We start from the raw sequence: 111,354 nt of genomic DNA, 5'->3' as shown, positions 1-111,354 counted from the left end.
GCCGTCCGCTGAAGGGCCTCCTGGGCACCGTCACCGCCAGCTGCGATCTTGTTGGCCATCTCCTCTGCGTTGAGGCCGATCGCCTCGTACGCACCCACTGAGGACTTCGACATGTCCGATCCGCGGATGGTGAATTCCTTCAGGGCATCACCGGTCTTGTCGAGCGCGAACTTGCCCTGACCCGCCGCGGCGACGAGCAGGTTGAACGACTCCTGACCATCGAACCCGAGAGCACGGAAGTTGGTCCCGTACTCCTGGATGATCTCGGGCAGCTCGTCGCGCATGGCGGCCGGGACAGTCTGGAAGCTCTTCGTCAGAAGGTCGAAGGCCTCGGTCGAGTCCTTCGCCAGACCTTGGGTGACGAGCGTCGACGCCGCCTGCACCGACGACGCGATGTCGGTGTCGAAGACGTTCGCGAAGTTGACCGCCCGCGTCGTCGCCTGCTCGAGCGTGGCGTCGCCCTCGAACCCGAGGGTCGCGAACGACGACTGCACGAGGCCGACTGCACTGGAGATCTCACCGATCGACTCGCCGACGCCCGAGGAGAACACCGACTTCGCTGCGGCACCGAAATCCGCGGCCATCTGGCCACTCGCGCCGAGGGAAGCGTTGAGCTTGGAGACGGACTTCTCCTGGTCCATCGCCTTGCCCATGAGATCCGCGGCCCCGGCAACGCCAGCCATGCCGGTGCCGAACGCGAGGAGCTGCTTCGTTCCACCACCGAGACCGGAGAACATCGACCGGAATCCGCCGGAAACGCGCTCGGCGGAACCCGCGACCTCGTCGGTTGCTGTGGCTGCCCGCTCTTCAGCGGCGGCGAGATCCCGGGTGGCCTTCTCTGCCTCGCGGGCGGCGGCTGTTTCCCGCCGGCGCGCGGCTTCAATCTTCTCCGTCGCTGCGGCGAGCCGACCTGCATCGGTGACACCCTTGTCGACCAGCGCTTGCAGCTGCTTCTCTGCGACCGCACGCTTACCGGTCGCGTCGGCGATCTTGTCCTGCGACTTCGCCAGGACTGACGTGGCCTTGTCGACGGCGGCCCGGGCGGCCTCGATTCCGGAGGCGACGCCTTGGCCCGCGGCCCGACCGGCTGCCTGACCGGCCGTCCGCATCGGGGCGACGAGCTGGCTGTCCATCCGGCCGGCAACGCCATCCATGGAAGGAATGACCTGCAGGGTTGCCCAACCGATCGATTCAGCCACATCGCCTCCTACGTTTTCGTGCCAGCGATCCGCCTGGCGTTGCGTGCTTTCGCGCGTTCGTACGCGGTGCGTTTGGTGCTCGCCTTTTTCGCGGTCCGCTTCTTCATCTGCTTCTCGCGGGCGGGATGGTCCTTCGGTTCCTTGCCCTTTTTCGAGTTCGCCCGCGCGAGGACGAGCCAGAGATCAGCGCTCAGATGGTTAGCGATCGACCATGGTTCGGTTCCTCCGTTGTCGAGGATCGCCATCGCCGACGTCCGTGGAAGGTGGCGCACGCGGACCCACACCTGACGCAGGGTCAGGCGTGGGTTCCCGTCGTCGTCGGTTCGCCACAGGTCGCGGAGGTCCATACCGTGGTGGAATCTGCTCAGGTCGGCCTCGATCGCGTCGCACTTCTCCTGGTCGCGGAGCAGTGCGAGGAGGCCTAGGAGTTTCCCGCGCTCTCGAACCCGGCCGCGGTGGCGAACAGGTCCATCAGTTCGGTCGCCGCCTGGAGCGGCTGCATGCCCTCGGCCTGGGAGCGCATGCAGAACCAGTTGAACTGTTTCTGGCCGAGCAATCCCTTGACCATTTGCAGGGGGTTCTTCTCGATCGCGCCGAGCTGCCAGTCCCAGTTGTTGAGCACGGCGCTGCGGTCGATGCGCAGCTCCTCACCGAACAGCGTGAGGAGCAGATCGGAGTCCTCCGCCTCGGCCTGGGCTGGTGACTTCTTCGGCTTGCGGTCCTGCGGTTTGGGTGCGTGGCTCGGGATCGACCCGGCGGCCCGGCGCTGCTTGCGGTTCGGGCGATTTGCGCGGACGACTGCGGCTGCAGCGGTACGCGTTTCGTCCACCTCATCGACCTCGTCGGGCTCGTCAGCTTCGTCGTCCTCGGCGGGGTCCTCGTCGTCGTCCAGCTCGGGGTCGGCTTCTCGTCCTTCGCGGAGTGCGGCGGCGGCGGCGCGGAGTTCCTCCGGGCTGAATTCCTCGTCGTTCTCGAACGCGTCGAAGTCGTCATTGGCGGGCATGTGCAGCTCCTTGACTTGTGCGCCAGATTGCGGGCGCGATGGCCGCGACCACTCGGGCCGCGGCGGTTTCGGGGAGACCGGCCGTGATCAGGTCGGCGTGGATGGTGGCGACGGGCGTGACGAAGTCGGACGACGCGGCGGCTTCCGCCTGCTCGGTCGCCTCGATCTTCTCGGCCGCCTGGATCGCCTTCGCGACCTTGGCTCGAAGACGCGGGGGCAGGGGCTGTCCTGGCTCGACGATGCCGAGCCGCTCGGCGGCCTCCTGCATCTCGTGATCGGTCGGTGTGCGGGGCATGACGCTCCTATGTGCAGCCGGGTGCAGCAGAGGTAGAACCGGCCGCCTGGCGGGCTGCACTCCACCAGGCGGCCGGGGTATCAGGCGACGGTGACCGTGCCAGAGGGGGTCAGGCTGGTACCCGACGCGGTGACCGTCGTGACCGGCACGTAGAACGTGGCGGTGTAACCGGACAGACCACCCGTACCGGTGACGGTGACGTTGCCCTCGCCGACGACCGAGAGCGCCTCGAGTGCGGACTCGAACTGGGCCCGCGTGATCGAACTCGCCAGCGGCCCGGTCGCCTTCGTGTCGACCGTGACCGTCCAGGTGCCGCCCGTCGTACCGGCCGGGAGGGTGAACGTCTTCACGATGGGCTCGATCGAGGAGGTCTCCACCCGCTGGAATACGTCACCGTTCGCGTCGTTCGCGTGGTGGCAGGCGATCTCGTAGGACTCCTGCTCACCCTCGACCGCGCCACTGTGTCCGGTCAGCTCGAACAGCGCAGGCCGCAGAGTGATCCGAATGTCGGTGACGATGTCCTCGTCGCGCAGGACGTACGCGACGTAGAAGTACACACCCTTCGGGGCGCCGATCTTGTTGGGCGAGGAACCGGGCAGCACGAACTTGCGTGTCACCGAGTTGTCCTCCAGGGCAGTGAAGCCGGTGGAGATCGCACCCTTGCGCGCCTTGCTGCGGTACCGGGGGTGGCCGAACCCGTCGTAGTGGGTGATCTCGATCTCGGGGTTGACCGGGATTCCAGCGGACGCGTCGAGGAGCCCGACGAATTCCCACAGCGGATCGAGTTCCTCGTCGACGTTCGCGGGAATGTAGGGCGCGATGTTCCCACCGACGACGGCGCTGCGAGGGATTACGTAGGTCTCGGCCCCGTCCCAAATCCGGGAGGCATCGGGATTGATTTCGTTTGGCATGGCAAAGCACCCCTTTCAAGGGCATTGGGCCACCGAGTGGCAGCTAGACAGAGAGGGTGCGGACGGTGGTCCGAACCGTGAACGAGGCCATCAACCCGTCGTTCTTGGGGTCCCGGGCCGCGAGGATGGACGACGGCTCGCGAACATGCGCGATACCCGGGATCTTGTGGGCGAGGAGCACGCCCATGCACAGCCCGGCGAGGTCGCGTGACTGTGTCTCGCTCACCGACCACACGGTCACCCGAAGAACCGGACGGGTGGCTACCGGCCAGCGGGTCGGCCCGCCGTCGTCGAACACACCGATATGCGGCTTCGAGTGCGGGGTCCACTGGTCCGGGACCGCGAGCCCGGCGGTGAACTGGACCGCTGTCAGCGCGGGCAACGCCGTCTTCAGGTAGTCCTTGGCGTACAGCGCGGGATGCCCGGGGGTTCGTACCGGCTTCATCGAGTCCGCACCTCGAGCCCCACCGCGGCGGCGGCCCGGGTCAGAGCACCGTCGCGGGCCTGCCGTGCGGCCGGGACAGACACTTTCGCTGCCCGCCGGTCAGTGGTGTACTCCTCGACCTCGGCGTCATCGCCAACCTCTCGGGCGATCTCCCGGGCGAGCGCGTTGATCCGTGCCGCGTACTCATCGGATTTCAGGATCTTCGCAACACCCGCGTAGTTGAGCCGGAAGCCCTGCCGTCGCACCATGGTCACCCCCTGCTCAGAGTCGCGAAGACGACCATCGCGCGGCGTCCGGTGCCGAACGCCGATCGCCAGTCCGCCACCCGCACGCCGTATCGGTCGCCGCGGACGATCAAGTCGTCGTCGTTGGTGAGGTCGACAGCCTTGGTGAAGTAGACGGTGTACGCGATCTCCTCGCCGTTGCGGCCGTACTCCTCGAACCCTTCGCTCGCTCCCGGTTCGACCCCGCGGGCGGTGAGCTCAAACGGCGGGCCACCGGTGTCGGGGAGCGGGTCGTTGTTCTCGTCGTACGCCAGGGCGCGGACGCGGTGCACTTTCTCGCTCATGCGCCCCACCCGATCTTGTACCGGGCGAGCACAGCCAGCTGATTGGGCAGCAGTTGGACACCGCCCGCCGATCCGCTGTACTCAAACGGGCCGATCTTCTCGGCCACCGCGTCCGGCTCGGTGGCCAGAACCTGTGTGGTGGCGTCGAGCACGACGGCTTTAACCTCGTCCGGCACAACCGGGTAACCGTGCTCGAGCGTGACCACGACGCCACGCCACCGGTCCGTCCACCCGGACCGCTTGCGGAGCATGCCCTTCGCCGACCACTCGTACGCGCTCGGGTCGAGCGTGACGCCGTTCTCCACTACCGAGGTCACGCTGACAATTCGGTGGGTTCTGAGCAGCAACACATCGTGCCCGTTGCCATCCACTGTCATTGTCTCGGTCTTCACCGGAGCGACGTGCCATTCGCAGAATCCACGGATCGCAGAGATGACGCCGGCGAGCCTGGTTTCTTCGATCCCTGAGCCGGACCGGAACGCGACCAGATCCTCAGCAGTGACGAGTTCAGGCTCGGCCGGCGTCGTCACTTCGCTGCGCTCTTGTTCGCTGCGGTGCGGGCCTTGTTCGCCGGGGTCGGTGCCGCCTTCTCCTCTACGGTGTCAGGCTTCTGCTCGTCGGCCTGTTCCTTGGCGAGGCGTTCGGGCTCGGCTGCCGCCTGAGCTTCAGCTTCCGCGTCGGCGGCGGCCTTCGCGTCGAGCGTGTCGTCCACGGTGAGGCCACGCTTCTCCGCGTCCTCGTCGTTGAGCTGTACGGTCGTCGACCAGCCGTTGATCTCGACCTCATACTCTTTGAGTTCGGCCATTGCCGTTACCCCTTCGTGAGTGTTGGTGCCCCGGCTGGGCGCGGGTGTCGACTCCGCGCCCAGCCGAGAGCTGTTGAGTAGCAACGATTAGGCCGTGGCGACCTTGACGAACGCGGTCGGGCGGGTCACCGCGAAGGCGAGCCGCTCCTCGGCGAGGATCGCGACCATGTTGCGGATGAAGAAGTCCGCGTGCGAGTCGGTGATCGTCACCGTGGTCTGCTCGCGGTCCCACAGGACTGCCTTCTGGAAGTCGCCGACGAGAGCGGTTCCGGCTGCCTGGGTCTCGGATTCGACGACTGGCAGGTTCCACACCGTACGTCCGCCCATGTACTGCGGTCCGCCGTAGCGGTAGGTGCCGTTGAGATCCTTGGCGAGGTCGATCTTCTCGGCGTCGACCGGGTTGACGACGACCGCGTTGGGGTTGACGCGTCCCACGGTGCGGGCCTTGGTGATGCCCTTGCGGATCGACTCGAAGATGTCGGTCGAGAAGGTCTGCGTCTGGATGCCAGACCAGGCGTTGATTCCGGTGAGGTTCTCGCCGGTGCCGTCGCCGTTGAGGATCTGCGCCTCTTCGGTCTCGGCGATGTCGGCGCGGAGCTCGTCGTTGATCAGGCCTTCGAGGGCCGCGACGTCGGCGAGCGCGCGCTTGGTGGCGGGCACCCATTCGGCGATCGTCTTGACGTTGGCGACCTTCCGCTCGTACGCCCAGGAGCCTTCGGGCTTGTAGCCGCCGTTGGGGTTGAGGACGAGAGCGCCGGCGGTGCCGGGTGCGGTCGGTGCAGCCGAGCTGGTGGCCTCGGCGACCACGGCCGCAGCGTTGGTGTGCGAAGTCTGCGCGACGTACTCGACGGCGTCGGAGCCGGTGCGGCGGACCGAGACCAGGTCGCGGATCGTCAGTTCCTTGCGTCCGAGGGTCTCGACGATTCCGGTCTGCTCGTTGACCACGAACGCGCCGGCGCTGGTGTCGGTGCCACCGACGAACAGGCCCTTCATGCCGATGGGGTCGGTCTGGAACCGCGAGCGCTCGGGGATCGGCGCGCCCTTGTACGGGGCGAGGGCGTCCTTGAATGCCTGCGAGTCGACGACTTGGAGGCCGAGCGACTTGACTCGCTCGCGCACGGGGCGCTGTCCCTGCGACTCGATGTCGTCGACGGCGGGCTGGCCGATTTCGGCGGCGAGTCCCTTCGCTTCGTCGAGGACGGCGAGGTCCGCCTTGGCGACCTTGATCTGGTCGAGAAGGTCGCGGCCCTTCTTCATCTCGGCGTCGTACTCGGAGCGGACCTGTTCGGACCAGGTGCTGGGGTCGGCGTCGGCCTTCTCCGCGATCTGGCGGGCGGCTTCGGTGGCCTTGAGTGCAGCGGTCTGCAGGTCGGCCAGCTTCGTCTTGGTCATCATGATGATGGGTTCCCTTTCTCGGGAGGTTGGGTTAGGCGCTCAGCTCGATCGCGAGCGCAAGCGCTTCCAGCGCTGCCAAGGGGTTGACGGACGGGTTTGCCTGCTTCTCCGCTGGCCCCTGATCTTCGGGACGGGCGGTGTCGGCCGGTTTACCGCTGGCCTTCTCCTCGTCGGTGGAATCGAGAACGGAGAGCACGCGGCCGATGGACTCGTGCGCGGTGCGGAGTTCGCTCTCGTTTTTGGCCGAGATGACTCGGCCAGCCTTGGCATCCTCGACGATCCGGTCGGCCAGCGCCGGGATCGATTTCACTGCGAGGATGTCGGTCTCTTGGTTGGCCCCGATCGGAACGACCGAGACCTCGTAGAGCTTCAGCTTGCGCAGCTCGTAGTAGCCCTCGGTTTCGCCTGAGTCGTCCGCCTTCTCGCGCTCGGCGTATCCGCCGCCGAGGACGTCGTAGGCGAAGCTCATCTGGGACACGCGGCGGCCCTTGATCAGCCGGTACACCTGCAGGGCTTTCGGGCCCTCCAGGTCGAGCTTCGCGTGCACCTTCAGTCCGATCTCGTCTTCTTCGGCGCTGAGGATGTGCCCGATGTTGTAGTCGGGGTCACTCATGTTGTGGCCGAACAGCAGTGGGATCGGGTCACCGGACTTCGCCCAGTCGGCGAGGGTGTCGGCGAACGCGCCCGGCATGACGATGTCGCCGTACGAGTCCTTGTTGCCGAACACGCTGGCGTACGCGGTGAACTCGCCGTCTTCGAGTCCGTCGTCGGTCCCGGCCTTGACCCGCACCGGCGCGCAATTCTTGGTGAGCATCAGTTGCCCTCCTCGGGGTTCTGGTCGTCGGCGGTCGGGTCAGTCGTTCCCGGCGCTGCGGGGGTCGGATCCTGGTCGCCGTTCTGGGTGACGTTCAGCGGACGCACCAACTCGTCGCCGCCTTCGAGCGGCGGCCGGTTGTCCATGGCGCGGGCTTCGTTCACCGTCATGTACGGAGCACCGACCGACTTCTGCAGACCCTCGGACCGTTCCTTGAACGAGCCTCGGAGCTTCTCGGCGAGGTTGAACTCGACGTACACGTTCACTGGATCGGGTAGGTCGTCGATGAGTTGCAACGCGATCTCTTCCGAAAACATCGTCAGCCACGGGCCGAGGGTGTCGGCATACAGCATCTTGTGCTGCTCTTCGATGTTCGAGAACGTGGCGTGGTCGAGGATGCCGATCATCGGCGGCGGGATGAAGTACGCCGCGGCCACCTCTTCCCGGGTGAGCTTGCGAGCCGCTATGTACTGAAGCTCCTCAGCGGTCTGGGCCGCACCTTTGAACGTCATCCCGTCTTCGAGGATCGGTGTGCCGCCGACCATCGGACCGTTGCCGGTGTACTGCGAGCGCCACATGGTGCCGAAGCGGTCGCGCGCCTCGGGGGTCCAGGGCTTCGCGTCGGTGGGGCGTTCGAGGTAGCCCGAGACTCGGGCACCGTTGCGCAGGATTCCCTCACGCATACGGGATGCCTCGTACTCCTCCGAGAGCGTGCGGCGCAGCGATTCGAGCGGCGAGGTACCGAAGAGGTCGCCCATGCCCGAGTAGCCGCGGAAGAACACCACCTTGTCGGCGGCGATCTGCACTTTGCCCTTCGATCCCTTGACCTCGAAGTACTCGGGGTACAGCCAGTTGTCGCCCTTCGGCGTGACCATCGGGGGCGGCAGCCGAATCAGTCCCGGCCCGGCGGTCTTCTGCCAATACGCGCAGTCGAAGATTCCGAGGTCGTGCACGAGCGCGTCCATCATCCGGTAGCGCGTCGTCCATAGGTTCGGCTTAGCGATCAGCTTCGCGAGCGGGTGATCGGTCAGACGCTCACGGTCAGCGTCGCCCTTGCGGCGGAAGGTGTGAATTCCGAGTTGGGCAATGTTGCGGGCGAGGAACGAGACCGTGGTCCGCACCGCGGGCTGGGTTCGCCAGAGTTCGTAGTAGTCGACGGACAGACCGTCTGCCAGCTGGATCTTGGTGATCGGTGGCAGCTCGGGCTTGTTGAGTCCGCGGATCGATCCTTCAGAGACGACGAACGACATGGGGCCGCCTCCTTCAGGTCGTGGCTTGGATGAAATCGATGTGGTCGCGCTCGATCAGGATTTCGCCATCGGCCGGTGCCGGAGCGACGCCGTGCTCATGCACCACGGCGTCGCGGACGATGACGACTTTCGGGGTCGACTTGGTGACGATCCCGGCTATTGCGTTGCCGCTGCGCAGGTTCACCACCACCCGGCGATGAATCAGCAGTCGGCGGTAGGACAGATGCGGCGCGAGCGCGGCGGCTGAGAGCACGACCAGCGCGACAATCGCGACGGCCGCGCAGATCCATGTACTCATCGGTGCCCTTCGTCAGACGATCATCAGATCGTTGGATTCGTAGTAGCTTTCGGTTGGCCCCTCGGACTCGAGAGCCCGCGCGATTGCCATCACCATGGCGTCGACGGCGTCGATCTTGTCTCCCGAATTCGCCTTGTCCGGCTTGACGTTTCCCGCTGCATCCATTGCGACAGCCAGGTTGTCGACCATCCATCGAACGGCGGGGTTGCCGCGGTGCTCGAGTGCGGGCGCACCCTTCGCCCCGAGGAGGGTCAGTCGCTGAATCTCCTTCGTCGGAGCAGACATCGACGCGAAGCCCTGGCCCATCGTCACCATCGGCGCGTCCTCGGCGACGAGGTTGTTCACCAGCTGGCTGCTGTTCCACCGGTCGTACGCGATCTCCTGGACGTCGAACGTCTCGCAGTCCGCGAGTAGCTCGGCCTGGATGAAGTCGTAGTCCGACACGTTGCCGGGTGTCGTCTTCAGCCAGCCCTCCCGCACCCACACCGTGGCCGCGCCCGCCGTCCTCTTGTCGAGGGCTTCGAGGTTGTCCTCGGGTGTCCACAGCCGCCAGATCATCTGGTACCGGTCGCGGGCCGCGTTGGGGAACGCCCAGCACAGCGCCGTGAGGTCGGAGGTGTTACCGAGGTCCAGGCCGCCGTAGCAGGGACGGCCCGCAAGGTCTGCCTCGTCGAACCCTGGCCCGGCGTTGCGGTCCCACGCGGCCAGCTCGATGTACCGCGAGAGCTGCTTGGTGCGGATCCCCAGGTGCAGGCGCAGGAACTTCGCCAGATCGGCCGGCGACTGCTGCGCTTCGAGGGCCTTCTCCCGCAAGTAGCGGCGGGTCGGCGAGATCCCGTAGCCGGGGTTCGCCTTGCGCCACGTCTCTTCGGCGAACGGATCGTCCTCGGCGGTGACCGCGAAGACGACGCCGTAGGTGCTCGGGTCGGTCAGTGCGCCGCGGGCGAGCTGCTCGACACGAGTGCGTTTCGCGTCGTACGGGGTGTGCCGTCGACCCGCGTCCGCTGTCGTGATGAACATGATCAGCGGTTGGCTACGCGAGCCTGTGCCCGTTTCGAGGGCCTCGACCAGTTCGTCGTCCTTGTGCAGGTGCAGCTCGTCGATGATGCCGCCGTGGAGGTCGGCACCGTGCTGGGCGTCACCCGCGTTGGCGATCGCCTTGAAGTACGAGCCGGTGCGCTTGTGCAGGATCTGCGACTTCAGCGGCTTGACGAACCGCTTCAGCGCGGGCGACGAGTCGGCGAGCTGCCTGATCGGGTCGAACACGAACCCGGCCTGATCGCGGGTCGTCGCCGCTGCGATGACCTGTGCGCCCTGCTCACCGTCCGCACAGGTGAGGTAAATCCCGATTCCGCCCGCGAGTGTCGACTTGCCGTTCTTACGTGGCAGCTCGACGTACAGCGTGGTGATGATGCGGACGTAGTCGCCCAGGTCCTCGTCGAGGTGCACCCATCCGAACACCGGGGCGAGCACGTACGCGATCTGCCACGGGTCCGGCTTCAGCGGCTTGCCCGCCATCCGGCCCTTCGTGTGACGCAGGAGCGAGAAGACGAGGAGCACTTTGTCGACGCGCTCCGGATCGAACGCAGCACCCGGCAGGTCGCGGGGCTCGGGTGTCTTGTGCAGCGGCGGGCAGTCGGGCAGCGGTATACCGCGCGAGAGCATGTACCAAGCGACCTCGGGTGAGATCTTCAGCCGCGAGAGTTCGGCGTCGCTGGGCATCTCTACGTCATTGGAACGGGTTTTCCGAGTCCTCTTCCGCGTTGCTGCGGGCACCGTCCCTCACTAACCGGCCCTCGGCGCTCGGGGTCAGCCCGAACTCCTGCGCCCATGAACGAAGCTGCTGCGACGCCTTCTCCATAACGGAGACGCTGGGATTCTTTGTGTACCAAGTAGTTTCGGTTCCATCCTTGCGGGTGGACGTGTTCTTCACGACCGCGCCGTCTCGCCGAACGCTGCGCACGGCGTCGACCCAGGTGGCCCAGGTCTCGCAGTACGCGGTGAGCGAGGCCCGGTCCTCCTTCTTCACGAGGTCCAGGCGCGTCAGCTCGGGCAAGATCCGCCGCCATTCCGCCTTGGCCTCGCGGGAGAGCCACGTCGGAGGCTTCGGGGGAAGCCGTTTGAAGGGCGGTGGCGGTGCGACGGGTCGGCCGGCGACGTCGTGTCCCTCGGATCGACCCTTCAGAAGGCGGATGTTCGCGGGGGCAGGGGACGGACCAGGCATCAGAACCTCCAACGACAGGCCATTCAGCGAGGCCGATACGGGTATCGAAAAGGGTTGAAACGCCAGTTCAGGGGTGGTGACCCCCCATTGCACCCAACTTGTTCAGAAAAAAGAAGAGTTACCCGGCCGAGGTCCCGTCATCCCTGGTCAGAGATTCGGACCCCCCTACCCCTCTGACCTGCTGTTATGTGTCAGAAGGGCGCGGGGTCGTCATCGGCGGTGCGGCGACGTCGCCCGGCGCGGGCCTCGGCGAGCGTCTTGGCCTCATGGTGAGGTCCGCAGAGGGACTGAAGGTTGGCCCGGTCGTACCGGTCTCCGCCCGATGCGAGGTTGACGATGTGGTCGACCTGGGAGGCGAGTCGTCGACAGCCGGGGGCTTGGCAGATCGGGTGGTCTTCGAGCTGCTGCTTCGCGAGGAGTCGTCCGCGTCTCGTCGATCCACCTGAGTAGCTCGACCCTTGCCAAGCTGGTCGGCAGGTCGGGCATCGCTGCCCGGCGCGCACTCGGCCGCGGCACTTGTTGCACACCTTCGGTGGCATCGATGGCATGGCCATCACCTCCAACGAAAGATCTCCCACACCCGAACCTGGGCATGGGAGATCGACTGGGGACATTGTGCCTGTGGATAACTCACATAGCAAGCCAGCTCATCAGCATGGGCGTGTCTCCTTGTCGGTGCACTGTGCTCATGATCGCCACCTGCCGAAGTCGGGGTGCTCTCGGTAGACCTCGGTGAGAGGCAAGAGCGCGAACTGCTTGTGCTGTTTGACCATTGCGTGGAGCACTGGGTCGGTCCGGTAGTCGGGGTGCTCGCGTGCCTCGCGATAGGTCTCGACGATCTTCCGCTTCGCCGCCACCTCACGCAGCACGCGAGCGGGGTCATGCCGGGCGATGTGGACAGCGTCCTCCTCGTGGCGCAATGTTCCTGCTACCCCGTCGACGTCGGCGTAAATGAGGTCGATGCCCCTGCTCTCCCACTTGCCAGGGACTAGGCACCGCGCCTCATCGGCTATCCGCTCATCCTCGTCGAGTCGGGCATTCAGAAAGTCCACGATGTCCATCAGACACTCGCCTTCTCTTCGAGCTGGGCACCTGGGGTGCGCAGCATGGTCGACAGCCAGTCCCATTCACGACGAGGCCAGGCAGGCATCCCATCCTTCCGCATCCCGCACGCCGATGACGGTGGCACGCAGTACTCGCCGGTGCAGACGATGACCGGTTCGTCGGCCTCGTCGTCGAGGTCGGGGTAGACGATCTGCATCGTGCGTTCACCTCCGAGGATGGCGCCAATGGTTCGGCCCTCGCACCACGGGCAGATGCCGTTCATGACCTGGCCGTCACGCACATCGCCGAGCAGTCGGGCCGCCGCACCGACGAGGCCGGCTATCTCTGCCGCGACCCATGGCACGGTGCGGTCGTCGAACTCCTGTGCCGCGGACAGCCAGAGCCGGGCGACGAGCAACCACGGGACGGGGTACTTGGCGGCGGATGCGGTGGGGAGGAACCGGGCGGTGTGCCATTCGATGGCCGCAGTCACGGCGGTCGCGTCGAGCCACGCCCACGGCTTGCACTGGGACTGCTCCCCCGAGAGTGCGGCCTGCCCGAGTCCGGCTACCTCGACGACGGTGCGGCAGATGTCCTCGGATCGGGATGCGATCAGGGCGAGGAGGTCGAGCACGCCGACGTCGACGGGCGACTGACGGGGCACGCCCTTCTTGCCGAGGCGTTCTCGGTCGGCGGCCGAGAGGACTCCACGGCGTCGGGGTGTCTCGACCCATGATCGGGCGGTGCCGGGGATCTTCAGGTTCACGATGGCCGGCCACGCCTCTTCGAGGTAGGCGAGGTCCTGGGCGACGGAGTGGACGGTGGTCTTCTTCATGCGCGGGTGCTGCCTTCCCTCGTCCGGTTGTTGCGCTTGCGCAGGCGTTGATAGATCCGCTCGCCGTTCTCGACGGATGGGGTGCGGACGCCGCGGGCGTACTTGGTGTGGGCGTCCTTCAACTCGTCGGTTGACCATCCCTCGGACGGGTCGTCGAGGTTCATCCATGCGAGGAGCTGGCCGATCTGCTTGTCCGGGTCGACCATGGCGGCGCAGGAGATCGCGATGCCGGTGAGCTGCTGTGGGGTGAGTCCTCGGACGAGGGTCTCTACCTCAGCGGGGCCGCCGCCGCCGTGGACGATGCCAACCAGTTCGAGGGCCCGGGAATCGAGTTGGTGGATCTCTGCGGGGGTGAGGTCAGTCATTGGTTCTCCCGGGGGTCAGCTTCTGAGAGGAGCGTGGTTTACGACGTCTGCGACCACGTGAGGACTTCCGAGGGTTTGCAGATCGGCTATCAGAGGGTGGGGGTAGAGCTGGGCTCCCGTCCCGTCCCGACCCGTCCCGTCCCGACCCGCCCCGACCGGTTCCGACAGGATTTGCAGTCTGCGCTCTTATCGGATCTTGCGGGATCTTGTCAGGGTCCTGCCAGGACTGGGGTTCGTGCTGGTCTGCCCCGGTGTTGGTGGCGGTCGCCGACACGTGGTCGGGTCGCTCGGAAGAGGCCGCGGTCGCCGACATGGTGTCGGTTCGCTGTGCAGGAGTGTCAGAGCCGTGCGTGGTGCTGTTCTGATCGGGTGTGCCCGCGTGCCCCGACTGGTTGTCGGGTCGCTCTCCTGTGGTGGCCGAACTCGCCGCCGTGGCGGGGCTCTGGCCGTGCATCTTCGGGGTGGCCGGCGGCTGGGTGCCGGGGGCCGGTGTTCCGGGGGCTACGACCTTGCGGGGCCGTGGCGGGACTGGCAGGCCTTGGTCCTTGCGCCAGTTGTTCTCGGTGAGCCAGTCGATCGAGTGGCGGGAGAAGTACGGCTGCACGGGCGCGTCGTAGAGGTTCGGGTGCTTCTCGGGGTGTGCGCCCTTGCCCTTCGAGGCGTTGCAGCTGCGGCAGCACACGACGTAGGTGTCGATAGTCGCGCCCTGGCCGGGGACGAGGTGGTCGTATGTCCCTGCGCGTCCGCCTGTCTTGGCGGACCAGTCGACGACCTTTCCGCACCACCGGCATGCGTCACCGTCGCGGAGGCGGACGGGAACGATCAGGGCGGGGTTGGAGTTGTCGGACTTGCGCTGCTTCTCCCAGTCGATCTCTTCCCGCAGCCGAAGGTGCAGGAAGTCGTGATCATCGTCGATGAGCTTGTAGGCGGTGCGGCCGTCGACCTCGATCTCGGACATGTAGCCCGCATAGATCGAGACGGCGACCATGACGTCGACACGCGACGGACCAGCCATCAGAACCGCTGTACCGCGGGAAACGACGTAGTCGGTTGTGTGTGCGCCTGCCTGCGCTGAGCATCGGCTGATGAAGCCGTGGACTTCGTTGACGAGTCTGTCGTCGCACTCCTCATGCTCGAGAACACTCAAGACGATCGGATGGTTCGCGGACGTGTCGCCCCACCGCACCCACGGCACGTCAGCCACCTACCTGACGGCTGTGGAAGTTGAGAGCGGAGAGCATCATTCGTTACGTCCTCACGGTGGAATCGATGGGCCTGGGGCATACGGAGGCGGAGGGGCACGGCTAGTCACTTGACCCGCCTTGTGGGTCGGCGGTCCCGCTTCGACTTCTGCGGCTGCTGAGCCCACATCGGTGGCATGGTGCTCGGACGAGGCAGCGCGCGCTCCTGCGGTGTGCGTGTGTCCGGAGCGGTATCCGTCGTGGGCTCGACGCCCGGGAGGGTCCACGTCCCAACCGACAGAACCCATTCGATGGCCGTGTGGGGAAGCACCCCCCGCAACCGGTCCTCTTGCCAGTCGAGGAGCTTGAAGTCCTCGCCGTACACCTTCGGTTCGCCGTCAGGGATCGGCTTCAGATCGTGACCCCACCCGCCCAGGGATATCGGGTCGTCGGGCAGCTCGGTCACAGCGTCGCCTCCCACGGTTCGGATGCGCTCTCGCGGCGCACAATGACGACGGGCCGCCGCGCGGGCCGGTACCGCTTCGTCAGTTCCCAGCCGAGGTGCTTCACGGCTTCGGCTTCGGTGAGTACGTACTGGAACGGGTGCAGGCATCCCTCGTCGGGAATCCACGCGACGCCCCACAGGTATCGGTCGAGTCCCTTCGGCCAGCCCACGGGATGCTTTGCGGCACAGTGCCCGAGCCCGCTGTGCTCGCAGGCGGGCATCAGGTACCCCGCGTCAGGGTGAACGCGTCGATGGCTCGGCGAGCGGTCTTACGTGCTCGGCGGCGACGGGCCAGCTCCCATTCGAGCCAGCCCATGGCGTCGGCCCAACTCGGGCCGAGGAAGAGAGCAGCGTCGAAGCCATACTTCCCGCCGTCGCGCTCGATGACCTGCCATGAGCCCGCCCACAGTTCGCCTTGACGGGCCTTGCGGATGTACCAGCGCGCCATCACGCACCGCCTTCGAGGATCGCGAGCAGCTCCACGCCGTGGGGTGTGCCGCGCCAGTCGGCGCGTCCGGCCAGGTCCTCCACACGACGCAGTCGCGCGACCAAATCCATGACCATCGCGTTCGAGCGTGAGTCGATTCGGTCGGCGACCTCGGCGATCTGCCGGGCCTGGATGCGAGTGGCCTCCTCGCGCGCCTCGTCCCGTTCCTGCCGATACCGGTCTACGACGGCGAGCAGCTTGGCGTTCTCGGCCCGCATCTCGTCGACCTCGCGCACGGCCTGGGCGATGCCGCGGTCGCACTGCTCGGTATGGCTGCCGAGACCCTTCTGCTCGCGGGCCCGTTCGATGCCGAGGCTCATGGTCGGGCCTCGATGTAGTCGACAACAGCCTTGACGTGGCGTGCATCGTCGAGCGCGTTGTGCAGTCCGGCCGTCTGCTCGGGCACGCGCGGGTTGCCGAGGTCGCTGAGTCGCTGCTGCAGATCCTTCGTGAACATCGGGATGCCGGTGGGCAGTCCGATCATGCGGCCCCACAGCTGGCACAGAACGACGTGGTCGTACGCGGCGTAGTCGGCCCACAGTTCGACACCGTGGGCGGCGAGGAGGAAGTCTCGGACCTCGTTGGCGATGACCCATTCCGGTTTGACGCGTGAGTCTCGGCGGTCGACGTCCAACGTGCTTACCGATGGTCGCGGGTGGTGATTGGGCGAGTTCTCGACGTACCGCTGCAGGGACTGCGGCTCGTTCACGGGCAGGCTCGTCATCACATTGCGGAGCAGCCAGTCGTCCTTGCGAATCCGGGCAATCGGAAGATCGGAGCTGACGGCGTAGTACTCGCGGCCATCCTCGGCGACGATGCCGATGCTGATGAGGTCGATGGTCATGCCGTCTTCGAGGAACTCGGTGTCGTAGAAGTAGCGGGTTGCCATGGTCACTCCTGGATTTCGTTGATGCGGTCGGCGAGCCACTCGCAGTAGGTGCGGGCGCTGGCGGGGTATCGCCGCGTGTCATAGCTCGTGTGGTCACCTGTGAGGTAGCCGCGTGCGCTGTCGATCGCCTGCGCGTATGTCCGCCACACCTCGCGGGTGTTTCTCCAGTCGGTGATCGTTGCCTGCCAACGGTTCTGGCGTAGCCGGTCGATCAGGTCCCATCCCCATGCCGAAAGGTCGCCGAGGGCGAAGGCTGCGGATTGGTCGGCGATGGTGCGGAGCGGCGAGTTCGCCGGGCAGTTGGTGATGACGTCGGCGGGGTCGGACATGTGCCATACAGGTAAGCCGCCGACCCATCCTGCGATGCCGCAGATGATGCCGTTGCGGAGTGTGCGTGCTGCGTTCTTCATGCGGCTACCGCCGGTGTGGTGTAGCCGCTGAGTGCGTAGTCCAGTGGCATCGGGTCGTGGGTGATGGTGTCGGTGGGGCGGATCCATTCGTCGGTGACGGTGCGGATTGCCCACCAATGGGTTTCGCCGTCGTGCCCGCCGTACATCGTGTGGCACGGGATGATCTCGGTGGACGTGCGATCTGTGCCGGGGATCGGGTGCTCGCGGGCGACGCGGACCCGGGTGGGTGCGGGCGGTGGGGTGCGGAGCGGATTCATCGGGGGCCTTTCTCGAAGTTGTCGGCGTGCTCGGTGCGCAGGCGTAGGAAGGTGGCCGGCGGGACGTGTTGGCCGAGGATCTGGTGGAAGTCGAGGTGGTCGAGCATCGTGGGGATGTCGGCGGCCGTGAATCGGCTGTAGACGTCGCGGCCGGGGATCAGTGGGCAGCGGAGGCAGACCAGGTCTCCGGAGGCGCGGACGACGGTGACTGCGGAGCCGTCGCGTTCGGTGGTGGCGTACATGGTCATCAGGTCCTCCGCGCGGCGTAGGTGGCGGCGACGACGCGGTCCCGTTCGGCGATCTCGGTGGCGGTGAGCGCGGCCTCGGTGGGGCGCAGGAACGCACCGAACGCGGTGCGGCAGGTGTCGCAGGTGTCGCCGATCTTCGCGACGGGCTGTCGGCATCCGGGCAGCACGCAGTCGGGGAACAACCCTGGGGCGGTCATGACTCGGCCGAGTCGTTGGCGTACGCGGGGAGGGGCAGGCGTTCGGTCCAGGCGTCACGCCATGCCTTCTGTTTGTCGCGGGCCTCGTCGTCCAGGTGGACTGGCATCAGGACACCGAGGAACGATTCGCCGCATCGGATGGTGAGTGAGCGGGAGCTGGTCGTCGCTTCGATGAGGAGGGCTTCGCGGTAGCAGGCGGCGGCGGCCTTGAATCTGGCGAGGAGTTTCCCGCCGACTGCCATGTCCTCGAGGAGGGACGGTTTGCCGTGGTGGACCTTCGCGAAGAGGTCCGTGAGGTCGGGGAACGCGTCGGCGGCGGCGAGGCGGGGCAGCTTCAGTGCGCGGCCGTCGATCATCCCGGACGAGTCGGTGACGGTGACGTGGGTATCGGTCGTCTCGATGCGCAGCAGGAACTCGGGTTCGTCGGCCTTGTCCTTGCCTGCCTTGAAGATGCTCAGGATTTTCTGTGCGTCGTCGACGGTGAGGTCGATGATCTCGGCCCACGGGATGTCGGTCTCTTCGAGCTCGTGGTCGAGGTGCGCGAACACGGAGACGAGGGCGAGGCCTGCGGTGAACCGGTCGGTGGCGGTGACGGTGACGTTCTCCTTCCCGACGTCGAGGCGGATGCGGCACAGGCCGGGGAGTTCGGGGTCGGTGCAGGCGTGGACGAGGACCGAGATCAGCCCGGCGCGCAGGTCGTTGGTTCCGACGAGGATCGATGCCATCAGTCGTCACCTCCTTGTTCGTTGTCGTGGATCGGGAGTTCGTACTGCCCGGCGACGGGCGGCGGGCCGGTGGTGGGTGGGTCGACCCACCGGTGGATCTGGGCGCGGCGGTCGTCCGGGAGGGTGTGCCACCACTCGTCGGCGGCGCGGGCCGCGTCGTTCATGACCGGAACGTTCGGCGCCGTGCGGGCAGGGCGTCGCGGACGTGGGCGGGCATGGGGTTGGTTGGGCGGAATGCGTTGCACGTGTCGCGGTGCAGGACCCACAGGAGTTCGCCGTTCGCGACGGCGGCGTGGAGGTCGTCGCCGCTGAGTACCTGGGCGTAGGTGGTGTCGTCGACGCGGCGTTTGCGGACGGACCCGGCGGCGTCCATCGACGGGTCGAGCGGTACCCATGCGTCACGTGTCATGGATTTCGCCCACACGATCTCCTGATTGCAGTTCCTGCACCGCGAGCCGGGCATCAGTCGCCGGACCTCAGGGCGATTGCGTTGGTGGCCTTCTCGGCGATGGCGGCGGCGAGGGCGAGCGCGGTCTCTGGGTCGAGGAAGGAATCGACGGAGATTCGGACCATGCCGAATCCGGTGTGCCAGACGGCTGCCAGCTCATCCTCGGAGTGCCAAGGGAAGTCGCCGGCACCGGGCATCCGGAGGATCGCGTATTGCGACCCGAGCTTGGTGGACAGTGCGCGGAGGTCGTCGGCGTCGAGTTGGGTGGTCATCGGTCCCTGCTTCCCAGGTAGTCGGCGGCGGACTGCCACGCTTCGGTCTTGGACCTCGACGGGGGTTTCCCGATGGTCGCGAGGACCGGGCGGCGGAGGTGGTTCGGGAGTTTCGCCCAGCAGTCGGAGCACGCGAAGCGGCCGTGCCGGACAACGACTCCGCAACGGCCCGGGCAACGGTGGCGTTTCGTGCTCACAGCAGACCCCCAACGAAGCCGTAGCTGGTGGTGCAGTTGGGGCACGTGCCGGGCCCGGCCGCGGTCTGGCCGAGGGCGATGTACTCGCCGGTGCACACCGAGCACGTGGCGTACATGCCGCCGCCGTCCTGTGTGGCGGGTGCCGGGCACTCGGCGCACGGCTCCTGCGCCCACGCGTGTGTGGGGCAGTAGCCGTCCGCGACGGGGTTCCCTTCGAGGTCCCAGGACATCAGGCCATACCCGGCGCGGCTGCCAGCCCGATGAGGACCAGGACGACGACGAGACCGGCGAGCGACAGCCAGCCGGTGAAGCCGATCGGCCGGCGGGCGGTCGGGGTGGGTGCGGCGAGCGCGAGCGCCTGATCGCATGCACGCTCGAACTCTTCGAGGGTGAGCAGGTCGTATGTCCTGGCCTCGTCCTGAACAGTCATCGGTGTCTCGATTCAATGAGATGGGATGGGTTGGAATCCGGTGGCGGCGGGGCGCACATCTGGTGCGTGTCAACGGAACTCCACATTCACGTTGGGCTCCCGCCGCCACCGGCGGACTAGCGGACTAGCGACTTCGCCAGGGTGATGCCGAGAGCGGCGACCATGTTCACTGCGAACGAGGCCACTTCGAAACCGTCGACCACCATGGACCGGAGGCCACCGGTGGTCGGTTCCGAAACGGCCACTTCCTGCATTGACGCGTGGCGCTGGATCTCTGCGCGGGCGATCTGTCGCACGTCGTGCTCGGTCAGCCGCGGCTGTGGTTTAATCTGAATCACGTTCGTTCCCTTCGGGAGATCACTGGCCCGTCAGATGTGTCCGCATCTGACGGCTTTTCTCTATGCCGCAGTGGGTGGGTCGAGCTTCACCTTGCGGAATTCCGACTTGATGACGTCCTCTTGCGTGATCGTCAGGGGAGTCGAGCGGCTCATGGTTTCTTCGAGCCATGCCTGCATTTCAGGTGTCCACTCGGTCATTCCTCTTCCTCGCCCGTACGAACCAAGTCAGACGGCCGGAGGCTCAGCAATCCGGCGATCAGGTCCAGCTCGTCGAGGTTGAATCGGGTCTTGCCGCGCATGCGGCTCGCGAGGGTGGAAAGCGCAATTCCGGTGCGGCGGGACACTTCTCGCAGCGACATGTCGGCTGCTTCGAGTTCCCGCCTGACGACTTCGGTAACGGCTCGAGTGAGCTGGAGATGTTCCATATAGAGCACAGTAGCGCTCTATATGGAGAATGACAAGCGTCGAATTACAGTGATGCAGTTCACAGAACTGGTACCTCAATCGCCGCGCTATATAGAGCACCAAGGGTTACGGGGGATGTACTGTGCTCCATATGGCACAGAGTCCTAGGCGTGTAGGTAGCTATACGGTCGCGGTCGCAGAGGAGTTGCGCGCGGCGGTTGAGCGTCTCGAGCTGACACATGTAGACATCAGCGAGCGCACCGGAATTCCCCGCTCCACCGTTGGAAAGATCCTGTCCGGAAAGCGGGCGATGGACGTCGAAGAGATCGCCCTCCTGGCCGCGGCCGTGAAGATGAGCGTGCGGAAGCTGATGACCGCGGCCGAGGAGCGGCAGCGGTCAGAACAGGACTGAAGGCCTTACGCCCAACACTCGCGCGATGTCGACGACCGACTCGAGCGGCATGGTCGACGGCCACTTGAACCACCGCAGCACCGTTGCGGTGGCTTCTCCGATCGCCTCGGCCAGATCGTAGACGTTTACGCCGGCCTGGCGCATAGCGTGCAGTATCCCCGGGACCGGATGTCGGCTGGTCACCACCTCAGCGGCGCGATCATTCGCGCACAACGAGCAGAACTCAGTTGTGGTCGCAGGGGTGATTCCAGAGATCCCAGAGTCGAGCGTCATTGTTCGTATTCCGACCTTCGAATGCATGCGGCGTCCTCGTTTCGCGAGGGCGTCGCCATCTATCCGCGTGTTCACGGCTCCACGCCAGTATCGGTCAGGTAAAGACGTCGTTACTCAGTTACCAGTCGGTAGTCCCTTTCTGAAACCTGCCGTTACAGCCACTCAACCCGAACAAATTCGGGACGAAAGGCTCTACCGCGCCCGCCCCTATTTATGGTCACGGACATCAGCGAGCGCACGACGTGCCGCCGGGAAGTAACTGACATCGCCTCCCAACGCGAACGTGCGTTCGAACCAAGGAGGTCAGTTACCAGCGGGTTGAGTACAGACTTAGCCCGTTGTTCGGCCTCACGAATCTGCGGAAGCAGCCTCGCTTCGATCCGCGAGAGAGACGCGGCGGTCAGCTCTCCCTCTGCTGCGCGATCGACGAACGAGTCAAGCTGGGCGCGCAGACGGCGCGCTTCCTGTGTCGCATCTAACACTGATGCGTCGACCAGATCTTCCACTCCAGACATAGATTCACACTTACTGATAACGGCCGCCTCGATCAGCCGGTCGACCGGCTCGACCCGACGAGAGACGCAGCGATTCTTCGCGCAGGCGTAGGCGCTGTGACCGTTCGACTTGAGCCGCCACACCGGATCGCCACATACCCCGCACTTCGCGATCCCGCTCAGCAGGTACTTCGGTTCGACGCCTCGGTGTGTCTTCCGCTTCGGGTCGTTGAGCAGTGACACGATCACTGCATGGTCCTCGGGACTGATCAGCGGTTCCCAGCTGCCCTGCGTGACGACGCCGTGGTGCGAGCGCATCCCCGCGTAGGTCGGGCGGACCATCATCTGCTTCATAATCGACGCACGCCAGGCTTCCGAGCTGCCCGGCGTCGAAATCTTGCGCTCGGTCAGATCAGCCGCGATCGAGTACAGCGATTCGCCGGCCATCACGCGGCGGGCGATCTCGCGCACGACCGGTGCGGTCTCTTCGTCAGGAACGCGGGCGATCACCTTCGCACCCTCGCGCACCGCCCGGTACCCGTAGGGGACGCGGCCGTGGGCGCCGCCGTTCTTCGCCGACTGGGCGTGCGCGGCGACCATCCGCTGCCGGGCGTGGTCGATCTCGTGGCGGGCGACAGCCCCGACGATGCGCGCGGTCATCTTTCCGGACGGCGTCGAGAGGTCGATCTCGCCAGCCTGCACTGTCCGAACGACCACGCCCTTGCGGTCGCACAGGTCGATGAAACCCTCGAGTTCGGCGGGGGAGCGGTGCAGTCGGTCGGCATGCCATGCGAGGACTGCGTCGGCGTTACCCGCTTCGAGGGTGTCGAGCATCGCAAGGTAGCCCGGACGGGGCTTACCGGAGTAGGCGCTGATGTCGTTATCCGCGAAGGTCTCGACGATCGTCCATCCGAGCATCTCGGCCAGGGCCTCGCAGTCCTGGCGCTGACGCTCGACGCCGAGCCCGGCACCTTCCCGGTCTGCCGATATGCGTGTGTAGACAACTGCGCGGGTCATACCCTAAAGTCTACCTTGATAGACCAGGGATTACGGCTCCTGAACCAGTAGAGCCAGCCCATCACGAATCCGGCCCACTCGCCGATGCCGATCCGGGCGTAATGCGAGAAGGACCCGCTGGCCGGGATCGCCGCCCCCATCTCGCCGAGCATGCGCATCACGAAGACCACGATCAGACCGGCGAGAAGGTAGGAGACGAGAACGGCGGGACCGGCCGTGGCAATTCCGACACCGGTACCGAGAAACAGTCCGGCACCGATGGCCGAGCCGAGGCCCATCATCGTGAGGTGGCGGACCTTCAGGCCGCGGCCAAGGGTGTCCGAGTCGGTCATGGTGTCAGGTGATCGCGTGCCGCTCACAAATTCAGTCGTTTGCGTGCAGAGCGGCGTTCAATTCGACACCGGTGCCCTTCCACGGCACGACCTCGACCGCACCCGACACCGAGTTGCGGCGGAACAGCAGGTTCGACTTGCCGTTCAGTTCCTTCGCCTTGACGACGGTGCCGTCCGGGCCGGTGACCTTCGTGCCCGCGGTGACATAGAGGCCGGCTTCGAGCACGCAGTCGTCGCCCAGCGAGATACCGAGACCGGCATTGGCGCCGAGCAGGCACCGCTTCCCGACGGAGATGGTTTCCTTGCCGCCACCGGACAGGGTGCCCATGATGGAAGCACCGCCGCCCACATCGGATCCGTCGTCGACGACGACACCCGCGGAGATGCGGCCTTCGACCATGGAGTTACCGAGCGTGCCCGCGTTGAAGTTGACGAATCCCTCGTGCATGACGGTGGTGCCGCTGGCCAGGTGCGCGCCGAGGCGGACCCGATCGGCGTCGGCGATGCGGACACCGGAGGGCACCACGTAGTCGACCATGCGCGGGAACTTGTCCACACCGAAGACGGTGACGACGCCGCGGATCCGCAGGCGGGAACGCACCTTCTCGAAACCTTCGACGGCACAGGGACCGAAGTTGGTCCACACCACGTTGGACAGCAACCCGAACAGGCCGTCGAGGTTCACGCCGTGGGGCGCGACGAGGCGGTGCGAGAGAAGGTGCAGGCGCAGATAGGCGTCGTGGGCGTCCACCGGCGGGGCCGACAGGTCGGTGATCGTGGTGCGGACCACGATCTGATCCACCTCGCGCGCCTCGTCGGGACCGGCGAGAAGTGCCAGATCTGACGGGATGTCGCCACCCTCGACCCGTACGGTGCCCGCTTCCTCGAAGGTGCCCAGCTCGGGCGCCGGGAACCAGGTGTCGAGAACCGTGCCGCCGACCGTCACGTTGGCGATGCCTACTGCTGATGCTCCCTGTGTGCTCACGGCACTAGAGGTTACTGGGTGGTTACAGGGGTGCCCCTCGGCGGTCGCGGCATCGGGTCGTCGACGGGAAACGCTGCAGGTTCGCGCTGATTACGGGAGCATGCACGGGAACGCGTACCGGGCATCGGTGCGCCGGGGAGGAAGGGTCGTGGGAATGCACGCTCGACAGTTCGGTCGTCTCGTCAGGGCAGGACTCGGAGCGGTGGCGGCCGCTGCCATGCTGACCGGGGTGGGTTCCGTCGCCGGTGCACCTGCCGCGGCTGCCGCACCGGTCTGCCCGGGTGCCGGCAGTCCACCCGTCCTTGTGGGGCAGGTGCCGGGGGCGGCCCTCGAAGGTGCGGCCGTGGACAGTGCAGGGCGGCTCTACACCACCGACCTCGTCACCGGCCGGGTCTTCCGGCTCGATGCACCCGGTGCTCGCGCAGTGCCCGTGGCGACGGTGCCCGGGGGAAGTGGAGCAGGTGCCCTCGCGTGGACGCCCGACGGATCGCTGCTGGTGGGGTACGGGGCTGACGCGCGGGTCGCTGTCGGTGACGCGGTGCGTCCGGGTGCGATCGCCACCCTCGACACCGGGACGGGTGCACTCACTCCCCTCGCGTCCGGTCTGAGCGCCGCGAACGGTCTTGCGGTGGCGGGCGACGGCGTCGTCTACGCCACCAACGACTTCGCCACCCAGGTGGGCAGGGTTTTCCCCGACGGCGGCGTCGAGCCCGACTGGGCGGCGCTGCCGAGCGCCAACGGTGCCGCACTCAGCTCCGACGACCGCTATCTGTACGTCTCACGCACTTTCGTGAACCCCGGAGTGAGCCGGATTCCGCTGGCGAACCCGGGTGCGCCCGAGGACGTGCTCACCCTGACCGGTGCAGATGCTCTTGCCGCACCTGACGGGCTCGCGCTCGACTCGCGGAATCGGCCGGTGGTTCCTGCCAACGCGCGGGGTGAGATCTGGCGCGTCGACACTCCCGGCCGGTACTGCGTGCTGGCGTCGGGACTGCCGATGTCGAGCATGGTCCTCTACGGACAGGGCTCCGGCGGCTTCTCCGCGGGACGGCTCTTCCGCATCGGATTCGACGGGGCGATCTACGAGATTCCCGGCGGCTTCGACGGCTAGCGGCAGGGCACCCCGTCCGCGCGCGCGGCTTAGGGTGGACGGGTGAGCACACTGGACCTGCACGCCGATCCCATCGACCTCACCGCCGCGCTGGTGGACATCCCGAGCGTCTCGCACGACGAGTCGGTGATCGCGGCGGCCGTCGAATCCGCGCTGCACACCCAGACGAACGGGTTCGAGATCATCCGCAACGGCAACGCCGTGCTGGCCAGGACGAACCGGGGGCTGCCGAGTCGGGTGATGCTCGCGGGGCACCTGGACACGGTGCCGATTGCAGACAACGTGCCGTCACGGCGGGAGGGTGACCTGCTGCACGGGTGCGGCACCGTCGACATGAAGTCGGGCGACGCGGTGTTCCTGCATCTCGCGGCCACCATCGAGAACCCGGTCCACGACCTCACGCTGGTGTTCTACGACTGCGAGGAGATCGCCGCCGTACACAACGGGCTCGGACGGATCGAACGTGAAATGCCCGATTGGCTGCAGGCAGACGTCGCGATCCTCGGGGAGCCGACGGGCGGCCAGATCGAGGCCGGCTGCCAGGGGACGTTGCGTGTCACCCTCACGACCCGCGGGACGAGGGCGCACTCCGCCCGGTCGTGGCTCGGTGACAACGCCATCCACCGATTCGCACCCGTACTACAGCGCCTCGCGGACTACTCGGCACGATCGGTCGACATCGACGGCTGCGTGTACCGCGAAGGCCTCTCCGCTGTGCGGATCGCGGGCGGAGTGGCGGGCAACGTGGTTCCCGATGCGGCGGAGTTGGATGTGAACTTCCGGTTCGCGCCCGACCGCAGCGCAGACCAGGCCGTCGACCATGTCCGCGGGGTTTTCGACGGGCTCGAACTCGGCTTCGAGGTCACCGACCTCTCGCCCGGCGCCCTCCCGGGGCTGAGCGATCCCGCGGCCGCCGCTCTCATCGAGGCAGCGGGCGGTCGGTTCCGGGCCAAGTACGGGTGGACCGACGTTTCTCGGTTCTCGGCCCTCGGGATCCCGGCGGTCAACTACGGTCCGGGCGACCCGAATCTCGCGCACAAGCGGGACGAGCACGTGCCCGTCCAGCAAATTACCGATGTCACGACCGTCCTGCGGGCGTACTTGACGGCGTCCTGACTGCCCGATCGGAGGCTCGGGCCACCCGTTAGCCTGGGGCGCATGGCACCCGAGAAGAACAATCACGGTCGCAAGTCGTCGACCGTGAAGCACCGCGGCCCGATCCAGTTGAGGCGCGCCCGCAAGGACGAGGCCACGACCACCGACGAGCGGTTGCTGGACGAGCGGGGATCGACCGACTGGGTGCACACCGACCCGTGGCGGGTGCTGCGGATCCAGAGCGAGTTCGTCGAAGGCTTCGGGGCCCTCGCCGAGGTACCGCGGGCGGTCACGGTGTTCGGCTCCGCCCGGACATCGGTCGACCACGCCGAGTACGAGGCGGGACGGGCACTGGGTGCGGGCCTGGCCGAGGCAGGATTCGCCGTCATCACCGGCGGCGGCCCCGGTGTCATGGAAGCGGCCAACCGCGGCGCCAGCGAGTCTGGTGGCTACTCCATCGGTCTGGGCATCGAACTGCCCTTCGAGCAGGGGCTCAACGAATGGGTCGACCTGGGTATCAACTTCCGGTACTTCTTCGCGCGCAAGACGATGTTCGTGAAGTACTCGCAGGCGTTCATCTGCCTGCCCGGCGGGTTCGGGACCCTCGACGAACTCTTCGAGGCGCTGACCCTGGTCCAGACCCGGAAGGTCACGCGATTCCCGATCGTGCTGTTCGGCACCGAGTACTGGTCGGGGCTCGTCGACTGGCTTCGGAACACGCTCGAGCGGAGCGGAAAGATCTCCGAAGGAGATGTGAATCTGCTGCACGTGACCGACAGCGTCGAGGAGGCCGTGCAGATCGTCGTGAAGGCGCAACAGGGCGTCGACGACGACGCACCGGCCGGCACGGAGGATCAGTGGTGATGCCGAAAGGTGCTGTATCTCAACCCTTGTCGGTGTGTGTCTACTGTGCGTCCGGGCCGGTCGAGGAGCACTTCCTCGAACTCGCCCGCCAGATCGGAGCCCAGATCGGCGCCCGCGGTTGGCAACTCGTCTCGGGTGGCGGCAACGTGTCGATGATGGGCGCGGTCGCCGAAGCGGCGCGAGCCGGGGGCGCGAATACGGTGGGTGTCATCCCCAAAGCGTTGGTGCACCGGGAGGTAGCCGACGTCGACGCCGACGAACTGGTCGTCACCGACACCATGCGGCAACGCAAACAGGTGATGGAGGACCGGGCGGACGCCTTCATCACCCTGCCGGGTGGAATCGGCACGCTCGAGGAGCTGTTCGAAACGTGGACAGCCGGCTATCTCGGCATGCACGACAAACCCGTGGTGCTCCTCGACCCGGTCGGGCACTACACCGGGCTCCTGGAGTGGCTCGACAGCCTGCGCGGCGGCGGTTTCGTGGCGCAAAGGGCCCTCGATCGACTACTCGTCCGCACCGACGTGGAGGCCGCTCTCGATGCCTGCGTCTCCTGAGATCGGCAGCATCATCGCCGCCGTGGCGCGGGTTGTTACCGTGCAGTAAGGTGACGTGATTCATATTGCAGGCCTGAGGGGATGTCATGCGTTCTGAAGCACGTTCGACGATCAGTGTGGTCGACCTTGCCCGGCGGTTGCCGGCGATGATTCCGGAACTGCCGTTCATGGCAAAGGGAGTCCTGGGTCTGATGAGGACCCCGGACGCGAAGGAATCGATCGGTCTCGTCTTTCAGCGGGCAGCCGCCGCGCACCCGCGTCGCACCTTCCTGCGATTCGAGGGCAAGTCGCTCAGCTACGCGTCCGCCAATGTGCGCGTCAACCGCTACGCCCACGCGCTCGCGGACCTCGGCGTCTCGCGCGGCGACGTCGTCGGGATTCTCGGCAAGAACCTTCCCGAGACGCTGCTGATCGCACTCGCGGTGGTGAAACTCGGTGCCGCCGCCGGCATGCTCAACCACAATCAGCGCGGTGAGGTGCTCTCACACAGCATCGCGCTGTTGAACAGCCGGCTACTGGTGGTGTCGGAGGCGTGCGGCGAGGCAATGGACTCGCTCGACGAACCGCCCGCCGTGTCCTCGGTGCTGTACTACGACGACCTCGACCAGCTCGCCGAATCGGCCGAGCAGGACGACCCGGACGTGTGCGAGGACATCCAGGCCAAGCAGAAGGCTTTCTACATCTTCACCTCGGGCACGACCGGCCTTCCCAAAGCGAGTGTGATGAGCCACTTCCGCTGGCTCAAGAGCATGTCCGGCCTCGGCAACATGGGTGTGCGTCTGCGCAGCAGCGACACGCTCTACTGCTGCCTGCCGCTCTACCACAACAACGCGCTGACGGTGTCCCTCTCCTCGGTGCTGGGGTCGGGCGCCACCCTCGCGCTGGGCAAACAGTTCTCGGTGTCGAATTTCTGGGCAGACGTCGAACTGAACGGTGCCACAGCGTTCACATACATCGGTGAACTGTGCCGGTACCTCCTCAACCAGCCGGCGAAGCCGCAGGATCGGAACAACTCCATCCGCCTGATGGTGGGCAACGGCCTCCGCCCCGAGATCTGGTCGGAGTTCACGAGCAGGTTCGGCATCTCGAGGGTGGCCGAGTTCTACGGGGCCAGCGAATGCAACATCGCGTTCGTCAACGCGCTCAACCTCGACAAGACCGCGGGAATTTGCCCACTCCCGCATGCGGTGGTCGAGTACGACGAGGACAGCGGATCGCCGAAACGCCACTCCGACGGCCGGCTGCGGAAGGTGCGTACCGGCGAGGTCGGGCTGCTGCTGTCGAAGGTCACCGACAGGGCGCCGTTCGACGGCTACACCGACGCTGAGGCCACCGACAAGAAACTGGTTCGCGACGGTTTCGACGACGGCGACTGCTGGTTCGACACCGGCGACCTGGTGCGCCGCCAGGGGTGGTCGCACGTCGCGTTCGTCGACCGGCTCGGTGACACCTTCCGCTGGAAGGGCGAGAACGTCGCCACCACAGAGGTCGAGGGGGCGATCCTCGCGCACTCCGCGGTCGAGCATGCCGTCGTCTACGGGGTCGAGATCCCGGGAACCGATGGGCGCGCAGGTATGGCGGCGGTGACGTTGTGTGACGGCGAGAAATTCGACGGCCCGGACGTAGCGTCACTCCTCTTCGAGCGGCTGCCGTCGTATGCGGTGCCGCTGTTCGTCCGCGTCGTCGACTCCCTCGAACAGACGTCGACGTTCAAGAGCCGCAAGGTGGAACTGCGCAAGGAAGGTTACGACGTGGAGGACTCTGCCCGGCTTTTCGTTCTCGCCGGACGCAGCAAGGGGTACTGCCCGTCCTACGACGGTTACGTCGACGAGGTCGCGAAGGGCGCGCTTCCCAAGGGCTGATGCGCTCACAGGCGGTGGTTGCCGGACGTGGCGTTGCACACTGCGTGTCACTATGAAGACATGGCCGATGAAGACACACCGTCCGCGACGGACTGCCCGTCGTCGACGCTCTGCGGGCGACCGGTCGCCACCGACCGCGCGCTCGTCATGGCCATCGTCAACCGGACTCCCGATTCGTTCTACGACCGAGGCTCCACCTTCACCGACTCGGCGGCGATGGCGGCCGTCGAGCGCGCCGTGGACGAGGGTGCGGACCTCGTCGACATCGGGGGTGTCAAGGCGGGGCCGGGTGACGTTGTCGACGCCGCCGAGGAGACGCGGCGGGTGGTGCCGTTCGTCGCCGCCATCCGCGAGCGCTACCCGGAGCTGATCGTCAGCGTCGACACCTGGCGCAGCGAGGTGGCGCGCTTGGCCCGCGCCGAGGGGGCTGACCTCATCAACGACACCTGGGCGGGCGCGGACCCGGCGCTCGTAGAGGTGGCCGCAGAGACCGGGGCCGGCATCGTCTGCTCGCACACTGGGGGAGCGATCCCGAGGACCCGGCCGTTCCGGGTTCGCTATCCGGACATCGTGGCCGATGTCCTGCGTGAGGTGGTTACAGCCGCCGAGCGTGCGTCCCGTCTGGGCGTGCCGACCGACTCCATCCTCATCGATCCGACCCACGATTTCGGGAAGAACACCTATCACGGGCTCGAGTTGTTGCGGCGAGTGGAAGATCTTGTAAATACGGGGTGGCCAGTGCTCATGGCGCTCAGTAACAAGGACTTCGTCGGGGAGACTCTAGGTGTAGATCTCGCCGAGCGGTTGGAGGGAACATTGGCAGCGACAGCGATGGCCGCAGCGGGAGGCGCACGCGTCTTCCGCGTTCACGAAGTGGCCCCCACGCGACGAGTGGTGGACATGGTGGCTGCTATTCAGGGCAGGCGTGCTCCCGCCCGCACGGTGCGGGGGCTGGCATGAGTGCGGTCGGGGAGCGCGTGCCCCGCACGATGCTGGCGGACGATGCACCTCGCAGCTGGTCCGAGGCGAACAGCTGGGATCAACCGTCGTGGAGTATCGCCGAACTGGAACGAGCGAAGGCAGGCAGAACCGTGTCGGTGGTCCTGCCGGCCCTCAACGAGGAAGAGACCGTCGCAGCTGTGGTCGATACGATCCACCCGCTATTGGGCGGTTTGGTCGACGAGCTGATCGTGCTCGACTCCGGGTCCACGGACCTGACGGTCGAACGGGCCCGCTCGGCCGGTGCCACCGTCATCAGCCGCGAAGAAGCCGTGCCGGCGGTCCCCCCCGTGGCAGGCAAGGGCGAGGTGCTGTGGCGGTCCGTCGCCGCCAGTACCGGCGACCTCATCGCGTTCGTCGATTCCGACCTGATCAACCCGGACCCGGCGTTCGTGCCGAAATTGCTGGGACCGCTACTGACCGTCGACGGCATCCATCTCGTGAAGGGCTACTACCGCCGTCCGCTGCGGCTCAGCGGGACGGAGGATGCCAACGGAGGTGGTCGTGTGACCGAACTGGTGGCGCGCCCGTTGCTGGCGGCCCTGCGGCCCGAATTGACGAGTGTGCTGCAACCGCTCGGCGGCGAATACGCGGGTACCCGCGAATTACTCTCGGCTGTGCCTTTCGCGCCGGGGTACGGCGTCGAGATCGGGCTGCTGCTCGACACGTATGACCGGCTCGGCCTCGGCGCGATCGGCCAGGTCAATCTGGGAGTACGGAAGCACCGCAACCGCCCGCTGTCCGAGCTCGGTGTGATGAGCAGGCAGATCATCGGCACGATGATGCGTCGGTGTGGCGTGGAGGACTCGGGGGCGGGTCTCACCCAGTTCCTCGTCGACGGAGATTCGTTCGTCCCGACCACGACGGAGGTGGCGCTGACCGATCGTCCACCGATGAACACTGTGTGTCCCTGACGGGGGCCCGGCTTTTCGGTGCTGTCGGGGGTTCGTGACAGGATCGGAGCATGGTGACAGCTCTGCTCTATCTGCTCGTCATGGCGATCGTCGGCGCGATGTTGTTCCTCGCCGCCAATGCGGTGTTCGGCCGTTCCGAGGAACTGGAGCCGCTACCTCCCGGTACCACCCTGACCGTCCTGCCGGCTCGGGGTGTGACCGGGGCCGACGTGGAGGCCTTGCGTTTTCAGCAGACCTTGCGGGGATACAAAGCGAGCGAGGTGGACTGGGCGCTGTCGCGGCTGGCTCGCGAAATCGACGACCTACGTGAGCAATTGGAGGAGGCGCAGTCGGCCCCCGATCGTCCGGCGGAGTCGTCGTGACCGAGACCGACGATCGGGTGCGGTGTGCGTGGGCGGTCGACACGGGCGGGGCCCGGCTCTACCGCGACTACCACGACGAGGAGTGGGGCCGACCGCTGCACGGGCAGAACGAGTTGTACGAGCGGCTGTGCCTCGAAGCATTCCAGTCGGGATTGTCGTGGATCACGATTCTGCGTAAACGTGAGGCGTTCCGCGCGGCGTTTTCCGGGTTCGACCCAGAGGTGGTCGCCAGGTATACGGAGCGGGATGTCGAGCGTCTGCTGGCGGACGCGTCGATCGTTCGTAACCGGGCCAAGATCGCGGCGTCGGTGAGCAATGCCCGGGCGATTCTGGAACTGTCGGACACCGACCTCGACACCCTGCTCTGGTCGTTCGCGCCGCCGCCGCGCCCGGCCAGACCGGCCACCGTGGACGACGTACCGGCCGTCACGGCCGAGTCCACCGCGATGGCCAGGGAACTCAAGCGCCGAGGATTCAAATTTGTGGGCCCTACCACCGCGTATGCGCTGATGCAGGCTACCGGGATGGTCGACGACCACGTCGCCGGGTGTTGGGTCCCACCGGCCGCCTGAACCGCCGGTGAACGCCCCTATTTGGAAGTCAGGTTCCCGGTACTCGTGTCCATAGGGAAGAATGGACGTTACGAGCCTCGCCGAGTGAATTGGCGGGGCACCACAAGTTGTCGAGGCGCACGCAGGCAGCGCAGATCTGGAGGGAGCAGAGGATGGCGGCCATGAAGCCCCGGACCGGGGACGGTCCCCTCGAAGCAACCAAAGAGGGACGAGGAATCGTCATGCGGGTACCGCTCGAGGGTGGTGGACGTCTGGTCGTCGAGCTCACCCCGGAGGAAGCTGCTGCACTCGGTGAAGAGCTCAAGGGCGTCACCAGCTAGTCGGGTGCAGAGAGAACCTCATGGGTCAGGCCCCGTCGCCGTTGTCGGCGCGGGGCCTGTTCCATGTCCGAAAGGGAAAGAGGCGCGCGGTCGTGTTGTCTGATGTGGTCGACCTGCTGGCTTGTCCGCAGTGCCGGTCCGCCGTCGACCTGGACGAGAACTCGCTGCTGTGCGACGCGGGGCACAGTTTCGACGTGGCACGTCAGGGTTACGTCAGCCTGATGACCGGGGCGGGTGGCAAGTTCGAGGGCGACAGCCCCGACATGATCGCCGCGCGGGCTGAATTTCTCGGGGGCGGAAGCTTCGACCCGTTGATGGACGCCGTCACCGACGCAGTCACCGCTACCGCGGATCCTGAGCCGAGGATCCTCGAGATCGGAGCAGGTACAGGCCACTACCTTGCGCGTGTCCTCGACGCCCTTCCGTCGGCGCGAGGCATCGGACTCGACGTCTCCAAGTACGCAGCCCGCCGCATCGCGAAGGCGCATCCGCGTGCGGGGGCGGTCGTCGCCGACGTGTGGCACCACCTCCCGGTGCGCGATGGGGTCCTCAGCCACGTGTTGTGTGTGTTCGCGCCCCGCAATGCCGACGAGGCGCATCGAGTGCTCGGTGACGGCGGCGCGCTGGTGGTACTCACCCCCACCGAACGGCATCTCGCCGAACTCGTCGACCTCCTCGGTATGGTGCGCGTCGACGACCGCAAGGTCGAGCGGCTCGGTGCGGCGATGTCCGGGCGCTTCGACCGCACCGACATCAGGGAGGTCGAGTACCCGATGTCCCTGACGCACGAGGACCTGACGCGTCTGGTCGGCATGGGGCCCTCGGCTCGCCACCTCACACCCGAACGGCTGGGGTCCTCGATCGCCGAGCTGCCCCGCGCGTATCCGGTGACGGCGTCCGTGACGGTCTCCACCTATCGGCGCCGCTGAACGCAGAGCCGGGCGGGGCAGTTCAACGCCGCGAGAGGGCGTCCTGGTACACGTCGAGGGTCTGCTGTGCGATGGCGGCCCATGAGAATTCGGCGATGGCACGGGCTCGGCCCGCCTTACCCATCGCGGCGGCCGTGGCGGCGTCGGAGGCAACCTCGTTGACAGTCATTGCCAGGGCCTGCTCGAAAGATTCCGGCTCGTACGAGTTGTAATGCACGAGACGACCGGTGACGCCGTCTTCTACGACCTCGGGGATACCACCGACGTCGGATGCCACCACCGCGGTTTCGCAGGCCATCGCCTCGAGATTGACGATGCCGAGCGGCTCGTACACAGATGGGCATACGAATACCGTTGCAGCCGCCAGGATTTCCCGCACCTGCTCGGTAGGAAGCATCTCGCGAACCCAGAACACATTGCCCCGGTGAGTGGCGAGGGCGGCAACGGCCTCCTCGGTTTCCGCGGCGATCTCCGGTGTGTCCGGGGCGCCCGCACACAACACCAACTGGATGTCCGGTGCGAAATGGTGTGCTGCCGCGATCAGGTGGCCCACCCCTTTCTGCCTCGTGATGCGACCGACGAAGGCGACCATCGGCTTGCCAGGATCGACGCCGATCTTGGTGAGCGCAGACCGGCCCGGTCCCGTGGGCCCGGCATGCCACACCGAAGTGTCGATCCCGTTGCGTACCACGTGGACCCGGGCGGGATCAACCGCCGCGTACGCGGCGAGCACATCGAGTCGCATCCCGGCGCTGACGGCGATCACGGCGTCCGCGTGCTCGACCGCGTTGCGCTCGGACCAGGAAGAGATGCGGTAGCCGCCACCGAGTTGCTCGGCCTTCCAGGGCCTGCGTGGTTCGAGAGAGTGTGCGGTGAGGATGTGCGGGACGTCGTACAGCGCGGCCGCCAGGTGTCCTGCCAGTCCGGTGTACCAGGTGTGGGAGTGCACGACGTCGGCGCCGGTTGCGGCGTCCGCCATACGCAATTCGGTAGACAATGTCGCCAGTGCGGCGTTGGCCCCCGACAGTGCCGGATCGGGGTTGTGCACGAAGGCGCCGACGCGCGGAGCACCCATGCAGTGCACGTCCACCTCGCACAGCTGCTTCAACTGAGCAACCAGCTCGGTGACATGTACACCGGCACCGCCATAGATCTCCGGTGGATACTCCTTGGTCATCATCGCCACCCGCACGGGCCTAACGTAGCCGTCCCGGCCTGTTCGGGCCAACCGATGTCGGACACATTCGGATATCGGAGGAATGGCGACTCGGCGCTTCGCTGGCGGGGGGAGGGGCCGCCCGATAGGTTGGCAGGGTGAGGAGCCAGCCACATGTGCTTGGAATCGTGCTCGCCGGCGGCGAGGGCAAACGTCTCTATCCGCTTACAGCGGACAGGGCGAAGCCGGCCGTGCCGTTCGGCGGTGCCTACCGGCTGATCGATTTCGTGCTCAGCAATTTGGTCAATGCGGGGTATCTCCGCCTGTGTGTACTGACGCAGTACAAGTCGCACTCGTTGGACCGCCACATCTCTCAGACGTGGCGGTTGTCGGGATTCGCCGGGGAGTACATCACTCCGGTTCCGGCGCAGCAACGTCTGGGACCGCGCTGGTACACGGGCAGCGCGGATGCGATTCTGCAGTCGCTGAACCTGGTCTACGACGAGGATCCCGAGTACATCGTCGTGTTCGGTGCCGACCACGTCTACCGCATGGACCCCGAGCAGATGGTGCAGCGCCACATCGATTCCGGTGCCGGCGTGACCGTCGCCGGAATTCGTGTGCCGCGCAGCGAAGCATTCGCGTTCGGGTGCATCGACAGCGACGAATCGGGCCGCATCGTGCAGTTCCTGGAGAAGCCCGCGCATCCGCCCGGCACACCGGACGACCCCAACATGACATTCGCCTCGATGGGCAACTACGTGTTCACCACCAAGGTGCTCGTCGACGCCATCCGCGCCGACTCCGAGAATTCCGACTCCGACCACGACATGGGCGGAGACATCATCCCCGCGCTCGTGGAGGCCGGTGAGGCGTCGGTCTACGACTTCAAGGACAACGTCGTTCCCGGCGCCACCGACCGCGACCGCGGTTACTGGCGAGATGTCGGAACACTCGACGCCTTCTACGACGCCCACATGGATCTGGTGTCCGTCCATCCCATCTTCAACCTCTACAACCGCCGGTGGCCGATTCGCGGTGAGACGGAGAATCTCGCCCCCGCGAAATTCGTGAAGGGCGGACTGGCGCAGGAGTCGGTGGTCGGTGCCGGATGCATTCTGTCCGCGGCGACGGTCCGCAATTCGGTTCTCAGTTCGAATGTGATGATCGACGACGGCGCCACCGTCGAGGGCAGTGTGCTGATGCCGGGCGTGCGCATAGGCAAGGGCGCTGTGGTGCGCCGCGCCATCCTGGACAAGAATGTGGTGGTCGGTGACGGCGAGATCATCGGCGTCGACCTCGAACGGGACAAGCAGCGCTTCGCGGTGAGCAACGGCGGGGTCGTCGCCATCGGCAAGGGTGTGTGGATCTAGCTCACAGCTTGGACGCGCAGAGCAGGCCGTCGCCGATCGGCAGGAACACCCGGATCAACTGGTCGTCCTCGGCGAGGGCCTTGGCGGCCTCCCGCACGGCGACCGTGGCGGCATCGCGCTGGCTCGGATCGACCACACGCCCCCCGTGGAGCGCGTTGTGCAGGACGATGGCGCCTCCCGGACGCAGGAGCCGGACACCCTCGCGTACATAGTGCGGGTGGTCGACCGGCGCACTGTCGACGAAGACGAGGTCGTACGCGCCGTCGGCGAGACGGGGCAGCACGTCGAGGGCGCGTCCGTTGATGAGCCGCGTGCGTGCGGGTGCGATGTTGTTGGTCCGGAACGACTGCTTGGCCGCGCGCTGGTGCTCGGGCTCGCTGTCGATCGTGGTGAGAACGCCGTCTTCACGCATGCCGCGGAGCAGCCACAGACTGCTCACACCCGCGCCGGTGCCCACCTCGACTACTGTCTTGGCGTCGAGCATCCGGGCAAACATGGCAAGAGCAGCACCGACCGCGGGCGGTACCGGTCCGGCACCGAGGTCGTCCGCCCGCTCCCTGGCCGCACCGAGGGCCTCGTCCTCACGGACAGCCCCTTCCGCGTGGGTGAGTATCCGTTCGGCGTTAGTCTGCACGCACATGAGGCTATCGGGGTCTCGTCATCGCCGCTGCGAGGCGCGCTCGGTGGCACCCGATCCGGCGTGCGGTTTCTCATGAACAGTCCAGATTCTCAGGAATACCTCAGCTTGCTCACACCACACACATATCGCGGTGGGAAAGAGTATGAGTATCGCCAGATCCGAAGACCGCACGGCGGGCAGATCGCAACGAGGTGAAGTGCAGGCGGGGGACCCGGGAACAATTCCGGACCGCCAGGAGTTCTCTCCTATACCACTTGACGTGATCTGCGGTCCTGACCAGGAGGATCCACTTAACTCGATGAGCAACCACACAATGGCGCGAGACGGAGACAGAGCCGAGCAGCAGGGCGTCGAGCCCGTGCTGGTCGGCGGCGATACCGTGTCGGACGCCGAGCTGACGGGCACCGCTGTGTTCGACGCCACCGGTGAGAAGTCGGCCATGCCGTCGTGGGACGAACTCGTCCGGGAACACGGCGACCGGGTCTACCGTCTGGCCTACCGGTTGTCGGGCGACGCGCAAGACGCCGAAGATCTCACTCAGGACACGTTCATTCGCGTGTTCCGCTCCTTGTCCGACTACCAGCCCGGCACATTCGAGGGCTGGTTGCACCGCATCACCACCAATCTCTTCCTCGACATGGTTCGTCGCCGCAACCGCATCCGCATGGAAGCGTTGCCCGAGGACTACGACCGGGTTCCGGCCGACGGGCCGAACCCCGAGGAGATCTACCACGACGCTCGGCTCGACGCCGACCTGCAGGCAGCGCTCGACTCACTGGCACCGGAGTTTCGCGCCGCCGTCGTGCTCTGTGACATCGAAGGTCTGTCATATGAGGAGATCGGTGCCACACTGGGTGTGAAACTCGGAACCGTGCGCAGTCGCATCCACCGCGGCAGGCAGGCTCTGCGTGATCATCTGGCAGTAAACGGAAAGGTTGACTCCGATCAGATCGGTGTCGGGTAGTTACCAGGAGGGACGAATGACGCAGGGGCGTGGACCTCGCCAATTCGGCTCGACGGAGCATTTGGCGAGTGAGGCGATCGCCGCCTACGTCGACGGTGAACTCCGCATGTCCGCCTACCTGCGGGCGGCCCATCACCTGTCGATCTGCCCCGATTGTGCGTTCGAGGTGGACGCACAGCAGCAGGCTCGGCGTGCGCTCCGCCGCAGTGCCGACGTGGCGATGCCGTCGGGACTTCTCGGTCTGCTGAGTCAAATCCCCAGTTGCAATTCGGGCGAACCCGCCGACAAGTCGCCGTTCGCCGGCCCTGCCGCAGACTCGACGGCGACGAGCCGGCTGTGGTCGCGGCGCTGGCGTCGTTGACCGTTTCCGTACCGAGGACGGCGGTGTCCGTGTGCCCGGAGCCATCGGTGATACTGGAGTCATCGGTGATACTGGGGCCCGGAATTGACTCTTACGAGGGGGACACGACAGCGTGACGGCGGATTACAAGACCTCGGGGACCGATGCCGCGGAATCCGATGCCCCCGTGCCGGACGAGGCCAGCACTCTCCGGCCCGCCGACGCTCCTCGACTCGATCCGCGCCCGGTCTACCGGCCACAGATCGACGCAGCGTCCAGTCGCGCGTTCGGCCGTCCCGGCGGGGTCACCGGTTCCTTCGCTCCTTCCGATGCGCGCAGTGAGACGGAACCGCCCGTCAAGGTGCGGGCGCCCGACGCCGTGCTCGCGGAGGCATTCGGCCGACCGCCCGGTGAGACGGAGACCATCCAACGCGATCCGCACAGCACACCGGACGCAGCGCCGGACGAGGCATCCCCCGCCGACCCCTGGCGTGACCCCGAAGCGGGAGTCGAATTGGGTTCTCCCGCCCTGCACGGCCGGGAGAACACTGATCCGGCTGCGCCGGCCCTCACTGCCCGCGAGGTCCTCTTCGGCGGCAAGGTCGCGCCCCGTGCGCTCGTGGCGTTGGGTGCCCTCGCGCTGGTGATCGGCCTGATCGGCGGGCTCGTGGCCGCGGTGATCACCGCAGACCGCAGCTCGCTCACCAGCCAGCGGGTCACGCTGGCGCAGGAAGGCGGAGACGAAGACCTCGGGCAGTCGCAGGTGGCGCAGGTCGCCGACGCCGTGCTCCCCGCCGTCGTCTCGATCCAGGTGGCGATCGGTGATCAGGGCAGCACCGGCTCTGGGGTCGTCATCGACGGCGCCGGCTACATCGTCACCAACAACCACGTCATCTCCGCCGCAGCCACCGCGCCCGACGGCGGCAAGATTCAGGTCATCTTCGCGGACGGCACCAAAACCGAGGCGCAGATCGTCGGGCGTGACGTCAAGATGGACCTGGCCGTGCTCAAGGTGGCGGCCGACAACCTCACCGTCGCGGAGTTGGGACGATCCGAAGACGTGCAAGTAGGTGAGGACGTCGTGGCCGTCGGGTCCCCGCTCGGCCTCAGCAAGACCGTCACCCGCGGAATCGTCAGTGCATTGCACCGGCCGATGCGGTTGTCGGGCGAGGGTTCGGACACCAACGCCGTCATCGACGCGGTCCAGACCGACGCGGCGATCAACCACGGCAACTCGGGCGGTGCGCTCGTCGACGACACCGGACGCGTCATCGGCATCAACACCGCCATGCTCAGTGAATCGGGCGGATCGGTCGGCCTCGGCTTCGCGATCCCCATCGACGACGTCACGACAGTCGCTCAGACCCTGATCCGGGACGGGGAGATGCATCACCCCGAGATCGGAGTCAACGCGCGAACCGTGGTCAACGACAACACCAGTGGCGCCGAGGTGGCCAATGTCCAGTCGGACAGCCCCGCAGCGCAGGCCGGCATCGTGGAAAAGGATGTCATCGTGAAGGTCGGGGACCGGACGGTGACGAGCGCCGACGAACTCGTCGTCGCGGTCAACCTCCAGACGATCGGCCAGCCGGTGAAGGTCCAGTTGATCCGCGAGGGCCGTCTGGTCGACGTCGACGTGACCCCGGCTTCGGATTGACCCCCGACCTCCTGTGAGTTCGCTCTTCCGCCTGGGCGCCGACCCGCACCGCACAGTAGGCTGACCACGTGTTCGGCAACATTGGTTGGGGCGAGTTCATGGTCCTCCTCGTAGCAGCTCTGGTCATTTTGGGACCCGAGCGACTTCCGGGAGCGGTCAGTTGGGTCACGCGATCCTTGCGGCAGGTCCGCGAGTACGCGAGCGGCGCCAGTCAGCAACTGAAGGATGAACTCGGACCCGAGTTCGACGACCTCCGCAAGCCTCTGGCCGACCTCAATCAGCTGCGCGGTATGACGCCCCGGGCCGTGATCACCAAACATCTGCTCGACGGCGACGATTCGATTCTCACCGGCAATTTCGACAAGCCGGTTGCCGGAACGAGAGCTGGCGGAACGAAGGCTGTGAGCGCTGATCCCGCGGCACCGCAGAATCCCAAGACCGCACCGTTGGCCGCGGGGGAGCGTCCCCCCATCGACACCGACGCCACCTAGGCCCGCCGGGCTCGTGCGCCCTTCTGGTTGTTCCCGCTACCAGAACGGCGCACAGGCGACGAAGTACCTCAGAGGTGGCGGGTGGTGTCGATGCCCAGCGACATCCCTGCTAGCCCGCGCTTACGCACCGCCAGCTTGTCCGCGACTTCGCGGAGGGCGACGGCCGCGGGAGAGTCCGGATGTCCGAGGACGATGGGCACGCCGCCGTCACCGCCCTCACGCACGGCCTGTTCGAGGGGAATCTGGCCCAGCAACGGCACCGAGGCGCCCACGGCCCTCGTGAGCCGGTCGGCGACGGCCTGACCGCCGCCCGATCCGAACACGTCCATCCGGGTGCCGTCCGGCAGGTCCATCCACGACATGTTCTCCACCACACCGACGATGCGCTGGCGAGTCTGCAGGGCGATGGCCCCGGCCCGCTCGGCCACCTCGGCGGCCGCCTGCTGCGGTGTGGTGACCACGAGGATCTCTGCCCCCGGAATGAGCTGTGCCACGGAGATGGCGACGTCACCGGTACCGGGCGGAAGGTCGAGCAGCAGGACGTCGAGGTCGCCCCAGAAGACATCGGCGAGGAACTGCTGCAGCGCGCGGTGCAGCATCGGGCCACGCCACACGACCGGAGTGTTGCCCTGGGTGAACTGGGCGATCGAGATCATCTTCACGTCGTGCGCGACGGGCGGCATGATCATGCGCTCTACCTGCGTGGGCTTGGCGTCGGTGCCGAGCATGCGGGGAACGGAGTGCCCGTAGATATCGGCGTCGAGGACACCGACCGACAGACCTCGGGCGGCCAGCGACGCGGCCAGGTTGACGGTGACACTCGATTTGCCGACGCCACCCTTACCGGAGGCGACTGCGTACACGCGGGTGAGTGAACCGGGCTGCGCGAAGGGAATGACCGGCTCGGCGGAGTCGCCGCGCAACGACTTGCGAAGTTCGGTGCGCTGCTCGTCGCTCATCACGTCGAGTTCGACGCGGATCGCGCCCACTCCCGGCACATCGGCCACGGCTTTGGTAACGCGGTCGCTGATCTCGGTCCGCATGGGGCACCCGGCGGTGGTGAGGAAGATGGCGATGTCGACGCTGTCGTCGTCGGCGATGTCGACGCTCTTGACCATCCCGAGTTCGGTGATCGGTTTCCGGATCTCGGGATCCTGGACGCGCGCCAGGGCACTACGTACAGCGGACTCGCTCAGGACTGACATGACTCAATGGTAGGTATGTGCGCTCAGTGGATTCGCGGCAGGTCCGACGCAGCCGGGACGATACCGCTGGCGTAGCCCGCGGACCAGGCCAGCACGTTGGCGACGTAGGCCGCCGAGTTGTTGTAGCGGTGGACGGCCTTGGCCGCCTGGATCGGGTCGCGGACATCCAAACCGCCGTCACACAGGTACTTGCCGGTGGTGAGGGCGGAGTCGAAGAGATTCTGCGGATCGGCGGCGCCGTCTCCGTTGCCATCGCCCGCGTAGCGGTTCCACGTCTCCGGCAGGAATTGTGTCGGCCCGACCGCGCGGTCATAGCTGGCGTCGCCGTCCAGCTTGCCGCCGTCGGTGTCGCGGATCACGGCATTCCCGGCGAGGTGACCGTCGAGGACCGGGCCGAGAACGGCGTCGAGCATGTTGCCCTTGTCGTCGGCCTTGCCGTCGTAGGCGTGCGTGGATTCGACGCGGCCGATGCCGGCGATGAGTGTCCAGTACATGCCGCAGCCGGGCTGCTCGACTGCGAGGATGCGCTCGGCGTTCTGGTAGGCCGCGACGTTGATGGCCGGGATACCGAGGGCGCCCTGCGCGATGCTGGCCGGGAGCGGCGGGGTGGCCTGTACGGGGGCCAGAGCTGCGGGCGCGGGCGCCTGCTCGACTGCGGGGGCTGCCTCCACGGCAGCGGTGTCGGCGACAGGTGTGACGGCCTCGGTGCCCGACGCGGTGGTCCCTTCCAGGGCAACGTCCGCGGCGTCGGCGGTGGATTCGGAGCTGAAGAACGGAACCTTGGGGGCGGCGCCGGCCGTGTTGGCTGCGGTGACCAGGCCGATAGGGATCAGTCCGGTGAGCGCGATGACCGAATTGCGGCGGATATGGGAATCCGTCTTCTTGTTGTGCCGACCCACTCGATTGCCTCCTGCGACCCCGTTCGGGATGTGTCGTTGAACTGGACGGCACGAGGCTACCCGATTCGAGACATTCCCGTTACTCAACCGTGATCAATTCGGACGACGGGCGCAGCTCTGTTACTTCGAGGGCGTGTGACAGAGGATAACGAACACGAAACGGTCACGCGCGGACGGAACCCGGTGCGGAGGGGCTCGAGACACTGAGGCAGGACGCGGCAGGCGCGCACGACGATGCCGTCGTCGCCCGGCTCGGCCGGGTGACGACGGCATCGAGAAAACTCTCAGCGAACTCCCACGGCCGGGGGTGTTGCAGGCGGGGGAGCGGCGGATTGGGCGGGGACTGGTGCGGGGACGGCCGGGTCGACGGGTGGGCAGAAGAACACACACGGAAGCGGCGGCAGTGGGGGCAACCCCGGAATGAGCGGTGCCGGCGCCGGGGCGGCGGGATTCGGTGTCGCCTCTCCGGGAAGTGCCGGCGGGACCGCGAGCTCACGCGCGAGGTCGGACCCGTCCGAGGCGGCGTCGGTGAGAGCGCCGGGTGGCAGAGTGCTCGAGTCGGACAGCTCGCTCGGGGTGGGGGTGCCGCCGTTCCTGTAGGCGTTCGACCAGGTAATGACGTTGGCGGCGTATGTCCCCGAGTTGTTGTAGCGCAGAACGGCGCGGGTCTCCTGGAGTGGGTCACGAAGGTCCAGTCCACCCGAGCAGAGGTATCGGGCGGCGGCCAGCGTCGCGTCGAACACGTTGTTGGGATCTGCTGCGCCATCCGCGTTCCCGTCCGACGCGTACTTGGCCCACGTGGACGGAATGAACTGCATCGGTCCGACCGCCCGGTCGTGGCCGGCGTCGCCGTCCGTTGCGCCGCGGTCGGTATCGCGGATCACCTCGTTGCCGGCCAGCCTTCCGTCGAGAACCGGTCCCAGAATCGGGGTGACAGTGGTGCCGGACGAGTCGGTGCGGCCGCCACCGGCGTGCCCCGATTCGATCCGCCCGATACCCGCCAGCAAATGCCAGGGCACCCCGCACTTCGGTGCCTCCACCATCAAGGTGAGTTCCGCGGAGCGGTAGGCGTTGAGCACGATCTCCGGAATACCGAGCGAGCTGAGGATCACCGGTGCGGCTATCAGCCCCGTCCCGGTGGGAGAGGAAGGCAATGTGGGATTTGTCACCACGGGAGGGGGAGGTGGCGGCGCCGCGCGCTGTGACCTCGCCACTCGTGGCGCGGGTGCCACGAAGCCTGCGGGTGGAAGGTAGGCGGCCTGCGGTTCGCTCCCCTGCGACGACGGTGTGGTCGCCGTGAGCGTCGCAGTCTCGACCGCCGGGGTCAGTCGGGTATCGAGGGCCGAAACAGGGCCTGAACTACCCGTCGAAGATCCGAGTGTTGCGGCGGCTCCCACCGTCAGGGCAGCAACCGTCACCAGTCCGCGTATCCGCACTCCATCACCCCCTGCGGTGCTCTTCCTTGTCGCACACCGCGTACATCCGAGAAGATGTGACTGACGTTACATATCCGTGACTGCGCGTGCCGGGGAATGCGGGAATGGCCGGATCATTTGCGCCGGGGCCTTGCCTCTTCCTCGTCGCCCAGCAGTGTCTTGATTTCTTCGAGCTCGCGACGGAGATAGTCACGGGTCGCCACCTCGCCGATCGCGATCCGCAGCGCGGCGAGTTCGCGCGCCAGGAATTCGGTATCCGCCTTGGTCTGTTCCGCCCGCGACCGGTCCTCCTCGAGCGAGACGCGGTCCCGGTTCTCCTGCCGGTTCTGGGCCAGCAGGATCAGCGGGGCGGCATAGGCGGCCTGAGTGGAGAACGCGAGGTTGAGGAGGATGAAGGGATACGGATCCCACTTCAGCTCGACCGCGAAAATGTTGAGAACGATCCAGATGATCACGACCACGGTCTGGATCACCAGATACCGACCGGTCCCCAGGAACCGAGCGAAGTTCTCGCTGGCGCGGCCGACTGCCTCTACGTCGTAGGTGAAGCGGAAACGCCGGGCACCGCGGGGCGTGTCGAGCCGTTGCCGCTCCGACAGGCCCCGGGCCGACACGCTCGGAATCTTTTCGCTCATCCGTCGATCTCCTCTTCGCGCCAGTCCTCCGGAAGGAGATGGTCCAGGACGTCGTCGACGGTGACCGCGCCGATCAGGTGATTCTCGTCGTCGACCACGGGCCCGCATACGAGGTTGTAACTGGCGAAGTACCGCGTGACGGCAGCCAGCGAGTCGTCGGCGGCGAGACGAGGAAGGCCGGTGTCGAGCAGGCCGCCCACGAGACTCGCGGGTGGTTCCCGCAACAACTTCTGCAGGTGCACGCATCCCAGGTAGCGACCGGTCGGCGTGGCGGTCGGGGGCCTGACAACGAAGATCATGCTCGCGAGTGCGGGCGTGACATCCTCGTTGCGAGCGCGCGCCAGAGCTTCCGCCACCGTCGTGGACGCCGTCAGCACCACCGGTTCGGGGGTCATCAGACCACCGGCAGTGTCCGGCGAGTGCTCGAGGAGTCTACGGACCGGTTCGGAGTCCTGCGGGTCCATCAACTGCAGCAGCGATTCGGCTTCCGTTTCGGGCAGCTCGCCGAGAAGATCGGCCGCGTCGTCCGGATCCATGGCCTCGAGGATGTCGGCGGCCCGCTCCACCTCGAGGTGCATCAGGAGGTCGGTCTGATCGTCGGACGGCAACTCCTGCACGACGTCGGCCAGGCGCTCGTCGTCGAGGGCGAGCGCGAGTTCGTGCCGGCGTTTGTCCGGGAGCTCACGCATGGCGTTGGCCACGTCGGCGGGACGCATCCCCTCGTACTGCATCAGGAGCGCGGACACCCCCTGCCCCGGCATCGACAGATCGGAATGTGTCAGCCCCTGCACGTGCTGCCACTCGACGATGTGAATGGCGGCACGCCGGCCGAGGCGTCCGCGATGGCCGCGCACCGCAACCTTCGACACCACCCAGTCGCGACTACGGGTCAGTTCGATGCCGAGATCGACCACCACCGTGTCGACTCCGTGCAGTTCCTCGAGTTCCGGGTCGTCCACCCGCACGCGTGAATCGAGGACCTGGGCGAGCGCGAGAACCTCACCCGGCCGCTGCGTGAACCGGCGCAAACTGACGTTCCCGGTGGTCAGTGTGACCGAACTCGGTTCGATCGCGGTGACCCGCAGCATGGGCACGAAGATGCGTTTGCGCGTGAACAATTCGATGACCAGCCCCAGCACCCGGGGTTGCTGGCGGCCGATGCGAACGGTGACGACCACGTCTCGCACCCGGCCGATCGATTCGCCGTCGGGCCCGAGTACCACCAGGCCGGCCAGCCTGGCTGCAAAAACTTTGTTCGCAGCTGCCATGATTGCCAGGCTAGATCCTCGTAGGGGGATCCAGGGAATCGAACACCTGCGGAAAGTGGAGGATCGTCCGTCATGAGTTCCGTCTTCAGGCCACGTCGATCGGTTCTGGCTGTTCCGGGCAGCAGTCGCAAGATGATCGACAAGGCCAAGGGGCTTCCGGCGGACGAGGTGTTCCTCGACCTCGAGGATGCCGTGGCCCCGTCGGCGAAGCAGGAAGCCCGCGGCACCATCGCGGACGCTCTCGCCGAGGACGGGTGGGGACATCAGATCAAGGTGGTGCGGGTCAACGACTGGACCACCGAATGGACCCATGCCGACGTCGCCGAGGTCGTCGGCCGCGCGGGCGCGCACCTCGATGCGATCCTGCTGCCGAAAGTGCCCGACGCCAGCCACGTTCAGGCGCTCGACCTACTGCTGACCCAGATAGAGAAGGCCAACGGGTTGGAGGTCGGGCGGATCGGGATCGAACCGCAGATCGAGAACGCCATCGGCCTCACCAATATCAACGCCATCGCGACCGCGAGCCCCAGAGTGCAGACGCTGGTGTTCGGCCCGGCCGACTTCATGGCGAGCATCAACATGCGCACGCTCGTGGTCGGGGAACAGCCGGACGGCTACGACCGCGGGGACGCCTACCACCACATACTGATGACGATCCTCATGGCTGCACGTGCACACGGCATCCAGGCCATCGACGGACCGTACCTTCAGATTCGCGACGTGGAGGCGTTCCGGCGTTCGGCGCAGCGCACCGCAGCGCTGGGTTTCGACGGCAAATGGGTGCTCCACCCCACGCAGATCGATGCGGCCAACGAGGTGTTCAGTCCTCGCCAGGACGATTACGACCGTGCAGAATTGATCCTCGACGCCTACGAGTTCCACACCTCGGCGGACGGCGGAGCTCGTGGCGCCGCGATGCTCGGTGACGAGATGATCGACGAGGCGAGTCGGAAGATGGCCCTCGTGATCTCGGCCAAAGGACGGGCCGCGGGAATGACACGGACCTCCGAGTTCACACCGCCCGACGAGGGATAGCGGGAAACAGGCAGAATGGTTCCCACAGGATCGATCCTGAGGGAACCACACGAGGAGACCAACTGACGATGACGAATCCACTCGGACAGTCCAACGGGGCGCGGCGCGGGGCTCTGCCGGAACCTCCCACGGGCTGGCCCATAGGTTCGTACCCAACGTACGCGGAGGCTCAGCGCGCCGTCGACTATCTCTCGGATCAGGAGTTCTCCGTCGAGGACGTCACCATCGTCGGGGTGAACCTCATGCAGGTCGAACGGGTCCTCGGCAGGCTGACGTGGGCCAAAGTCATTGGCGGCGGGATCGTTTCGGGTGCCTGGCTCGGTGTCTTCTTCGGCCTTCTGCTGGGCATCGTCACGGGCGGGTTCCTGGCACCGCTCGTGGTGGGCATCGTCGGCGGCATCATCTTCGGGTTGATCTCCACCACCATCCCGTATGCGGCGACTCGCGGTACCCGTGACTTCGCGTCCACCATGCAACTGGTCGCCGGGCGCTACGACGTGCTGTGCGAACCGAAGACCGCGGAGGCGGCGCGCGACATGCTGGCCAAGCTGGCGCTCTGAACCGAGATGTCGACGCGCGCCGCTGCGGTGTCGATATTACGGATTGCACGCATTTCGCCCAGTTCGCGATGATTCCGGCCAGTTCGAGGGCGATCTCGGATAGGTTTACGGCGCAATGCGAGGGGCCTGCCCCTCGGTGAAACCGTGACCTGCCGGCACTGCACGATTCGGCAGGACCACTGTGCGGGCCTGCGTGCTCAGCCGTACCGCGACTGGGTCTGTGAGGACCGCTCGAGGAGGCGGCTGTGCGGCGTACATCGACAGAATCCGGTCGTCCGGGAAGGCCCGGGCTCGCAGTCAGATGGGGCCTGATCGGCGCGGCCGCAGTCTTGACGGTTCCGCTGCTGGCGGCGTGCGGCTCGTCGGACAGTGGCACCGTGCTCAGTTTCTACACGGCGGCCGACGGTGCGGAACAGTATGCCGAGGCCGCAGCCAATTGCACGGCGGCGGCCGGTGGCCGATACACGGTGGAGCAACGCACCCTTCCGAAGGGCGCCGACGATCAGCGTTTGCAGTTGGCCCGGCGCCTCACCGGGAACGACACCTCGCTCGACATCATGACTCTCGACGTGGTGTGGACGGCAGAGTTCGCCGAGGCGGGGTGGGCGTTGCCGCTGCCCGACGACGTGGCCGCCGAGGTCACCGAGGGCACCCTCGAAGGGCCCCTCGAATCGGCGCGGTGGCAGGATCAGTTGTACGCCGCGCCTTTGAACACCAACACGCAATTGCTCTGGTACCGCAAGGACCTCATGCCCGGCGGGCAGCCGCCGCAGACGTGGGATCAGATGATCGACATCTCGGAAGGGCTGGCTGCCGAGGGCCGGCCCAGTTGGATCGGGGTGCAAGGCAAGCAGTACGAGGGTCTGATGGTGTGGTTCAACACACTTCTGGCCAGCGCGGGCGGTTCCGTCGTCGGCGAGGACGGAACCACTGTGACCGTCGCGGACGGTGACGGTGCTCTGAAAGCTCTCGAAGTGATGAAGCGAGTGGCCACCGCGGAGGGGGCCGACCCGTCGATCTCGCAGGGGGACGAGGCGTCGTCCCGCCTCGGAATGGAAAGTGGACGCGCGGCCTTCGAGGTCAACTGGCCGTTCGTGCTTCCCGGCATGATCGAGAACGCGGCGAAGGGCGACCTGCCGTTCATCGACGACAAGGGAAACACCACGTCCGTCGACACGGGCAATACGGTGCTCACGGTCGACGGACAGCAGAACTTCCTCGCCGCTCCGTATCCCTCGGTGATTCCCGGCCGGCCGGCCGAGGTGACGATCGGTGGCTTCAATATCGCGGTCGCGAAGACCAGCCGCCACCCCGACCTCGCGTTCGAGGCGGTGTCCTGCCTGCGTAACGAGGAGAATCAGCGCAACAATGCCGTCAACGGCGGTGTGCCGCCCACGTTGGCGAGGTTGTACGACGACCCCGCATTCCAAGAGGCGTATCCCGCCTGGCAGCAGGTGCGTGACGGCCTGAACACGGCGGCGGTGCGTCCGGTGTCGCCCGCTTACCAAAGCATCTCGACCCTGATCACCGCCACCTTGAATCCGGTCGGTGACATCGATCCGCCGCGTACCGTCGACGAACTCGCCGAGCAGGTGCGTAAGGCGGTCAACTCGGAAGGACTGATTCCGTGACGACCGAAGCCGTGGGGGTGGACCGGACCGACGGGCCGGAAGTGCCGACGAAGAAACAAGTTTCCGAGGGAAAGAAGGCCGAACGCCGGCTGGGATTGTGGCTGGTGGCACCGGCCGCGATCCTCATGATCGCCGTGACGGCATATCCCGTCGTTTACGCGGTGTGGTTGAGCCTGCAGCGCTACGACCTCCGATTCCCGGACGACCGCAAGTTCGTCGGCCTGTCCAACTACGTATCGGTGTTGTCGGACGGGTACTGGTGGCAGGCGTTCGTCGTCACGGTGAGCATCACCGCCGTGTCGGTGGTGATCGAGTTCGTGCTGGGCCTGATTCTGGCACTCATCATGCACCGGACGATCGTCGGCAAGGGACTCGTGCGAACCGTGGTACTCATTCCCTACGGCATCGTCACCGTGGCGGCTGCGTACAGCTGGTATTACGCGTGGACGCCGGGAACCGGGTACCTCGCGAATCTCTTACCTGACGGCAGTGCGCCACTGACGCAACAGATTCCGTCGCTCGCCATTATCGTCCTCGCCGAAGTGTGGAAGACCACGCCGTTCATGGCACTGCTGCTGCTTGCCGGTCTTGCTCTGGTACCCGATGATCTACTCAAGGCTGCACAGGTCGACGGTGCCGGGGCATGGACCCGGCTGGTACGCATCATTCTCCCGCTCATGAAACCGGCGATCCTGGTGGCCTTGCTGTTTCGCACGCTCGACGCGTTCCGGATCTTCGACAACATCTACGTGCTCACCAAGGGTGCAAACGACACCGGGTCCCTGTCGATCCTCGGCTACGACAACCTGTTCAAGGCCTTCAACTTGGGGATCGGTTCGGCCATCAGCGTTCTCATCTTCCTCTGCGTGGCCGTCCTCGCATTCGTGTTCATCAAGCTCTTCGGTGCCTCGGCTCCCGGGTCCGACACGGAAGGAAGGCGATAACCATGGCCGAAACGAAGCAGCGCAGATTGAGCTGGTCGGTGGTCAACCTGCTGGTCCTGCTGTATGCGCTCGTTCCCGTGCTCTGGATAGCCAGCTTGTCGTTCAAACCCGCGGGCACCATCAAGGACGGCAAGCTCATCCCGGAGAAGTGGACGCTCGACAACTACCGCGGAATTTTCTCGACTGACGCGTTCACCAGTGCGCTGATCAACTCCATCGGTATCGGCCTGATCGCCACGGTGATCGCGGTGGTGATCGGGACGATGGCGGCCTACGCGATTGCCCGACTCGACTTCCCGGGCAAGAAGCTCCTGGTCGCGGTGGCGTTGTTGATCGCGATGTTCCCGCAGATCTCCCTCGTGAGCCCGCTGTTCGACATCGAGCGCCGACTCGGATTGTTCGACACCTGGGCGGGTTTGATCCTCCCGTACATCACTTTCGCGCTTCCGCTGGCCATCTACACGTTGTCGGCCTTCTTCAAGGAGATCCCCTGGGAGCTGGAGAAAGCGGCCAAGATGGACGGCGCCACACCGGCGCAGGCGTTCCGGAAGGTGGTGGCGCCGCTGGCGGCGCCAGGCATCGTCACCGCGGCAATCCTCGTTTTCATCTTCTGCTGGAACGACCTGTTGTTCGCGATTTCGCTGACCTCCACCGAACGCTCCATCACCGCACCGGCGGCCATCGCCAACTTCACCGGCGCCTCGCAGTTCGAGGAGCCGACGGGGTCGATCGCCGCCGCCGCGATGGTGATCACCATTCCGATCATCATCTTCGTGCTGTTCTTCCAACGACGCATCGTGGCCGGTCTGACGTCCGGCGCAGTGAAGGGATAAGCCTGTGGCCGAGATTGTGCTGGACAAGGTGACGAAGCTCTACCCGGACGGCGCACGGGCGGTGAGCGACGTCGATATCACGATCGCCGACGGCGAATTCATCATCCTGGTCGGTCCGTCGGGTTGCGGTAAATCGACCACCCTGAACATGATTGCGGGCCTCGAGGACATCTCGTCCGGTGAGCTGCGCATCGCCGGCGAGCGGGTGAACGAGAAGGCGCCGAAGGACCGCGACATTGCGATGGTGTTCCAGTCGTACGCGCTGTACCCGCACATGACGGTGCGCCAGAACATCGCGTTCCCCTTGACGTTGGCGAAGATGTCGAAGTCGGAGATCGCCGCCAAGGTGGACAATGCCGCGAAGATTCTCGATCTCACCCAGCATCTGGACCGCAAACCGTCCAACCTCTCGGGTGGGCAGCGACAGCGCGTCGCGATGGGGCGAGCAATCGTCCGCAGTCCCAAGGCGTTCCTGATGGACGAGCCGCTGTCCAACCTCGACGCCAAGCTTCGCGTGCAGATGCGTACCGAGATTTCCCGGCTCCAGCAACGTCTGGGGACGACGACGGTGTATGTGACACACGATCAGACCGAGGCAATGACGCTCGGGGATCGGGTGGTGGTGCTGCGCGGTGGCCTCGTCCAGCAGATCGGCGCACCGCAGGAGTTGTACGACCATCCCAACAATCTGTTCGTTGCGGGGTTCATCGGATCACCGTCGATGAACTTCTTTCCCGGACAGCTGACGGCAGACGGAATCTCGACTCCTCTCGGGGACTTCGCACTACCCCCGCAATCGCGCGAGAAGGTCAGCTCTTCCGGCGCGTCGAAGGACGTCGTGGTGGGTATCCGCCCGGAGCACTTCGAGGACACCGGGTTGATCGATGCCGATCAGAAATCCGCCGGTGCCACCTTCACCGCCAATATCGAGGTGCTCGAGTCGATGGGTTCGGACAAGTATGCGTACTTCTCCGCCGAGGGCCCGCAAGTGAGTTCTCGGGAACTCGAGGAGCTCGCGGCGGACTCGGGCACCGAGGTGGCGGGAGGCGGGCATCTGGTGGCCCGGTTGTCCGCCGAGTCGTCCGCGGCGCAGGGTGGGCCGGTGGAGTTGTGGTTCGACCCCGCGAAGATTGCGGTGTTCGATCAGGATTCCGGCGCCAACATCACTCGCTGACGGAGGGCCCGGCACAGTAGTCAGGGCGTCCTTTGCCGCTCACCGGGGCCTGTGTTCGCACCACCGAGACCGCCCACCGTGCCCCATTCGGCGGCGAGCGCGGTCGCGTGGACCTCGTCCTCTTCCTCGTCGGAGGGCGTGCGGGTCACGCGGGTGATACCGAAGAAGGGAAGCAGCCCGGCGAGGGCGGCGGCAAGGGCGCCGACGACGAACGCGATCAGATAGGCGGATTCGGTCGGAATGTCAGTGCCGGAAATGGTGATTGCAGCGAGCAGGGTCGCGACCAGCGCGCTGGCAAACGAGCTGCCGACGGACCGGGCGATGGAGTTGATGCTGTTGGCGACACCGGTCTCGTCCTGCCGGACCTCGGCGACCAGCAGCGAAGGTAGCGCCGCGTAGGCAAGGCTGATGTAGGTGTTGATCAGCAGGATGGCGGTGATGACCTGCCAGCTGCGGTCGTGGGCGATGATGAATACGAGGAAACCTGTGACGCCTACGACGCTGGCGCCGACGAGCACGACCCGCGCGCCGACGCGGCGGATCAATCTTCCACTGAGGATCGAGGCGAGGACGCCGCTCACCGCGCCGGGCAACAGGTATACGACGCTGGCCTCGAGGACGGTGGCGCCGAAGCCGTACCCGGCGACCGAACGGGGCGTCTGCACGAAGTACGAACTGCCCAGGAAGATGACGAACATCGACATCCCGACCACGAGGGCGGACAGATGGGTGACGAGGACGGGCGGAGCGGTCAGCAGCCGGGGCGCCACCAGAGGATGAGTGGTCCTCCGTTCATACAGGAACCACCCGATCAGAATGAGGACTCCGGCGACACCGCTGATGATCGTGGCGGGTGAAAGCCATCCCCAGGTGCTTCCCTCGGACATCGGCAGGAGGACGAGGACGAGGCCGGCGGCGAGACCCACCGCACCGATCCAGTCCATTGAGCCCGATCCGGTCTGTGCGCGCCGGGGGACCGCGAACCACGCCAGGACGAGACCGGCAACCGTGATCGCGGACGAGAGCCAGAAGACCCGATGGAAGTCGGCGCCGTCGGAGACGAGCACACCGGTGAGGACGATTCCGAAACATCCGCCGAAGCCGAGGGTTCCCGAGAAGATGCCCATTGCTCCCGTCAACTTCTCCGGTGGCAGTTCGTCGCGCAGGACCGCGATTCCGATGGGAAACAGCGCGAACGAGACGCCTTGCAGTACTCGGGCGAGAATGAGCACACCGATCGACGTCGCCACCGCACCGAGAAACGAGCCCAGGAGCACCACCACCAGAACACCGAGAATTACCGGACGTTTGCCGCGAAGATCGGCGAGACGGCCGAGGACGGGCGTCGCAGTGGCCGCTGCGAGCAGGTTGGCGGTCAGGAGCCAACCGACGGCGGTGGGCCCGACCTCGAGCTGCGCGCCGATCGTGCCGACGATCGGTACCACCAAGGTCTGGAGAACCGCCAGAATCATCACGATGAAGCACATGACCGGCAGCAGCATCCTTGCCGTGGGTCCGGGTTCTGCGCTCATGCGGCCTCCCTGCTTGGTCCTGTCGGTGGTGACAGGTAAACACGGTACTGGGGCTAACTAATAAAGGGGGCGACGGTGGGCTCCGAACGTATGTCGGATCGGGCGCTGGGACGGGCAACTCTGGCCAGGCAAGGATTGCTGAGCCGATCGGGGACACCGGTTCTCGAGATGGTCGAGCATCTCTGCGGGCTCCAGGCCCAGGCCCCGATGCCGCCATACTTCGCCCTGTGGGCGCGCATCGAGAAGTTCCGTCCGAATGCGCTCTCCGAGCTCATCGAGAATCGTGAAGTGGTCCGCATCGTCGCGATGCGCGGAACGGTGTTCGCGTTGTCTGCGGCCGACGCCCTGACGTTCCGTCCGCTGATCCAGCCGATCCTCGACCGCGACCTGCACACCAACACGCAGCACCGAGCGCACCTCGAGGGCATCGACGTCGACGCCCTCGCCGCCGTCGGCCGCGACCTCGTCCGGGACCGGCCGCTCACCCAGTTGCAGATGCGCCCGCTGCTCGAAGAACGATTCCCCGGGCGAGACGGCGCGGCCCTTGCACACGGGGTGCGAGCGCTGGTGCCGATGGTCCAGGTGCCACCGCGAGGGGTGTGGGGCAAGTCGGGACAGCCCGCGCTGGCGACGCTCGAATCGTGGGTGGGCCGACCACTCGCCCCGGGGCCGTCGCTACGGGCGATGATGCTGCGATACCTCGCGGCGTTCGGCCCGGCCAGTGCCCGGGACGCGCAGGCGTGGTCGGGCTTGACCCGGCTCGGTGAGGTATTGGACGACTTGCGGCCACAACTGCGGGTGTTCACCGGGGAGTCGGGAACGGAGCTGTTCGACCTTCCGGATGCGCCCCGGCCGAAGGCGGACGTGCCGGCGCCCGTGCGCATTCTCGCGCCCTTCGACAACGTGCTGCTCTCCCATGCGGATCGCAGCAGAATCCTTGACGACGCGCTGCGGAAGCAGATCTTCACGCAGAACGGAATCATCAAACCAGCTGTGCTGGTGGGTGGCCGGGTCGTCGGCTTCACCAGCACGGTGGCGGGTAAGGACGGGGTGGTCCTCGAGGTGGAGCCGTTGACGAAGATCGCCAAGTCCCATCGGTCGGCCGTCGAAGCGGAAGGCAGGCGATTGCTGAAGTTCGCACATCCCGACGCCGACAACCGGGAGGTGCGGTTCAGGGTCCTGTAGGCCGATGCTTGCGGGGGGCGCGCTGGCTCAGTTCGGCGATGATCTCGTCGTTCCAAACATGTTGGCGCACCATGCGATACCGTTCGCGAGCCACCCACAGGTAGGCTTCGGCATCGGTGTGGTCGGGCAGCATCTCAGCGGCGCGGACCATACGGACGACCGGCAGAAATTCCTCGCCGAACCATCGGCGCGCCACGGTGTCGCGGCTCATGAACTCGCCCATCTCCTGCATGAGACGAAAACCCCAGGCCTCGACGCACTCACTGATTTCCGCGTACTCCCAGGGGTCGGTGACCATCACGGCCTTGCGTTGCGCTCCGGTGAGAGGCACCCGGCTCAGAAACAGCCGGCGGTGATCCTTGATCAGCAGATCACCGCGCTGCGTGATTCCGTCCGGCGAGATCCGGGTCAGGATCTCCGTCACGTACGCATCGATGGTGTTCCAGTGCATCGCGTAGGCGATCGAGACGCGGTGATGGCCGTCGCTGACAAAGTGCATCGAGCCGATTCGGTACACCTGGATCGGCGGAACTGACTCGCCGCGGCGCTGCGCCGCAGCCAGCCGCTGCCAGCGTTCGCGTACCCGGGCGGAAGTGGGACGGAAGTAACGGTCGAAGTCCCGGGTGCGGTCTACGCTGCCGACGATCGAGTTGACGGGAATCACCTGCAACCCCAGTGAGCGCTCGCCGATCCCGCCGAGTGCCGCCACCACCTCGTCGAAGGGCAGGATCTCGTTGACGTCGTCCGGCTCCCGTCGCAACCAGCTGACCAGCCGGGACAATTCGGCGCGGCGACGCTGACGGGTGAAGTCGTTTTCCGCGTCGGCGGAGGGGAATCCGGTGTCACGTGCCATGCCGTCGCCTCACGATCGTCGGATCGGTACCCGGGGACATCTCCATGAGAGTGAACCCGACCGTGTTGATCACCGTGGTGGCCCCGAGCACGCGGTCCTTCGGCATCGCACCGTACGGGTGCACGTGACCGTGGATGAGCGTCCGGGCCTGCAACCTTCCGGCCAGCTGCTCGAAACACTCGAAACCGCGGTGCGGTGGGTCCTCGAGGTCACCGACTCCGCGTGGTGGGCTGTGTGTGAGGAGCACGTCGACCCCGGCGACTCCGGATCGGCGCGCATGCCACGCACTCGTCATTGCCAAGTTGCGGGCACGCCGGCGCTGCTGCCGCTCGGTCCATTGATTGGGGCCTTCGTTGTACCGAATCGATCCTCCCAAGCCTGCGATCCGCAATCCGGCAATGCGCACGATCCGTCCGTCGGCATTGACTGCCCCACACGGGCCCGGCCACGCCGAGGGCATGCCGGAGCGCATCCATCCGACCCGGCCCACGGAATAGCCGGAGAGGTCGGGGTCGTGGTTGCCGGGAACGAACACGCACGGTGCGTCGAGTGCATCCATCAGATACTCGAGATAGTCGAACGGCAGATCGCCCGCACCGAGGACGAGGTCGACGTTCATGGTCCGCACCTGTGGGGTCCACAACGACTCGATCGTCTCGTCGGACACTGCGAGTACCGAGACCATGGCCCGACGCTACCGGCTCGCGAGGCCGGGGGACGAGTGAGTGCGGTCGGTGGTTTGATGGCGGGGTGACTGACAGCGTTGTGGCAGCCGTTCGTGCGCACCTGCTCGAGCAGATCGGCGGGCCCGAGCCGACCGCCGCCTCGGTGACGTTCTTGGGAGTCGAACCACTCGACGTGCTGCGGTTCCCGCCCGCCGAGGACGATCTCGTCCGGTACGTGACCCTCGGTTGCTCCCGGCACCCGATGGGTGATCCCGGGGAACTGGTGGCCGACCCGATGCGGGGTCCACGCGCCGAACTGGTGCTGACCCTGCGTGGGGGTACCGGGGTGGTTTCCGGTGTCGCGCGCATGCTGGCGGTGCTGGCAGCGGCGCCGTCGGTGGAGGGGGTGGTCCTCGTCGAGGACGCGCTCCTGGACCTCGGGGAGCCGTTGTGGAAGGACACGCAATTCACGGCGGTGCTACTGGGGACGTCGTCGATTCCGGACCTACCGCTTCCCGAACCCGCCGAAGCGGTGCAGTTCCTCGCCGTGGTGCCCTTGACCGGAACCGAGGCCGCGTGGGTGCGACTACGCGGGGCCGAGGCGTTGCGGGAAGCGTGGACCGAGGCGGGCATCGACGTGCGCGACCCGAACCGCGGGGCGGCGTCCCTCTAGAGCCAGTTGTTTCTGCGGAAGGTGGTGAACAATCCGACCGTGACCGCCACGATGAATCCGACCACGAGGTGATACCCGTACTGCCAATGCAATTCGGGCATATTGTCGAAATTCATGCCGTAGACGCCTGCGATCATCGTGGGCACGGCGGCGATGGCCACCCATGCCGAGATCTTGCGCATGTCGGTGTTCTGCTGGACGGCGATCTTGGCCAGCGCGGCGTCGACGAGTGAGCTGAGCACCTCGTCGTACTCGGCGATCCGCTCCGCAACGGTGGTGTGATGGTCGAGCACGTCGCGAAAGTACCGCCGCACTTCCTTCGGCACCGGATTGCCCGGCGACTGCGTCAGCCGTAGCAATGGGTTCGACAGCGGATTCACCGACTTGCGAAGTTCGACGATCTCACGCTTGAGCAGGTAGATATGCTCCACCGCCACGGTATTCCGCGGGCTGAAGACCGCTTCCTCCATCCCGTCGACATCGTGTTCGATCGCCTGCGTGACCTCGAGGTACGTATCGACGACGTGATCGGAGACCGCGTGCAGAACCGCATACGGACCGAGAGCGAGTCGCTCCGGGTTCTCCTCGAGCGAGCGGCGGACATTCGCGAGCCCGGAATGATCGCCGTGGCGCACGGTCACGACGTAGTCGGCGCCCACGAATGCCATGATCTCCCCGGTTTCCACGATCTCGCTGGCGGTGGCCACCGAATCGTGGGGTACATAGTTGACGGTCCGCAGCACCAGGAACAGGATGTCGTCGTAGCGCTCGAGTTTGGGCCGCTGGTGTGCGTGAACCGCGTCCTCGACCATCAGCTCGTGCAGCCCGAACGTCTCGGCCACGCTTTCCATCTGACCTTCGTCGGGTGCGAGGAGACCGACCCACACGAACCCCCGGCCGCGTTCCCGGATTTCGGCGAGCGCGGCCTGGTGGGTGTACTTACCGGGAAGGCGGATGCCGTCGACGTACACGCCGCAATCCACTACGGCGCGGGCGGTGGGGATGCGGATCCGGGGGCCCGCCGGCTTGCCGCGGCCCTGTGCAGGAAGTGAGGGCATGGTAGGCGCGAGCACTCCCTTCACAGTCGAGCCGAGGACTTCGTTGTCGCGCAATCCTACGTGAGCACGGGATCGCCGAGACGCGACCATCCGACGACACGCCACCGCCGACGGACGCACGCCCGGACCCTTCCTCACGACACCTGACACACTGGGCAGGTGCGAATCGATCTCCACACTCACTCGACGGCCTCGGACGGTACCGACAGCCCGGCAGACCTGGTGCGCGCGGCCGGTGCCGCGGGTCTGGGCGTCGTGGCCATCACCGATCACGACACCACGGCTGGGTGGGCAGAGGCTGTCGCGGCGCGGCCCGCCGGGTTGTCACTGGTCCGGGGCATGGAGATGTCCTGCGCAGGCCGCGGCGAGGACGGCCGTCCCGTAGCGGTCCACCTGCTGGCCTACCTCTTCGATCCGGCGCACGCCGCATTCGCGCGGGAACGCGAGCGACTGCGGACCGAGAGGGTCGTCAGGATTCGGGCCATGGCCGAGCTGATGATGGAGGACGGTCTGCCCATCGACGCCGACGAGGTGCTGGCCGCAGCAGGTCCCGCAGCAGGTCGCCCGCACCTGGCGAGAGCACTGATGCGTGCCGGAGTGGTGAGCAGTGTCGACGAGGCGTTCGTCGACTTGCTGGCGCCGCGTGGCCGGTACTTCGTGGACAAATCGGACACACCCTTGGGCGAGGCGGTGCAACTGGTGGCCGAGGCCGGCGGGGTGAGCGTTCTCGCCCACGGGCGGGCGCGGGCGCGAGGACGCCTGCTGTCGCTCGATCACGTCCGGGAGCTGGCCGGCGAGGGTCTGCACGGGCTCGAGGTGCATCACCCCGACCACTCGGCGGCCGATGTCAGGGTGCTGCAGGAGCTGTCCGACGAACTCGGGCTCGTCGTCACCGGGTCTTCCGACTATCACGGGACGAACAAGACTATCCGCCTGGGCGAGTTCGGAACGGACCTCGACGAGTTCGACAAGCTCATCTCCAAAGCCTCTGGCGTACAGGTGGTTTCGGCATGACCGCACGCGACTCCGACCGTTACGGCCCTGACCGCTACGGCCCCGACCGCTACGGCCCCGACCGCTACGGCCCCGACCGCTACGACCCCTACGGTCCCGCCGCCCCGAGGTCCGTGTTGCCGCGCGAGCCACGTCGCAGTCCACTCCTCGTCAGGGCGTCGCGCGCCTTCAGCGGCGCCGTCGCGGCCGGTGTGGTGATCCTGTGTCTCGTGGTGATCGGGTCCGCCTACGTGGGCGGCGGCCGGGGGTTCCCCGGGCCGGGAACGATCTCGATTACCGCGCACGTGGTCGCCTCCGTGGTCGTGATAGTTGCCCAGCGGATCGCGGACCGCCGCGACGGCGTCGTCGCCGTGGTCGCGTCCGTCGCCGTCCTCGCGGTGGCGGCGCTGCTCCTGACGACGCAGTGGTGGGGTTGACGGACGCTCGGCCCATTATGTGGAACCGGTATGTGGAACCGGCGTCCACAGTGACCCGCCGGTAACTTGTTCTCACAGGTAGAGGCCAGAAAACGTGAGACATCTGACTGTCGTGGCAATTTGATTGTGCATCGATAATCGTGCCAGACTTAGCACCACTCCGACGTCGGCGCCACCGCCCTTCGGCGGGGGTTTATGGCAGCGTTGCCAGGGCTCACCCGCCCAGCGCCATCCACGCTTCGGAAGTTCTGCGGCCAAAGTGATCGCGCGCACCGGAAGCTTCACCAGTTGTCGTTCGCGGAGTAACTACGTAGATCAGCGCCGATCCGCATGGTTACTTCCCAGTAACCCGGCCCCGAGTGAGCCTGGACTTAGCAGGAGTGTCATCGTGTCCATCGTGTCCGAATCCACCACACCGCAGAAGGTCGAGCTGACCGACGAGGAGATCTTCGCCGGCCACATCGGGGGGAAGCTCTCGGTAGAGACCACGACCGCCCTCGATACGCAGCGCGCCCTGTCCATCGCCTACACGCCCGGTGTCGCGCAGGTTTCCCGCGCCATCGCCGCCGACGAGACCCTCGCCGATCGTTACACCTGGACCAGCCGCCTCGTGGTCGTGGTCAGTGACGGCTCCGCGGTACTCGGCCTCGGCGACATCGGTCCCCGCGCCTCGCTTCCCGTGATGGAAGGCAAGTCCGCACTGTTCAAGAACTTCGCCGGCCTCAACTCCATCCCGCTGGTCCTCGACACCAAAGACCCCGACGAGATCGTCGAAACCCTCATTCGGTTGCGGCCGAGCTTCGGTGCCGTCAACCTCGAGGACATCTCCGCGCCGCGCTGCTTCGAGATCGAAAAGCGCGTCATCGAGGCCCTGGACTGCCCGGTCATGCACGACGATCAGCACGGCACCGCGATCGTGGTTCTCGCGGCCCTCAAGGGTGCGGTGAAGGTGCAAAAGCGTGACATCTCCGCGCTCCGCGTCGTCATCTCCGGTGCCGGCGCCGCCGGTGTCGCCTGCGCGAACATCCTGCTCGCCGCGGGCATCGCCGATGTCACGGTCCTCGACTCCAAGGGAATCGTGTCGAGCAATCGCGAAGACCTGAACCCTGTCAAGGTCGACCTCGCGGCCCGCACCAACCCCGCCGGACGCCGCGGCGGCATCGTCGAAGCCCTCGACGGGGCGGACGTGTTCCTCGGTGTGTCCGCGGGAACCGTTCCCGAAGAACTCATCGCGACCATGGCGGATGACGCCATCGTCTTTGCGCTGTCGAATCCCGACCCGGAGATCCACCCCGAGGTCGCGAAGAAGCACGCGGCGATCGTGGCCACGGGGCGCAGTGACTTCCCGAACCAGATCAACAATGTGCTTGCCTTCCCCGGTGTGTTCCGTGGTGCGCTCGATGCCGGCGCCCGTCGGATCACCGAAGGCATGAAGCTCGCCGCCGCCGAGGCAATCCTCTCGGTCGTCGGTGACGAGCTGGCTGTAGACAAGATCGTTCCCAGCCCGCTCGATCCTCGCGTCGCTCCCGCTGTTGCGGAGGCAGTCGCCGCCGCTGCTCGTGCAGAAGGCGTCACCGACTAGCGAGAGTCCGTTGAACACCCCGGACCGGAGCCCGCACCAAGGTTCCGTGGCCGGGGTGTTTGCCGTTCTACCGCGGCTTCGCCTCGTCAGCCCGATCAATCCATTCCTGGGCACTCGCACCGCGACGCAGTCGGCCGGTGCCCGGGACGGACGCCCACACCGCGAACGCGAGAAGCCCGTCGACGACGAGGGCCAGGACCGTCACCAGGAGCGCACCGACAAGTACGCGATCGTATTGGCGCAAGGCGAGTCCGTCGAAGATGTAGCGACCGAGCCCGCCGAGGTTGACGTAGGCGGCCACCGCAGCGGTCGCAATGATCTGCAGCGTGGCGTTGCGCAGTCCGCCTAGTATGAGCGGCAGCGCATTCGGTGCCTCCACACGGCTGAGGACCTGCCACTCGGTCATGCCCATCGCGCGGGCGGCGTCCACGACCGTCCGGTCGGCGTTCGCGACACCGGAGTAGGTGCCGGCCAGCAGCGGCGGAATGCCGAGTACCACCAGCGCGAGGATCGGCGGGATCAGACCGAGCCCGAGGAGCAGCACGAGGAAAGTCAGCAGGCCCAAGGTGGGCAGTGAACGCAGCGCATTGACCAGTCCCACCACCAGCACCTCGCCTCTGCGAATGTGGCCGATGACCAGGCCGACCGGCACCGCCGCGGCAGCCGAGAGTGCCACTGCGAGAAAGCTGTACGAGAGGTGTTCGAGAATGCGCGCCCCGATGCCGGCCCTGCCCTCCCAGTTGGCCGGATCCACGATGTAGTCCCACGCGCCACCGAAGATGCTCACGCCTCCTCCTTCTTCTGACGTGTCCATGGTGTGAGCGCCCGGCCGAGGAGGAACAGCGCCAGGTCGAAGACCAGCGCGAGGACGACGATGGAGATGATCCCGGCGAGGATCTGATCGGGGTAGTCGCGTTGGTAGCCGCGGGTGAAGAGAGTCCCGAGACCGCCGATCCCGATCAGCGAACCGACCGAGACCAGCGAAATGTTGGTGACCGCCACGACACGCACGCTTGCCGCGAGTACCGGTATCGCCAAAGGCAACTCGACGGTCAAGGCCCGGTGCAGGCGCGTGAAGCCCATCGCCGTCGCGGAGTCGACGACGTCAGCGGGAACCGAGTCGAGGGACTCCGGCACGGCGCGGATGAGCAGGGCGGTGGAATAGATGGTCAATGCGATCACCACATTGAGCGGATCGAGGATCTGCAGTCCGACGACGGACGGGATGGTGACGAAGAGGGCCAGCGACGGGATCGTGAACGCGATACCGGCGACGGTCGATGTGACCTTTCGCAGCACCGAAGCGCCGCGGATCGCGGTTCCTACCGGGACGGCGATCACCAGCCCGAGGAGGAGTGGCACCAACGCCAGATAAAGGTGGGTCTTGGTCAGGTCGACGACCACGGAGAAGTTGTCGATGAGCCACCGCACGGAATCACGGCCCCTCGGAAGAAGCGGACGTGGGCGCGAAGAACTGCTTGTTCCGCGCTCGATCCTCGGCTGCCCGTTGTTCCGTCAACTTCTCGATGACCTCGGACCCGAGAATGCCACCGCGGGCGGCGCCGTCGCCGTCGACCGCCACACCTATCCCCGACGGCGACGAGATGGCCGCATCCAACGCCTGCCGCAGGTCTCCCTCCGGCGGGAACAGTGAACCCCCTGCGGCAGTGCATTCCGAGAGAGGACGGCCCGAGCGCACCCCTTCGACGCCCGTGATGTCGATCCAGCCTCGCGGAACACCGGAATCTGTCACCACGAGCGCCCACTCACCGCGGTCGAGCCGCAGCGTGTCCAGCTCACGTTCGGTGGCCGTCCGAAGGGGATGGAGAGAAATTTCTTCTGCCGTGCGGAACGACAGGCCACGGTAGCCGCGGTCGCGTCCCACGAATCCGGCGACGAAATCGGTGGCCGGCGCGGACAGCACGGTGTCGGGGGCATCGTATTGCTGGAGTCGGCCGCCCGGCCCGAAGACGGCCAACCGGTCGCCGAGCTTGACCGCCTCGTCGATGTCGTGCGTGACGAACACGATGGTCTTGCGCAGCTCGGCTTGCAGTCGTTGCATCTCGGCCTGCAGGTCTTCGCGGACCACGGGGTCCACCGCACTGAACGGTTCGTCCATCAGCAGGATCGGCGGGTCTGCGGCCAGCGCCCGGGCCACGCCGACACGCTGCTGCTGCCCACCCGACAACTGGCCGGGGTAACGGCCTGCCAGCGCGGGATCGAGGCCGACACGTTCGAGCACCGACAGCGCCGCCGTCCGGGCCGCTCGGCGGGAATCTCCGCGCAGGACGGGGACCGTCGCGACGTTGTCGATCACGGTGCGGTGCGGTAGCAGTCCGGCACTCTGGATGACGTAGCCGATCCCGAGGCGAAGTTTCACCGCATCGGTAGAGGCGATGTCGCGGCCGTTGACCGAGACGGTTCCGGCCGTCGGGCTGATCATCCGGTTGATCATGCGCATCGACGTGGTCTTGCCGCAGCCGGAAGGCCCGACGAAGACCGTGAACGACTCGGCTTCGATGTGCAGATCGAGGTTGTCGACCGCCGTGGTCCCGTCCGGGTACCGCTTGGTGACGCCCGAGAATGTGATCACCGTCGACTCCTCATGAGACCGGCTTGTCGAGCCCCTGGTCGACTACCCACTGCTTCGCGGCCGCCGCAGGCTCCGTCTTGGAGTCACCGGACACCGAATCGTTCAGCTTCACCAGCTCTTCCGTCGTGAGCTTCGCGGACAGCGCGTCCAGCGCCCGCGTGAGCTCGGCCGACGATTTGGCGGCGCGAACCACCGGAACGACGTTCTGTGCGGGAAAGTTGTTCTTCGGATCCGTGAGCACCACGAAGTTGTTCTTCTCGATCGCCGGCGACGTCGTGAAGATGTTTGCCGCGGTGATCTGCCCGGATGTCAGGGCGTCAACCGTGGCGGGGCCGCCGCCGTCCGCGATGGGAACGAAGTTGGCGGGCGCGATGTCGAGTCCGTAATTCTCCTTCAGCCCGACCAGGCCCGCGGGGCGCTCCTGGAATTCGGCGGGTGCGCCGAACTTCACCTCCGCCGAATGCGCTGCCAAGTCCGCGATCGAGGTCAGATTCCACTTCTGTGCGGTCTCCGCGGTGACCACGACGGCGTCCTTGTCCTCGGCCGGAGCGGCGGTGGTGATCGTCAAATCCGATCCCAGTGCGCCCGGTAGTGCAGCGTTCACGTCGGCTGCGCTCGTGGCAGTCGACTGCGGGTCGAGGTACTGCAGAAGATTGCCCGTGTAGTCCGGGATGACGTCGATCGACGCGTCCTTCAGCGCGGGGATGTAGGCCTCCCGGCTTCCGATGTCGAACTTCGTAGTCACGTCGAAACCGTTGGCGCGGAGAACCTCGGTGTAGATGTTCGCCACCGTCTCGGACTCGGGGAAGTTCGCCGAGCCCACGATAACGGCGTTCTCGTCGTCACCGGACCCGTCACCCTCGGCGGACAGCGGATCAGAGCTGGCCCCGCACGCGGCGAGGGAGACCACGGCAACCGTGGCGAGCGCGAGGCTGCCGAGACTGCGGCGGGCGAACCCGCGACCCGGGGAATTGTTCGAGGTGCGCATATGCGTCCTTCCGTCGTCACCACTGCCACGTGCTCGGCCGTGCCGACAGTATCCGGCCGTGCCGACATCATCCGGTGGGCGCGCTGCCGGGCCGGTGTGGCGTCAGTGTAACGATAGGTACGTGAGCAACACCGATTTCGGCCCAGCGTGATTCGAAGGAAGGCGTGCGAGGTGGCACAGACACGTAACGACGGATCAGGGAGCCGTCGTCCCCGTAAGTCCGTTCGTCTCGGAGCGTGGGTCGCGGCGTCGGTGCTGGTCTTGATTCCCGGGGCTCTGTCAGCCTGCGAGGTCGACAACACGGCTCTCGACGATTCCGCGGGCGAGACGTCTGGGGAGATGGTCGTGGGGTCCGGAGACACGGCGGAGAGCCGGATACTGGCCGAAATCTATGCGGGCGCTCTCCGTTCGACGGGCGCGCCGGCGTCCACCGAGACAGGTCTGGGCGACCGCACAGCCTATCTTCGAGAGCTCGATGCGGGGGAGGTGACGCTGGTGCCCGAATTCACCGGCCGACTGCTGCGCTACTACGATCCGGAATCGACCGAGAAGGAACAAGGCGAGGTGTTCGAGGCGTTGAGTCGAGCGCTACCTCAAGGGCTTTCGATCTCCGACTATGCGGCGGCCGAGGATCGGTCCGCGCTGGCGGTGACTGCGGACACGTCCACTCGGATGCCGTTGACGACGCTCGACGAGCTCGTTCCCTCGTGCAGCCGGACCACCGCGGTGCTCACTCCTGATTTCGAGGCCGCCGCACTCGCCGATCTGACCGGGTGCACGTTCGGGCAGACGCGTACGGTCCCGGGCGGCGCGGACGCTGTCGCCGAACTGTCTGTCCCCGCCCCGGCGGACGGCGCCGTGGTGGCAGGAGTTACCACAGCGTCCCCGGAGGTCGCGAGCGCGGATCTCGTTCTGCTGGCCGACGACGAGCATGTCTTCACCGCCCAGAACGTGGTGCCGCTGTACCGGATCGGGGCCCTAGGTGAGCCGCAGATCAAGGCGCTGAACGTGGTGGCGGGAGAGCTGACGACAGCGGACCTGGCCGACATGATCGGCCAGGTCCGCGGTGGTGCCGATTCACCCGACGTAGCTCGTGTCTGGCTGGACGCACATGTGTGACTTCACGTACGCCCCGAGTTCGGCGACGGCGTCCGCTGCCTCACGCACCAGCGAGGCCTGCAGGTGCGCAACGTGCCAGAGCCGGGCGTACTCGGTGAGCGTCACGTCGACGCCCGACTTTTCGAGCTTGTCGACGAACTCCAGGATCTGCGGATAAAGGACCTCGTCGAGTCCGACATGAACAACAGTGGGCGGTAGCCCCTTCAGGTTTCCCTGCAACGGCGCGTAGCCCGGGTCGAACTTGTCTCCGCTTCCCAGATACTTCGCGGCGGCATCCAACGACCACGCGGTATTCACCACGAGGTCGCGGTCCCGAATCATGTCGCGCCGTCCCGGATCGACCCACGGAGAGATGAGACCCAGTGCGGCTGGGGTGACCCCGTGCCGGTCGATCAGGCGCCGGGCCGTGGCCGCCGCGAGACCACCGCCCGCGGAGTCGCCGGCGATCGCCAGTTGACCTGTCTCGTACCCGTGTTCGGTGTTCAGCTCGAGGTACGCCGCCACGGCGTCCTCTAGTCCGGCCGGGAACGGATGTTCCGGGGCCAGGCGGTAGTCCAGTGTGTAGACCACGCTTGCGGATTCACGTGCGAGGTGCGCAGCCAACGATCGGTGCGTCGCCGGCGATCCGATGGTGTACGCCCCACCGTGGAGATAGAGCACGGCGGTCCGGCGCTCGGTCGCGCCCACCGTGATTCGCTCGGCGGGCCGCCCGGCCAAGGTGATCGGTCGGCACACCGCCCCTTCCGGCATCTGCTGCAGCGGTGCGGCCACTTCGAGCAGCGCTCTCTGCACCGGGTACGGCAGCCGTGGGTTGAGGCTCAGCCGGTAGAACGGCCGCAGTGCCGCGGCGACCACCGGAAGCGGCAAGGAGAAGCTCACCGGGACCTCAGTTCGGCTTGGGGAGAACGCGCCCGGCGACGGCGGCGACCACTCGCTGGTAGCTCGGCCCGACCACGCGCACCCAGGCGTCGAGGAACTTCGCGTCGGCGCCGATGAGCACCCGGGCCTTGCTCTTACGCACACCCTTGACGATGGTGGCAGCCGCATCTTCGGGTGTGGTCCGGGCGAGTTTCTTGTCGAAGAACTGGGCGAACGTGTCCAGGTCTTCGCCGGGGCCTGCGGTGGCATTGCGGGCAATGGCCGTCTTGATGCCACCCGGATGCACGCAGGTCACCTTGACGGGATGCTTCGCAATCAACATCTCCTGTCGCAGCGACTCGGTGAAGCCGCGTACCGCGAACTTCGCGGAGTTGTAGGCCGTCTGGCCCGGCATGGACAACAGGCCGAAGAGGCTCGAGATGTTCACCAGGTGGCCGTCGCCCGACGCGATGAGATGCGGCAGGAATGCCTTGGTGCCGTTGACGACTCCCCAGAAGTCCACGTCCATGATCCGCTCGATGTCCTTGAACTCGGACTTCTCGAACTCGCCGTGGTACGCGATACCGGCGTTGTTGTAGACCTGGTTGATCTTCCCGAAATGGGCACGCACCTCGTCGGCATACGCGAGGACCGCTTCGCGCTCGGTGACGTCCAGATGATCCGACTTGACCTCGGCGCCGAGCGCGGCGACCTGGCGGGCCGTCTCGGCGAGACCGACGGTGTCCATATCGGAGATCGCCAGCTTGGCGCCCTGTCCTGCCAGATTGACGGCGAGGGCCCTGCCGATCCCCGAACCGGCGCCGGTGATCACGACCACCTTGCCTGCGAATGCGCTCACTGTGCGGCCACCTTGTCGTCGTCGAGGTTGATCTGTGCCGAGATGGCGGAGGAACTCTTGGCCTGACCGTTCACCTTCACCGGTGCGGGAAGGTCGGTCGCGGCCACACTGTCGTACGCCGCCAGGTCGAAACGCTTGGTCTGGTTCCGGAACGAGAACGTGAAGCCCGGCCACAGCGTCGTGTTGTTGCCGTGCTTGTCGAGGTACCAGCTGGCGCACCCGCCGTTGTTCCAGACGCTGTGCGACAGCTTCTCCTGGAGCTCGGCGTTGTAGCGGTCCTGCGCGTCCTGCCGGACCTCGATCTTGCCGATGCCGTACTTGTCGAGGGTCGCGAGCGCGTCGACGAGGTAGTTGAGCTGCGACTCGATCATGAAGACCATCGAGGTGTGGCCCAGTCCGGTGTTGGGACCGACGAGGAAGAACATGTTGGGGAAGTTCGCGATCGCCGCGCCCTTGTAGCCCTGCTGTCCGCCTTCGTCGAAAACCTCGGCGAGCGAGCGGCCGTCCTTGCCGAAGATTCCCTGGAAGGTGGGGGAGTCGGTGACGTGGAAACCGGTAGCGACCACGATGGCGTCGACCTCGCGAACCGTGCCGGTCTTCGAGACCACGGCGTTGCTCTTGACCTCGGCGATGCCCTCGGTCACCAGGTCGACGTTGTCCTGTGCGAGGGTGGGGTAGTAGTTGTTCGAGATCAGCATGCGCTTGCAGCCGATCTGGAAGTTCGGGGTGACCTTCTTGCGTAGGTCCTTGTCCTTGATCTGACGGCGCAGGTGGCGCTCGGCTGCGAACTGCAGCGGCTTCATGAACATCGGTGCCTTGGCGAGTCCGACGACCTGGCTCTCGCGCATCCAATAGATACCGCTCCGGCACAGCTTCTGGAAACCGGGCAGGTACTTGAACGCGGTGTGCTCGGCCTTCGTGTACTCGCGGTCGGCGCGGGGCAGGATCCACGGGGCGGTGCGCTGGTAGACGTCGAGGTGTGACACCTTCTTGCCGATCGCCGGGACGATCTGGATGGCCGAGGCGCCCGTGCCGATGACGGCAACCCGCTTGCCCGTCAGGTCGGCGTCGTGGTTCCAGCGGGCGGAGTGGAAGATCTCGCCCTCGAACTCTTCGATGCCCTTGATGTCGGGGAGGGACGGCTCGCACAGAGCGCCGACCGCGGAGACGACGATCTTCGCCACGAAGTTTCCCTTGGTGGTGGTGACCTCCCACCGGGTGGTCTGCTCATTCCAGTGCGCGGACTTCACGTCACAGCCGAAGACGTGCCGGTCACGCACCTTGTACTTGTCCGCCACCGACTGGATGTACTTCTGGATCTCGGGCTGGGTCGAGAACGACCGTGTCCACTCCGGGTTCAGCGCGAACGAGTAGGAGTACAGGTGCGAGGGGACGTCGCACGCCGCGCCCGGGTACGTATTGTCGCGCCAGGTTCCGCCGACCTCGGTGCCGCGTTCGAGCACGAGGAAGTCGGTCTTGCCTGCCTGGGTGAGCTTGATGGCCGCGCCCAGGCCGGCGAACCCGCTGCCGATGATCAGGGTGTCGACGTAGCGGGCACCCGCGGTCGTGTCGTAAGTGTCTGTGACGGGAAGACTCATGTAAGAGACAATAGGGCGCTATTGAGGGGTAGTCAATAGCTATTGACCTTCATTCAATAGGGTGATGTCATGGACGTCGTGAAGCGGACCCGTCTCAGCCCGGAACAACGACGGGCGCAATTGATCGACCTCGGTGCGAAGATGCTGGCGCAGCGGCCTCTCGAACAGATCTCGGTGGAAGAGATCGCCGACCAGGCCGGAGTCTCCAGGGGACTGCTGTTCCATTACTTCGCTTCCAAGCACGACTTTCACCTCGCCATCGTGCGTCACTCCAGCAGCGAAATGCTGGCCCGAACGGCGCCCGACCCCTACGTCGGCGACGCCAGAGATCCGTTACAGATCCTGCGGTCCGCACTGGCCGCGTATGTCGACTACGTATCCGAGAACCGGGGCACCTACGTCTCGTTGCTCCGCGGTACAGCCAGCGGCGACCCCGACATGCGGGCCGTCTTCGAGGAGACACGCGCGATGATGTCCGAGCGCACCCTCGAACAGCTTCCCGTCATCGGCGTCGAGCGGACGCCCGCGGTCGAGCTGGCGGTTCGCGGCTGGATCGCGTACGTCGAGGAGGTCACGATCAGCTGGCTGCGCGACCCCCAGCTCACCCGGGAACAACTGATCGAACTCAACGTCCAGGCGTTGCCGGCCCTCACGATCGCAGCGGCCCCCGAGATCGCCGCAGCCCTGGTCTCGGCCACCAGCGCACACCCCTAGCGAGGTCCAGATACCACAAAGCCGGGTCGAATCCCTCCGTGGAGTGAATTCGACCCGGCTCAGTGGTAGATCAGTCGATCACACGCTCAGCTGAACGCTTCGTCGATGATCTCCTGCTGTTCCACAGCGTGCACCTTGCTCGAACCCGAGGACGGTGCCGACATGGGACGGCGCGAAATGCGCTTGATCCCGGACAGCTTCTCGGGCAGCAACTCGGGCAACGCGAGACCGAAGAACGGCCAGGCACCCTGGTTGGCCGGCTCCTCCTGGACCCACCGGAATTCGGAGGCGTTCGGGTAGCGATCGAGCGTCTCACGCAAGCGACGGCTCGGGACCGGGTACAGCTGCTCGATACGAACGATCGCGATGTCGTCGCGGTTGTCCTTGTGCTTCTTCGCCAACAGCTCCCAGTACAGCTTGCCGCTGACGAGGAGCACCCGGGTGACCTTGCTGCGGTCGCCGTCACCGGTCTCGTAGACCGGCTCTTCGAAGACGGAGCGGAACTTGCCGGTGGTGAAGTCCTCGACATCGGACACTGCCGCCTTGTTGCGCAGCATCGACTTCGGCGTGAACACCACCAGCGGGCGGCGGATTCCGTCGAGCGAGTGACGACGCAGCAGGTGGAAGTAGCTGGCCGGCGTGGACGGCACGGCCACCGTCATCGATCCCTCGGCGCACAGCTGGAGGAAACGCTCGATGCGCCCGGACGTGTGGTCCGGACCCTGACCCTCGTGACCGTGCGGCAGAAGCAGCACGACATCGGACAACTGACCCCACTTGGCCTCACCGGACGAGATGAACTCGTCGATGATGGGCTGCGCACCGTTGACGAAGTCACCGAACTGCGCCTCCCACAGCACGAGCGCGTCCGGGTTGCCCACGGAGTAGCCGTACTCGAAGCCGACAGCGGCGAATTCGCTGAGCGCGGAGTCGTAGACCAAAAACTTGCCCGGGTTTTCGCTGCCGAGGTTCTGCAGCGGCGTGTACTCGTCGCCTGTCTTGCGGTCGATGAGCACCGAGTGACGCTGCGTGAACGTACCGCGGCGAGAGTCCTGGCCGGACAGACGAACCATCTTGCCCTGGTCGACCAGCGAACCGAACGCGAGCAGTTCGGCGAACGCCCAGTCGACCTTGCCCTCGCGGGACATTTCGCGTCGCTTCTCGATGACCGGCTTGACGCGCGGGTGCACCGAGAAACCGTCGGGCACGTTGACGAAGGCGTCACCGATCCGCTCGAGCACCGAACGGTCGACCGCCGTGGTCAGCTTGGTGGGCAGCGGCTGGTCGAGTTCGACCGACTCACTCGGCTCGGGCTTGTACTTCTCGAGCTCGCGAACCTCGTTGAACACCCGCTCGAGCTGACCCTGGTAGTCGCGCAGAGCGTCTTCGGCTTCCTTCAGGGAGATGTCACCACGGCCGATCAGCGATTCGGTGTAGCTCTTACGAACGCTGCGCTTGGTGTCGATCACGTCGTACATCGCCGGCTGGGTCATCGACGGGTCGTCGCCCTCGTTGTGACCGCGACGGCGGTAGCAGATCATGTCGATGACGACGTCCTTCTGGAACTTCTCCCGGAAGTCGACAGCGAGCTGCGCAACCCAGACGCAAGCCTCGGGGTCGTCACCGTTCACGTGGAAGATCGGAGCGCCGATCATCTTCGCGACATCGGTGCAGTACTCGGAGGAACGCGAGTACTCCGGGGCGGTGGTGAAGCCGACCTGATTGTTGACCACGATGTGGACGGTGCCACCGGTGCGGTACCCGCGCAGCAGCGCGAGGTTCAGCGTCTCGGCCACCACACCTTGACCTGCGAATGCGGCGTCGCCGTGCAGCATCAACGGCAGAACGGTGAAGCCGTCCTCGCCCTTGTCGAGGATGTCCTGCTTGGCGCGGACCAGTCCCTCGAGGACCGGGTCGACGGCTTCGAGGTGGGACGGGTTCGCGGTGAGGGACACCGTGATGTCGTTGTCGCCGAACATCTGGATGTACGTGCCCTCGGCGCCGAGGTGGTACTTCACGTCACCGGAGCCGTGCGCGGCAGCCGGGTTCATGTTGCCCTCGAACTCCGTGAAGATCTTGGAGTACGGCTTACCCACGATGTTCGCAAGGACGTTCAGGCGACCACGGTGGGGCATGCCGATGACGACCTCGTCGAGCTGGTGCTCGGCGGCCTGGTCGATCACGGCGTCCATCATCGGGATGACGGACTCGGCGCCTTCGAGGGAGAAACGCTTCTGGCCGACGTACTTGGTCTGCAGGAACGTCTCGAACGCCTCGGCGGCATTCAGCTTGCTCAGGATGTACTTCTGCTGAGCAACGGTCGGCTTGACGTGATGCGCCTCGACGCGGTCCTGCAGCCACTGCTGCTGTTCCGGCTCGAGGATGTGCGTGTACTCGACGCCGACGTGGCGGCAGTACGCGTCACGCAGCACGCTGAGCACGTCGCGCAGCTTCATCTTTTCCTGGCCGTGGAAGCCGCCGACCTTGAACTCGCGGTCGAGATCCCACAGGGTCAGATCGTGCGTGATGACGTCGAGGTCCGGGTGGCTACGGAACTTGTCCTTGACGAACTGCAGCGGGTCCGTATCGGCCATCAGGTGACCGCGGTTGCGGTACGCGGCGATCAACTCGAGGACGCGCGTGTTCTTGTCGACTGCACCTTCCGGCACATCCTGGCGCCAGCGGACCGGCTCGTACGGGATGTGCAGCGCGTGGAAGATCTCGTCGTAGAACTCGTCGCTGATCAGCAGGTTGTGGATGGTCCGGAGGAAGTCGCCGGATTCGGCACCCTGGATGATGCGGTGGTCGTACGTCGAGGTCAGCGTCATGAGCTTGCCGACGCCCATGTCGGCAATGCGCTCGTCGCTGGCGCCCTGGAACTCGGCGGGGTACTCCATGGCACCGGCGCCGATGATGGCGCCCTGGCCCTGCATCAGGCGCGGCACGGAGTGCACGGTGCCGATGCCACCAGGATTGGTGAGGGAGATGGTGACGCCCGAGAAGTCCTCGCCGGTGAGCTTGCCGTCACGCGCGCGCCGGACGATGTCCTCGTAGGCGCTGTAGAACTGGGTGAAGTTGTGCGTTTCGGTGTTCTTGATGGCGGCCACGACGAGAGACCGGCTGCCGTCCTTGCCCGGCAGGTCGATGGCCAGGCCGAGGTTGGTGTGCGCGGGGGTGACGGAGTGCGGCTTGCCGTCGATCTCGGCGAAGTGCCGGTTCATGTTGGGGAACGCCTTGACCGCCTGGACGATCGCGTAACCCAGTAGGTGCGTGAAGGAAATCTTGCCGCCGCGGGTACGGGCGAGGTGGTTGTTGATGACGATCCGGTTGTCGAACATCAGCTTCGCGGGGATGGCGCGAACGCTGGTGGCGGTCGGAATGGCCAGCGAGGCGGACATGTTCTTCGCGACGGCAGCAGCGGCGCCGCGCAGAACCTTCGATTCTTCGGTAGCGGTCTCGGGAGCAGGCGCCTTCGCGGTCGACTCCTTTGCCGGTGCGGTCTTGGCCGGTGCGGCCTTCGGTGCGGCCGTCTTGGGCGCCGCCGTCTTGGGAGCTGCACCGTTGGCCGCGGACTTCGCAGCGGCACCGTCGCCCGTCTTGGTTGCCGACGCGGGGGCGGTCTCGGCCTTGGCGGCCGGGGGCGGCGACGTCTTGGCGGGGGGAGCGGCAGCAGAGGCGGCGGTGGTGGTGCCGTTCGTGCCGCGTCCGTTGGCTGCGACGGCCTTGGCGGCGGCGTCGGGGGAGTAATCCGTCAGAAATTCGTGCCAACTCGCGTCCACGGACGACGGATCGTCCTGGAAACGCTGGTACATTTCGTCAACCAACCACTGGTTCTGTCCGAACTGGGATGTAGAGCTGCTGCTCACGGCAGGTGTTCGCCTCGTTTCTATTTCGGTACCCGATCAGAGCGCCTATATACATGAGAGTAGCCCTCGTGTGTGACGTGCGAATTGCGAGGTCTGCACGTGTGAGCTGTCTCACGGCCATCGGATGGGGTCACCATCGATGACGGTTCTCGCCCCGCGATTATTCCCTTCACCGCTCTCGGCCGCATCCCACAGTCCCGCATAGTGGCCACCCGCCGAGCGCAGGGCGGCGTGCGATCCGGTCTCCACGATCCGCCCCCCGTCGATGACGAGGATCACGTCGGCGCGTGCCGCGGTGGCCAGTCGGTGGGCTACCACCACCGAGGTCCGGCGCCGGGTCACCCGACTGCCCGCCTCGAGAACTAGCTGCTCTGTGGCCGGATCGAGCGTCGCGGTCGCTTCGTCGAGAAGCAGGAGGTCGGGGTCGACCAGTTCGGCACGAGCCAGCGCGATCAACTGCCGCTGACCCGCCGACAAGCCCTGCCCGCGCTCGCCGATGGGGTGACGCATCCCACCCCGCAATTCGCCGATCGTACCGAGCGCTCCCACCGCGCGGGCGGCGTTCTCGATCTCGTCACGACTCGCGTCAGGCCTGCCGTACGCGATATTGGTCGCGACCGTGCCGGTGAACAGATGCGCCTCTTGCGGGACCACCCCCAGACGTCCGCGGTACTCGCCGAGCGAGTAGCGACGCACGTCGACATCGTCGACGAGCACGGAGCCGGAGGTCGGGTCGTAGAAGCGGGCGAGCAGTTTCACGATGGTGGATTTGCCTGCGCCGGTCTTGCCCACCAGCGCCACCGTGGCGCCCGCCGGAATGTGGAGATCGATGTCCGTCAGCGCGTCACTCCCCGCACCGGAATAGCGGAAGCCGACGTCACGGAGACGCACCTCGCCCCGCAGGTGCCCGTCGATCCGAGTGCGGTGGTCACCGGCGGCGCGCTCGATGGAACTGGGTGTGCGGAGCAGATCGCCGATCCGGAGCAGGCCCACACTGGCCTGCTGATATCCGTCGAACACCTGCGACAGCTGCTGGATGGGCCCGAACAGCAAGCCGAGGTACAACACGAAAGCTACGAGCGTTCCCGATGATGTCTCGCCGCCCGCGACCTGCCGTGCACCGACGAACACGACGGCGGCCAGCGCCAGATCCGACAGGAACGCGATGAATGGGAAGTACAACGAGATCGCCCGCTGGGACCGCATGCGGCTGCGCCGGTAGCTGTCCGCGCGTTCGGCGAACCTGCGGGCGGCGAACTCCTCGCGGCGGTAGGCCTGCGCGGCGCGCAGGCCGGCGATGTTTTCTTGGAACTCGGCGTTGACGAGGGAGATCCGTTCCCGCGACACCGTGTAGGCCACCGAGGAGATCCGGCGGAAGAGCAGTGTCGCGACCACGAGGGGCGGGATGACGGCGAGGGCGACGACGGCGAGGGTGAGGTCGGTGACGATCAGTGCGACGGAGATACCCACGACGGTGAGCACGCTGACCACGGCCGTGGACATTCCCGTCTGGATGAACGACGACAACGCGTCGACGTCGGTGGTCATGCGGGTCATGATCCGGCCGGACAGCTCCCGCTCGTAGTAGTCGAGCCCGAGCCGCTGCAGGTGCGCGTAGCTGCGCACGCGGAGCCCGAAGAGGACACGCTCACCTGCCCGGGCGGTGAGCACCGTCATTGCCGCGACCACCAGCCAGTCGGCGGCGACGAGGGTGATCCCGACCGCGGTGGCCGTCCACAGCGTCGCCGAGTCCTGCGGGAGCACACCGTGGTCGATGGCGAATCGCACGATGGAGGGGAAGGCGATTGCGGCGAGGGAATCGAGCGCCAGGCACGCGACCACGGCGAACAGCAGCCCGCGGACCGGTCGCAGTATTCGCGACAGGTGGAAGTCCGGTTCGGGCAGCCGCAGGGTGCGGGTGTCGAGTCCCGGGCTCTCGAGGGCAGGAGGCAGCGCGTCGACGGCGGCCTGCAGTTCGGGGGTGGCCGCGATGTTCCCCAGAGCACCGGCCATCGGTCCACCGCCGCCGCGACCCCCACTGCCCGGTCCGGAAGCGGGAGCCGGAGTTCCCCCGACGCCGGTCGCGGCGAGGGGAACGTCCGGCGCCCCATGAGTGTTTTCGGGCCACAGTTCCGTGGCGGAGGGGATGCGGCGCTGGGTCGGCATCGGATCGGCCTCGAGCGGGCTGCCGTCCACGCCGTTCCCCATCTCGGGGGACGCGAAGAGTGCACGGAACAGCGCGCACCGTTCGTCGAGTTCGCTTACCGTGCCGCTGTCGATGATTCGTCCCCCGTCGAGGACGGCCACCCGATCGGCCAGTGACAGGGTCGAACGTCGGTGCGCGAGCACGAGCGCGGTCCGGCCGCGGCCTGCCCGGAGCGCCTCGAAGATGGACGCCTCGGTGGTCGCATCCACGGCGGACGTGGCGTCGTCGAGAATCAGGACCCGCGGATCGGTGAGCAGGGCACGTGCCAGGGCGATCCGCTGGCGCTGTCCGCCCGACAGCGTGAGACCGCGTTCCCCGACCACGGTGTCGTAACCGTCGGGAAGGGCGGAGACGAACTCGTCGGCCGCCGCTATCGTCGCCGCTTCGCGGATCTCCTCCGCGCTGGCATCGGGCCTGCCGAGGGCGATGTTGGCGGCGATGGTGTCGGAGAAGAGGAACGGTTCGTCGAAGACGAGGCTTACGGCTTCGCGGAGGTGCTCGGCGCTCAGCTGGGCGACGTCGAAGATGTCGTCGCCGGAGGTCAGCGCCACGGTGCCCGAAGACGGGGCGTAGAACCGGGGGAGCAGCAGGGAGAGCGCCGTTTTCCCGGAACCCGCCATTCCCACCACCGCGACCGTCTCACCGGGGGCGATCTGCAGGTCGAGCCCGCGCAGGGTGTCGCGGTCCGGCTCGAACCCGAAGGTCACCGACCGCAGATCGACGCCCAGCGGTCCGTCGGGCAGCGGGGTGGGGTGCGGCGGATCCGCGACCTCCGGTTCGGTGTCGATCACCTCGTACACGCGTTCGACGGCTGCCCGGGACAGTTGCGCCATGATCACTACGGAGGACAGGGTGCGGGTAACCGCCGTCATCGTCGTGACGTAGGTGGCGAAGGCGAGGAACGTGCCGATCGTGATGGAGCCGTGCAGCGCCAGATAGCCGCCGACGGCGATCACACCGACGAGCCCGAGTTGAGGGAGCGCGGCCATGGTGGGAGTGAAGCGGGAGTTGATGCGGGCGGCCCGTAGGCGTTCTGCATACAGTGCCCGACTGTGCTGTTCGAGCTGATCGACGGCCCGTCGTTCCTGCCCGAATCCCTTCACGACGCGCACTCCGGTGACCGTCTCCTCGACGTGTTGCGCGAGGTCGGCTGCCCGCTGCTGGGCGGACCAGGTGGCGGCGAACAGTGTGGGACGCATCGCGTAGACGACGAGACAGACGACTGGAACGATCACCAGCGCGACCACCGTCAGCAGCGGGGAGAGCCACACCATGATGCCGAGGGCGAGGACGAATTGAAGCAACGCGCCCGCCGACAACGGGACCATGGCGAGCAGGCCCTGCACCAGTTGCAGATCGGTAATGGACCGCGACACCACCTGGCCGGTGCGGATCTGGTCTTGGCCACGTCCGTCGAGGCGTTGCAGCGCACCGAGCAACCCCAATCGCAAGTCGTGCTGAACGTCGAGTGACAGTTTGCCCGCGAGCATCCGCCGGCCGTACTGACACGCGAAGCGCACACACGCGAGGAGGGCGATCAGGAGGGCGGCGAGGCCGATGACTTCGGTGGCGCGGTCCGTGCCTGCGGCGTCCAGCGCGTACTTGGTGAGTAGAGGGAACGAGATGTCGATGCCCGCCGCGAGAACCGTCACGGTCAGTGCCCCGACGGTGACGCGCCGATGAGCCCAGCACTCGGCGCTGAGCCGGCGTATCCAGCCGGGCCCTGTCGCGTCGCGCTCGCTCGTCTGCTCCCGCTCGATCACCGAGCCGGATGTACTCTCACCTGCCACTGTGTCCACGTTAGCGCTGCGGTCCGACAGCGGAGTCGTGGCGTTCCCTCAGGCGATGTCGCGCCTGCGGGTCAGGGCCCAGCCGCCGAGGGTGAAGAGGGCGGTCCAGACGATGACCGCGATCGGCGCGGCGGGCCACAGCGGCAACCAGTCGATGTCGTTGCCCGCAGCCGCGTTCGCGACGGATCCCAGGGTTGCCGAGACGGGGAGGAAACCGCCGGCCCCGCCGATGCCGATGCCGCTGAGGATCGAGCGCAGGATCATCTCGCCGAGGGTGTACCAGACGACCAGCGAGATGCAACTGCCGATCGAGGAACCGGTGAGCATCGACATCCCGCCGCCGATCAGGGCCCAGAATGTGGCACCCACCAACGCGACGCCCAGCATGGCGAAGAGGGAACCGCGCAGTTCGAAGTTCTCCCCGCCGAAGGTCAGCAGCAGGCCGACGCTGACCATCTCGACCACCAGGCAGTAGAAGAAGCCGAAGGCGGCCGTCACGGCCAGTTTCGCGCCGATCACACCGTCTCGTCCACGCGCGGTGAGGAAAGTGGTGGTCAGTGTCTTGTAGCGGAACTCGGTGCCGACGTTCACCGCTCCGAAGAGCGCGGCGAAGAGCACGACGAGCGACAGTGCGACACCCAGCCCGAACAGAGTGGCGGCAAGGTTGGCGTCCGCCGGATCGGCTTCGAAGGCATCGGTGAAGGCGCGCAGCACCGGAAGGGTGATGGCGCTCGAGAACATTCCGACGACCAGAGGCGTCAGCCCGAGCATCCACCAGAACCGCAACGTCGTTACCTTGCGGAATTCTGCAGTGAGCAGTGCGGTCATCGCGGACCTCCGGACATCGGGCCCTGCGTCGGCTGCGGGGGTTGGGTATACGCGGGCGGATATCCGGTCGGGGGGCCGTAGCCGGGATGAGGACCTGCGCCCGGGTGGCCGGGGTAGCCGTGCGGGGGACCGTAACCCGGCTGGGGTGGGTAGCCGGGCTGCTGCGGGTACGCCGGAGGCGGCGGGCCGAATCCGGACGGGGCGGCCGCGCTGGCGCCGGCGACGTACTGGCCCGTCGTCATCGACAGGAAGAGTTGCTCGAGGTCGATGTGCTCGGCCACGGTGCCGAAGATCGTCACTCCGGCTCGAGTGGCGACGGACTGGACGGCATCGACCGACGCGCCCGTCACGGCGAGACGTCCGTCCGCCAGGGACCGGGCATCGACGATGCCCCTCGCGGCCAGCGCCGTCGCCAGCGCAGCCGGGCTCGAGGAGGCCACCAGCAACCGGCTCTGTTGCGACTTCCGCAGTTCCTCCATCCTGCCCTGATAGACGAGCGCGCCCCGGCTGACGATCACCAGATTGTCGACCGTCTGCTCGACTTCCCGGAGGATGTGACTCGAGACGAGGACGGTTCGTCCGGAGGCGGCGAAGCCTTTCAGGAACTCGCGCAGCCACGCGATCCCCTCGGGGTCGAGTCCGTTGGCCGGTTCGTCGAGGACGAGGATGCGGGGATCGCCCAGCAGAGCGGTGGCGAGCGACAGGCGCTGTCGCATGCCCAGCGAGAATCCGCCGGCCTTCCGCCCCGCCACGTCTTCGAGTCCGACGAGCGCGAGCACCTGGCGGGCCCGCGCGTCCGGCACCCCGATGGCCGAGGCGTACACCTTCAGGTGATCGAGCGCGGTGCGCGCAGGGTGCAGGCTCTGGGAGTCGAGGACGGCACCGACCGTGCGGGCCGGATCGCTGAGCGCCCCAATCGGGACGCCCTCGACGGCGGAGGTTCCGGCGCTCGGCCGGACGAGTCCGAGGATCATTCGCAGCGTTGTGGTCTTACCCGAGCCGTTGGGGCCGAGGAAACCGGTGATCGAGCCGTGCGGTACGGAGAAGCTGAGGTCGGAGACGGCGGTGACGTTCTTGAAGCTTTTCGACAGCCCGCGCACCTCGATCGGCGCTGCGACACTCGTCGGTATTGCAGTGGGCAAGACGTCCTCCCCTGACGCAATCGTGTGGAATCGACTCGACCCTACTGGGCTGCCGTGCCGATATTCACCAACTGGCTTACAGGGTCTTCCTCGCAGCGCATTCTGTATGCAGTCGATTGGGGGCATACATGAGCAAGAACCACCATCACCGAGACGTCTTGGCGCCGGCCTATACGGGGCGAATGGCTGTGGAGCCGTTTCCGGCACTGCGACTGCCGGAGGACGAAACCGATCCGCAGGCGGCCTACCGCTTCATTCACGACGAGTTGATGCTCGACGGCAGCTCCCGGCTGAACCTGGCTACGTTCGTCACCACGTGGATGGATCCCGAGGCAGACAAGCTGATGGCGGAGACGTTCGACAAGAACATGATCGACAAGGACGAGTATCCGGCGACGGCCGCGATCGAGTCCCGGTGCGTGTCGATGGTCGCCGATCTCTTCCACGCCCCGGATCTGTCCACCACCGACCCGGCCAGCGCCACCGGTGTCTCCACCATCGGGTCGAGCGAGGCAGTCATGCTCGCCGGCCTCGCACTGAAGTGGCGATGGCGCGCTCAACGGGAGGAGGCAGGCCGGGACACCACCCGCCCGAATCTCGTTCTGGGCAGCAACGTTCAGGTGGTGTGGGAGAAGTTCTGCCGGTACTTCGACGTCGAACCGGTCTATCTGCCGATGGAGAAGGGCCGCTACATCATCACGCCGGAGCAGGTCCGGGCCGCGGTCGACGAGAACACCATCGGGGTGGTGGCGATCATCGGCACCACGTACACCGGTGAGCTCGAGCCGGTGGCCGAGATCGCCGACACACTCGATCACATCGCGGCGTCCGGCGGTCCCGACGTCCCGATTCACGTCGACGCGGCCAGCGGGGGTTTCGTGATCCCATTCCTGCAGCCGGAATTGTTGTGGGACTTCAGGGTCCCGCGGGTCGTCTCGATCAACGTCAGCGGCCACAAGTACGGGCTCACATATCCGGGCATCGGGTTCGTGGTGTGGCGCGGCCGCGAGGATCTCCCCGAAGGGCTGGTGTTCCGGGTCAACTACCTCGGCGGCGATATGCCGACGTTCACGCTCAACTTTTCCCGTCCCGGCAATCAGGTAGTAGGGCAGTACTACAACTTCCTGCGCCTCGGCCGGGCGGGATACCGGGCGATCATGGAGACGTTGCGCGACACCGCTGTTCGCGTGGGTAAGCGCATCGCAGAAATCGAGCACTTCACCTTGATCAGCGATGGAACCGATATCCCGGTGATCGCGTTCGAACTCGTGGGTGACCCCGGGTTCACGGTGTTCGACGTGTCGCACGAACTACGGGCCCGGGGCTGGCAGGTGCCCGCATACACGATGCCTGCCGATGCAGAGGACGTCGCGGTGCTGCGCATCGTCGTCCGGGAGGGTTTCAGCGCAGATCTGGGGTCACTGGTGTCCGAGGCGATCGAGGAGGTCTGCGCCGAGCTGCGGGAGAAGGGCGGCGGGCATTCGACGGCGCAGCACTTCGCGCACTGATCCGCTCGAGACGCCGGTCACGCCTCGAGGGCGCGCAGCTGATCCGGCCATCGGGTGGGCGCGGGACCGAAAGCTTCGCGCGCATTCTTCACGACGCCCTTGCCGATTGCCCGGTTGCCGGCGCCGCCGATCGCGGCGCCGATTCCGGCCGGCACCAATTTGCCGAGAACCAGCGCGCTACGCCGGGCAGCGTACTTGGTGACGAACTTACGCAGCAGGCGGCTGTTCATGCCTTTCATCGTGGGACCCGGAATACGACTGGTGATGGCCGTCCCCCAGTTCTTCGCGGTCACGCCCGTCGCCTTCTGGACGATTTCCATGCCTGATTCACCGAGTGCGACGGACAGGACGAGTGCCCGTCGCTGTTGATGGTCCGTGGCAGAGATGCCGTGCACCGACGCCACGGCCAAGGTCAGCAGGGCAGCCGATTCGAGAAAGAACGCCGACTCGGCGCCCACCGCCGCGATCGATGCCACCGTCCCGACGCCGGGAACGGCGGCCGCGGCACCCACCGCACTGCCGCTGCCCGTCACGGCCAGCAGGAACATCTTTTCCATGCGCTCGATGATCTGGGCGGGCGATTCGTCCGGATGCGAACGCCGGACCCACTCGACGTACTTGGCCACAGCGGGAGCCTGCAGTCTGCTCCCGTTGTCGAGAACCGAGACCAGTGCCCTCTCGATCCGTCCACCATTGTCAGCCATCGGGGCTCCCGTCTCGCCGTGTACTTCGAGTGTGCTGGCACCGACTGTAGGTGAGCGAACGCTGTGGCCGGTGTCGGTACCGTTGCCTAGGCTGGTGTCGTGAGCGTGGCCGACCGCGATACCGCCGTCTCGTTCGGGGCCTTCCGGCGCCCGGCGGCACCGTTGCGCGCGCTGGTCACGGGGTACGACGGCTACCGGCTGGCCGGTTTCGAGCCCGGCATCCATCTGGGTCTGCCGTCGCCCTGCTTGACGGTGATCGTGACGATCGACGAGCCGCTCGACATCGCCGAGCAGGCCGCGCCGGAACAGGCACCCGGCTGCTACGACACGCTGGCAAGTGGCATCGCGACATCGCCGGTGACGATCCGGCACGGCGGCACTCAGCACGGGGTCCAACTGGCTCTGAGTCCTCTCGGTGCGCGAGCCTTGCTGGGAGTGCCCGCTTCTGCTCTCGGCGCCTGGGTCGTCGCTCTCGACGACTTCGTCGGCCCCGATGCGAGGGAATTGGTCGAGCGGTTGTCCCTCGAGCCCGGGTGGGAGGGACGGTTCCGCATTCTCGACGACGTTCTCGGGCGGCGCGTCGCCGACGCGGAGATCGATCCGCATCTCGTGCGTGCCTGGGATCTGCTCGTCGGTGAGGGGGCAGTCCGGGTAGCCGAGGTGGCCCGCGACATCGGCTGGAGCAGAAGGCATCTGGTGAATCGGTTCGTCGCCGAGTACGGCGTCACGCCGAAAGATGTGGCGCGGTTGTCGCGCTTTCATCGCTCCCATCAGATGATGAAGCGTGCCGGATTCGCCACGCTTGCCGAGGTGTCCGCACGGTGCGGGTATTACGACCAGGCGCACATGGCGCGGGACTGGCGCGACTTCGCGGGCGTCGCACCGTCGCGGTGGCGTGAGATCGACCCGTTCTCATTCGTCCAAGACCCGTACCACGACGACGGCGCAGAGTGAGGACATGACTACTTCGACGCAAACCACATGTGTATGGCCCACGGTCGTCTACCGCGACGCGCGGGCCGCGATCCGCTTCCTCGTCGACGCTTTCGGGTTCGCCGAGAAAGCGGTGTACGGCGAGGGGGACCGGGTCGATCACGCCGAACTCGGCTGGCCGAAGGGCGGCGGGATCATGCTCGGTTCGCCCAGCGAGGACTCGGTCATCAGCGACCTGCCGCCGGGGACGGGCTCGGTGTACCTCGTCGTCGACGACCCCGACGCTCTCCACCAGCGCGCCGTGGCGGCCGGTGCCACTATCGTTCGCGGACTGCGGGACGAGGACTACGGATCGCGGGGATTCACCTGCCGCGACCCCGAGGGTGTGTTCTGGAGTTTCGGTACCTACACCGGCGCGTAGACCCGCCCGCTCATGCGCCGTGCCCGGCCGGGACCTCCTCGCCGGGCTTCGGCGGAGGTGGCGGTGTGCCGTTCCCGAACGGCCTGCCACCGAGCTGCTCGCGCCCGTGCGGCAGCAGCCAGCCCGACAGGTCCGGCCCCTTCGGGACGATCCGGGTGGGATTGATGTCGGTGTGCACCACGTAGTAGTGCTGCTTGATCTGGACGAAGTCGAGCGTGTCCCCGAACCCCGGCGTCTGGAACAAGTCTCGCGCGTAACCCCACAGAGCCGGCATCTCACTGAGCTTGTTTCGATTGCATTTGAAGTGCCCGTGGTAGACGGCATCGAACCGGGCCAAAGTGGTGAACAACCGCACGTCCGCCTCGGTGACGGTGTCGCCGACGAGGAACCGGCGGGTGGTCAGTCGCTCCTCGAGCCAATCGAGGCGTGCGAACAGGCGATCATATGCCGAGTCGTAGGCGCTCTGTGATCCGGCGAAACCGCACCGGTACACGCCGTTGTTGACGTCACGGAACACGAGGTCGGCCACTTCGTCGATCTCGTCGCGACGCTCCTCCGGGTAGAGGTCGGGCGCTCCCTTTCGGTGGTACTGCGTCCACTCGGTCGACAGATCGAGGGTGATGTGCGGATAGTCGTTGGTGACCACCTGTCCGGTGGGCACGTCGACGATCGCAGGAACGGTGATCCCGCGTTCGTAGTCCGGAAAGCGCGCGAAGTAAGCGTCCTGCAGGCGCGGGATTTTCAGCACGGGGTCCAGCTCGCCCGGGTCGAGATCGAAGGTCCAGCTGCGCTCGTCGTGGGTGGGACCGCACAAGCCCATCGACAACACGTCTTCGAGCCCGAGGAGCCGTCGCACGATGATCGCCCGGTTCGCCCAGGGACACGCTCGCGCGGCCACGAGACGGTAACGGCCCGGCTCGACGGGGTAACCGTCTCGCCCGTCCGCGGTGATCCGCGTGGCGATGTAGCGGGTGTCCCGAGTGAAGTCGGAACCGGGTTCGACGTAGTCGGCGGCCCCCGAACGATCCTGTTCCTGCTCCGTCATGATCGACCCGTCCTCGTCCGTCGATGATGTCTCACAGCGTACTTCGCGAGATGGTGACCTCGATGTACGTTCCGAGTTCCCGGTATCCCGAGCGGGCGGAAAGCCGGCGGGACCCCGAGGCATCCCGCGGTGTACGGAACTGGGCGATCAATCCGCTGTCGAGCGCATCGTCGGTGGCGATTCCGACGGCACGCGTTCCGAGTCCGCGGCCCCGGAACTGTGGCGCGGTCAGGACCGCGACGTCGGCAACGAATCCCTGGAATTCGTCGTATCCGGCGCAACTGACCGGCTGCTGCGCGTCGTCGAGGATCGTGAAGCATCGGTCTCGACTGCTGAGGTGGGCTTCGGTCACATCGTCGGGTGGGCAGACGGTCTCCACTTCCCGCACGTGCCCGCGGTCGTCCGAGACCAGAGGCGGTTGCCCGGTCGGCGGTTCCTGGTATTCGCTGGTGAACCAGAGCGTGACCGGTCCGGAGCAGCGGGCGGAACGGTCTTGGGTGAGGCTGAGCAGAGTCGCGGGTTCCGTCAGTTCGCGAGCCGAAAGCCGTTCTGCGCGCCCGAGTGCCCAGGCAGGGCCCACCATCGCCGAGGTGTCCAGTAGGTGGAGAAACCGGATGGTGTCCGTCTCCTGGTTCGCCCGGGTGGCACGGTCGGGGCCGGCCGTGAGCGCGTCGTCGGGCAGTCCCAGTTCGCGCGACCAGGCGAGTCGAACGATATCGAGATGATGCGGATCCACGCAGATACGGTAACCGTTTGGCAGTGTTTAGCCGGTCCGGTATATTCCACGTGGAATATTCGATGCGAGGGGTGGTGCACATGGTGCTGACACCGCTGGCGGTCACCATCCTCGGTCTGCTCAACGAGCGAACGATGCACCCGTACGAGATGTACCAACTCGCTGCCACTCGTCGCGGACGCCTGGTGAAGATCAGGCCGGGGTCGCTCTATCACACTGTGAGCAGGCTCGAAGGTGAAGGCCTGGTGCGCACCACCGGCACCGACAGGGCGGGAAACCGGCCCGAGCGGACGATGTACGAGATCACGGATCCTGGACGGGACGCCCTCGGCCGACGGGTGAGCGACATGCTCGCCACGCCCGTCCGGGAACATCCGCAGTTTCCGCTCGCCCTGGCTGAGGCGCACAATCTCGAGTCGGGTGCCGTGGTGGAGTTGTTGCACGAGCGTCTCGGCCGCCTCGACGGGGAGATCGACGAATTGGCGACCGCCGCCGGTGGCACCGGGACGCCGCGCATCTTCGGTCTGGGAAACGAGTATCTGCTCGCTGTGGCCCGCGCGGAACGCGAGTGGCTCAGGGAGCTCGTGAGCGATATCGACTCCGGGACGCTGCCCTGGCTCGATCTCCTCGAAGGCTTCACATTCGCACGCCGGGACCATTCCGGTTCAGCAAAGGATTGACGATGGATACCGAGCGCACCGCGCCACTTGCCACCAGGCCCGAGCAACGCGACCCCTGGCCCGCCCTGTGGGCGCTGGTCATCGGATTCTTCATGATCCTCGTCGACAGCACCATCGTGGCGGTAGCCAACCCGGCGATCATGACCGACCTGCATACCGACATCACCAGCGTTGTGTGGGTCACCAGCGCCTACCTGTTGGCCTACGCGGTTCCCCTCCTCGTCACGGGCCGCCTCGGCGACCGCTTCGGACCCAAGAACGTCTACCTCATCGGCCTTGTTCTCTTCACCGGTGCGTCACTGTGGTGTGGGCTGTCCGGCACCGTCACGATGCTCATCGTCGCCCGGGTGTTCCAGGGACTCGGGGCCGCGCTGATGACACCGCAGACGATGGCCGTCATCACCCGTACGTTCCCGCCCGACCGTCGCGGCACAGCGATGGGACTGTGGGGCGCGGTGGCGGGCGTTGCCACGTTGGTCGGACCCCTCGCCGGTGGCGTGCTGGTGGACAACCTCGGCTGGGAATGGATCTTCATCGTCAACGTGCCGGTCGGCGTGATCGCGTTCGTGCTCGCGTGGCGGCTCGTTCCCGCGCTCGAGACCCACGAGCACAAGTTCGACATTCCGGGCGTCGTGCTCAGTGCGCTCGGCATGTTCCTGCTCGTGTTCGGCATCCAGGAGGGCAGTTCGTACGACTGGTCGCTGCTCGTCTGGTTGTCGATAGGGGCGGGGCTGGTCCTGATCGGGATTTTCGTCTGGTATCAGTCGTGGAACCGCAACGAACCGCTGCTGCCCTTGAGCTTGTTCCGGGATCGCAATTTCGCGCTCGCCAACGTCGGAATCACCGCCATGGGTTTCGCGGTCACGGCCATGATCCTGCCCCTGATGTTCTACACACAGGGCGTGCGCGGCCTGTCGCCCACACAGTCGGCCCTGCTGCTGGTGCCGATGGCCGTCTTCACCGGCGTGTTCGCCCCGTTCGTCGGGAGACTGGTGGACCGGGCGCATCCGCGGTACATCGCCGGCACAGGCTTTCTCCTCTTTGCAGTTGCGCTGGGCTGGCTGGCGATGGTCATGTCGCCCGATGTCGCCATCTGGCAACTGCTGCTCCCCATCGGATTGATCGGTGTGGCCAACTCGTGCATCTGGTCCCCGCTCGCGGCCACCGCCACCCACAACCTGCCCCCGCATCAGGCGGGCGCAGGGGCGGGCGTGTACAACACGACCCGCCAGGTCGGGGCCGTGCTCGGCAGTGCCGCCATCGGCGCGCTCATCACCGCGCGGCTGTCCGCGCAGGGAATGACCGGCGGAAGCCAGGACGCCGGTGTCGGTGAGCTACCCGAGGTCATGAAGGACCCGTTCGCCACGGCCATGTCCCAGTCGGTGTGGCTGCCCGCGGCGATTCTGCTGGTCGGCTTCGTGGCCTCTGTGTGCTTCGCACGGCCGCTGCGCGAGAAGGCTTCCGATGACACCGCGGACGCCGAGACGAGCCGGGAAACGTCGCTGCAGGACTGAGGTTGACGGTGTGGCAGTGTGACGGCATGACCGATTCTGCTGCCGCATCACACCCCACGCGACTCGAACGTGTCCGCACCGACGCGGGCGCCGAGTTCGCGATCCTCACATTCGCCCACGGCCCGCTGAACCTGTTCGACCAGTCGATGTTCGACGCCGTCCAGGCCGATGTCGCCGCTCTCGCCGAGAACCCGCCGCGTGCCGTGCTACTGTGCGCGGAAGGCAAGGTGGTCTCGGCCGGCGTCGACGTCCATCTCTTCGACGGGCTCAGCGCCGAGCAGGGTGCGGATCTGTGGCAGCAGCTGTTTGCGGAGATCTGCCACCCGATCGAAGCGCTGCCGTGCCCGGTGGTCTATGCGGCCCACGGGCTCACCCTGACTGCGGCATTCGAGATTGCGCTCGCCTGCGACATCATTCTGGCCGCACCGAAGGCCAAGTTCGGTTTGGTCGAGACCGTAGTCGGTTTGACGCCCTCGATGGGCGGACCGCAGCGACTGGCCGAGCGTGCCGGTTCCGGCCGCGCCCGCGAGCTGGTGATGACCGGGGATCTCTACGACGCCACGACACTGCAGAACTGGGGTGTGGTGAACGCGGTCCACGACGACGTCGACGCCGAGGCCCGGACCCTCACCGCGCGCCTGGCGGACGGACCGACTCGCGCCCACGACGCGACCAAGCAGATCATCTCCGCGTGGCGGTCCGGCGGAGTGGCGCACGCGGACTCGATAACCCCGCAGGTGTCAGGCGCACTCTTCGAGACGGACGACCTGCGGGGCGCGGTCCGGAGCTTTCTTACCGTCGGACCGGGTAAGGCCACATACAACGGCCGCTAGAGTCGGCCGTCTGCGCCCGCCAGTGTGACCGGCGTCATATAGTCGGGGCAGCGTTCCGGTCAGTCAGCGGAGGTCCAGATGCCGTCGCCCCTCGTCGAGTACCCGTGCAGTTCCGCCTTCTTCCATGACGACCGGATGGCCCGCGGACGCGACGGCCTCCTCCGGTACGGCGCACTCAATCCGTCGCTCACCGAGCTGCTCGACGTCGCCGTCCACCGTTACGCCGGGAGGGTGGCCGTCGAGGAGGACGGTGGCCGGGCGCTCACGTTCTCACAGTTGTGGACATCCGCGGCGCGCGTGGCCGGAGGTCTCAAAACGCGGGGAGTGGAAATCGGCGATCGGGTGGCCGTCCGGCAACCGGTGGGAGTGCGCTGGGTCGAGGCTTTTCTCGGTGTCCTCCTCGCGGGCGGGGTACCGGTCGGCGTGGGTCCGAGGCTCGACGAGTCCGCCACCGACTCCGTCCTCGCCGACAGCGAGTCGGTGATGGTCCTCGACGGGGAGCTTCCCGAAGGAATCTCGTTCATCGACGACGGTGCCGGTCCCGAAGAGCTGGTCTTGCTGTCGTACACCGGCGACGGGTCGCCCAAGGGAGTCGAGCTGAGCAACGAGAACGTCCTCTCCACCCTCGAATCGGTGATCCACGCGCGGCGGTTCAGCTCGGAGGGGCTACGCAACCTGCTGGTCGAACCCGAGCTGCACACCGTCGGATCGCTCGTCGAGTTGCTCTCGACCCTGGTGGTCGGCGGCACTGCCCTGTTGACGTCGAGTACGGACGCGGCGTCCTGGCGCGGAACGGGCGCGGATGTCCTGACCGCTACCCCGGCCACACTCCTGCGTGCGGTCGAACAGTCGCCGGTGACCAGCTTCGGCCGGCGAGCAGTGCGGTGGATCGACTACAGCGGCGCCGGTCTGTCCGTGGAGCAAGCGCGATTTCTGCGGAAGACCTTCCCGGCCGCCAAGCACTTCCTGGGGTGGGGGAAGACCGAAACGTGCGGCGCCGGACTGGCCCTTCCCGACGAGTGTGCACTGACCCACGCGGGCAGTGTGGGGATCGCGTTCGGCGGAATGGAAGTGGCGCTCTTCGGCCCGCAAGCACAGCGCGGGTTCGGCGAATTGTGTTGCCGTGGGCCGGGCGTGACGCGCGGCTACTGGAACCGCCCGGAGGCCACCGCGCAGAGCTTCACGGGTGGTTGGTTTCACACCGGCGACACCGCGAGTATCGATGGCGACGGCTTCGTCCGTATCGTCGACCGCGACGTCGCCGCCTAGGCGCCCAGAAAGCAGGCACCACTCCCGTGAATCTCCCCGTCGCCGAGCTGCACATGCATATCGAGGGGTCGCTCGAACCCGAGCTGATCTTCGGTCTCGCCGAACGCAACGCGGTGCCCCTGCCGTACGCCGACCTGGACGATCTGCGTTCGCGGTACGAGTTCACCGATCTGCAGTCGTTTCTCGACCTCTACTTCGCCAACATGCAGGTACTGCGGACAGCCCAGGATTTCGCCGACCTCACCCGCGCCTATTTCGCACGGGCGGCGACGGCAGGTGTGGCACACGTCGAGTTCTTCTTCAATCCCCAGGCGCACGTCAATCGTGGTGTGCCGCTGACCGAAGTTCTCGACGGAATCATGGATGCCGTCGCAGGTAGCGAGCGCGAATTCGGGCTCAGTAGTGCCGCAATCGCCGCGATCCTGCGAGACCGCCCGGTCGGCGAGGCGGAAGACGTGTTCTCGGAGATTCTCCGGCTGCAGACTCCGATCGTCGGGCTGGGACTCGATTCGGCGGAGATGGGCAACCCGCCGTCGCTGTTCGAGGACGTCTTCGCCCGCGCCCGCGCGGAAGGGCTGCACGTGGTGGCGCACGCCGGAGAAGAAGGACCGCCGGAATACATCTGGCAGGCGCTCGACCTCCTCGGTGCCGAGCGCATCGACCACGGGGTGCGAGCACTCGAGGACCCGGCGCTCGTAGCGAGGCTGGTGGACGAGGAGATCCCCCTTACCGTGTGCCCGCTGTCCAACGTGCGACTGTGCGTCGTCGACTCCCTCGCCGAGCACCCCCTGCGGACCATGTTGGATGCCGGGCTGGTCGTGACGGTGAATTCCGACGATCCCGCCTACTTCGGCGGATACGTCGACGACAATTTCGCCCAGTTGCGCGATCAGCTCGGATTGACGGACGCCGAACGGGACACGTTGGCCCGCAATTCGATCACGGCCTCGTTCGCGAGCGCAGCACGCAAGGCGGAACTCCTCCGGGGCTGACGTTCAATCGGTCAGCCCGGCGTCGCCGAGACTCGTGACGGCCGCCAGCACGTCGCGATCGCGGCCGAACGGGCCTACCACGCAGAGCCCAACCGGGATCCCGTCGTCCGTGCGCAACGGCACCGTCGCAGAGGGGAGGCCGGAGATCGTCGCCAACGAGGTGAGCATTCCAGTGGTACGCATGATGTTCCGGAAGCGATCGCCGCTCGGGTCGTTCTGCCGCGGCGGCGCCGCCGAGGAGGTCGCGGGCAGCACGAGCAGGCTGTGACCGATGAAGCCGGTGATGGTGTCGGACGCCTCGGCCAGCACTCTCATCTGACGGGCGTACGTCGATTCCCAGATGCGCCCTGCGGCGACGAAATTGCGCCGCGGTTCGTCACTGAGCGAGGTGATCGCCTGCCCGATCCACTCGCCGTGCAGCCGCCACGCCTCGTAACCCTGCACGTCCGTGACGGCGTCGTACCAGTCGGGCAGCCGGCCGATGTCCGTGTCGGTCCGCATCAGCCGCGGCAGGCTGCTCTTCTCCCAGGCGGCAAGTGCGCGGCGGACCGCAGCGAGGACTCCGGCGTCGGCGACGGCATTGATGCCGTCCGAACTCAGCGCCGTACCGAAGGGGCGCTCCGCGGTGAGCGGAAGGAGCACACCCGAGACGGCGGCGAGGGTCTCGATGTCGCTGCACACCCACGCCGGGGTGTCGAACGTCGGGCACAGGGGGAGAAGGCCCTCGGTGGACACGGCGCCGCGCGACGGCGAGAATCCGTACAGGCCCTGGTACGAGGCGGGGATGCGGACGGAACCGGTGGTGTCGACCCCGAGCCCGATGTCGGCCTCGCCCCGAGCGACCGCGCTGGCTGCCCCCGACGTTGCCCCGCCGGGCAAGCGGTCTTCTGCCCGCGGATTGGCCGGCGTCCCGAACTGCTGGTTCACACCCGAATGGCCGTAACCGAGATCGTCGGTCTGGGCTAGTCCCACGACCTCGGCGCCGTGATCGAGAAGGCGTGCCACCGTTGCGGCGGTGGTGTTTTCGACGGGCGCCCCAGCCAGCCATCGTCCACTGCCGGCCCCGATCTGCTGGCCGGAGACCGCGTACAGGTCGGTGACGGCCACCCGTAGTCCGGCGAGCTCTCCGTCACCGGTCCGCGCGACCAGCGGAGCACCCTGCAGACGCCACGTCGCCTTGTCCGTGGGCACGACCTCCGAGGTGCCCGCCTTCGGGTCGAAGAGGCTGCCGTCGGGCAGTGGGGGGACCTCCGGGTCGTGGAGGCGTTCCCCGCACGCGCCGAGCAGGGTGGCGCCGAGCGCTGCCGCTCCGGAGGCTCCGGCAACGCGAAGAAATGCGCGACGATCGAAAGATCGACTGGGGGGCACCTAGACCACGTTAGCGACCGAGGACCCGGCGCAGGTACGCGTTGCCGAACATTCGCGCAGGATCGTACTTTTCGCGCGCAGAGACGAACTTGGCGAAGTCGGGGTAGGTGTTGCGCAGGTCGTCGGCTGTGCGGCTGTGCATCTTGCCCCAGTGCGGGCGGCCGTCGACGGCGCGGGCAATGGCCTCGACCGCCGCGAAGTAGGGCTCGTGGTCGCGGCGGTGGTACTGATGGACGGCGATGTACGCGGTGTTCCGGCCGTTCGCCGTCGACAGCCACACGTCGTCCGCGGCGGCGAACCGCACCTCTACGGGGAACGCCACCGTGAAACCGGAACTCTCGACCCACGAATCGATGGCCGCGAGGGCTTCCGGTAGCGCCTCGGTGGGAACGGCATACTCCATTTCACGGAACCTCACCCGGCGCTGTGAAGCGAAGACGCTATAACTCCGATCCGTGTACTCGCGGGTCCCGAGTACGCGGCAGGAGAGCTGGTTGATCTTCGGGATCGCCGACGGCGCAAGAGTGGCCACCCGGTTGATGCCCTCGAAGACGACATTGGTGAGAACCTCGTCGTCGAGGTAGGCGCGGAGGGGATGGACGGGCGATATCGGCGTGTCACCCGGCAACCGGGTGTTGCGCTTGGTGAGCACCCGGCGAGTGTGAGGAAACCAGTAGAACTCGAAATGGTCCACCGTGGTGCGGTCGTGGTCGAGCCGATCGAGTGTCGAGTCCAGGGAGCCTGGCGCTTCGACGGCGTGCATCACGTAGTGTGCGACGCACTCGAGAGTGACTTTGGAGATGATCCCCACAGCGCCGAGACCCAGGCGCGCAGCCTCGAAGAGATCGGGATTCTCAGCCGGGGAACACTCGACGATCGAACCGTCCGCCAGCACCACTTGCAGAGCACGGACTTGAGTGGCGAGGCCGCCGAATCGCGCTCCGGTGCCGTGGGTGCCGGTCGAGAGGGCCCCTGCCAGCGATTGCACATCGATGTCACCGAGATTGATCATGGCCAGGCCGCGGTACCAGAGTTGTTCGTTCAGCTCGTGCAATCGGGTGCCCGCGAATACGGTGACGAGCGCACTTGCCCGATCGTGGAATGTCACGGAGTCGATTCCGCTCAGATTGTCGAGGCTGACGAGAATTCCGTCGGTGACCGCGACCCCGGTGAACGAATGTGCAGCTCCCACCGCCTTCACGCGCAAACCACGCTCCGCGGCCTCGGACACCAGGGCGCTCAGCTCGTCGACGGAACGGGGCGTCGCGAAGCGATACGGGCTCGCCGATTCGGTACCCGCCCAGTTGTGCCACGTGTCCTGTCCCATTCGCTCATCATGAACCTGGACGCTCGTCCAGGCAAATGACGGCTCCTCGCAACCCCCGTGTTGTCCGATGCCGGTAGCGGCTCAGGTCCTACGATCAGAGAATGCTGAACAGGCTCCCCGCGGACGAACGTCGCGCTCAACTCGTCGAATCAGCCCTCTCCATCGCGGAGCAGCGCGGCGTCGCTTCGGTCACGGTTCGAGCCGTGGCGGAGGAGGCCGGCGTGTCACTCGGAGTAGTGCACTACTGCTTCGAAAGCAAGGAAGAGCTGCTCGCCGCGATGGGGGAGAGCCTGGTGCTGCAGCTCAGCGAATCGATGAGGCTGGCTTTCGGTCAGGTTCGGCACGCGCCGGACCTCCGGGGCGCCGCGGGATTGCGTGAACTTCTCCACATCGGGATCAGCGGGATGTGGCCGATTGTCGAGGCCACGCCCGACCGGCAGCTGCTCACCTACGAGATCACCGCTCAGGCACTCCGCCACCGCGCCTCCGGAAGTGAGCGTGCGGGCGATATTGCAGGTCAGCAATACCGGACGATGGACGAGGAGGCCATCGAGTTCCTGGCGGAGTGCGCCCGAATCGCCGATGTCGGCTGGGCCACCCCCGTCGAGACGATCGCGCGTTTCGGTCTGGCCATGCTGGACGGGTTGGTGCTGCGGTGGCTCGTCGACCGCGACAGCGAGGCCATGATCGCGGCGCTCGACGACCTGGTGCACATCATCGCCTCGAAGGCCGTCGAGCAGTCCTGATGCCGGAGGCATGACTGGCCCGCGCAATCTGGACAATCGTCCAACTCGGTGGTTCACTGACCATACAGGTCGGCCTCCGCTGCAAACGATTGGACGAACCGTGACCCCCACGCTCGACCGCCTCATCGCCTCCACCACCGAGGTCGATCCGCCGTTGGCCGCGGTCGACCTCGCCACGCTCCGCTCCAACGCGGTGGATCTCGTGCGGCGCGCCGAGGGCACCCCGGTTCGCGTCGCAAGTAAGTCGGTACGGTGCCGCGCCGTCCTCGAGGTCGCGCTCGGTGGAAACCTCACGGCAGGCAACGGGTTCCGCGGAATCATGACGTACTCGTTGCGTGAAGCCATCTGGCTCGCCCGCTCCGGCGCCCAGGACATCCTCATGGGGTATCCGACCGCAGACCGCGGTGCGCTCGCCGAACTGGCGTCCGACCCGGTTCTCCTCGAGCGGATCACACTGATGGTCGACAGCGACGAGCACCTCGACGTCATCACCGCCGCAGCCGGCTCCGTGCCCGCCAGACTGTGCATCGACGTGGACGCCTCTCTGCGCCTCGGTCCCGTGCACATCGGTGTGCGCCGGTCACCGCTGCGCACTCCGTCGCAGGTCGCCGGTGTCGCGGTGCGCGCGGACCAGCGTGGATTCGCCGTCGTCGGGGTGATGTTCTACGAGGCACAGATCGCCGGGTTGCCCGACTCCAGCCCACCCGTGCAATGGATGAAACGTGCTTCGGCCAACGAACTCACCACCCGTCGCGGCGCCGTCGTGGATGCGGTGCAGGCGGTTGTGGGGGTCCTCGAGATCGTCAACAGCGGAGGCACCGGTTCCCTGGAGGTGAGCTCGGCAGACCCGGTGGTCACCGAGGTGACCGCAGGATCGGGTCTGTACGTTCCGACGTTGTTCGATCGGTACCGGTCATTCCGACCGCATCCGGCCCTGTACTTCGCCCTGCCCGCGGTTCGTCGACCCACGCCCGCCATCGCGACCCTGTTCGGCGGCGGCTACATCGCGTCGGGACCCGCAGGCTCCGCCCGCGTGCCGAGGCCGGCGTGGCCGACCGGGCTGAAGTTACTCCGCAACGAAGGCGCCGGGGAGGTGCAGACACCGGTGACGGGAAGCGCCGCACGGTCACTCGCCGTCGGCGACCGCGTGTGGTTCCGGCACGCGAAGGCGGGTGAATTGTGCGAACGGTTCCACGAGGTGCATCTCGTGGAGTCGGACGGCTCCCGCACCGTGGCACCCACCTATCGCGGCGAAGGTCAGTGCTTCGGCTGATCCGTGCACAGGCGCATGAATGCGCCCAGTTCCGTCAACCCTTCCGGCGTACTAGGCATGTACTGCGTCAGCGATTCCGATCGAACGATGATGGCAGCCCACTTTCCGCGGGAGACGGCCACATTCATCCGGTTGCGGGACAGCAGGAACGACATGCCGCGTGGCACGTCCTCGATCGCGGACGCCGTCATCGAGACGATGGCAACAGCGGCTTCGCGCCCCTGGAACTTGTCGACCGTTCCCACCTCGACCTTGTCGAGTCCCACCGCTGCGAGATCCCGCTCGATGAGCGCCACCTGCGCGTTGTACGGTGCCACCACCAGGAGGTCGGACTCGTCGAGTGGGCGCGTGCCGTCGAACTCGCTGGGATCGGTCCAGCCGGACCCGAGCAGCTTGGTGACCCGATTGACCACTTCCCTCGATTCCTCGGGTGATTGGGTCGCGTTGCCCTGATGATCGACGACGACGGTGTGTACTCCCGGTTCCATGCCTTCGAGTCTTCGTGCGGTGCTTGCCGTTTCCTGCGACCGAAGCTTCCCGTCATACGACAGCACCGACACCGGTGCGCACAACTGCGGGTGCATCCGCCACGTGCGTTCGAGGAAGTACCCCCGGCTCGGGGGCAGCGCGCCGTGCCCCTCGGCGAGCCACCCCAGCGCGGACGTGTCCACGGGCTCGGGATGAGTGCCCTGGCTGACCTGGGGAAGTTGCTGGGGGTCACCGAGAAGCAGGAGGTTGCGGGCAGCGCCCCCGACTGCGATGGTATTGGCCAGCGCGAATTGTCCGGCCTCGTCGATCACCAGAAGGTCGAGACTTCCGGGTGGAACACGATCGGTGTTTGCGAAATCCCAGGCCGTTCCGCCGATCACGCACCCAGTGGTCTCCGCCTCGGCGATGAATCCGGGATAGTCGGAGGAACCGATATCCGTCCAGGTTGCCGCGCGGTGGCGTCCATCCTTCTTCGCGACCAGTTCCGCAGGCACGCCAGCTTTGACGATACCCCCGAGCATGTTCTCGATGACCGAATGTGACTGCGCCACGACCCCGACCCGCCAGTGGTGCTCCTCGACGAGCGCCTTGATCACGCGGGCACCGGTGTAGGTCTTGCCGGTGCCCGGCGGCCCCTGGACGGCAACGTAGGAATTGTCGAGGTCGAGGAGTGCCGCGGTGATGGCGGCCGCGTAGTCGGTGCCCTGCACTGGTGCAAGTGCTCGTCCGCTCCTGGTCCGGGGGTCGAAGCGGCGGAGAATATCTGCCGACGCGCACAGTGGAAGCTCGGGCAGGGCCATGCACATCGTGTCGGCCGCGGACGCGATGGCCGACTCGATACGGTCAGTGGTAATCGGCGGACCAGGAGTGATCGCCACCGGAAGTTCGACATACTCCTCACCGCCCAGAAGTTCCTCGACCGTCACGACGTCGCGGCGACGCTCGTCCTTCGCGACGTCGAGCACGTTGACGGTGCACGTTCCCCTCTGCTGAGGATTGTCGCCGGCGACAGCCTCGGGTGCGGGAGTGTCGTACAACGCGTACATCGTAGTCTTGGGGCCGACGGTGCTGCCGGTCCCGAAACGTCCGGTGAGCTGGAGGCGTCGACGCAGCTTGCGTTGCCGCGGAGTGCTTTTGTGCCACGTCTCCTCGACGACGGCCGAGGAGACCACCAGAACGTCCCGAACGTCCGACAACTCGTCGGCGGGGACGACGAGACGGTCGAAGTGCGCCCACCAGAACGGCTTCCGCTCTCGACGGTGGTAACCGACTGCGGCTGCCATGAGGGCGGCCGCCTGCTCGTCGTGCCCGCGGGTGTCACTGGGCCCGAGACCGGCGAACTGCCGCAACATCGATTCGGCCGGCGTCGACTCGTCCGCTGCGGCAGAGGATGTGGCGCCCGGCGGCCGGAGCGCCACACCGTGTGTCTCGGCCTGTGCCAGCAACCAGTTCCGTAGTCTCAGTGTGGAATCGCAGTCGTACTCGTTGTAGTCGGCGATGCCCTGCAGTAGGGCGCGGGCCTCTTCGAGTCGGCCGTTGTCGCGGTAATCGCAGTAGTCGGCGTAGGCGACCACGGACGCTGCGGCATTGGTGACATCGCCGTCGCGCGGTTGCTCGGGCATGTACAGCGGTTCGAGCTTTTTGATGCTGTACGAACGTTCACCGATGCGTAGGGCAGCGCGCACCACGGGATACAGGTCCACGAGGACGTTGTCGCGCAGCAGGTTGTCGACGCACTCCTCACCGACTCCGTGGCGTCCCGCCAGTCGCAGCAACGCCGATTTCTCATAGGCGGCGTAATGGTAGATGTGCATGTCGGGGTAGCGGGCGCGCCGATCCATGACGTAGTCGAGAAAATCGACGAGGGCCTGACGTTCCTCGGCGCGGTTATGTGCCCAGAAGGGCCGGAACACCGGAGCGGCGGCCCGATCCGTCGATGGGGGACCCTCGATCACACCGAAGAGGTACTCGAGACCCCAGTCGGAGGAGCCGTTCTCGGCCCACAGCGGGTCTCCCTCGAAGTCGAAGAAGATATCCCCGTCGTCGGGTGCCGGCAACCCGCCGAGAGCCCCCGCCGAGAACAGCTCGAATTCGGGTGTTCCCGACGACTCCTGCCGCAGCTGCAGCGCGGCCTGCGCGCGGAGCGAGTCGAGACTGCGCTCGGCAAGACCGTCGACGTTGCCCGAGTGCGCGGCAAGCGCGTCGATGGTGCCGATACCGCCCGCGATCAGCCGACTCCGCTGCGTCGAGCGCATCCCGGCCACGAGGAGGAGGTCGCGGTGCCCCTCCACTTCCGGTGCGCAGGTGTCGCACCGGCCGCATGCCGTGTACCGGGGGTCGCCCCACCCGATGAGCGAGCGCTCGTCGCGGTGTTCGTCGAGTATCCGTTCGAGGGCGGACCGGCGGGCCGAGTACACCGGCATGATGTCACCGAGGGAGTACGACGAGTCGCTGTCGTCACCCAGCAACAGGTGCACCTCCGGGGAGGCAGGAATGCCGTTGCGCTCCAGGGCATCCGCGTACGCGGCCAGCTGCAGGAGGGCCGACACCTTGGCGTGGCGGGAAAGTTTGGTGTCGTAGACGGCGTACGTGTCACCGTTGCGGACGAGGAAATCACAGAAGCCCAGGAAGCGGCCGTCGAAGAACGTCCCCTGGTACACGACGTCGGCGCCGCCGCGGATCGCCTCCACGGTGGCCAGGTTCGCGTCGAACAGACCCACCGCGGTGTACTCGGGACGGTCCATCGTGACCACCCCTACGCCGTACTCGGCGCGGAACTGCTCGAGCCGGCGGTGTTCGTGAGCATCGCCCAGACTCGACATCCGTCGCAGCATCGGATCGTCGTCGACCGACGTGGCGGCGGAACCTGCCCCGGCGAGCCCGAGCGTGGCGTCCAACCGGCGCAGCAACGCGAACTCGCAGGTGGCGGCCGCGGAGAGGTCGCTGGCGCTGTAGACGATGGTGTCGTCGAGGAGGAACACAGCTACGTTCCCAGTTCTGCCGGTGAGTTCACGCGCCCGATTGTGCCATCGGGGTGCGACAGGCCCAGAATGGCAGCCATGCCCTTCTTCGACGGCCACTGCGGACGAGTCCACTACCGGCACTGGAGCGCGGTGGGAGGACCCGTCGCCCAGCTGGTGTTTCTCCACGGCATGGGGCAGCACACGGGTCATTACCACCGATTTGCGCGCGGACTGACGCCCGCCGGAATCGGGGTGTGGGGAATCGACCAGGCCGGTCACGGATTATCCGAAGGCGACCATCCGGGATCCGTGGCGGATCTGGCGGCGGACGCCGCGCTCCTCACCGGCCTCGCCGGCAGGCATGCGCCGGACGTTCCGCTCGTGCTCATGGGGCATTCGCTCGGTGCTGCGGTCTCGCTGAAACTTCTCGCGTCCGGTGATTCCGGTTTCCGGTGCGCGATTCTGTGCGGGACACCGAAGACCGCCGCCGTGCAGCAGACGGCGGACGCGCTGGGGTCACTCGGGATACCGCTGCTCGCGGTTCACGGCGTCGACGACCGCATCGCACCGATCGACCCCGTCCGGGACTGGGCGGCGGGGATCACAGGCCTCGAATTCCGGGAGTTCGACGATGCCGGACACGACCTGCTTCACGAGAAGGTCCACGCCACCGTGACCGCGGTGGTCCGCGACTTCATCCTGGACGCTGCGCGGCCGTGAGTGTTCGAGGAGTCTCTGCACTCCTCGAACACTCACGGGCGGCGGAGCCGCTTACGCGTAGATGGCCTCGATGGCCGCGCCGTGCTCCTTGTGGATGACGTTGCGCTTGAGCTTCAGCGTGGGTGTGAGCTCGCCGGTCTCCTGCGCGAAGTCGACCTCCAGGATCCGGTACTTCTTGATCTGCTCCGGGCTGGATACCTTCTTGTTGCCCTCTGCCACGGCCTCGTCGATCTCGGCGACCAGGTCGGGGTTCTTGACCAGTTCGGACACCGGGGTGTCGGCGGCCAGCCCGTGACGTTCCTTCCAACCGGGAAGGGTTTCGGCGTCGAGGGTGATGAGCGCCCCGATGAATGGCTTACCGTCGCCGACGACGAGGCACTGGCTGATCAGCGGATGAGCGCGCAGAGCGTCCTCGAGGACCGCCGGCGCCACGTTCTTGCCGCCCGCAGTGACGATGATTTCCTTCTTGCGGCCGGTGATCGAGATGAATCCCTTTTCGTCGATCGACCCCAGGTCGCCCGTGTGGAACCAGCCGTCGCGGATCGAGTCGGCGGTGGCCTGGTCGTTGTGCCAGTACCCGCTGAAGACGACGGGTCCCTTGACGAGCAGCTCGCCGTCTTCCCCGATCTTCGCGGCGTGGCCGTCGATCGGCTTGCCGACCGTGCCGACCTTCTGCGCGGACGTGGTGTTCACGGAGATGGCGGCGCTGGTCTCGGTGAGACCGTAACCCTCGTACACCGGAATGCCGACGCCGCGGAAGAAGTGGCCGAGCCGGGAGCCCAGAGCGGCGCCACCGGAGACGGCGCGGTCGCATTCGCCACCCAGCGCGGTGCGCAGCTTCGAATAGACGAGCTTGTCGAACAGCGCATGCTTGAGCTTGAGTCCGAAGCCGGCGCCGCCCTTGTCCTGAGCCTCGCTGTACGCGATAGCGGTGGCGGACGCCTTCTCGAAAATGCTGCCCTTGCCGCCGTCGTACGCCTTCTGCTTCGCCGAGTTGTAGACCTTCTCGAACACGCGGGGAACCGACAGGATGAAGTGCGGCTTGAACGCGGCGAACTGGTCGAGCAGCGTCGTCAGGTCCGCGGTGTGTGCGACGGTGACCTTCGCGTCGAATGCGCCGAACGAGATGGCGCGGGCGAAGACGTGCGCGAGCGGCAGGAACATCAGGGTGCGGCGGCCCGCGTACATCGCGTCGGAGAGCGCCACCTTGACGGCAGCGGACTCGGCGTAGAAGTTGGCGTGCGTCAACTGCACGCCCTTGGGCCGGCCTGTGGTGCCCGACGTGTAGATGAGGGTGGCGGGCGAAGACGCGCGCACCTGGTGACGACGTTCGTGCAACTGCTCGTCCGTGACGCTCTCGCCACGCTTCGTCAGCTCGTCGATGGCCCCGGATTCGATCTGCAGGACCTCACGCAGATCCGCGGCCTCGTCGGTGACGACCTGCATTGCCTGCGCATGTTTGGCGTTCTCGACGACGAGCAGCGACGTGCCGGAATCCTCGAGGATCCACTTGGCCTGATCGGGCGCGGACGTCTCGTAGATGGCGACGGTGCAACCGCCGGCCGTCCAGATGGCGTAGTCGATGACAACCCACTCGTAGCGGGTCGCGGACAGGATTGCGACACGGTCACCGAGTTCGATACCGGAAGCGATGAGACCCTTCGCGACAGCAGAGACCTGCTCCGCGAACTCAGCGGCGGTGACGTCCGTCCAGCCGCCGTTACCGGGACGCTTGAAAGGTATGAACTTCGGATCCTCCTCGGCGTGACGGAAGACCGAGTCGGCCATAGAGGCGTCCTCCGGAATTGAGAACGACTGCGGTACCGAAAACTCTCGCACTATGACCCCTCCACTGAAACAACATGATGGATGTGCATTCGATCACATTTGTCCGAGTTTCGCACTAGCGCCGATGTCCGTTTTGGGTAAGTTGCTTCTGACCTGCGAGAATATGTGTAACTGCGCGTGAACTGGTAGCTACGCGACGTCTTCGAGGCGGCGCGAATTGGCTGCCAGCCACCGCCGGATCGCGTAGTCGAGCTGGTCGGGGTCGACCCCGAGTTCGGTAGCCGTGGCCTCGAGAATCTCCTCCGCAGCACCGGCATCCGTCGCCTCGGAGATGCCGAGAGCGCCGTTGATGAAGACCTCCGCCACCCGGTTCGGTCGTACACCGGGGATTCCGGCGAGCATCAGGAAATGCGCCCAGGTGACGTCGCTGTGCTCACCGCACACGTCGACCCAGGCCTGATGGATCTGCTCCAGTGCAGCCTCGTCACGAGCGGCCTCGAGAAGGTCGTCGATGCTGTTGACGCGGAGTTGGTGCAGTCGCTCGGCCGCCTGCTGGATGTGACGTGCCTCGATCGGCACACCCGTTGCGGTGTAGCGGCGCTTGTACGAACCGACCTTGCCGGCCCACTGATCCGAACTGCCCGCTTCCTCGAATGTGCGGAGCAGATCGCGTGCACCGTCGGTGAGGGGCCGTCCGGCGTCAGCCCTGCGGTATGCCAGGTAACGGTCGACGACAGCAACCTCGCTGTGCCCTGCGCTCGATTGCACGGACTCGATGATGCACAGGGCAAGGCTGTGCCGATAGACATCCGAGGTGACCCAGCCCGACGGATCACCGAGCCGGTCGCGACAGGCGGCGACGACGGTTTCGACGGTATCGGCAGAGACGGTCACGAGATCCTCCAAAGGCAGTCTGTTCTGTGCTCTGTCCGGTGTATCGACCGTGACTGCGCGAACGTTGCACTGTGGCTGAGATTTACTCGAGAACGACTGTCATATGGTGGCGAGCAGGTCTGTGACCTCGCTGTCTGCGAGCTGGTGGAAGTCGTCGTAGGCGTTGCCCACGCCGCCCAGGTCGAATGGTGTGTATGGGCAAACCACCTCGTCGGCCGTGACGCACAAGCGGCGGACCGCCTCGGGAGCGGCAACCGGCACCGCGACGACGATGCGCGCCGCCCCTGACTTCTTCACGAATTGGCACGCCACCGCAGCCGTCGCACCGGTAGCCATACCGTCGTCGACGATGACGGCCGTGCGTCCTCGGATCGGGATGCCGTTCCTGCCGCCACGGAGCACCTGCGCGCGACGCTCGAGTTCCCTGCGTTCCTTCGCCTCGACCATCGCGAGTGCTGTCTTGCTGACCCGGGCGATACGGAGGACGTCGTCGTTGACAACTCGGGCGTCTCCTTCGCCGATCGCGCCCATAGCGAGTTCGGGCTGCCAGGGGACGCCGAGTTTGCGTACGAGAACGACGTCGAGTGGTGCGGCGAGCGCCGCAGCGACCTCGAAGGCGACGGGAACGCCGCCGCGCGGCAGGCCCAGAACCACCAGGTCGCTTCCGCGTAGATGTTCAAGGGAGGCGGCCAGCCGACGACCGGCATCCGCCCGACTGGTGTACTGCATCGAACGCTCCGAAATCGGGAAGAACGGTTCGCCTTCGAAACTACTCCACTTCCGGGCGGGGAAGTACAGGTCAGATCTCGGTGACGGTGAACCGCCGCAGCGCAAGTGCGGGATTCTTCCGGCGGACCTCGGTGATCCGTTCCGCGGTCACCGTGGCAATCGCCGTGCCCACGCGTTCCCCGAGCGCCGCGACGGTCACTCCCATGGGATCGACGATCATGCTGGCTCCAGCGCCCGTGCGCGCACTCTGGTCGGCCGCGGCCACATAGATGGTGTTCTCGATGGCCCGTGCGCGCACGAGCGTCGACCAATGGTCCTCCTTCAGCGGTCCCGGAACCCACTGCGCGGGCAGGAGCAGGACGTCGGTGCCTGCGTCGACGATGCGGCGGGTGACCTCCGGGAACCGGAGGTCGTAGCAGGTCTGCATCCCGAAGGTGAGACCGTCCACGGCGAACGTCTCGGGGGCCGCGATCCCGCCCGCGCGGATCACCTCCGATTCCTTGTATCCGAAGGCGTCGTAGAGGTGCAGCTTGCGGTAGGTGGCGAGGACGTCGCCCGTCGGACCCAGCGCCACCAGGGTGTTGGAGATGTGGTCGTCGCCGGGCAGCGACTCGTTGACGCCGGCCACCAGATGTATCTGTAGTTCGGCGGCCGTCTCGGCCAGCGCAGTCACGAATTTCCCGTCCAGCCCCTCCGCCGACTCGACGAGTCTGTGATCCGTCCGCGGAGCCGTGAACATCGCATACTCCGGGGCGACGACCACCTGTGCACCGCGACTCGACGCCTCGGTTGCGAGCCGGCGGAGGGTGCTCGCATTCTCCTGCTTGTCCTGACCGGGGGCGAACTGGATGACGGCGACATCGACCATGGCGTCCACGCTAGGCGACGACAGGGCACGGGTGTCGCCCGTGCCGGTGGCCGCGTATTTACGCGGCATGGCGCGGCGGTGTCGAGGCGTGCACTAAACTGCTGGTCAATGAGTGATATCGAACGTGAACCCGAACCGCCCACTTTTGCCGACCTCGACATCGATGATCGGGTCTTGAAGGCACTGTCCGATGTGGGCTACGAGTCGCCCTCGCCCATCCAGGCAGCCACCATCCCGCCTCTGCTCGCAGGTAACGACGTCGTCGGACTGGCCCAGACCGGTACCGGCAAGACTGCCGCGTTCGCGGTTCCGATCATCTCCCGGATCGACCTCACCCAGAAGTCGCCGCAGGCCCTGGTACTCGCGCCGACGCGTGAGCTGGCTCTGCAGGTCGCAGAAGCATTCGGCAAGTACGCCACCCACATTCCCGGCCTCCACGTTCTGCCCATCTACGGCGGCCAGAGCTACGGCGTCCAGTTGTCCGGGCTGCGCCGCGGCGCCCATGTCGTCGTCGGTACTCCCGGCCGGGTCATCGACCACCTGGAAAAGGGCACACTCGACCTGTCCAAGCTGGCGTACCTCGTCCTCGACGAGGCCGACGAGATGCTGAAGATGGGCTTCCAGGAAGACGTCGAACGCATCCTGTCCGATACCCCGGAACAGAAGCAGGTGGCGTTGTTCTCGGCCACCATGCCGGGTGCGATCCGCAAGATCTCCAAGCAGTACCTGCACGATCCGATCGAGATCACGGTGAAGTCGAAGACGTCCACCGCGTCCAACATCTCGCAGCGGTATGTGCAGGTGGCACATCAGCGCAAGCTCGACGCTCTGACCCGGGTCCTCGAGGTGGAGTCGTTCGAGGCCATGATCATCTTCGTGCGCACCAAACAGGCCACGGAAGACCTCGCCGAACGTTTGCGCGCTCGCGGTTTCTCCGCTGCCGCAATCAACGGCGACATCGTGCAGGCGCAGCGTGAGCGGACCATCGGCCAGCTGAAGAGCGGTGCCCTCGACATCCTCGTCGCCACCGACGTCGCTGCGCGCGGTCTGGACGTCGACCGCATCTCGCACGTGGTCAACTACGACATCCCGCACGACACGGAGTCGTACGTGCACCGCATCGGCCGCACCGGGCGCGCAGGGCGTGCCGGCGAGGCTCTGCTGTTCGTCGCACCCCGCGAACGGCACCTTCTCAAGGCGATCGAGAAGGCAACCCGCCAGCCGCTGGCCGAAATGCAGCTTCCGAGTGTCGACGACGTCAACGCACAGCGCGTCGCGAAGTTCGGCGACTCCATCACCGAGAGTCTCAGTTCCGACAACCTCGCGTTGTTCCGCAAGATGATCGAGGACTACGAGCAGGAGCACGACGTGCCGCTCGCCGACATCGCAGCAGCGCTCGCGGTGCAGTCCCGCGACGGTGACGCATTCCTGATGTCGCCGGAACCGCCTCCCGCCCCCCGTCGCGAGCGGGAACCGCGCGAACCGAGGGAACGTCCGGCACGTCGTTTCGATGACGGCCCGCCCACCCGGTCGCGCGGTCCGGAGGGTCAGGAACTTGCCACCTACCGCATTGCGGTGGGGAAGCGGCATCGCGTTGCGCCGGGAGCGATCGTGGGCGCCATCGCCAACGAGGGCGGGCTGCGGCGCAGCGATTTCGGGCACATCAGCATCCGGCCGGATCACAGTCTGGTGGAACTGCCCGCAGACCTGTCGCGGGAAACACTCGAGGCGCTGCGGCGCACCCGGATCTCAGGTGTGCTGATCCAGCTTCAGCCCGACTCCGGCCCGCCGTCCGGGAGGCCCGGCCGGGGCGATCGTGAGGGCGGTAGGTTCCAGCGCGACCGCGACAGCAGGAAAAAGCCGCGCGAGTAGTACCCGCGCGGCTCGTCGACGAGAAGGGCCCTGCCGAGCCCCCGGACATTACGCCGGGGGAGCGGGAGCCGGCGCCGGCTGATCGGCCGCGTCAGCGGGAAGCGGACCCTGGGCGGGGACGAGGAACGTCCCGACGGTGGGCAGTACGTAGCAGGTGGCGCCGGTGTAGCCGACGGTGCCGAAGATCGACGCGACGACGGTGCCCGGGCCGGTGGTCACTACCTTCGACAACGAGGGGTAGCCGCCCTCGGTGACGCCGTCGAGCGGCAGGATGCCGCTGGCGCCGGTGTTGGTGTTGATCCACGCGACGGTGAGCCCGGACGACTGCACGACCCCGGGATAGGCGGAGAGCGCCTGGAAGCTGATGTCCGCGGCGACGGGGTCGGTGGTTCCCGAGGCGAGGGTGAGCGTGACCGGGGCGACGGTTCCGCAGCCCACTGTCGGTGCCGTGTAGAGGAAGGGTGTGTGCGTCCCCGCCACGTCCCGAAGCGCCGTGGACGAGGCCAGCGCCGCAACTGCGACCTGCTCACCGGGCTTGTCCGCCTGGGCGCGCAATTCCGCCAGTCCGGGGACTCTCGGTGTCGCGGGCTGGGCTGACGCCGTTCCCGACAGACCGATAGTCGCCGCAATCCCGACCGTTGCTGCCGCGAACATGCGCCGCATTCCGCTCACACCGTCCACCTGAACTCCTCGTCGTCGTTCCGCGGGCAGCTCTGCAGCGCCGCCCGAGCGGTGAATCTACCCGAGCGGCGCCGAGTCGTCAGGACCAGGCAGTGCCGGCCAGGCTATCCGCCCGCGCACCGTCGATGGACTGGCGGATGATGTCGGCGTGCCCGGCGTGGCGGGCCATCTCCTCGAGTTGGTGGACCAGCATGAAGCGGACGGTGAAGACGACACCGGTCGCCATCCATTGCGCCACGTCGGCGGGTAGGTGAACGTTTCTTCCCAGGTCGGGTTCGGTGGCGACCGCAGCTTCCGTCGCTCGCCCGGCGTCGTCGAGCCGGGCAAGGAGTACGTCGACGGTCTCGTCCTCGGACACGTTCCAGGCCGCCATCCAGGCGGCAACGGGGTCGTCCTCCGCTGCGCGCGGCGTTCCCAGGATGCGGGCAGTCATCGATTCCTCCCCGTCGATCACGTGTTTGAGGAGAGAAGACAGACTCATCTCGCTCGCGCTGGGCACGCTGCGCGCCTGCTCCTCGGTCAGACCTGACAAGGCGTTGCGGAAAGCCGTCCGCTGATGCCCCAGCAGAAGCAACAGCAGGCTGCGCTCGTCGGAAATGTCGTTGTGCGTTGTCTCGTTCATGAACCCAGTCTCGCGCTGATAGAGGACATTTTCTGTCCGCATTTGCCTCGGAGTCCCGGGAATCTGATGACGTCCGAGCGGGGGACGCCACCGCACGCGTTCCGAGCGCGTCCGGCTGCCCCGCCCTACGATCGAGAAAGTGTCCGAGGAACTTCGCGGTTCCTGTGATCGAGTCGCATACCGAGGTGCTAATGCCCCTGGAAGAACCGTCGCCCTCCGTCAATGCCGAGCCGGAACACGATCTGGAGGGCCATATAGTCGAGGCGCGGTCCGAAGATTTCTCCCATGCCCGGGAACTGACGGTGGACCACGAGTGGTTCAAGACCGCAGTGTTCTACGAGGTTCTGGTCCGCGCCTTCTACGATTCTTCCGGAGACGGCACGGGCGATCTCGAGGGCCTGACATCGAAGCTCGATTATCTGTCCTGGCTCGGTGTCGACTGCCTGTGGTTGCCGCCCTTCTACGACTCCCCGTTGCGTGACGGCGGCTACGACATTCGTGACTTCCGCGCTGTACTACCGGAATTCGGTACCGTCGAGGATTTCGTTCACCTTTTCGACGAGGCGCACCGGCGCGGGATCAGGGTCATCACGGACCTCGTCATGAACCACACGTCGGACACGCACGCATGGTTCCAGGAGTCGCGGAGCGACCCCGACGGCCCATACGGCGACTTCTACGTGTGGTCCGACACCGACGAGGGGTATCCGGACGCGCGAATCATCTTCGTCGACACCGAGACGTCCAACTGGACGTGGGATCCGGTGCGCAAGCAGTACTACTGGCATCGCTTCTTCTCCCACCAGCCCGATCTGAACTACGACAACCCCGAAGTTCAGGACGCCATGATCGACGTGCTCCGGTTCTGGCTCGACCTCGGAATCGACGGATTCCGGTTGGACGCCGTCCCCTACCTCTTCGAGCGAGAGGGCACCAACTGCGAGAATCTGCCCGAGACGCATGCGTTCCTGAAGAAGTGCCGTGCCGTGATGGATGCCGAGTACCCCGGCCGCGCACTGCTCGCCGAGGCGAACCAGTGGCCCTCCGATGTGGTCGAGTACTTCGGTGAACCGGATGTCGGCGACGAATGCCACATGGCGTTTCACTTCCCTCTGATGCCGCGGATCTTCATGGCAGTGCGGCGGCAGAACCGCTTCCCGATTTCGGAGATCCTGGCGCAGACACCGCCGATTCCCAGTTCGTGCCAGTGGGGAATCTTCCTGCGGAACCATGACGAGTTGACGCTCGAGATGGTGTCCGACGAGGAGCGCGACTACATGTATGCCGAATACGCACAGGACCCGAGGATGAAGGCGAACATCGGTATTCGCCGTCGTCTCGCGCCTCTGCTCGAGAACGATCGCAACCAGCTCGAGCTCTTCACGGCGCTCCTGCTCAGCCTGCCGGGCTCTCCCGTCCTGTATTACGGCGACGAGATCGGTATGGGCGACAATATCTGGCTGGGCGATCGGGACTCCGTCCGTACCCCCATGCAGTGGACCCCCGACCGCAACGCCGGGTTCTCCCGGGCGGATCCGGCCCGGATGTATCTGCCGGTCATCATGGACCCCACGTACGGATATCAGTCGGTGAACGTCGAGGCGCAGATGAACTCGACCAACAGCCTGCTCCACTGGACGCGGCGAATGATCCAGGTCCGGAAGCAGCATCCGGCGTTCGGTACCGCATCGTTCACAGAACTGGGCAGCGCCAACCCCGCCGTGCTGTCGTATGTGCGGGAGACGCCGCCGAGCCCGGAACGGGCATATGCGGATGTCATTCTGTGTGTCAACAACCTGTCGAGGTATCCGCAGGCCGTCATCCTCGACTTGTCGCAGTACTCCGGTCGTATCCCGGTGGAACTCACCGGATCGGTTCCGTTCCCACCGATCACGGACGACGGGTACATGGTCACCTTGCCGGGGCACGGCTTCTTCTGGTTTGCCCTGCAACCCGATCCACGGGACGACGGAACTACGGACCGTCACCCGGTGAGCAGCGAGGCAGAACAGGCGGTACAGCCGTGAATCAACCGATCAACACGATCCCCGACGACATCCTCGAGGCGCAACTCGCGCAGTGGCTGCCAGAGCGCCGCTGGTTCGCGGCCAAGGGGAACACCATCGCCGGTGTCCGGATCCTGCTGCGGCAGCCCCTCGCCGGTATGCCGGGGTTCACAGCCGATCACCTTCTGGTGTCGGTCGACTTCGAGAGCGGACCGCCGCAGGTCTATCAGGTGCCGCTCGGTTTCCGCAGTCACCTTCCCGACGACCTCGTGCCCTGGGCATTACCTGCACCCGAAGGAAGCGGCGAGCAGGAGTGGTTCGCCTACGACGGCCTGCACGACGCCGAGGTGATCGATCTCTACGCAGAACGGCTCGCGTCGCCGCAGGGATCGGGGCCGATCCGGCTCCGGAGCGCTCCCGGAAGCGTCATCGAATCCGGTCTGCGGGGACGAACACTCGGCGTCGAACAGTCGAATACGTCTGTCGTACTCGGTGACAAGCTGCTGATGAAGATCTTTCGGCTCGTGACGCCGGGGACGAACCCGGACGTGGAGATGCACCGGGTACTGGGTGAGGCGGGCAGCGAGTACGTGGCCACCTTGCGCGCATGGATCGAATCCGACGTGGGAGGCATCGAAACGACCCTGGCGATGGTCCAGGACTTCGCGGCCAATTCTGCGGACGGGTGGACCATGGCACTCGGTAGCGTGCGTGACCTTCTGATGGAGGCGGATCTCCGCGCCGACGAGGTGGGGACCGACTTCGCAGGGGAGTCGTACCGGATGGGTGCTGCGGTCGCCGAGGTGCACGCCACCCTCGCGCAGGCGCTCGGTACCGAGGACAAGGCGGCGACGTCCACGACGGTGGCGGCGATGTTGCGCAGGCTCGAAGCGGCCGGCGCCATCGTACCCGAGTTGGCGGAGGTGGCACCGGCCGTCCGCGAACGGTTCGCGGAAGCCGAGACACTGGGTAGCATCACCGTGCAGCGGATCCATGGCGACCTCCATCTCGGCCAGGTGCTTCGAACGCCCGAACGGTGGTTGCTCATAGACTTCGAGGGCGAGCCCGCCAAGACACTGGCCGAGCGCCGCGAACCGGACAGCAGCCTGCGCGACGTCGCGGGCATGCTGCGTTCCTTCGACTACGCCGCGCACCATCTGCTCGCCGACTCCGTGACGGAAGCGGCAGCGTCGCAGCGCGAGTTCCGCGCACGTGAGTGGGCCCACCGCAACGGAACAGCCTTCTGCGAGGGATATGCCTCGGTGTCGGGTACCGACCCACGGTCCTCATCGGTCCTGCTCCGCGCCTACGAACTGGACAAGGCAGTCTACGAAGTGGTGTACGAAGCCCGGAACCGGCCGCGGTGGATCTCGTTGCCCCTCGAGGCGATCCGCCGACTGACCGCGTAGCCGTCAGTGGAGCACCTCGGTGAGGGTGGGCGACGACTGGGTGCCGGTGTCGAACTGGGTGCGGTACAGCTCCTCGTAGCGGCCGCCCAGCGCGAGGAGTTCGCTGTGGGTGCCGCGTTCGACGACGCGTCCAGCCTCGATCACGAGGATCAGGTCGGCGGCGCGGACGGTGGAGAGCCTGTGCGCGATCACCACGGCCGTTCGTCCGGTCAGCGCCTCACCTAGTGCTTCCTGCACTGCCGCCTCCGACGTCGAGTCGAGGTGTGCGGTGGCCTCGTCGAGGATGACGACGCGCGGATGGGCGAGTAGTAGTCGGGCGATGGTCAGTCTTTGTCGCTCACCGCCGGAGAGCCGATAGCCGCGTTCGCCGACCACCGTGTCGAGGCCGTCGGGCAGCGCCGCCACCAGTTCGGTGAGCCTGGCACGTTCCAGCACTTCGTCCAGTTCGGCGGCGGAGGCGCCGGGGCGGGCGAGCAGGAGGTTGGCGCGCACGGTGTCGTGGAAGAGATGCCCGTCCTGCGTCACCATTCCCACGGTGGCGCGGACGGAGTCGGCGGTGAGATCCCGGACGTCGACACCACCGAGTTCGACCGTGCCGGCATCCACGTCGTAGAGCCGCGGGACCAGCTGGGCAATGGTGGACTTTCCGGCCCCCGACGATCCGACCAGTGCGACCATCTGGCCGGGTTCGGCACGGAACGACACTCCATGCAGAACCTCGACACCCTCCCGGGTGTCGAGGGTCGCGACCTCCTCGAGCGACGCCAGCGACACCTTGTCTGCGGCCGGATAGGCGAATTCGACGTTCCGGAACTCCACCGACACCGGGCCGTCGGGCACTACCGTGGCGTCGGGCTTCTCCTGGATCAGCGGCTTCAAATCCAGAACTTCGAAGACACGCTCGAAACTGACGAGCGCGCTCATTACGTCGACGCGGGCACTGGCCAAGGCGGTGAGCGGTGAGTACAACCGGGTGAGCAGCATCGCCATGGCGACGACGGCACCGGCATCGAGTTGACCGCGCAGTGCATAGAACCCGCCGAGTCCGTACACGAGGGCCAGCGCCAGCGCCGACACCAGCGTGAGTGCGGTGACGAACACCGACTGCAGCATCGCCGTCCGGACCCCGATGTTGCGGACCCGTCGTGCCCGCACCGCGAATTCGGCGGACTCTTCCGACGGGCGGCCGAACAGCTTCACGAGGGTGGCGCCCGGTGCCGAGAACCGTTCGGTCATCTGGGTGCTCATCACCGAGTTGTAATTGGCGGCTTCCCGGTTGAGCTGGGCCAGCCGGGCACCCATTCGGCGGGCGGGCAGGACGAAGATCGGCAACAGCAGCAGCGCGAGCAGCGTGATCTGCCAGGAAATTCCGATCATGACGATGAGGGTGATACCGAGCGTCACGAGGTTGGCCGCGACTCCCGAGAGGGTGTCACTGAACGCGCGCTGTGCTCCGATCACGTCGTTGTTGAGGCGGCTCACGAGTGCGCCCGTGCGCGTGCGGGTGAAGAACGCGATGGGCATGCGTTGCACGTGGTCGAAGACCGCGGTCCGTAGATCGAGGATCAGGTTCTCGCCGATACTGGCCGACAACCACCGCGTCCACAGGCCCAGTGCCGCCTCGAGTACGGCGATGATCGCGATGA

The 111,354-nt window shown here is 66.4% G+C and carries 121 protein-coding genes and 1 pseudogene (2 of these 122 cut by a window edge); 45 read left to right on the top strand and 77 right to left on the bottom strand.

The features are described 5' to 3' along the window. Both NOF53_RS12025 and NOF53_RS12020 read right to left on the bottom strand, forming a co-directional pair. On the bottom strand, nt 1-1,199 hold the beginning of the coding sequence (locus NOF53_RS12025; protein WP_255968460.1) for a phage tail tape measure protein. Its footprint begins 2,674 nt before the window's first position; the window shows 1,199 of its 3,873 coding nt (coding positions 1-1,199); its start codon is at nt 1,197-1,199; its stop codon lies off the left edge, out of view. An 8-nt stretch (nt 1,200-1,207) separates the two neighbouring features. Beyond that, nucleotides 1,208-1,444, bottom strand: a complete 237-nt coding sequence (locus tag NOF53_RS12020; RefSeq protein WP_255968458.1) for a hypothetical protein — start codon at nt 1,442-1,444, stop codon at nt 1,208-1,210. 18 nt (nt 1,445-1,462) lie between these two features. Between NOF53_RS12020 and NOF53_RS12015 the strand changes: the two genes are divergently transcribed. Beyond that, a complete protein-coding gene (locus NOF53_RS12015; protein ID WP_255968456.1) occupies nt 1,463-1,624 on the top strand; it encodes a hypothetical protein in 162 nt (53 codons plus the stop codon). Here the strand turns inward: NOF53_RS12015 and NOF53_RS12010 are convergent. The 36 genes from NOF53_RS12010 to NOF53_RS11830 form a co-directional block, all read right to left on the bottom strand. Beyond that, nucleotides 1,621-2,202, bottom strand: coding sequence for a hypothetical protein (locus NOF53_RS12010; RefSeq protein WP_255968454.1), 582 nt, complete (start codon nt 2,200-2,202; stop codon nt 1,621-1,623). The genes NOF53_RS12015 and NOF53_RS12010 overlap by 4 nt on opposite strands. After that, nucleotides 2,189-2,497: a hypothetical protein gene (locus tag NOF53_RS12005; RefSeq protein WP_255968452.1), complete on the bottom strand. Its 309-nt coding sequence runs from the start codon at nt 2,495-2,497 to the stop codon at nt 2,189-2,191. The genes NOF53_RS12010 and NOF53_RS12005 overlap by 14 nt, the downstream gene beginning before the upstream one ends. 80 nt (nt 2,498-2,577) lie before the next feature. Then, nucleotides 2,578-3,408, bottom strand: coding sequence for a hypothetical protein (locus tag NOF53_RS12000; RefSeq protein WP_255968450.1), 831 nt, complete (start codon nt 3,406-3,408; stop codon nt 2,578-2,580). Between the two features lie 43 nt (nt 3,409-3,451). Continuing rightward, nucleotides 3,452-3,853, bottom strand: a complete 402-nt coding sequence (locus tag NOF53_RS11995; protein ID WP_255968448.1) for a hypothetical protein — start codon at nt 3,851-3,853, stop codon at nt 3,452-3,454. Beyond that, nucleotides 3,850-4,101: a hypothetical protein gene (locus NOF53_RS11990; protein ID WP_255968447.1), complete on the bottom strand. Its 252-nt coding sequence runs from the start codon at nt 4,099-4,101 to the stop codon at nt 3,850-3,852. Before NOF53_RS11990 ends, NOF53_RS11995 begins: the two co-directional genes overlap by 4 nt. A 2-nt stretch (nt 4,102-4,103) precedes the next feature. After that, nucleotides 4,104-4,421, bottom strand: coding sequence for a hypothetical protein (locus NOF53_RS11985; protein ID WP_255968446.1), 318 nt, complete (start codon nt 4,419-4,421; stop codon nt 4,104-4,106). Then, a complete protein-coding gene (locus NOF53_RS11980; RefSeq protein ID WP_255968445.1) occupies nt 4,418-4,951 on the bottom strand; it encodes a hypothetical protein in 534 nt (177 codons plus the stop codon). Before NOF53_RS11980 ends, NOF53_RS11985 begins: the two co-directional genes overlap by 4 nt. Beyond that, a complete protein-coding gene (locus NOF53_RS11975) occupies nt 4,948-5,226 on the bottom strand; it encodes a hypothetical protein (protein ID WP_255968444.1) in 279 nt (92 codons plus the stop codon). Before NOF53_RS11975 ends, NOF53_RS11980 begins: the two co-directional genes overlap by 4 nt. A gap of 87 nt (nt 5,227-5,313) precedes the next feature. After that, on the bottom strand, nt 5,314-6,621 hold the full coding sequence (locus NOF53_RS11970; RefSeq protein WP_255968442.1) for a phage major capsid protein: 1,308 nt from the start codon (nt 6,619-6,621) through the stop codon (nt 5,314-5,316). A gap of 31 nt (nt 6,622-6,652) precedes the next feature. Next, nucleotides 6,653-7,435, bottom strand: a complete 783-nt coding sequence (locus NOF53_RS11965) for an HK97 family phage prohead protease (RefSeq protein WP_255968440.1) — start codon at nt 7,433-7,435, stop codon at nt 6,653-6,655. Then, the gene (locus tag NOF53_RS11960; protein ID WP_255968438.1) at nt 7,435-8,685 is read right to left on the bottom strand and encodes a phage portal protein; all 1,251 of its coding nucleotides are present in this window, start codon (nt 8,683-8,685) and stop codon (nt 7,435-7,437) included. The genes NOF53_RS11965 and NOF53_RS11960 overlap by 1 nt, the downstream gene beginning before the upstream one ends. A 13-nt stretch (nt 8,686-8,698) precedes the next feature. Continuing rightward, on the bottom strand, nt 8,699-8,983 hold the full coding sequence (locus NOF53_RS11955) for a hypothetical protein (protein ID WP_255968436.1): 285 nt from the start codon (nt 8,981-8,983) through the stop codon (nt 8,699-8,701). A 12-nt stretch (nt 8,984-8,995) separates the two neighbouring features. Continuing rightward, nucleotides 8,996-10,705, bottom strand: coding sequence for a terminase large subunit (locus NOF53_RS11950; RefSeq protein WP_255968434.1), 1,710 nt, complete (start codon nt 10,703-10,705; stop codon nt 8,996-8,998). Between the two features lie 7 nt (nt 10,706-10,712). Further along, nucleotides 10,713-11,207 (bottom strand): phage terminase small subunit P27 family, encoded by a 495-nt coding sequence (locus NOF53_RS11945; RefSeq protein ID WP_255968432.1) that lies wholly within the window; start codon nt 11,205-11,207, stop codon nt 10,713-10,715. Between the two features lie 686 nt (nt 11,208-11,893). After that, the gene (locus NOF53_RS11935; protein WP_255968430.1) at nt 11,894-12,268 is read right to left on the bottom strand and encodes a DUF6221 family protein; all 375 of its coding nucleotides are present in this window, start codon (nt 12,266-12,268) and stop codon (nt 11,894-11,896) included. After that, nucleotides 12,268-13,086: a hypothetical protein gene (locus tag NOF53_RS11930; RefSeq protein ID WP_255968428.1), complete on the bottom strand. Its 819-nt coding sequence runs from the start codon at nt 13,084-13,086 to the stop codon at nt 12,268-12,270. Before NOF53_RS11930 ends, NOF53_RS11935 begins: the two co-directional genes overlap by 1 nt. Then, entirely contained in the window at nt 13,083-13,451 is a 369-nt protein-coding gene (locus tag NOF53_RS11925; protein ID WP_255968427.1) for a hypothetical protein, read from the bottom strand. The genes NOF53_RS11930 and NOF53_RS11925 overlap by 4 nt, the downstream gene beginning before the upstream one ends. Continuing rightward, nucleotides 13,444-14,466, bottom strand: a complete 1,023-nt coding sequence (locus tag NOF53_RS11920) for an HNH endonuclease (RefSeq protein ID WP_255968425.1) — start codon at nt 14,464-14,466, stop codon at nt 13,444-13,446. Before NOF53_RS11920 ends, NOF53_RS11925 begins: the two co-directional genes overlap by 8 nt. Before the next feature lie 293 nt (nt 14,467-14,759). Further along, entirely contained in the window at nt 14,760-15,098 is a 339-nt protein-coding gene (locus tag NOF53_RS11915) for a hypothetical protein (RefSeq protein ID WP_255968423.1), read from the bottom strand. Next, complete coding sequence (locus NOF53_RS11910; RefSeq protein ID WP_255968421.1) at nt 15,095-15,307, bottom strand: hypothetical protein; 213 nt, start codon at nt 15,305-15,307, stop codon at nt 15,095-15,097. Before NOF53_RS11910 ends, NOF53_RS11915 begins: the two co-directional genes overlap by 4 nt. A gap of 50 nt (nt 15,308-15,357) precedes the next feature. Continuing rightward, on the bottom strand, nt 15,358-15,585 hold the full coding sequence (locus tag NOF53_RS11905; protein WP_255968419.1) for a hypothetical protein: 228 nt from the start codon (nt 15,583-15,585) through the stop codon (nt 15,358-15,360). Then, a complete protein-coding gene (locus NOF53_RS11900; protein WP_255968417.1) occupies nt 15,585-15,944 on the bottom strand; it encodes a hypothetical protein in 360 nt (119 codons plus the stop codon). The genes NOF53_RS11905 and NOF53_RS11900 overlap by 1 nt, the downstream gene beginning before the upstream one ends. Next, nucleotides 15,941-16,513 carry a 3'-5' exoribonuclease domain-containing protein gene (locus NOF53_RS11895; protein ID WP_255968416.1) on the bottom strand — a complete coding sequence of 191 codons (573 nt, stop codon included), beginning with the start codon at nt 16,511-16,513 and terminating at the stop codon, nt 15,941-15,943. Before NOF53_RS11895 ends, NOF53_RS11900 begins: the two co-directional genes overlap by 4 nt. 2 nt (nt 16,514-16,515) lie before the next feature. Next, nucleotides 16,516-16,923 carry a hypothetical protein gene (locus NOF53_RS11890; protein ID WP_255968415.1) on the bottom strand — a complete coding sequence of 136 codons (408 nt, stop codon included), beginning with the start codon at nt 16,921-16,923 and terminating at the stop codon, nt 16,516-16,518. Continuing rightward, the gene (locus tag NOF53_RS11885) at nt 16,920-17,180 is read right to left on the bottom strand and encodes a hypothetical protein (RefSeq protein ID WP_255968413.1); all 261 of its coding nucleotides are present in this window, start codon (nt 17,178-17,180) and stop codon (nt 16,920-16,922) included. The genes NOF53_RS11890 and NOF53_RS11885 overlap by 4 nt, the downstream gene beginning before the upstream one ends. Then, nucleotides 17,177-17,428 (bottom strand): hypothetical protein, encoded by a 252-nt coding sequence (locus NOF53_RS11880; protein ID WP_255968411.1) that lies wholly within the window; start codon nt 17,426-17,428, stop codon nt 17,177-17,179. The genes NOF53_RS11885 and NOF53_RS11880 overlap by 4 nt, the downstream gene beginning before the upstream one ends. After that, nucleotides 17,428-17,625 (bottom strand): hypothetical protein, encoded by a 198-nt coding sequence (locus NOF53_RS11875; RefSeq protein WP_255968409.1) that lies wholly within the window; start codon nt 17,623-17,625, stop codon nt 17,428-17,430. Before NOF53_RS11875 ends, NOF53_RS11880 begins: the two co-directional genes overlap by 1 nt. Beyond that, on the bottom strand, nt 17,622-18,350 hold the full coding sequence (locus NOF53_RS11870; RefSeq protein ID WP_255968408.1) for a hypothetical protein: 729 nt from the start codon (nt 18,348-18,350) through the stop codon (nt 17,622-17,624). Before NOF53_RS11870 ends, NOF53_RS11875 begins: the two co-directional genes overlap by 4 nt. Continuing rightward, complete coding sequence (locus NOF53_RS11865; protein WP_255968406.1) at nt 18,350-18,514, bottom strand: hypothetical protein; 165 nt, start codon at nt 18,512-18,514, stop codon at nt 18,350-18,352. Before NOF53_RS11865 ends, NOF53_RS11870 begins: the two co-directional genes overlap by 1 nt. Beyond that, entirely contained in the window at nt 18,511-18,759 is a 249-nt protein-coding gene (locus NOF53_RS11860) for a hypothetical protein (RefSeq protein WP_255968404.1), read from the bottom strand. Before NOF53_RS11860 ends, NOF53_RS11865 begins: the two co-directional genes overlap by 4 nt. Before the next feature lie 53 nt (nt 18,760-18,812). Next, nucleotides 18,813-19,070, bottom strand: a complete 258-nt coding sequence (locus NOF53_RS11855) for a hypothetical protein (RefSeq protein ID WP_255968402.1) — start codon at nt 19,068-19,070, stop codon at nt 18,813-18,815. Nucleotides 19,071-19,263: 193 nt separating this feature from the next. Then, on the bottom strand, nt 19,264-19,497 hold the full coding sequence (locus tag NOF53_RS11850) for a hypothetical protein (protein ID WP_255968399.1): 234 nt from the start codon (nt 19,495-19,497) through the stop codon (nt 19,264-19,266). Further along, entirely contained in the window at nt 19,497-19,697 is a 201-nt protein-coding gene (locus NOF53_RS11845) for a hypothetical protein (RefSeq protein ID WP_255968397.1), read from the bottom strand. The genes NOF53_RS11850 and NOF53_RS11845 overlap by 1 nt, the downstream gene beginning before the upstream one ends. Nucleotides 19,698-19,813: 116 nt before the next feature. After that, nucleotides 19,814-20,035, bottom strand: coding sequence for a hypothetical protein (locus NOF53_RS11840; RefSeq protein WP_255968395.1), 222 nt, complete (start codon nt 20,033-20,035; stop codon nt 19,814-19,816). A gap of 60 nt (nt 20,036-20,095) precedes the next feature. Beyond that, nucleotides 20,096-20,233, bottom strand: coding sequence for a hypothetical protein (locus NOF53_RS11835; RefSeq protein WP_255968393.1), 138 nt, complete (start codon nt 20,231-20,233; stop codon nt 20,096-20,098). Further along, nucleotides 20,230-20,460, bottom strand: a complete 231-nt coding sequence (locus NOF53_RS11830; RefSeq protein WP_255968392.1) for a helix-turn-helix domain-containing protein — start codon at nt 20,458-20,460, stop codon at nt 20,230-20,232. The genes NOF53_RS11835 and NOF53_RS11830 overlap by 4 nt, the downstream gene beginning before the upstream one ends. 131 nt (nt 20,461-20,591) lie before the next feature. Between NOF53_RS11830 and NOF53_RS11825 the strand changes: the two genes are divergently transcribed. After that, nucleotides 20,592-20,852, top strand: coding sequence for a helix-turn-helix domain-containing protein (locus NOF53_RS11825; protein ID WP_255968390.1), 261 nt, complete (start codon nt 20,592-20,594; stop codon nt 20,850-20,852). Here NOF53_RS11825 and NOF53_RS11820 read toward each other — a convergent pair. The 4 genes and pseudogenes from NOF53_RS11820 to dapD all read right to left on the bottom strand — a co-directional run bounded on the left by NOF53_RS11820 (nt 20,838) and on the right by dapD (nt 23,953). Beyond that, nucleotides 20,838-20,996 carry a helix-turn-helix domain-containing protein gene (locus tag NOF53_RS11820; RefSeq protein WP_255968388.1) on the bottom strand — a complete coding sequence of 53 codons (159 nt, stop codon included), beginning with the start codon at nt 20,994-20,996 and terminating at the stop codon, nt 20,838-20,840. The genes NOF53_RS11825 and NOF53_RS11820 overlap by 15 nt on opposite strands. 281 nt (nt 20,997-21,277) lie before the next feature. Then, on the bottom strand, nt 21,278-22,636 hold the full coding sequence (locus NOF53_RS11815; protein ID WP_255968386.1) for a recombinase family protein: 1,359 nt from the start codon (nt 22,634-22,636) through the stop codon (nt 21,278-21,280). 41 nt (nt 22,637-22,677) lie between these two features. Further along, nucleotides 22,678-22,968, bottom strand: a pseudogene (locus tag NOF53_RS11810) (amino acid permease); the annotation flags it as partial. Between the two features lie 31 nt (nt 22,969-22,999). Further along, nucleotides 23,000-23,953 (bottom strand): 2,3,4,5-tetrahydropyridine-2,6-dicarboxylate N-succinyltransferase, encoded by a 954-nt coding sequence (gene dapD, locus NOF53_RS11805; RefSeq protein ID WP_255968384.1) that lies wholly within the window; start codon nt 23,951-23,953, stop codon nt 23,000-23,002. Between the two features lie 154 nt (nt 23,954-24,107). Here dapD and NOF53_RS11800 point away from each other — a divergent pair, with 154 nt between their 5' ends. The 11 genes from NOF53_RS11800 to NOF53_RS11750 all read left to right on the top strand — a co-directional run bounded on the left by NOF53_RS11800 (nt 24,108) and on the right by NOF53_RS11750 (nt 33,538). Further along, nucleotides 24,108-25,064 (top strand): SMP-30/gluconolactonase/LRE family protein, encoded by a 957-nt coding sequence (locus NOF53_RS11800; RefSeq protein WP_255968625.1) that lies wholly within the window; start codon nt 24,108-24,110, stop codon nt 25,062-25,064. A 42-nt stretch (nt 25,065-25,106) separates the two neighbouring features. Further along, nucleotides 25,107-26,180 carry a succinyl-diaminopimelate desuccinylase gene (gene dapE, locus NOF53_RS11795; protein ID WP_255968383.1) on the top strand — a complete coding sequence of 358 codons (1,074 nt, stop codon included), beginning with the start codon at nt 25,107-25,109 and terminating at the stop codon, nt 26,178-26,180. Nucleotides 26,181-26,222: 42 nt separating this feature from the next. Then, nucleotides 26,223-27,023: an LOG family protein gene (locus NOF53_RS11790; RefSeq protein ID WP_255968381.1), complete on the top strand. Its 801-nt coding sequence runs from the start codon at nt 26,223-26,225 to the stop codon at nt 27,021-27,023. Then, nucleotides 27,023-27,580 (top strand): cytokinin riboside 5'-monophosphate phosphoribohydrolase, encoded by a 558-nt coding sequence (log, locus tag NOF53_RS11785; protein WP_255968380.1) that lies wholly within the window; start codon nt 27,023-27,025, stop codon nt 27,578-27,580. The genes NOF53_RS11790 and log overlap by 1 nt, the downstream gene beginning before the upstream one ends. An 86-nt stretch (nt 27,581-27,666) precedes the next feature. Continuing rightward, nucleotides 27,667-29,442 (top strand): long-chain-acyl-CoA synthetase, encoded by a 1,776-nt coding sequence (locus NOF53_RS11780; RefSeq protein ID WP_255968378.1) that lies wholly within the window; start codon nt 27,667-27,669, stop codon nt 29,440-29,442. 60 nt (nt 29,443-29,502) lie between these two features. After that, the gene (folP, locus tag NOF53_RS11775; protein ID WP_255968376.1) at nt 29,503-30,402 is read left to right on the top strand and encodes a dihydropteroate synthase; all 900 of its coding nucleotides are present in this window, start codon (nt 29,503-29,505) and stop codon (nt 30,400-30,402) included. Further along, nucleotides 30,399-31,355 carry a glucosyl-3-phosphoglycerate synthase gene (locus tag NOF53_RS11770; protein WP_255968374.1) on the top strand — a complete coding sequence of 319 codons (957 nt, stop codon included), beginning with the start codon at nt 30,399-30,401 and terminating at the stop codon, nt 31,353-31,355. Before folP ends, NOF53_RS11770 begins: the two co-directional genes overlap by 4 nt. A gap of 50 nt (nt 31,356-31,405) precedes the next feature. Then, nucleotides 31,406-31,717: a DivIVA domain-containing protein gene (locus NOF53_RS11765; protein WP_255968372.1), complete on the top strand. Its 312-nt coding sequence runs from the start codon at nt 31,406-31,408 to the stop codon at nt 31,715-31,717. Then, the gene (locus tag NOF53_RS11760; protein ID WP_255968370.1) at nt 31,714-32,289 is read left to right on the top strand and encodes a DNA-3-methyladenine glycosylase I; all 576 of its coding nucleotides are present in this window, start codon (nt 31,714-31,716) and stop codon (nt 32,287-32,289) included. The genes NOF53_RS11765 and NOF53_RS11760 overlap by 4 nt, the downstream gene beginning before the upstream one ends. A 152-nt stretch (nt 32,290-32,441) precedes the next feature. Beyond that, entirely contained in the window at nt 32,442-32,609 is a 168-nt protein-coding gene (locus NOF53_RS11755) for a DUF3117 domain-containing protein (RefSeq protein WP_003936084.1), read from the top strand. A gap of 92 nt (nt 32,610-32,701) precedes the next feature. Next, complete coding sequence (locus tag NOF53_RS11750; protein WP_255968368.1) at nt 32,702-33,538, top strand: putative RNA methyltransferase; 837 nt, start codon at nt 32,702-32,704, stop codon at nt 33,536-33,538. Nucleotides 33,539-33,560: 22 nt separating this feature from the next. On the opposite strand, the gene glgA is transcribed toward NOF53_RS11750, so the two are convergent. Further along, nucleotides 33,561-34,730: a glycogen synthase gene (glgA, locus tag NOF53_RS11745; protein ID WP_255968366.1), complete on the bottom strand. Its 1,170-nt coding sequence runs from the start codon at nt 34,728-34,730 to the stop codon at nt 33,561-33,563. 122 nt (nt 34,731-34,852) lie between these two features. Here glgA and glgC point away from each other — a divergent pair, with 122 nt between their 5' ends. Beyond that, the gene (glgC, locus tag NOF53_RS11740; RefSeq protein WP_255968364.1) at nt 34,853-36,067 is read left to right on the top strand and encodes a glucose-1-phosphate adenylyltransferase; all 1,215 of its coding nucleotides are present in this window, start codon (nt 34,853-34,855) and stop codon (nt 36,065-36,067) included. Between the two features lies 1 nt (nt 36,068). On the opposite strand, the gene NOF53_RS11735 is transcribed toward glgC, so the two are convergent. Then, nucleotides 36,069-36,707, bottom strand: a complete 639-nt coding sequence (locus tag NOF53_RS11735) for an O-methyltransferase (protein WP_255968362.1) — start codon at nt 36,705-36,707, stop codon at nt 36,069-36,071. 298 nt (nt 36,708-37,005) lie between these two features. On the opposite strand from NOF53_RS11735, the gene sigE reads away from it, so the two are divergent. The 4 genes from sigE to tatB all read left to right on the top strand — a co-directional run bounded on the left by sigE (nt 37,006) and on the right by tatB (nt 40,159). After that, nucleotides 37,006-37,671, top strand: a complete 666-nt coding sequence (sigE, locus tag NOF53_RS11730) for an RNA polymerase sigma factor SigE (RefSeq protein ID WP_255968360.1) — start codon at nt 37,006-37,008, stop codon at nt 37,669-37,671. Nucleotides 37,672-37,687: 16 nt separating this feature from the next. Continuing rightward, the gene (locus NOF53_RS11725) at nt 37,688-38,032 is read left to right on the top strand and encodes a zf-HC2 domain-containing protein (protein ID WP_255968357.1); all 345 of its coding nucleotides are present in this window, start codon (nt 37,688-37,690) and stop codon (nt 38,030-38,032) included. A gap of 112 nt (nt 38,033-38,144) precedes the next feature. Then, nucleotides 38,145-39,668, top strand: coding sequence for a S1C family serine protease (locus NOF53_RS11720; RefSeq protein ID WP_308213808.1), 1,524 nt, complete (start codon nt 38,145-38,147; stop codon nt 39,666-39,668). Between the two features lie 68 nt (nt 39,669-39,736). Beyond that, complete coding sequence (tatB, locus tag NOF53_RS11715) at nt 39,737-40,159, top strand: Sec-independent protein translocase protein TatB (RefSeq protein ID WP_255968356.1); 423 nt, start codon at nt 39,737-39,739, stop codon at nt 40,157-40,159. 68 nt (nt 40,160-40,227) lie between these two features. On the opposite strand, the gene NOF53_RS11710 is transcribed toward tatB, so the two are convergent. The 5 genes from NOF53_RS11710 to NOF53_RS11690 all read right to left on the bottom strand — a co-directional run bounded on the left by NOF53_RS11710 (nt 40,228) and on the right by NOF53_RS11690 (nt 45,602). Continuing rightward, on the bottom strand, nt 40,228-41,364 hold the full coding sequence (locus tag NOF53_RS11710; RefSeq protein WP_255968355.1) for an Mrp/NBP35 family ATP-binding protein: 1,137 nt from the start codon (nt 41,362-41,364) through the stop codon (nt 40,228-40,230). Nucleotides 41,365-41,387: 23 nt separating this feature from the next. Beyond that, entirely contained in the window at nt 41,388-42,263 is an 876-nt protein-coding gene (locus tag NOF53_RS11705) for a lytic transglycosylase domain-containing protein (protein ID WP_255968353.1), read from the bottom strand. Between the two features lie 284 nt (nt 42,264-42,547). Next, complete coding sequence (locus NOF53_RS11700) at nt 42,548-43,432, bottom strand: lytic transglycosylase domain-containing protein (protein WP_255968351.1); 885 nt, start codon at nt 43,430-43,432, stop codon at nt 42,548-42,550. Nucleotides 43,433-43,812: 380 nt separating this feature from the next. Next, complete coding sequence (locus NOF53_RS11695; protein ID WP_255968349.1) at nt 43,813-44,334, bottom strand: DUF1003 domain-containing protein; 522 nt, start codon at nt 44,332-44,334, stop codon at nt 43,813-43,815. Next, entirely contained in the window at nt 44,331-45,602 is a 1,272-nt protein-coding gene (locus NOF53_RS11690) for a magnesium transporter MgtE N-terminal domain-containing protein (protein WP_255968348.1), read from the bottom strand. The genes NOF53_RS11695 and NOF53_RS11690 overlap by 4 nt, the downstream gene beginning before the upstream one ends. A 72-nt stretch (nt 45,603-45,674) precedes the next feature. On the opposite strand from NOF53_RS11690, the gene NOF53_RS11685 reads away from it, so the two are divergent. The 6 genes from NOF53_RS11685 to NOF53_RS11660 all read left to right on the top strand — a co-directional run bounded on the left by NOF53_RS11685 (nt 45,675) and on the right by NOF53_RS11660 (nt 51,779). After that, complete coding sequence (locus tag NOF53_RS11685; protein WP_255968346.1) at nt 45,675-46,637, top strand: HpcH/HpaI aldolase/citrate lyase family protein; 963 nt, start codon at nt 45,675-45,677, stop codon at nt 46,635-46,637. Between the two features lie 68 nt (nt 46,638-46,705). Then, the gene (locus NOF53_RS11680; RefSeq protein ID WP_109331840.1) at nt 46,706-47,197 is read left to right on the top strand and encodes a general stress protein; all 492 of its coding nucleotides are present in this window, start codon (nt 46,706-46,708) and stop codon (nt 47,195-47,197) included. Between the two features lie 308 nt (nt 47,198-47,505). After that, complete coding sequence (locus NOF53_RS11675; protein ID WP_305086814.1) at nt 47,506-48,828, top strand: ABC transporter substrate-binding protein; 1,323 nt, start codon at nt 47,506-47,508, stop codon at nt 48,826-48,828. Then, nucleotides 48,825-49,772 (top strand): carbohydrate ABC transporter permease, encoded by a 948-nt coding sequence (locus tag NOF53_RS11670; protein WP_308213807.1) that lies wholly within the window; start codon nt 48,825-48,827, stop codon nt 49,770-49,772. Before NOF53_RS11675 ends, NOF53_RS11670 begins: the two co-directional genes overlap by 4 nt. A gap of 2 nt (nt 49,773-49,774) precedes the next feature. Further along, the gene (locus NOF53_RS11665; protein ID WP_255968340.1) at nt 49,775-50,605 is read left to right on the top strand and encodes a carbohydrate ABC transporter permease; all 831 of its coding nucleotides are present in this window, start codon (nt 49,775-49,777) and stop codon (nt 50,603-50,605) included. Nucleotides 50,606-50,609: 4 nt separating this feature from the next. After that, nucleotides 50,610-51,779: an ABC transporter ATP-binding protein gene (locus tag NOF53_RS11660; RefSeq protein WP_255968338.1), complete on the top strand. Its 1,170-nt coding sequence runs from the start codon at nt 50,610-50,612 to the stop codon at nt 51,777-51,779. A gap of 20 nt (nt 51,780-51,799) precedes the next feature. On the opposite strand, the gene NOF53_RS11655 is transcribed toward NOF53_RS11660, so the two are convergent. Further along, the gene (locus NOF53_RS11655) at nt 51,800-53,311 is read right to left on the bottom strand and encodes an MFS transporter (protein WP_255968337.1); all 1,512 of its coding nucleotides are present in this window, start codon (nt 53,309-53,311) and stop codon (nt 51,800-51,802) included. 75 nt (nt 53,312-53,386) lie between these two features. Here NOF53_RS11655 and NOF53_RS11650 point away from each other — a divergent pair, with 75 nt between their 5' ends. After that, the gene (locus NOF53_RS11650; protein ID WP_374212602.1) at nt 53,387-54,496 is read left to right on the top strand and encodes a winged helix DNA-binding domain-containing protein; all 1,110 of its coding nucleotides are present in this window, start codon (nt 53,387-53,389) and stop codon (nt 54,494-54,496) included. Here NOF53_RS11650 and NOF53_RS11645 read toward each other — a convergent pair. Continuing rightward, complete coding sequence (locus NOF53_RS11645) at nt 54,483-55,349, bottom strand: chromosome partitioning protein ParB (protein WP_255968336.1); 867 nt, start codon at nt 55,347-55,349, stop codon at nt 54,483-54,485. The two genes, NOF53_RS11650 and NOF53_RS11645, sit on opposite strands and share 14 nt — an antisense overlap. Further along, complete coding sequence (locus tag NOF53_RS11640) at nt 55,339-56,034, bottom strand: metallophosphoesterase family protein (protein ID WP_255968335.1); 696 nt, start codon at nt 56,032-56,034, stop codon at nt 55,339-55,341. The genes NOF53_RS11645 and NOF53_RS11640 overlap by 11 nt, the downstream gene beginning before the upstream one ends. Nucleotides 56,035-56,099: 65 nt before the next feature. Between NOF53_RS11640 and NOF53_RS11635 the strand changes: the two genes are divergently transcribed. Next, entirely contained in the window at nt 56,100-56,687 is a 588-nt protein-coding gene (locus NOF53_RS11635) for a suppressor of fused domain protein (protein WP_255968334.1), read from the top strand. On the opposite strand, the gene corA is transcribed toward NOF53_RS11635, so the two are convergent. Further along, the gene (gene corA, locus NOF53_RS11630) at nt 56,684-57,745 is read right to left on the bottom strand and encodes a magnesium/cobalt transporter CorA (protein WP_255968333.1); all 1,062 of its coding nucleotides are present in this window, start codon (nt 57,743-57,745) and stop codon (nt 56,684-56,686) included. The genes NOF53_RS11635 and corA overlap by 4 nt on opposite strands. Before the next feature lie 159 nt (nt 57,746-57,904). Between corA and NOF53_RS11625 the strand changes: the two genes are divergently transcribed. From NOF53_RS11625 to NOF53_RS11615, 3 genes are all read left to right on the top strand, one after another. Beyond that, nucleotides 57,905-58,759, top strand: coding sequence for a PHP domain-containing protein (locus NOF53_RS11625; RefSeq protein WP_255968332.1), 855 nt, complete (start codon nt 57,905-57,907; stop codon nt 58,757-58,759). Then, nucleotides 58,756-59,175: a hypothetical protein gene (locus tag NOF53_RS11620; RefSeq protein ID WP_255968331.1), complete on the top strand. Its 420-nt coding sequence runs from the start codon at nt 58,756-58,758 to the stop codon at nt 59,173-59,175. Before NOF53_RS11625 ends, NOF53_RS11620 begins: the two co-directional genes overlap by 4 nt. A 388-nt stretch (nt 59,176-59,563) precedes the next feature. Continuing rightward, on the top strand, nt 59,564-60,757 hold the full coding sequence (locus NOF53_RS11615; RefSeq protein ID WP_255968330.1) for an NAD(P)-dependent malic enzyme: 1,194 nt from the start codon (nt 59,564-59,566) through the stop codon (nt 60,755-60,757). Between the two features lie 67 nt (nt 60,758-60,824). On the opposite strand, the gene NOF53_RS11610 is transcribed toward NOF53_RS11615, so the two are convergent. Genes NOF53_RS11610 through NOF53_RS11595 form a run of 4 tightly spaced genes read right to left on the bottom strand, consistent with a single transcriptional unit; the run spans nt 60,825 to nt 64,338 of the window. Beyond that, nucleotides 60,825-61,544, bottom strand: a complete 720-nt coding sequence (locus NOF53_RS11610; RefSeq protein WP_255968329.1) for an ABC transporter permease — start codon at nt 61,542-61,544, stop codon at nt 60,825-60,827. Next, nucleotides 61,541-62,188, bottom strand: coding sequence for an ABC transporter permease (locus NOF53_RS11605; RefSeq protein WP_255968327.1), 648 nt, complete (start codon nt 62,186-62,188; stop codon nt 61,541-61,543). Before NOF53_RS11605 ends, NOF53_RS11610 begins: the two co-directional genes overlap by 4 nt. Nucleotides 62,189-62,192: 4 nt before the next feature. After that, nucleotides 62,193-63,350, bottom strand: a complete 1,158-nt coding sequence (locus NOF53_RS11600; RefSeq protein ID WP_255968324.1) for an ABC transporter ATP-binding protein — start codon at nt 63,348-63,350, stop codon at nt 62,193-62,195. A 10-nt stretch (nt 63,351-63,360) separates the two neighbouring features. Next, on the bottom strand, nt 63,361-64,338 hold the full coding sequence (locus NOF53_RS11595) for an ABC transporter substrate-binding protein (RefSeq protein WP_255968323.1): 978 nt from the start codon (nt 64,336-64,338) through the stop codon (nt 63,361-63,363). A gap of 171 nt (nt 64,339-64,509) precedes the next feature. On the opposite strand from NOF53_RS11595, the gene NOF53_RS11590 reads away from it, so the two are divergent. Beyond that, nucleotides 64,510-65,457 carry an ABC transporter substrate-binding protein gene (locus NOF53_RS11590; RefSeq protein ID WP_255968322.1) on the top strand — a complete coding sequence of 316 codons (948 nt, stop codon included), beginning with the start codon at nt 64,510-64,512 and terminating at the stop codon, nt 65,455-65,457. Here NOF53_RS11590 and NOF53_RS11585 read toward each other — a convergent pair. Genes NOF53_RS11585 through NOF53_RS11575 form a run of 3 tightly spaced genes read right to left on the bottom strand, consistent with a single transcriptional unit; the run spans nt 65,416 to nt 68,772 of the window. Continuing rightward, on the bottom strand, nt 65,416-66,336 hold the full coding sequence (locus NOF53_RS11585; protein WP_255968320.1) for an alpha/beta hydrolase fold domain-containing protein: 921 nt from the start codon (nt 66,334-66,336) through the stop codon (nt 65,416-65,418). The two genes, NOF53_RS11590 and NOF53_RS11585, sit on opposite strands and share 42 nt — an antisense overlap. 7 nt (nt 66,337-66,343) lie before the next feature. Further along, nucleotides 66,344-67,174 carry an SDR family NAD(P)-dependent oxidoreductase gene (locus tag NOF53_RS11580; protein ID WP_255968319.1) on the bottom strand — a complete coding sequence of 277 codons (831 nt, stop codon included), beginning with the start codon at nt 67,172-67,174 and terminating at the stop codon, nt 66,344-66,346. After that, nucleotides 67,171-68,772: a flavin-containing monooxygenase gene (locus NOF53_RS11575; RefSeq protein ID WP_255968318.1), complete on the bottom strand. Its 1,602-nt coding sequence runs from the start codon at nt 68,770-68,772 to the stop codon at nt 67,171-67,173. The genes NOF53_RS11580 and NOF53_RS11575 overlap by 4 nt, the downstream gene beginning before the upstream one ends. Nucleotides 68,773-68,841: 69 nt before the next feature. On the opposite strand from NOF53_RS11575, the gene NOF53_RS11570 reads away from it, so the two are divergent. Next, nucleotides 68,842-69,486 (top strand): TetR/AcrR family transcriptional regulator, encoded by a 645-nt coding sequence (locus tag NOF53_RS11570; protein WP_255968317.1) that lies wholly within the window; start codon nt 68,842-68,844, stop codon nt 69,484-69,486. 86 nt (nt 69,487-69,572) lie between these two features. On the opposite strand, the gene NOF53_RS11565 is transcribed toward NOF53_RS11570, so the two are convergent. The 4 genes from NOF53_RS11565 to NOF53_RS11550 form a co-directional block, all read right to left on the bottom strand. Further along, nucleotides 69,573-73,352, bottom strand: coding sequence for a multifunctional oxoglutarate decarboxylase/oxoglutarate dehydrogenase thiamine pyrophosphate-binding subunit/dihydrolipoyllysine-residue succinyltransferase subunit (locus NOF53_RS11565; RefSeq protein ID WP_255968315.1), 3,780 nt, complete (start codon nt 73,350-73,352; stop codon nt 69,573-69,575). A gap of 111 nt (nt 73,353-73,463) precedes the next feature. Then, nucleotides 73,464-77,348: an ABC transporter ATP-binding protein gene (locus NOF53_RS11560; RefSeq protein WP_255968314.1), complete on the bottom strand. Its 3,885-nt coding sequence runs from the start codon at nt 77,346-77,348 to the stop codon at nt 73,464-73,466. A 48-nt stretch (nt 77,349-77,396) separates the two neighbouring features. Next, nucleotides 77,397-78,176, bottom strand: a complete 780-nt coding sequence (locus NOF53_RS11555) for an ABC transporter permease (RefSeq protein WP_255968313.1) — start codon at nt 78,174-78,176, stop codon at nt 77,397-77,399. Continuing rightward, complete coding sequence (locus NOF53_RS11550; RefSeq protein WP_255968312.1) at nt 78,173-79,318, bottom strand: ABC transporter ATP-binding protein; 1,146 nt, start codon at nt 79,316-79,318, stop codon at nt 78,173-78,175. Before NOF53_RS11550 ends, NOF53_RS11555 begins: the two co-directional genes overlap by 4 nt. 128 nt (nt 79,319-79,446) lie before the next feature. Between NOF53_RS11550 and gad the strand changes: the two genes are divergently transcribed. Further along, nucleotides 79,447-80,826 carry a glutamate decarboxylase gene (gene gad / locus NOF53_RS11545; RefSeq protein ID WP_255968311.1) on the top strand — a complete coding sequence of 460 codons (1,380 nt, stop codon included), beginning with the start codon at nt 79,447-79,449 and terminating at the stop codon, nt 80,824-80,826. Nucleotides 80,827-80,843: 17 nt separating this feature from the next. On the opposite strand, the gene NOF53_RS11540 is transcribed toward gad, so the two are convergent. Beyond that, nucleotides 80,844-81,530, bottom strand: coding sequence for a hypothetical protein (locus tag NOF53_RS11540; RefSeq protein ID WP_255968309.1), 687 nt, complete (start codon nt 81,528-81,530; stop codon nt 80,844-80,846). Nucleotides 81,531-81,629: 99 nt separating this feature from the next. Between NOF53_RS11540 and NOF53_RS11535 the strand changes: the two genes are divergently transcribed. Both NOF53_RS11535 and NOF53_RS11530 read left to right on the top strand, forming a co-directional pair. Next, nucleotides 81,630-82,484 (top strand): helix-turn-helix domain-containing protein, encoded by an 855-nt coding sequence (locus tag NOF53_RS11535; RefSeq protein ID WP_255968308.1) that lies wholly within the window; start codon nt 81,630-81,632, stop codon nt 82,482-82,484. A gap of 4 nt (nt 82,485-82,488) precedes the next feature. Then, complete coding sequence (locus tag NOF53_RS11530) at nt 82,489-82,884, top strand: VOC family protein (protein ID WP_255968307.1); 396 nt, start codon at nt 82,489-82,491, stop codon at nt 82,882-82,884. A gap of 10 nt (nt 82,885-82,894) precedes the next feature. On the opposite strand, the gene NOF53_RS11525 is transcribed toward NOF53_RS11530, so the two are convergent. Continuing rightward, nucleotides 82,895-83,929 (bottom strand): glutathione S-transferase family protein, encoded by a 1,035-nt coding sequence (locus tag NOF53_RS11525; protein WP_255968306.1) that lies wholly within the window; start codon nt 83,927-83,929, stop codon nt 82,895-82,897. Nucleotides 83,930-83,960: 31 nt separating this feature from the next. Continuing rightward, entirely contained in the window at nt 83,961-84,665 is a 705-nt protein-coding gene (locus NOF53_RS11520; RefSeq protein WP_255968305.1) for a GNAT family N-acetyltransferase, read from the bottom strand. Between the two features lie 62 nt (nt 84,666-84,727). Between NOF53_RS11520 and NOF53_RS11515 the strand changes: the two genes are divergently transcribed. The 5 genes from NOF53_RS11515 to NOF53_RS11495 all read left to right on the top strand — a co-directional run bounded on the left by NOF53_RS11515 (nt 84,728) and on the right by NOF53_RS11495 (nt 89,953). Then, entirely contained in the window at nt 84,728-85,345 is a 618-nt protein-coding gene (locus NOF53_RS11515) for a PadR family transcriptional regulator (protein WP_255968304.1), read from the top strand. 2 nt (nt 85,346-85,347) lie between these two features. Next, complete coding sequence (locus NOF53_RS11510; RefSeq protein ID WP_255968303.1) at nt 85,348-86,859, top strand: MFS transporter; 1,512 nt, start codon at nt 85,348-85,350, stop codon at nt 86,857-86,859. A 26-nt stretch (nt 86,860-86,885) separates the two neighbouring features. Beyond that, nucleotides 86,886-87,692, top strand: a complete 807-nt coding sequence (locus NOF53_RS11505; RefSeq protein WP_255968302.1) for an enoyl-CoA hydratase/isomerase family protein — start codon at nt 86,886-86,888, stop codon at nt 87,690-87,692. 78 nt (nt 87,693-87,770) lie between these two features. Further along, nucleotides 87,771-88,961, top strand: a complete 1,191-nt coding sequence (locus NOF53_RS11500) for a class I adenylate-forming enzyme family protein (RefSeq protein WP_255968300.1) — start codon at nt 87,771-87,773, stop codon at nt 88,959-88,961. Nucleotides 88,962-88,987: 26 nt separating this feature from the next. Beyond that, nucleotides 88,988-89,953, top strand: coding sequence for an adenosine deaminase (locus tag NOF53_RS11495; RefSeq protein WP_255968299.1), 966 nt, complete (start codon nt 88,988-88,990; stop codon nt 89,951-89,953). A 3-nt stretch (nt 89,954-89,956) separates the two neighbouring features. Here NOF53_RS11495 and NOF53_RS11490 read toward each other — a convergent pair whose 3' ends face one another. Both NOF53_RS11490 and NOF53_RS11485 read right to left on the bottom strand, forming a co-directional pair. Beyond that, a complete protein-coding gene (locus NOF53_RS11490; protein WP_255968297.1) occupies nt 89,957-91,321 on the bottom strand; it encodes an amidase family protein in 1,365 nt (454 codons plus the stop codon). 10 nt (nt 91,322-91,331) lie between these two features. Then, nucleotides 91,332-92,648, bottom strand: a complete 1,317-nt coding sequence (locus tag NOF53_RS11485; protein ID WP_255968295.1) for a D-arabinono-1,4-lactone oxidase — start codon at nt 92,646-92,648, stop codon at nt 91,332-91,334. Nucleotides 92,649-92,749: 101 nt separating this feature from the next. Between NOF53_RS11485 and NOF53_RS11480 the strand changes: the two genes are divergently transcribed. Beyond that, entirely contained in the window at nt 92,750-93,394 is a 645-nt protein-coding gene (locus tag NOF53_RS11480; protein WP_255968293.1) for a TetR/AcrR family transcriptional regulator, read from the top strand. Nucleotides 93,395-93,494: 100 nt separating this feature from the next. Next, nucleotides 93,495-94,667, top strand: coding sequence for an amino acid deaminase/aldolase (locus NOF53_RS11475; protein ID WP_255968292.1), 1,173 nt, complete (start codon nt 93,495-93,497; stop codon nt 94,665-94,667). Here the strand turns inward: NOF53_RS11475 and NOF53_RS11470 are convergent. Then, entirely contained in the window at nt 94,652-98,137 is a 3,486-nt protein-coding gene (locus NOF53_RS11470; protein ID WP_255968290.1) for a TM0106 family RecB-like putative nuclease, read from the bottom strand. The genes NOF53_RS11475 and NOF53_RS11470 overlap by 16 nt on opposite strands. 78 nt (nt 98,138-98,215) lie before the next feature. Between NOF53_RS11470 and NOF53_RS11465 the strand changes: the two genes are divergently transcribed. Next, nucleotides 98,216-98,839: an alpha/beta hydrolase gene (locus tag NOF53_RS11465; protein ID WP_255968288.1), complete on the top strand. Its 624-nt coding sequence runs from the start codon at nt 98,216-98,218 to the stop codon at nt 98,837-98,839. A 51-nt stretch (nt 98,840-98,890) separates the two neighbouring features. Here the strand turns inward: NOF53_RS11465 and NOF53_RS11460 are convergent, their stop codons facing one another. The 4 genes from NOF53_RS11460 to NOF53_RS11445 form a co-directional block, all read right to left on the bottom strand. Beyond that, nucleotides 98,891-100,678 carry an AMP-dependent synthetase/ligase gene (locus NOF53_RS11460; protein WP_255968287.1) on the bottom strand — a complete coding sequence of 596 codons (1,788 nt, stop codon included), beginning with the start codon at nt 100,676-100,678 and terminating at the stop codon, nt 98,891-98,893. Between the two features lie 138 nt (nt 100,679-100,816). Continuing rightward, nucleotides 100,817-101,521: a DUF8548 family protein gene (locus NOF53_RS11455; RefSeq protein WP_255968285.1), complete on the bottom strand. Its 705-nt coding sequence runs from the start codon at nt 101,519-101,521 to the stop codon at nt 100,817-100,819. 99 nt (nt 101,522-101,620) lie between these two features. Then, entirely contained in the window at nt 101,621-102,250 is a 630-nt protein-coding gene (locus tag NOF53_RS11450; protein ID WP_255968283.1) for a phosphoribosyltransferase, read from the bottom strand. 70 nt (nt 102,251-102,320) lie between these two features. Then, nucleotides 102,321-103,118, bottom strand: coding sequence for a carbon-nitrogen hydrolase family protein (locus tag NOF53_RS11445; protein WP_255968618.1), 798 nt, complete (start codon nt 103,116-103,118; stop codon nt 102,321-102,323). Nucleotides 103,119-103,226: 108 nt separating this feature from the next. Between NOF53_RS11445 and NOF53_RS11440 the strand changes: the two genes are divergently transcribed. Beyond that, nucleotides 103,227-104,990, top strand: coding sequence for a DEAD/DEAH box helicase (locus NOF53_RS11440; protein WP_255968281.1), 1,764 nt, complete (start codon nt 103,227-103,229; stop codon nt 104,988-104,990). Between the two features lie 48 nt (nt 104,991-105,038). Here the strand turns inward: NOF53_RS11440 and NOF53_RS11435 are convergent, their stop codons facing one another. Next, nucleotides 105,039-105,662, bottom strand: a complete 624-nt coding sequence (locus NOF53_RS11435) for a hypothetical protein (RefSeq protein WP_308213812.1) — start codon at nt 105,660-105,662, stop codon at nt 105,039-105,041. A gap of 88 nt (nt 105,663-105,750) precedes the next feature. Continuing rightward, nucleotides 105,751-106,293, bottom strand: a complete 543-nt coding sequence (locus NOF53_RS11430; protein ID WP_255968277.1) for a mycothiol transferase — start codon at nt 106,291-106,293, stop codon at nt 105,751-105,753. 191 nt (nt 106,294-106,484) lie between these two features. Between NOF53_RS11430 and treS the strand changes: the two genes are divergently transcribed. Next, on the top strand, nt 106,485-108,320 hold the full coding sequence (gene treS, locus NOF53_RS11425) for a maltose alpha-D-glucosyltransferase (protein ID WP_255968275.1): 1,836 nt from the start codon (nt 106,485-106,487) through the stop codon (nt 108,318-108,320). Continuing rightward, on the top strand, nt 108,317-109,708 hold the full coding sequence (locus NOF53_RS11420; RefSeq protein WP_255968273.1) for a maltokinase N-terminal cap-like domain-containing protein: 1,392 nt from the start codon (nt 108,317-108,319) through the stop codon (nt 109,706-109,708). Before treS ends, NOF53_RS11420 begins: the two co-directional genes overlap by 4 nt. A 3-nt stretch (nt 109,709-109,711) precedes the next feature. On the opposite strand, the gene NOF53_RS11415 is transcribed toward NOF53_RS11420, so the two are convergent. Further along, a protein-coding gene (locus NOF53_RS11415; RefSeq protein ID WP_255968271.1) for an ABC transporter ATP-binding protein crosses the window boundary here: on the bottom strand, nt 109,712-111,354 show its 3' portion. Its footprint extends 256 nt past the window's final position; the window shows 1,643 of its 1,899 coding nt (coding positions 257-1,899); its start codon lies beyond the right edge, outside the window; it ends in the stop codon at nt 109,712-109,714.

Source organism: Rhodococcus tibetensis (assembly GCF_024438035.1).
Classification (GTDB): domain Bacteria; phylum Actinomycetota; class Actinomycetes; order Mycobacteriales; family Mycobacteriaceae; genus Rhodococcus_F; species Rhodococcus_F tibetensis.
Note: the sequence above shows the minus strand (reverse complement) of the source record. Positions and strands in the feature narration are given on the sequence as shown.

What these genes read in the sequence shown, in the direction of transcription:
- NOF53_RS11540 (WP_255968309.1), bottom strand. Translation starts at nt 81,530, where the DNA reads ATGGCTGACAATGGTGGACGGATCGAGAGGGCACTGGTCTCGGTTCTC.
- NOF53_RS11640 (WP_255968335.1), bottom strand. Translation starts at nt 56,034, where the DNA reads ATGGTCTCGGTACTCGCAGTGTCCGACGAGACGATCGAGTCGTTGTGG.
- NOF53_RS11655 (WP_255968337.1), bottom strand. Translation starts at nt 53,311, where the DNA reads ATGAGCGCAGAACCCGGACCCACGGCAAGGATGCTGCTGCCGGTCATG.
- NOF53_RS11870 (WP_255968408.1), bottom strand. Translation starts at nt 18,350, where the DNA reads ATGGCATCGATCCTCGTCGGAACCAACGACCTGCGCGCCGGGCTGATC.
- NOF53_RS11525 (WP_255968306.1), bottom strand. Translation starts at nt 83,929, where the DNA reads ATGACGGAGCAGGAACAGGATCGTTCGGGGGCCGCCGACTACGTCGAA.
- NOF53_RS11595 (WP_255968323.1), bottom strand. Translation starts at nt 64,338, where the DNA reads ATGCGCACCTCGAACAATTCCCCGGGTCGCGGGTTCGCCCGCCGCAGT.
- gad (WP_255968311.1), top strand. Translation starts at nt 79,447, where the DNA reads ATGAGCAAGAACCACCATCACCGAGACGTCTTGGCGCCGGCCTATACG.
- NOF53_RS11995 (WP_255968448.1), bottom strand. Translation starts at nt 3,853, where the DNA reads ATGAAGCCGGTACGAACCCCCGGGCATCCCGCGCTGTACGCCAAGGAC.
- NOF53_RS11465 (WP_255968288.1), top strand. Translation starts at nt 98,216, where the DNA reads ATGCCCTTCTTCGACGGCCACTGCGGACGAGTCCACTACCGGCACTGG.
- NOF53_RS11620 (WP_255968331.1), top strand. Translation starts at nt 58,756, where the DNA reads ATGACCGCACGCGACTCCGACCGTTACGGCCCTGACCGCTACGGCCCC.
- NOF53_RS12000 (WP_255968450.1), bottom strand. Translation starts at nt 3,408, where the DNA reads ATGCCAAACGAAATCAATCCCGATGCCTCCCGGATTTGGGACGGGGCC.
- NOF53_RS11985 (WP_255968446.1), bottom strand. Translation starts at nt 4,421, where the DNA reads ATGAGCGAGAAAGTGCACCGCGTCCGCGCCCTGGCGTACGACGAGAAC.
- NOF53_RS11440 (WP_255968281.1), top strand. Translation starts at nt 103,227, where the DNA reads ATGAGTGATATCGAACGTGAACCCGAACCGCCCACTTTTGCCGACCTC.
- NOF53_RS11955 (WP_255968436.1), bottom strand. Translation starts at nt 8,983, where the DNA reads ATGAGTACATGGATCTGCGCGGCCGTCGCGATTGTCGCGCTGGTCGTG.
- NOF53_RS11905 (WP_255968419.1), bottom strand. Translation starts at nt 15,585, where the DNA reads ATGGCGCGCTGGTACATCCGCAAGGCCCGTCAAGGCGAACTGTGGGCG.
- NOF53_RS11835 (WP_255968393.1), bottom strand. Translation starts at nt 20,233, where the DNA reads ATGACCGAGTGGACACCTGAAATGCAGGCATGGCTCGAAGAAACCATG.
- NOF53_RS11725 (WP_255968357.1), top strand. Translation starts at nt 37,688, where the DNA reads ATGACGCAGGGGCGTGGACCTCGCCAATTCGGCTCGACGGAGCATTTG.
- NOF53_RS11780 (WP_255968378.1), top strand. Translation starts at nt 27,667, where the DNA reads ATGCGTTCTGAAGCACGTTCGACGATCAGTGTGGTCGACCTTGCCCGG.
- NOF53_RS11555 (WP_255968313.1), bottom strand. Translation starts at nt 78,176, where the DNA reads ATGACCGCACTGCTCACTGCAGAATTCCGCAAGGTAACGACGTTGCGG.
- folP (WP_255968376.1), top strand. Translation starts at nt 29,503, where the DNA reads ATGGCCGATGAAGACACACCGTCCGCGACGGACTGCCCGTCGTCGACG.
- NOF53_RS11820 (WP_255968388.1), bottom strand. Translation starts at nt 20,996, where the DNA reads ATGCGCCAGGCCGGCGTAAACGTCTACGATCTGGCCGAGGCGATCGGA.
- NOF53_RS11680 (WP_109331840.1), top strand. Translation starts at nt 46,706, where the DNA reads ATGACGAATCCACTCGGACAGTCCAACGGGGCGCGGCGCGGGGCTCTG.
- NOF53_RS11925 (WP_255968427.1), bottom strand. Translation starts at nt 13,451, where the DNA reads ATGACTGACCTCACCCCCGCAGAGATCCACCAACTCGATTCCCGGGCC.
- NOF53_RS11450 (WP_255968283.1), bottom strand. Translation starts at nt 102,250, where the DNA reads ATGCAGTACACCAGTCGGGCGGATGCCGGTCGTCGGCTGGCCGCCTCC.
- NOF53_RS11575 (WP_255968318.1), bottom strand. Translation starts at nt 68,772, where the DNA reads ATGAGTCTTCCCGTCACAGACACTTACGACACGACCGCGGGTGCCCGC.
- NOF53_RS11690 (WP_255968348.1), bottom strand. Translation starts at nt 45,602, where the DNA reads ATGGCAGCTGCGAACAAAGTTTTTGCAGCCAGGCTGGCCGGCCTGGTG.
- NOF53_RS11935 (WP_255968430.1), bottom strand. Translation starts at nt 12,268, where the DNA reads ATGGACATCGTGGACTTTCTGAATGCCCGACTCGACGAGGATGAGCGG.
- NOF53_RS12005 (WP_255968452.1), bottom strand. Translation starts at nt 2,497, where the DNA reads ATGCCCCGCACACCGACCGATCACGAGATGCAGGAGGCCGCCGAGCGG.
- NOF53_RS11960 (WP_255968438.1), bottom strand. Translation starts at nt 8,685, where the DNA reads ATGTCGTTCGTCGTCTCTGAAGGATCGATCCGCGGACTCAACAAGCCC.
- NOF53_RS11755 (WP_003936084.1), top strand. Translation starts at nt 32,442, where the DNA reads ATGGCGGCCATGAAGCCCCGGACCGGGGACGGTCCCCTCGAAGCAACC.
- NOF53_RS11945 (WP_255968432.1), bottom strand. Translation starts at nt 11,207, where the DNA reads ATGCCTGGTCCGTCCCCTGCCCCCGCGAACATCCGCCTTCTGAAGGGT.
- NOF53_RS11845 (WP_255968397.1), bottom strand. Translation starts at nt 19,697, where the DNA reads ATGACTGTTCAGGACGAGGCCAGGACATACGACCTGCTCACCCTCGAA.
- NOF53_RS11800 (WP_255968625.1), top strand. Translation starts at nt 24,108, where the DNA reads ATGCACGCTCGACAGTTCGGTCGTCTCGTCAGGGCAGGACTCGGAGCG.
- NOF53_RS12020 (WP_255968458.1), bottom strand. Translation starts at nt 1,444, where the DNA reads ATGGCGATCCTCGACAACGGAGGAACCGAACCATGGTCGATCGCTAAC.
- sigE (WP_255968360.1), top strand. Translation starts at nt 37,006, where the DNA reads ATGAGCAACCACACAATGGCGCGAGACGGAGACAGAGCCGAGCAGCAG.
- NOF53_RS11570 (WP_255968317.1), top strand. Translation starts at nt 68,842, where the DNA reads ATGGACGTCGTGAAGCGGACCCGTCTCAGCCCGGAACAACGACGGGCG.
- NOF53_RS11815 (WP_255968386.1), bottom strand. Translation starts at nt 22,636, where the DNA reads ATGACCCGCGCAGTTGTCTACACACGCATATCGGCAGACCGGGAAGGT.
- NOF53_RS11530 (WP_255968307.1), top strand. Translation starts at nt 82,489, where the DNA reads ATGACTACTTCGACGCAAACCACATGTGTATGGCCCACGGTCGTCTAC.
- NOF53_RS11710 (WP_255968355.1), bottom strand. Translation starts at nt 41,364, where the DNA reads ATGTCAGTCCTGAGCGAGTCCGCTGTACGTAGTGCCCTGGCGCGCGTC.
- NOF53_RS11990 (WP_255968447.1), bottom strand. Translation starts at nt 4,101, where the DNA reads ATGGTGCGACGGCAGGGCTTCCGGCTCAACTACGCGGGTGTTGCGAAG.
- NOF53_RS11445 (WP_255968618.1), bottom strand. Translation starts at nt 103,118, where the DNA reads ATGGTCGATGTCGCCGTCATCCAGTTCGCCCCCGGTCAGGACAAGCAG.
- NOF53_RS11965 (WP_255968440.1), bottom strand. Translation starts at nt 7,435, where the DNA reads ATGCTCACCAAGAATTGCGCGCCGGTGCGGGTCAAGGCCGGGACCGAC.
- NOF53_RS11790 (WP_255968381.1), top strand. Translation starts at nt 26,223, where the DNA reads ATGGCACCCGAGAAGAACAATCACGGTCGCAAGTCGTCGACCGTGAAG.
- NOF53_RS11885 (WP_255968413.1), bottom strand. Translation starts at nt 17,180, where the DNA reads ATGAATCCGCTCCGCACCCCACCGCCCGCACCCACCCGGGTCCGCGTC.
- NOF53_RS11765 (WP_255968372.1), top strand. Translation starts at nt 31,406, where the DNA reads ATGGTGACAGCTCTGCTCTATCTGCTCGTCATGGCGATCGTCGGCGCG.
- NOF53_RS11685 (WP_255968346.1), top strand. Translation starts at nt 45,675, where the DNA reads ATGAGTTCCGTCTTCAGGCCACGTCGATCGGTTCTGGCTGTTCCGGGC.
- NOF53_RS11695 (WP_255968349.1), bottom strand. Translation starts at nt 44,334, where the DNA reads ATGAGCGAAAAGATTCCGAGCGTGTCGGCCCGGGGCCTGTCGGAGCGG.
- NOF53_RS11515 (WP_255968304.1), top strand. Translation starts at nt 84,728, where the DNA reads ATGCGAGGGGTGGTGCACATGGTGCTGACACCGCTGGCGGTCACCATC.
- NOF53_RS11975 (WP_255968444.1), bottom strand. Translation starts at nt 5,226, where the DNA reads ATGGCCGAACTCAAAGAGTATGAGGTCGAGATCAACGGCTGGTCGACG.
- NOF53_RS11480 (WP_255968293.1), top strand. Translation starts at nt 92,750, where the DNA reads ATGCTGAACAGGCTCCCCGCGGACGAACGTCGCGCTCAACTCGTCGAA.
- NOF53_RS11970 (WP_255968442.1), bottom strand. Translation starts at nt 6,621, where the DNA reads ATGATGACCAAGACGAAGCTGGCCGACCTGCAGACCGCTGCACTCAAG.
- NOF53_RS11900 (WP_255968417.1), bottom strand. Translation starts at nt 15,944, where the DNA reads ATGAGCCTCGGCATCGAACGGGCCCGCGAGCAGAAGGGTCTCGGCAGC.
- NOF53_RS11735 (WP_255968362.1), bottom strand. Translation starts at nt 36,707, where the DNA reads ATGTGCGTGCAGACTAACGCCGAACGGATACTCACCCACGCGGAAGGG.
- NOF53_RS11930 (WP_255968428.1), bottom strand. Translation starts at nt 13,086, where the DNA reads ATGAAGAAGACCACCGTCCACTCCGTCGCCCAGGACCTCGCCTACCTC.
- NOF53_RS11430 (WP_255968277.1), bottom strand. Translation starts at nt 106,293, where the DNA reads ATGAACGAGACAACGCACAACGACATTTCCGACGAGCGCAGCCTGCTG.
- NOF53_RS11895 (WP_255968416.1), bottom strand. Translation starts at nt 16,513, where the DNA reads ATGGCAACCCGCTACTTCTACGACACCGAGTTCCTCGAAGACGGCATG.
- NOF53_RS11950 (WP_255968434.1), bottom strand. Translation starts at nt 10,705, where the DNA reads ATGCCCAGCGACGCCGAACTCTCGCGGCTGAAGATCTCACCCGAGGTC.
- NOF53_RS11645 (WP_255968336.1), bottom strand. Translation starts at nt 55,349, where the DNA reads ATGGCACGTGACACCGGATTCCCCTCCGCCGACGCGGAAAACGACTTC.
- log (WP_255968380.1), top strand. Translation starts at nt 27,023, where the DNA reads ATGCCGAAAGGTGCTGTATCTCAACCCTTGTCGGTGTGTGTCTACTGT.
- NOF53_RS11505 (WP_255968302.1), top strand. Translation starts at nt 86,886, where the DNA reads ATGACCGATTCTGCTGCCGCATCACACCCCACGCGACTCGAACGTGTC.
- NOF53_RS11860 (WP_255968404.1), bottom strand. Translation starts at nt 18,759, where the DNA reads ATGACACGTGACGCATGGGTACCGCTCGACCCGTCGATGGACGCCGCC.
- NOF53_RS11865 (WP_255968406.1), bottom strand. Translation starts at nt 18,514, where the DNA reads ATGAACGACGCGGCCCGCGCCGCCGACGAGTGGTGGCACACCCTCCCG.
- NOF53_RS11770 (WP_255968374.1), top strand. Translation starts at nt 30,399, where the DNA reads ATGAGTGCGGTCGGGGAGCGCGTGCCCCGCACGATGCTGGCGGACGAT.
- treS (WP_255968275.1), top strand. Translation starts at nt 106,485, where the DNA reads ATGCCCCTGGAAGAACCGTCGCCCTCCGTCAATGCCGAGCCGGAACAC.
- NOF53_RS11510 (WP_255968303.1), top strand. Translation starts at nt 85,348, where the DNA reads ATGGATACCGAGCGCACCGCGCCACTTGCCACCAGGCCCGAGCAACGC.
- NOF53_RS11500 (WP_255968300.1), top strand. Translation starts at nt 87,771, where the DNA reads ATGCCGTCGCCCCTCGTCGAGTACCCGTGCAGTTCCGCCTTCTTCCAT.
- corA (WP_255968333.1), bottom strand. Translation starts at nt 57,745, where the DNA reads ATGCCCTCACTTCCTGCACAGGGCCGCGGCAAGCCGGCGGGCCCCCGG.
- NOF53_RS11665 (WP_255968340.1), top strand. Translation starts at nt 49,775, where the DNA reads ATGGCCGAAACGAAGCAGCGCAGATTGAGCTGGTCGGTGGTCAACCTG.
- NOF53_RS11880 (WP_255968411.1), bottom strand. Translation starts at nt 17,428, where the DNA reads ATGACCATGTACGCCACCACCGAACGCGACGGCTCCGCAGTCACCGTC.
- NOF53_RS11850 (WP_255968399.1), bottom strand. Translation starts at nt 19,497, where the DNA reads ATGTCCTGGGACCTCGAAGGGAACCCCGTCGCGGACGGCTACTGCCCC.
- NOF53_RS11485 (WP_255968295.1), bottom strand. Translation starts at nt 92,648, where the DNA reads ATGGGACAGGACACGTGGCACAACTGGGCGGGTACCGAATCGGCGAGC.
- NOF53_RS11920 (WP_255968425.1), bottom strand. Translation starts at nt 14,466, where the DNA reads ATGGCTGGTCCGTCGCGTGTCGACGTCATGGTCGCCGTCTCGATCTAT.
- NOF53_RS11830 (WP_255968392.1), bottom strand. Translation starts at nt 20,460, where the DNA reads ATGGAACATCTCCAGCTCACTCGAGCCGTTACCGAAGTCGTCAGGCGG.
- NOF53_RS11875 (WP_255968409.1), bottom strand. Translation starts at nt 17,625, where the DNA reads ATGACCGCCCCAGGGTTGTTCCCCGACTGCGTGCTGCCCGGATGCCGA.
- NOF53_RS11890 (WP_255968415.1), bottom strand. Translation starts at nt 16,923, where the DNA reads ATGAAGAACGCAGCACGCACACTCCGCAACGGCATCATCTGCGGCATC.
- NOF53_RS12010 (WP_255968454.1), bottom strand. Translation starts at nt 2,202, where the DNA reads ATGCCCGCCAATGACGACTTCGACGCGTTCGAGAACGACGAGGAATTC.
- NOF53_RS11825 (WP_255968390.1), top strand. Translation starts at nt 20,592, where the DNA reads ATGGCACAGAGTCCTAGGCGTGTAGGTAGCTATACGGTCGCGGTCGCA.
- NOF53_RS11855 (WP_255968402.1), bottom strand. Translation starts at nt 19,070, where the DNA reads ATGACCACCCAACTCGACGCCGACGACCTCCGCGCACTGTCCACCAAG.